Source organism: Methylorubrum thiocyanatum (genome assembly GCA_014138645.1).
GTDB classification, from domain to species: Bacteria; Pseudomonadota; Alphaproteobacteria; order Rhizobiales; family Beijerinckiaceae; genus Methylobacterium; species Methylobacterium thiocyanatum.
The window spans coordinates 113,634-224,183 of record JACJIB010000008.1; the positions used below are offsets into that span (position 1 = coordinate 113,634).

General features: G+C 69.6%; 105 protein-coding genes and 1 pseudogene (2 of these 106 running past the window's edge). 61 read left to right on the forward strand and 45 right to left on the reverse strand.

Annotated features, from left to right (window positions below):
- The 3 genes from HNR51_RS21315 to HNR51_RS21325 all read right to left on the reverse strand — a co-directional run.
- Positions 1-13: the 5' portion of an ABC transporter permease gene (locus tag HNR51_RS21315; protein ID WP_373325218.1), read on the reverse strand. The gene continues 2,000 nt to the left of window position 1, outside the view; only the first 13 of its 2,013 coding nucleotides appear in the window; its start codon is at positions 11-13; its stop codon lies off the left edge, out of view.
- A complete protein-coding gene (locus HNR51_RS21320; protein WP_283215070.1) occupies positions 10-1,200 on the reverse strand; it encodes an efflux RND transporter periplasmic adaptor subunit in 1,191 nt (396 codons plus the stop codon). Before HNR51_RS21320 ends, HNR51_RS21315 begins: the two co-directional genes overlap by 4 nt.
- Positions 1,201-1,809: 609 nt before the next feature.
- Positions 1,810-2,484: a cyclic peptide export ABC transporter gene (locus tag HNR51_RS21325; RefSeq protein ID WP_366932719.1), complete on the reverse strand. Its 675-nt coding sequence runs from the start codon at positions 2,482-2,484 to the stop codon at positions 1,810-1,812.
- Positions 2,485-2,634: 150 nt separating this feature from the next.
- On the opposite strand from HNR51_RS21325, the pseudogene HNR51_RS21330 reads away from it, so the two are divergent.
- Both HNR51_RS21330 and HNR51_RS21335 read left to right on the forward strand, forming a co-directional pair.
- Positions 2,635-3,445 (forward strand): annotated as a pseudogene (locus HNR51_RS21330) (IS5 family transposase).
- Positions 3,446-3,599: 154 nt separating this feature from the next.
- The gene (locus HNR51_RS21335) at positions 3,600-3,764 is read left to right on the forward strand and encodes a hypothetical protein (protein ID WP_182556277.1); all 165 of its coding nucleotides are present in this window, start codon (positions 3,600-3,602) and stop codon (positions 3,762-3,764) included.
- A 274-nt stretch (positions 3,765-4,038) separates the two neighbouring features.
- Here the strand turns inward: HNR51_RS21335 and HNR51_RS21340 are convergent, their stop codons facing one another.
- The 4 genes from HNR51_RS21340 to HNR51_RS21355 form a co-directional block, all read right to left on the reverse strand.
- Positions 4,039-4,338, reverse strand: a complete 300-nt coding sequence (locus HNR51_RS21340; RefSeq protein ID WP_182556278.1) for a hypothetical protein — start codon at positions 4,336-4,338, stop codon at positions 4,039-4,041.
- A 549-nt stretch (positions 4,339-4,887) separates the two neighbouring features.
- Positions 4,888-5,430 (reverse strand): TetR family transcriptional regulator, encoded by a 543-nt coding sequence (locus tag HNR51_RS21345; protein WP_182556279.1) that lies wholly within the window; start codon positions 5,428-5,430, stop codon positions 4,888-4,890.
- Between the two features lie 160 nt (positions 5,431-5,590).
- Positions 5,591-8,698 carry an efflux RND transporter permease subunit gene (locus tag HNR51_RS21350; protein WP_182556280.1) on the reverse strand — a complete coding sequence of 1,036 codons (3,108 nt, stop codon included), beginning with the start codon at positions 8,696-8,698 and terminating at the stop codon, positions 5,591-5,593.
- Positions 8,695-9,780 (reverse strand): efflux RND transporter periplasmic adaptor subunit, encoded by a 1,086-nt coding sequence (locus HNR51_RS21355; protein ID WP_182556281.1) that lies wholly within the window; start codon positions 9,778-9,780, stop codon positions 8,695-8,697. The genes HNR51_RS21350 and HNR51_RS21355 overlap by 4 nt, the downstream gene beginning before the upstream one ends.
- Positions 9,781-10,177: 397 nt before the next feature.
- Between HNR51_RS21355 and HNR51_RS21360 the strand changes: the two genes are divergently transcribed.
- Both HNR51_RS21360 and HNR51_RS21365 read left to right on the forward strand, forming a co-directional pair.
- Positions 10,178-10,666, forward strand: a complete 489-nt coding sequence (locus HNR51_RS21360; protein ID WP_182556282.1) for a DUF302 domain-containing protein — start codon at positions 10,178-10,180, stop codon at positions 10,664-10,666.
- A gap of 134 nt (positions 10,667-10,800) precedes the next feature.
- Positions 10,801-11,484, forward strand: a complete 684-nt coding sequence (locus HNR51_RS21365) for a type 1 glutamine amidotransferase domain-containing protein (protein ID WP_182556283.1) — start codon at positions 10,801-10,803, stop codon at positions 11,482-11,484.
- A gap of 839 nt (positions 11,485-12,323) precedes the next feature.
- Here the strand turns inward: HNR51_RS21365 and HNR51_RS21370 are convergent.
- Positions 12,324-12,815: a hypothetical protein gene (locus HNR51_RS21370; RefSeq protein WP_182556361.1), complete on the reverse strand. Its 492-nt coding sequence runs from the start codon at positions 12,813-12,815 to the stop codon at positions 12,324-12,326.
- Between the two features lie 110 nt (positions 12,816-12,925).
- Positions 12,926-13,432 (reverse strand): Hsp20 family protein, encoded by a 507-nt coding sequence (locus HNR51_RS21375; RefSeq protein ID WP_182556284.1) that lies wholly within the window; start codon positions 13,430-13,432, stop codon positions 12,926-12,928.
- 353 nt (positions 13,433-13,785) lie between these two features.
- Between HNR51_RS21375 and HNR51_RS21380 the strand changes: the two genes are divergently transcribed.
- Positions 13,786-14,334: a hypothetical protein gene (locus HNR51_RS21380; RefSeq protein ID WP_239681575.1), complete on the forward strand. Its 549-nt coding sequence runs from the start codon at positions 13,786-13,788 to the stop codon at positions 14,332-14,334.
- 40 nt (positions 14,335-14,374) lie between these two features.
- Here the strand turns inward: HNR51_RS21380 and hemN are convergent, their stop codons facing one another.
- From hemN to HNR51_RS21395, 3 genes are all read right to left on the reverse strand, one after another.
- On the reverse strand, positions 14,375-15,727 hold the full coding sequence (hemN, locus tag HNR51_RS21385) for an oxygen-independent coproporphyrinogen III oxidase (RefSeq protein ID WP_182556285.1): 1,353 nt from the start codon (positions 15,725-15,727) through the stop codon (positions 14,375-14,377).
- 181 nt (positions 15,728-15,908) lie between these two features.
- Entirely contained in the window at positions 15,909-17,024 is a 1,116-nt protein-coding gene (locus tag HNR51_RS21390) for a 2'-deoxycytidine 5'-triphosphate deaminase (protein WP_182556286.1), read from the reverse strand.
- On the reverse strand, positions 17,021-17,512 hold the full coding sequence (locus tag HNR51_RS21395) for a hypothetical protein (protein ID WP_239681574.1): 492 nt from the start codon (positions 17,510-17,512) through the stop codon (positions 17,021-17,023). The genes HNR51_RS21390 and HNR51_RS21395 overlap by 4 nt, the downstream gene beginning before the upstream one ends.
- 125 nt (positions 17,513-17,637) lie before the next feature.
- Between HNR51_RS21395 and apaG the strand changes: the two genes are divergently transcribed.
- The 3 genes from apaG to HNR51_RS21410 are packed head-to-tail and all read left to right on the forward strand — an operon-like array spanning position 17,638 to position 20,133.
- The gene (apaG, locus tag HNR51_RS21400) at positions 17,638-18,030 is read left to right on the forward strand and encodes a Co2+/Mg2+ efflux facilitator ApaG/CorD (RefSeq protein WP_012452375.1); all 393 of its coding nucleotides are present in this window, start codon (positions 17,638-17,640) and stop codon (positions 18,028-18,030) included.
- Entirely contained in the window at positions 18,027-19,202 is a 1,176-nt protein-coding gene (gene argE, locus HNR51_RS21405) for an acetylornithine deacetylase (protein ID WP_182556287.1), read from the forward strand. Before apaG ends, argE begins: the two co-directional genes overlap by 4 nt.
- Before the next feature lie 10 nt (positions 19,203-19,212).
- Entirely contained in the window at positions 19,213-20,133 is a 921-nt protein-coding gene (locus tag HNR51_RS21410; RefSeq protein WP_182556288.1) for a bestrophin family protein, read from the forward strand.
- Between the two features lie 3 nt (positions 20,134-20,136).
- Here HNR51_RS21410 and HNR51_RS21415 read toward each other — a convergent pair whose 3' ends face one another.
- Together HNR51_RS21415 and HNR51_RS21420 are read right to left on the reverse strand one after the other, a co-directional pair.
- Positions 20,137-21,006, reverse strand: a complete 870-nt coding sequence (locus HNR51_RS21415) for a formate/nitrite transporter family protein (RefSeq protein WP_012452378.1) — start codon at positions 21,004-21,006, stop codon at positions 20,137-20,139.
- Between the two features lie 99 nt (positions 21,007-21,105).
- The gene (locus HNR51_RS21420) at positions 21,106-21,858 is read right to left on the reverse strand and encodes a competence/damage-inducible protein A (protein WP_182556289.1); all 753 of its coding nucleotides are present in this window, start codon (positions 21,856-21,858) and stop codon (positions 21,106-21,108) included.
- 88 nt (positions 21,859-21,946) lie between these two features.
- Here HNR51_RS21420 and sfsA point away from each other — a divergent pair, with 88 nt between their 5' ends.
- Positions 21,947-22,693, forward strand: coding sequence for a DNA/RNA nuclease SfsA (sfsA, locus tag HNR51_RS21425; protein WP_182556290.1), 747 nt, complete (start codon positions 21,947-21,949; stop codon positions 22,691-22,693).
- Here the strand turns inward: sfsA and HNR51_RS21430 are convergent.
- On the reverse strand, positions 22,650-23,495 hold the full coding sequence (locus HNR51_RS21430; RefSeq protein ID WP_182556291.1) for an FkbM family methyltransferase: 846 nt from the start codon (positions 23,493-23,495) through the stop codon (positions 22,650-22,652). The genes sfsA and HNR51_RS21430 overlap by 44 nt on opposite strands.
- Before the next feature lie 143 nt (positions 23,496-23,638).
- Here HNR51_RS21430 and HNR51_RS21435 point away from each other — a divergent pair, with 143 nt between their 5' ends.
- Positions 23,639-24,412 carry an alpha/beta fold hydrolase gene (locus tag HNR51_RS21435; protein WP_012452382.1) on the forward strand — a complete coding sequence of 258 codons (774 nt, stop codon included), beginning with the start codon at positions 23,639-23,641 and terminating at the stop codon, positions 24,410-24,412.
- A gap of 116 nt (positions 24,413-24,528) precedes the next feature.
- Entirely contained in the window at positions 24,529-24,993 is a 465-nt protein-coding gene (locus tag HNR51_RS21440) for a hypothetical protein (RefSeq protein WP_182556292.1), read from the forward strand.
- 13 nt (positions 24,994-25,006) lie between these two features.
- Here HNR51_RS21440 and HNR51_RS21445 read toward each other — a convergent pair whose 3' ends face one another.
- The 3 genes from HNR51_RS21445 to HNR51_RS21455 all read right to left on the reverse strand — a co-directional run bounded on the left by HNR51_RS21445 (position 25,007) and on the right by HNR51_RS21455 (position 28,940).
- Complete coding sequence (locus HNR51_RS21445; protein ID WP_012452384.1) at positions 25,007-25,786, reverse strand: ABC transporter permease; 780 nt, start codon at positions 25,784-25,786, stop codon at positions 25,007-25,009.
- Positions 25,783-26,709 (reverse strand): ABC transporter ATP-binding protein, encoded by a 927-nt coding sequence (locus tag HNR51_RS21450; RefSeq protein WP_182556293.1) that lies wholly within the window; start codon positions 26,707-26,709, stop codon positions 25,783-25,785. Before HNR51_RS21450 ends, HNR51_RS21445 begins: the two co-directional genes overlap by 4 nt.
- Positions 26,710-26,942: 233 nt before the next feature.
- On the reverse strand, positions 26,943-28,940 hold the full coding sequence (locus tag HNR51_RS21455) for a 4Fe-4S binding protein (RefSeq protein ID WP_182556364.1): 1,998 nt from the start codon (positions 28,938-28,940) through the stop codon (positions 26,943-26,945).
- A 166-nt stretch (positions 28,941-29,106) separates the two neighbouring features.
- Between HNR51_RS21455 and HNR51_RS21460 the strand changes: the two genes are divergently transcribed.
- The 12 genes from HNR51_RS21460 to HNR51_RS21515 all read left to right on the forward strand — a co-directional run bounded on the left by HNR51_RS21460 (position 29,107) and on the right by HNR51_RS21515 (position 39,419).
- Positions 29,107-29,871 (forward strand): biotin/lipoate--protein ligase family protein, encoded by a 765-nt coding sequence (locus tag HNR51_RS21460; RefSeq protein WP_182556294.1) that lies wholly within the window; start codon positions 29,107-29,109, stop codon positions 29,869-29,871.
- Positions 29,868-30,440 (forward strand): DUF6505 family protein, encoded by a 573-nt coding sequence (locus tag HNR51_RS21465; RefSeq protein ID WP_182556295.1) that lies wholly within the window; start codon positions 29,868-29,870, stop codon positions 30,438-30,440. Before HNR51_RS21460 ends, HNR51_RS21465 begins: the two co-directional genes overlap by 4 nt.
- Complete coding sequence (locus HNR51_RS21470) at positions 30,437-31,447, forward strand: DUF6352 family protein (RefSeq protein WP_182556296.1); 1,011 nt, start codon at positions 30,437-30,439, stop codon at positions 31,445-31,447. The genes HNR51_RS21465 and HNR51_RS21470 overlap by 4 nt, the downstream gene beginning before the upstream one ends.
- An 8-nt stretch (positions 31,448-31,455) precedes the next feature.
- Entirely contained in the window at positions 31,456-31,998 is a 543-nt protein-coding gene (locus HNR51_RS21475) for a DUF3305 domain-containing protein (RefSeq protein WP_182556297.1), read from the forward strand.
- The gene (locus HNR51_RS21480; protein WP_182556298.1) at positions 31,995-32,726 is read left to right on the forward strand and encodes a DUF3306 domain-containing protein; all 732 of its coding nucleotides are present in this window, start codon (positions 31,995-31,997) and stop codon (positions 32,724-32,726) included. The genes HNR51_RS21475 and HNR51_RS21480 overlap by 4 nt, the downstream gene beginning before the upstream one ends.
- Positions 32,727-32,813: 87 nt before the next feature.
- Positions 32,814-33,449, forward strand: coding sequence for a TorD/DmsD family molecular chaperone (locus tag HNR51_RS21485; RefSeq protein WP_182556299.1), 636 nt, complete (start codon positions 32,814-32,816; stop codon positions 33,447-33,449).
- 76 nt (positions 33,450-33,525) lie between these two features.
- Positions 33,526-33,771, forward strand: coding sequence for a formate dehydrogenase (locus HNR51_RS21490; RefSeq protein WP_012452393.1), 246 nt, complete (start codon positions 33,526-33,528; stop codon positions 33,769-33,771).
- 7 nt (positions 33,772-33,778) lie between these two features.
- Entirely contained in the window at positions 33,779-36,721 is a 2,943-nt protein-coding gene (locus HNR51_RS21495; protein WP_182556300.1) for a formate dehydrogenase subunit alpha, read from the forward strand.
- Positions 36,722-36,738: 17 nt separating this feature from the next.
- Complete coding sequence (fdh3B, locus tag HNR51_RS21500; RefSeq protein WP_003605051.1) at positions 36,739-37,335, forward strand: formate dehydrogenase FDH3 subunit beta; 597 nt, start codon at positions 36,739-36,741, stop codon at positions 37,333-37,335.
- A 68-nt stretch (positions 37,336-37,403) separates the two neighbouring features.
- Positions 37,404-38,441 carry a formate dehydrogenase subunit gamma gene (locus HNR51_RS21505; protein WP_182556301.1) on the forward strand — a complete coding sequence of 346 codons (1,038 nt, stop codon included), beginning with the start codon at positions 37,404-37,406 and terminating at the stop codon, positions 38,439-38,441.
- A 100-nt stretch (positions 38,442-38,541) separates the two neighbouring features.
- Positions 38,542-38,781: a hypothetical protein gene (locus tag HNR51_RS21510; RefSeq protein ID WP_012452396.1), complete on the forward strand. Its 240-nt coding sequence runs from the start codon at positions 38,542-38,544 to the stop codon at positions 38,779-38,781.
- 44 nt (positions 38,782-38,825) lie between these two features.
- Entirely contained in the window at positions 38,826-39,419 is a 594-nt protein-coding gene (locus HNR51_RS21515) for a hypothetical protein (protein WP_182556302.1), read from the forward strand.
- 40 nt (positions 39,420-39,459) lie between these two features.
- Here HNR51_RS21515 and HNR51_RS21520 read toward each other — a convergent pair whose 3' ends face one another.
- On the reverse strand, positions 39,460-40,080 hold the full coding sequence (locus HNR51_RS21520; protein ID WP_182556303.1) for a YgjV family protein: 621 nt from the start codon (positions 40,078-40,080) through the stop codon (positions 39,460-39,462).
- 318 nt (positions 40,081-40,398) lie between these two features.
- Between HNR51_RS21520 and HNR51_RS21525 the strand changes: the two genes are divergently transcribed.
- The 4 genes from HNR51_RS21525 to HNR51_RS21540 are packed head-to-tail and all read left to right on the forward strand — an operon-like array spanning position 40,399 to position 45,731.
- Positions 40,399-40,716, forward strand: a complete 318-nt coding sequence (locus HNR51_RS21525) for a hypothetical protein (protein WP_012452399.1) — start codon at positions 40,399-40,401, stop codon at positions 40,714-40,716.
- On the forward strand, positions 40,713-41,348 hold the full coding sequence (locus HNR51_RS21530; protein WP_152275701.1) for a TetR/AcrR family transcriptional regulator: 636 nt from the start codon (positions 40,713-40,715) through the stop codon (positions 41,346-41,348). Before HNR51_RS21525 ends, HNR51_RS21530 begins: the two co-directional genes overlap by 4 nt.
- Complete coding sequence (locus HNR51_RS21535; RefSeq protein ID WP_182556304.1) at positions 41,345-42,586, forward strand: efflux RND transporter periplasmic adaptor subunit; 1,242 nt, start codon at positions 41,345-41,347, stop codon at positions 42,584-42,586. Before HNR51_RS21530 ends, HNR51_RS21535 begins: the two co-directional genes overlap by 4 nt.
- Positions 42,587-42,635: 49 nt before the next feature.
- On the forward strand, positions 42,636-45,731 hold the full coding sequence (locus tag HNR51_RS21540) for an efflux RND transporter permease subunit (protein ID WP_182556305.1): 3,096 nt from the start codon (positions 42,636-42,638) through the stop codon (positions 45,729-45,731).
- A 193-nt stretch (positions 45,732-45,924) separates the two neighbouring features.
- Here HNR51_RS21540 and HNR51_RS21545 read toward each other — a convergent pair whose 3' ends face one another.
- A complete protein-coding gene (locus HNR51_RS21545; protein WP_182556306.1) occupies positions 45,925-46,884 on the reverse strand; it encodes a DMT family transporter in 960 nt (319 codons plus the stop codon).
- 139 nt (positions 46,885-47,023) lie between these two features.
- Complete coding sequence (gene hrcA, locus HNR51_RS21550; RefSeq protein ID WP_012452403.1) at positions 47,024-48,136, reverse strand: heat-inducible transcriptional repressor HrcA; 1,113 nt, start codon at positions 48,134-48,136, stop codon at positions 47,024-47,026.
- A gap of 228 nt (positions 48,137-48,364) precedes the next feature.
- Here hrcA and HNR51_RS21555 point away from each other — a divergent pair, with 228 nt between their 5' ends.
- From HNR51_RS21555 to HNR51_RS21580, 6 genes are all read left to right on the forward strand, one after another.
- Positions 48,365-48,628: a hypothetical protein gene (locus tag HNR51_RS21555; RefSeq protein WP_239681573.1), complete on the forward strand. Its 264-nt coding sequence runs from the start codon at positions 48,365-48,367 to the stop codon at positions 48,626-48,628.
- 135 nt (positions 48,629-48,763) lie between these two features.
- Positions 48,764-49,477, forward strand: a complete 714-nt coding sequence (gene rph, locus HNR51_RS21560) for a ribonuclease PH (protein WP_012452405.1) — start codon at positions 48,764-48,766, stop codon at positions 49,475-49,477.
- Entirely contained in the window at positions 49,474-50,109 is a 636-nt protein-coding gene (rdgB, locus tag HNR51_RS21565) for an RdgB/HAM1 family non-canonical purine NTP pyrophosphatase (protein WP_141950183.1), read from the forward strand. The genes rph and rdgB overlap by 4 nt, the downstream gene beginning before the upstream one ends.
- A 170-nt stretch (positions 50,110-50,279) precedes the next feature.
- Positions 50,280-51,458: a radical SAM family heme chaperone HemW gene (gene hemW, locus HNR51_RS21570; protein WP_182556308.1), complete on the forward strand. Its 1,179-nt coding sequence runs from the start codon at positions 50,280-50,282 to the stop codon at positions 51,456-51,458.
- A 53-nt stretch (positions 51,459-51,511) separates the two neighbouring features.
- Entirely contained in the window at positions 51,512-51,745 is a 234-nt protein-coding gene (locus HNR51_RS21575; protein ID WP_182556309.1) for an acetyltransferase, read from the forward strand.
- Complete coding sequence (locus tag HNR51_RS21580; RefSeq protein ID WP_182556310.1) at positions 51,742-52,023, forward strand: type II toxin-antitoxin system RelE/ParE family toxin; 282 nt, start codon at positions 51,742-51,744, stop codon at positions 52,021-52,023. Before HNR51_RS21575 ends, HNR51_RS21580 begins: the two co-directional genes overlap by 4 nt.
- Before the next feature lie 23 nt (positions 52,024-52,046).
- Here the strand turns inward: HNR51_RS21580 and HNR51_RS21585 are convergent, their stop codons facing one another.
- Positions 52,047-53,246: a penicillin-binding protein activator gene (locus HNR51_RS21585; RefSeq protein WP_182556311.1), complete on the reverse strand. Its 1,200-nt coding sequence runs from the start codon at positions 53,244-53,246 to the stop codon at positions 52,047-52,049.
- A 121-nt stretch (positions 53,247-53,367) separates the two neighbouring features.
- Between HNR51_RS21585 and rsmI the strand changes: the two genes are divergently transcribed.
- Entirely contained in the window at positions 53,368-54,318 is a 951-nt protein-coding gene (gene rsmI, locus HNR51_RS21590; protein WP_182556312.1) for a 16S rRNA (cytidine(1402)-2'-O)-methyltransferase, read from the forward strand.
- Positions 54,302-54,688 (forward strand): YraN family protein, encoded by a 387-nt coding sequence (locus tag HNR51_RS21595; RefSeq protein ID WP_182556313.1) that lies wholly within the window; start codon positions 54,302-54,304, stop codon positions 54,686-54,688. Before rsmI ends, HNR51_RS21595 begins: the two co-directional genes overlap by 17 nt.
- Positions 54,689-54,716: 28 nt before the next feature.
- Here the strand turns inward: HNR51_RS21595 and HNR51_RS21600 are convergent, their stop codons facing one another.
- Positions 54,717-55,106, reverse strand: coding sequence for a response regulator (locus HNR51_RS21600; RefSeq protein ID WP_012452411.1), 390 nt, complete (start codon positions 55,104-55,106; stop codon positions 54,717-54,719).
- 313 nt (positions 55,107-55,419) lie between these two features.
- Here HNR51_RS21600 and HNR51_RS21605 point away from each other — a divergent pair, with 313 nt between their 5' ends.
- From HNR51_RS21605 to HNR51_RS21615, 3 genes are read left to right on the forward strand one after another with little or no spacing between them, the layout of a single operon-like run.
- Positions 55,420-56,310 (forward strand): glycine betaine ABC transporter substrate-binding protein, encoded by an 891-nt coding sequence (locus tag HNR51_RS21605; protein WP_182556365.1) that lies wholly within the window; start codon positions 55,420-55,422, stop codon positions 56,308-56,310.
- Positions 56,307-57,449, forward strand: a complete 1,143-nt coding sequence (locus HNR51_RS21610) for an ABC transporter permease (protein ID WP_182556314.1) — start codon at positions 56,307-56,309, stop codon at positions 57,447-57,449. Before HNR51_RS21605 ends, HNR51_RS21610 begins: the two co-directional genes overlap by 4 nt.
- On the forward strand, positions 57,446-58,162 hold the full coding sequence (locus HNR51_RS21615; RefSeq protein WP_182556315.1) for an ABC transporter permease: 717 nt from the start codon (positions 57,446-57,448) through the stop codon (positions 58,160-58,162). The genes HNR51_RS21610 and HNR51_RS21615 overlap by 4 nt, the downstream gene beginning before the upstream one ends.
- A gap of 138 nt (positions 58,163-58,300) precedes the next feature.
- Here HNR51_RS21615 and ycaC read toward each other — a convergent pair whose 3' ends face one another.
- The 3 genes from ycaC to HNR51_RS21630 all read right to left on the reverse strand — a co-directional run bounded on the left by ycaC (position 58,301) and on the right by HNR51_RS21630 (position 61,436).
- Positions 58,301-58,948: an isochorismate family cysteine hydrolase YcaC gene (gene ycaC, locus HNR51_RS21620; RefSeq protein WP_182556316.1), complete on the reverse strand. Its 648-nt coding sequence runs from the start codon at positions 58,946-58,948 to the stop codon at positions 58,301-58,303.
- 327 nt (positions 58,949-59,275) lie between these two features.
- Entirely contained in the window at positions 59,276-60,382 is a 1,107-nt protein-coding gene (locus tag HNR51_RS21625; protein ID WP_182556317.1) for a L,D-transpeptidase family protein, read from the reverse strand.
- Between the two features lie 106 nt (positions 60,383-60,488).
- Positions 60,489-61,436: an extensin-like domain-containing protein gene (locus HNR51_RS21630; protein ID WP_182556318.1), complete on the reverse strand. Its 948-nt coding sequence runs from the start codon at positions 61,434-61,436 to the stop codon at positions 60,489-60,491.
- A gap of 210 nt (positions 61,437-61,646) precedes the next feature.
- On the opposite strand from HNR51_RS21630, the gene HNR51_RS21635 reads away from it, so the two are divergent.
- A complete protein-coding gene (locus HNR51_RS21635) occupies positions 61,647-63,746 on the forward strand; it encodes a M3 family metallopeptidase (RefSeq protein ID WP_182556319.1) in 2,100 nt (699 codons plus the stop codon).
- A gap of 148 nt (positions 63,747-63,894) precedes the next feature.
- Here the strand turns inward: HNR51_RS21635 and HNR51_RS21640 are convergent, their stop codons facing one another.
- Entirely contained in the window at positions 63,895-65,568 is a 1,674-nt protein-coding gene (locus HNR51_RS21640; RefSeq protein WP_012452420.1) for a formate--tetrahydrofolate ligase, read from the reverse strand.
- 214 nt (positions 65,569-65,782) lie between these two features.
- Positions 65,783-66,004, reverse strand: a complete 222-nt coding sequence (locus HNR51_RS21645) for a heavy-metal-associated domain-containing protein (protein WP_012452421.1) — start codon at positions 66,002-66,004, stop codon at positions 65,783-65,785.
- A 287-nt stretch (positions 66,005-66,291) separates the two neighbouring features.
- On the opposite strand from HNR51_RS21645, the gene HNR51_RS21650 reads away from it, so the two are divergent.
- Entirely contained in the window at positions 66,292-67,773 is a 1,482-nt protein-coding gene (locus tag HNR51_RS21650; RefSeq protein WP_182556320.1) for an EAL domain-containing protein, read from the forward strand.
- Between the two features lie 49 nt (positions 67,774-67,822).
- Here HNR51_RS21650 and HNR51_RS21655 read toward each other — a convergent pair whose 3' ends face one another.
- From HNR51_RS21655 to HNR51_RS21665, 3 genes are all read right to left on the reverse strand, one after another.
- Positions 67,823-68,050, reverse strand: coding sequence for a hypothetical protein (locus HNR51_RS21655; RefSeq protein WP_012452423.1), 228 nt, complete (start codon positions 68,048-68,050; stop codon positions 67,823-67,825).
- A 144-nt stretch (positions 68,051-68,194) separates the two neighbouring features.
- Positions 68,195-68,731 (reverse strand): protein phosphatase CheZ, encoded by a 537-nt coding sequence (locus HNR51_RS21660; RefSeq protein ID WP_041371003.1) that lies wholly within the window; start codon positions 68,729-68,731, stop codon positions 68,195-68,197.
- A 187-nt stretch (positions 68,732-68,918) separates the two neighbouring features.
- Positions 68,919-69,302 (reverse strand): response regulator, encoded by a 384-nt coding sequence (locus HNR51_RS21665; protein ID WP_003604011.1) that lies wholly within the window; start codon positions 69,300-69,302, stop codon positions 68,919-68,921.
- 294 nt (positions 69,303-69,596) lie between these two features.
- On the opposite strand from HNR51_RS21665, the gene HNR51_RS21670 reads away from it, so the two are divergent.
- Complete coding sequence (locus HNR51_RS21670) at positions 69,597-70,610, forward strand: bifunctional riboflavin kinase/FAD synthetase (protein WP_182556321.1); 1,014 nt, start codon at positions 69,597-69,599, stop codon at positions 70,608-70,610.
- Positions 70,611-70,732: 122 nt separating this feature from the next.
- Here HNR51_RS21670 and HNR51_RS21675 read toward each other — a convergent pair whose 3' ends face one another.
- Positions 70,733-71,737, reverse strand: coding sequence for a 2-hydroxyacid dehydrogenase (locus HNR51_RS21675; RefSeq protein ID WP_141950197.1), 1,005 nt, complete (start codon positions 71,735-71,737; stop codon positions 70,733-70,735).
- Positions 71,738-72,071: 334 nt separating this feature from the next.
- On the opposite strand from HNR51_RS21675, the gene HNR51_RS21680 reads away from it, so the two are divergent.
- Positions 72,072-72,665, forward strand: coding sequence for an SH3 domain-containing protein (locus HNR51_RS21680; RefSeq protein WP_012452427.1), 594 nt, complete (start codon positions 72,072-72,074; stop codon positions 72,663-72,665).
- 72 nt (positions 72,666-72,737) lie between these two features.
- Here the strand turns inward: HNR51_RS21680 and irr are convergent, their stop codons facing one another.
- On the reverse strand, positions 72,738-73,238 hold the full coding sequence (irr, locus tag HNR51_RS21685) for a Fur family transcriptional regulator Irr (RefSeq protein WP_012452428.1): 501 nt from the start codon (positions 73,236-73,238) through the stop codon (positions 72,738-72,740).
- A gap of 276 nt (positions 73,239-73,514) precedes the next feature.
- Here irr and fabA point away from each other — a divergent pair, with 276 nt between their 5' ends.
- The 5 genes from fabA (at position 73,515) to HNR51_RS21710 (ending at position 78,090) form a co-directional block, all read left to right on the forward strand.
- Complete coding sequence (gene fabA / locus HNR51_RS21690) at positions 73,515-74,054, forward strand: 3-hydroxyacyl-[acyl-carrier-protein] dehydratase FabA (protein WP_012452429.1); 540 nt, start codon at positions 73,515-73,517, stop codon at positions 74,052-74,054.
- A 160-nt stretch (positions 74,055-74,214) separates the two neighbouring features.
- Complete coding sequence (gene fabB, locus HNR51_RS21695) at positions 74,215-75,441, forward strand: beta-ketoacyl-ACP synthase I (protein ID WP_152275718.1); 1,227 nt, start codon at positions 74,215-74,217, stop codon at positions 75,439-75,441.
- Between the two features lie 461 nt (positions 75,442-75,902).
- Positions 75,903-76,736 (forward strand): enoyl-ACP reductase FabI, encoded by an 834-nt coding sequence (gene fabI, locus HNR51_RS21700; protein ID WP_012452432.1) that lies wholly within the window; start codon positions 75,903-75,905, stop codon positions 76,734-76,736.
- Between the two features lie 64 nt (positions 76,737-76,800).
- The gene (fliP, locus tag HNR51_RS21705) at positions 76,801-77,562 is read left to right on the forward strand and encodes a flagellar type III secretion system pore protein FliP (protein ID WP_152275719.1); all 762 of its coding nucleotides are present in this window, start codon (positions 76,801-76,803) and stop codon (positions 77,560-77,562) included.
- A 123-nt stretch (positions 77,563-77,685) separates the two neighbouring features.
- The gene (locus HNR51_RS21710; protein WP_182556322.1) at positions 77,686-78,090 is read left to right on the forward strand and encodes a DoxX family protein; all 405 of its coding nucleotides are present in this window, start codon (positions 77,686-77,688) and stop codon (positions 78,088-78,090) included.
- Between the two features lie 3 nt (positions 78,091-78,093).
- Here HNR51_RS21710 and HNR51_RS21715 read toward each other — a convergent pair whose 3' ends face one another.
- The 3 genes from HNR51_RS21715 to HNR51_RS21725 all read right to left on the reverse strand — a co-directional run bounded on the left by HNR51_RS21715 (position 78,094) and on the right by HNR51_RS21725 (position 84,302).
- Positions 78,094-81,432, reverse strand: coding sequence for a hypothetical protein (locus HNR51_RS21715; RefSeq protein WP_182556323.1), 3,339 nt, complete (start codon positions 81,430-81,432; stop codon positions 78,094-78,096).
- Positions 81,433-81,564: 132 nt separating this feature from the next.
- A complete protein-coding gene (locus tag HNR51_RS21720; RefSeq protein ID WP_012452436.1) occupies positions 81,565-81,990 on the reverse strand; it encodes a hypothetical protein in 426 nt (141 codons plus the stop codon).
- 164 nt (positions 81,991-82,154) lie between these two features.
- Positions 82,155-84,302 carry a S9 family peptidase gene (locus HNR51_RS21725; protein WP_182556324.1) on the reverse strand — a complete coding sequence of 716 codons (2,148 nt, stop codon included), beginning with the start codon at positions 84,300-84,302 and terminating at the stop codon, positions 82,155-82,157.
- A 401-nt stretch (positions 84,303-84,703) separates the two neighbouring features.
- Here HNR51_RS21725 and HNR51_RS21730 point away from each other — a divergent pair, with 401 nt between their 5' ends.
- The 3 genes from HNR51_RS21730 (at position 84,704) to HNR51_RS21740 (ending at position 86,451) form a co-directional block, all read left to right on the forward strand.
- On the forward strand, positions 84,704-85,141 hold the full coding sequence (locus HNR51_RS21730; protein ID WP_012452438.1) for a Ros/MucR family transcriptional regulator: 438 nt from the start codon (positions 84,704-84,706) through the stop codon (positions 85,139-85,141).
- Positions 85,142-85,311: 170 nt separating this feature from the next.
- Positions 85,312-85,506 carry a hypothetical protein gene (locus tag HNR51_RS21735; RefSeq protein WP_182556325.1) on the forward strand — a complete coding sequence of 65 codons (195 nt, stop codon included), beginning with the start codon at positions 85,312-85,314 and terminating at the stop codon, positions 85,504-85,506.
- 117 nt (positions 85,507-85,623) lie between these two features.
- A complete protein-coding gene (locus HNR51_RS21740; RefSeq protein ID WP_182556326.1) occupies positions 85,624-86,451 on the forward strand; it encodes a DUF6456 domain-containing protein in 828 nt (275 codons plus the stop codon).
- 112 nt (positions 86,452-86,563) lie between these two features.
- On the opposite strand, the gene HNR51_RS21745 is transcribed toward HNR51_RS21740, so the two are convergent.
- The 3 genes from HNR51_RS21745 to HNR51_RS21755 form a co-directional block, all read right to left on the reverse strand.
- Entirely contained in the window at positions 86,564-86,977 is a 414-nt protein-coding gene (locus HNR51_RS21745) for a SufE family protein (RefSeq protein ID WP_182556327.1), read from the reverse strand.
- Positions 86,978-87,124: 147 nt separating this feature from the next.
- Positions 87,125-88,204: a PAS domain S-box protein gene (locus HNR51_RS21750; RefSeq protein WP_012452442.1), complete on the reverse strand. Its 1,080-nt coding sequence runs from the start codon at positions 88,202-88,204 to the stop codon at positions 87,125-87,127.
- A gap of 152 nt (positions 88,205-88,356) precedes the next feature.
- Entirely contained in the window at positions 88,357-92,004 is a 3,648-nt protein-coding gene (locus tag HNR51_RS21755; RefSeq protein WP_182556328.1) for a PAS domain S-box protein, read from the reverse strand.
- 700 nt (positions 92,005-92,704) lie between these two features.
- Here HNR51_RS21755 and HNR51_RS21760 point away from each other — a divergent pair.
- Both HNR51_RS21760 and HNR51_RS21765 read left to right on the forward strand, forming a co-directional pair.
- A complete protein-coding gene (locus tag HNR51_RS21760) occupies positions 92,705-93,214 on the forward strand; it encodes a hypothetical protein (protein ID WP_012452444.1) in 510 nt (169 codons plus the stop codon).
- 99 nt (positions 93,215-93,313) lie between these two features.
- On the forward strand, positions 93,314-93,478 hold the full coding sequence (locus HNR51_RS21765; RefSeq protein ID WP_012452445.1) for a hypothetical protein: 165 nt from the start codon (positions 93,314-93,316) through the stop codon (positions 93,476-93,478).
- A gap of 48 nt (positions 93,479-93,526) precedes the next feature.
- Here HNR51_RS21765 and HNR51_RS21770 read toward each other — a convergent pair whose 3' ends face one another.
- Positions 93,527-93,967 carry a VOC family protein gene (locus HNR51_RS21770; RefSeq protein ID WP_012452446.1) on the reverse strand — a complete coding sequence of 147 codons (441 nt, stop codon included), beginning with the start codon at positions 93,965-93,967 and terminating at the stop codon, positions 93,527-93,529.
- Between the two features lie 359 nt (positions 93,968-94,326).
- Between HNR51_RS21770 and HNR51_RS21775 the strand changes: the two genes are divergently transcribed.
- From HNR51_RS21775 to rocF, 4 genes are all read left to right on the forward strand, one after another.
- Entirely contained in the window at positions 94,327-95,235 is a 909-nt protein-coding gene (locus tag HNR51_RS21775) for a hypothetical protein (protein WP_182556329.1), read from the forward strand.
- 78 nt (positions 95,236-95,313) lie between these two features.
- Entirely contained in the window at positions 95,314-97,950 is a 2,637-nt protein-coding gene (pepN, locus tag HNR51_RS21780) for an aminopeptidase N (protein ID WP_182556330.1), read from the forward strand.
- 198 nt (positions 97,951-98,148) lie between these two features.
- Positions 98,149-100,509 carry a PAS domain-containing sensor histidine kinase gene (locus HNR51_RS21785; protein WP_182556331.1) on the forward strand — a complete coding sequence of 787 codons (2,361 nt, stop codon included), beginning with the start codon at positions 98,149-98,151 and terminating at the stop codon, positions 100,507-100,509.
- 97 nt (positions 100,510-100,606) lie between these two features.
- A complete protein-coding gene (gene rocF / locus HNR51_RS21790) occupies positions 100,607-101,536 on the forward strand; it encodes an arginase (RefSeq protein WP_182556332.1) in 930 nt (309 codons plus the stop codon).
- A gap of 88 nt (positions 101,537-101,624) precedes the next feature.
- Here the strand turns inward: rocF and zwf are convergent, their stop codons facing one another.
- The gene (gene zwf / locus HNR51_RS21795; protein ID WP_182556333.1) at positions 101,625-103,103 is read right to left on the reverse strand and encodes a glucose-6-phosphate dehydrogenase; all 1,479 of its coding nucleotides are present in this window, start codon (positions 103,101-103,103) and stop codon (positions 101,625-101,627) included.
- A 352-nt stretch (positions 103,104-103,455) separates the two neighbouring features.
- Entirely contained in the window at positions 103,456-103,881 is a 426-nt protein-coding gene (locus HNR51_RS21800) for a PilZ domain-containing protein (protein WP_239681608.1), read from the reverse strand.
- Positions 103,882-104,301: 420 nt separating this feature from the next.
- On the opposite strand from HNR51_RS21800, the gene HNR51_RS21805 reads away from it, so the two are divergent.
- Positions 104,302-104,463: a hypothetical protein gene (locus HNR51_RS21805; protein ID WP_182556335.1), complete on the forward strand. Its 162-nt coding sequence runs from the start codon at positions 104,302-104,304 to the stop codon at positions 104,461-104,463.
- Between the two features lie 67 nt (positions 104,464-104,530).
- On the opposite strand, the gene cutA is transcribed toward HNR51_RS21805, so the two are convergent.
- Positions 104,531-104,854, reverse strand: a complete 324-nt coding sequence (gene cutA, locus HNR51_RS21810) for a divalent-cation tolerance protein CutA (RefSeq protein WP_182556336.1) — start codon at positions 104,852-104,854, stop codon at positions 104,531-104,533.
- 105 nt (positions 104,855-104,959) lie between these two features.
- On the opposite strand from cutA, the gene HNR51_RS21815 reads away from it, so the two are divergent.
- On the forward strand, positions 104,960-105,730 hold the full coding sequence (locus tag HNR51_RS21815; RefSeq protein WP_012452455.1) for an NAD kinase: 771 nt from the start codon (positions 104,960-104,962) through the stop codon (positions 105,728-105,730).
- Between the two features lie 42 nt (positions 105,731-105,772).
- On the opposite strand, the gene HNR51_RS21820 is transcribed toward HNR51_RS21815, so the two are convergent.
- Positions 105,773-106,000 (reverse strand): DUF1674 domain-containing protein, encoded by a 228-nt coding sequence (locus HNR51_RS21820; protein ID WP_012452456.1) that lies wholly within the window; start codon positions 105,998-106,000, stop codon positions 105,773-105,775.
- A gap of 104 nt (positions 106,001-106,104) precedes the next feature.
- Here HNR51_RS21820 and HNR51_RS21825 point away from each other — a divergent pair, with 104 nt between their 5' ends.
- Positions 106,105-107,469, forward strand: coding sequence for an RsmB/NOP family class I SAM-dependent RNA methyltransferase (locus HNR51_RS21825; protein WP_182556337.1), 1,365 nt, complete (start codon positions 106,105-106,107; stop codon positions 107,467-107,469).
- A gap of 61 nt (positions 107,470-107,530) precedes the next feature.
- Here the strand turns inward: HNR51_RS21825 and HNR51_RS21830 are convergent, their stop codons facing one another.
- Positions 107,531-107,695: a hypothetical protein gene (locus HNR51_RS21830; RefSeq protein WP_182556338.1), complete on the reverse strand. Its 165-nt coding sequence runs from the start codon at positions 107,693-107,695 to the stop codon at positions 107,531-107,533.
- Between the two features lie 306 nt (positions 107,696-108,001).
- On the opposite strand from HNR51_RS21830, the gene HNR51_RS21835 reads away from it, so the two are divergent.
- Together HNR51_RS21835 and HNR51_RS21840 are read left to right on the forward strand one after the other, a co-directional pair.
- Positions 108,002-109,075, forward strand: a complete 1,074-nt coding sequence (locus HNR51_RS21835; RefSeq protein ID WP_182556339.1) for a hypothetical protein — start codon at positions 108,002-108,004, stop codon at positions 109,073-109,075.
- Positions 109,076-109,418: 343 nt separating this feature from the next.
- Positions 109,419-110,550, forward strand: partial view of an aminotransferase class I/II-fold pyridoxal phosphate-dependent enzyme gene (locus tag HNR51_RS21840; RefSeq protein WP_182556340.1) — the 5' portion only. 113 nt of this gene lie beyond the right edge of the window; the window shows 1,132 of its 1,245 coding nt (coding positions 1-1,132); its start codon is at positions 109,419-109,421; its stop codon lies beyond the right edge, outside the window.

A 110,550-nucleotide genomic window follows, 5' to 3' on the forward strand; every position in this document is an offset into this window, starting at 1 on the left:
AGAGCCATCTCATAGACGCCCCCCTCTCATCGGACCCATCGCGGTTTCCGCATTCTGCGGGCCGGCGATGACCACCGCCTCGCCAGCCTCGACCCCCTCGACGATCTGAATATCCGTACTGTTGGACAAGCCGGTGCGGACCGCTTTCTCCTGCGGCCGGCCTTCGCGGTCGAGGACGGTGACATATCCGTTGTCTCGGCTGGATTGGCGCAGGGCGGCTCGAGGAATCAGCACTGCCTGGGTGACGCGGTCGAGGACGAAGATGACCTGGGCACTCATCAGCGGGCGCAGAAGCCCGTCTGAATTGTCGATCTCGAAGCGGGCGTTGAAGTAAATCGCGGCCTCGCTGCCCTGTCCTCCGCTAGACGTCTGGCCGGGTCCCGTCGTGTCGGTGAGGATCTGGTCGGGAGCCGGATCAATTGTGCGCAGCCTCGCCTCGTAGCGCCGCTCGGGCTGCGCGAAGGAGGTTAGGACGACGGGTGTGCCGGGTTTGAGGCGTCCGACATCGGCTTCCGACACCTTCGCCTTGACCGACATGATGTTGAGGTCGGCGAGCTTGACGATGGTCGGGGCACTCTGCGCCGAGATCACCGTTTGCCCCTGCTTGGTAATGATGGCCACGACTGTGCCGTCGATCGGGGCGATGATACGGGTATAGACGAGATTGGCCTCGGCGATGCCGACATCGACGCTCGCCCCCTCGATCATCGCGTCCAAGTTGGCGAGACTGGCCCTCGCGCCCTCGTAGGCGGCTTCGGCCATTTCGTAGTCCTGCCGGGTGCCGGCCCGCCCCGACAGGATGTCGGCTTGGCGGCGATAAGCGAGTTCCGCCTGCTTGAGCGTCGCCCGCATCCCTTCGCGCTGGGCCTTCAGGGAGGTCAGCGACGCCTTCGCCTTGCGCACGGCGTTCGCCTGGGGAATCGAGTCGATCTCGCCGATGAGTTGGCCAGCCTTGAGTTGATCCCCGAGGCCGACATTGAGGGCGAGGAGGCGGCCGGAGACCTGCGCGCCGACACTGACCAGCTTAACTGGCTCGATCACGCCGCTGGCTGGAACGGTCACCTCCAAGTCGCCTCGCCGCGCCGGAAGGGTGACGAAGGAACCCGCTCCCTCCTGGCGGGAGAGCGGGTTCCCCCACAGCCCCCCCACAGCCGCTACTGCGAGCAGCCCAGTCGATATAAGGATTGGACGTATGCGCATCAGCTCATTGTCACTACTTCAGCCCATACAGCGGACGGGATATTGAAATCCAACAGCAGAAAGAAAGATAGGCCTTTTTGCTAACGCTTGTTTGTGATTGTCATCATACTCTACAACGCATATCAGGTTTATTTTGAAAACAATTAAATGCGATGTAATTTATAAACAGTTTGCGGACCCCTATATAATGTCTGTATGGCTTTATAATCGAAGGCGAACTGATATTTGGATCGGTGCTGTGCACCCCGCAGCTGCGCGCGACGTTCATCTTATGAAACACGATCACCGGAAGGCCTTTTTTGGAGGGAGAGCATTCCCGTCTTCCGGCTTCTTTGTCGAACGAACTGGCGAGAGCGACACCGCAGTGATGGAATTTTCAGGGTGTTGTCATGCAACTCGACTCTGGCCCTCATGCTGCCTTGCAGAGGCGACAGGCCCAAGGCGCTGGCATGCGGAAGCGAGGTTTTGTTCGGCCGCTAAGGTGACAGGCGCAGATCAGGATTTTTACTCTGACCCACTGCCGTCCTTAGCCTGTGGTCGACTTCATTAACTTGTGTCGCGCGCCGCCATTGCGAGGCGAAGCCGGAGCCAACTGGCTTTGCCGTGTGGTTAGACTGATACGGCTGTCGCGGACGCCTTCTCCGTGATCGTCACGATCCGTCCATTACCCAGGTGCAGTACCCGGTCGGCCGCGTCAAAGTAGCGATCGTTGTGGCTGATGACGACGAGCGTTCGGTCGCCGCGGCGCAACTCCGGCAGGAGTTCCTCGTAGAACCGCCGCCGGAAGGTCGGATCCTGCTCCGCCGCCCACTCGTCGAGCACGAGGACCGCGCGTCCTTCGAGGGCGGCCTGCACCAGGGCGAGGCGCTTGCGCTGGCCGGTCGAGAGATCGGTGGTGGAGAAGCGCCCCTCGGCGATCTCGACCTTTCGGGCGAGATCGAGCCGTTCCAGCAGCGGCCGGGCGGCTTCCGGGCCGGCGCCGTCCATTGGAATCAGCTCGTCGAACAGATGGTAGTCGAAGAAGATCGCCGAGAAGTGCCGGCGGTAGGCGTCGCGGGTCTTCGCCGTCACAGGAGCGCCGTCGAGCAGGATCTCTCCCGTTTGCGGCGCGTAGAGGCCGAGCAGCAGCTTGATCAGCGTCGTCTTGCCCGAGCCGTTCTCGCGGACGATGAACAGGATCTCGCCGGCCCGGATCGTCAGGTCGATCGGGCCGAGGGTGAAGGGCCCAGCCTCGCCTGCCGCTGGAAAGCCGTAGCTGGAACCGCGCAGAGTGAGGTCGCGCAGGCTACGGGCCGCGGCGGGCGCTTGGGGGTGAGCAGGTTCGGCTCGGCCTCTTCCCCCTCATCCGCAAGTTCGGCGATGCCCTGGTAGGCAATCCGAGCTTCTCTAGAAGCTGTTATGGACCTGTCGGCTTGGCGGCTCAGATGATGGGTCATGAGCCAGTCCCGGAAAGCCTACCCGTCTGATGTGTGCGACGACGAATGGGCGTTGGTCGCCCCGTATCTGACACTGGTGCGCGAGGATGCGGGTCAGCGCGCGCATCCGTTGCGGGACGTGTTCAACGGGTTGCGCTACGTGGCGAAGACAGGCGCGCCGTGGCGCTGGATGCCCCACGACCTGCCGCCGTGGGCGCCGGTCTACCAGCAGGCGCAACGCTGGCTGTCGGCGGGCTGCTTCGAGCAACGGGCGGAGGACCTTCGCGCCGTGCTGCGCTTGGCGGCCGGGCGCAAGGCCGAGCCGTCAGCGGCGATCCTCGACAGCCGGACGCTGCGCGCGACGCCCGAGAGCGGCGAGCGGGCCGGCTACGATGGGGGCAAGCGCAAGCAGGGCTCGAAGCTGCACAGGGCGGTGGACACGCTCGGCCATCTTCTGGCCCTGCACGTCACGCCAGCCAACGCCGATGACCGCGCTCAGGTCGAGCGTCTGGCCAAGGCCCTGCAGGCGACCACTGACGATCACGTCGAGATCGCCTTCGTCGATCAGGGCTACACCGGCGAGAAGGCGGCCACAGGCCTCGCGCAAGCACGGCATCGAACCGGAGGTCGTGAAGCTGCCCGAGGCGAAGCGCGGCTTCGTGTTGCTGCCCCGGCGCTGGGTCGTCGAGCGCTCTTTCGCCTTGGCCACCCGCTTCCGCCGGCTCGTCGAAGACTACGAGCGCTATGCAAGCACATTGGCAGACCTGCACCTCGTCGCCTTCATCTGCCTCATGCTCAGGAAGGCTGCTCTACTCGCTGGCGGTTCATAAGAGCCTCTAGAGAGACCGGCGACCGAACTCCCCGGTGGCGAAGCCCAGCGCATCAAGCTCCCGACACCGAGATGCAGAGGGGCCCGCGCGGGGGCACGCTCTACGTCCCCGACGAGCCGAGACATGGGACGGCTTGCATCGGAGACGGTCGGGAATGCGCGACATCGTCTGCAGAACCGCCACCTATCATCGCGAAGCGACCTGCCGGCGCTTCGGCATCAGGGGCCGCGCTCCGACGATCGGACTGCCGTCCAACGGCGGCAGTCTGACCTTCGTGATCGCAGCCTTTGCCGCTTGCATTTCGGGACCTTCGCTGTAGCGGCCCAAGGTTGAGGCCCGACCGCTTGTGGCCAGCGATCGCGGCCAGCAGATCTCCGTCGACGCCGGCTCGCTCGGCCTTGGTGATGAACCATCACCGGAAGGAATGGAAATTCACGAGCGAGCGGCGCTTGCCTTCGACCACGTCGTCGACGCCGAGACCCCGCCGGTACTTCGTGAAACGCTTGGGGAAGTACGACGAGCGCTACCTTACGGATCCTACAACTCTCGGGCCCGGCCATTCTGGGAACAGGTCGTCTCCAAGCTTTTTGCCCTCAACACGCCGGGCGACGAGTTCGCCCATCGGAGACCATCTTCGCCCATTCGGTTGCTTCCACTTGAGCCGAGCGGGGCTGGTCTCCGAGTGCCTCCCAGGCTTTGTTTATCCGCGTTTTGAAATCCGTCACGACGGGCCGTTTCAGCACGTTGGCAGATAACAGCGACCTCGTGCCGAGCGCCCCCTCGAGCCGGTAGCCGAGCAGTGGACGTAGCTTGACTGGAACGCCGATCGTAACGCGGTAGTACCCGTCGAGCAGTTCCAGATAGCCGTTCTTCGAATTGGGCTTTCGGGGCATGACGGCTGTCTCGGAACGTCGATTTGTTCCGCGGTATGTCCCGAACGTTCAGCGACCGCAGCGGCTCGTGCGCAGGAGAAGGGGTTTGACTATTCCTTCAGAAATTACCTCCGTCTCCGCCACCCTATTTTTCATGAATTTTGCAATGAGTTGGCATCGCCCCAATGGGTCGCCGTAGAGCGGCTTTTTGGCGGTGTAACGGTCGCGGAATCATATCCTCATCCTTCAAGGCATGCTGTCTCGCGCCGATCGGCGCCGCCGTGTCGGCCTGCGGTGGTGGCGAGACCAGCCGCGCGCTTTGCCACCTGCGCGGCCAGGGACGGACGTGAGTTCGGCCGGGGACGGGTCCGGGCCCGCTGACGGGCTACGATTTCGCGCGAGGGGTCCCCGCAACGGCCCGTGGCAGGCATCTGGAACGACCCGACCGGTGCCGACAGCACCGGGACGGTGATCACGCGCCCGGTGGTGATCCGAGCTGGCCTGCCGCTGCGACCGGTCGATCCGGTTTTCGGCGGAGCGGCCGCGGGAGGCGGCCCGTCCCCGCGGCGGTCATGCGGTGAGGGATGCCTGCGCGGCCTTGATCAGGTCTTCCGCCAGCGCATCGTCGTCGACGGCCCGAGCCAGGACGACGGCCCCGACGAGCGTCGACAGCGCCGCGAGGGACCGTTGCTTCCGGCGCTCCTTGGATGCCCGGGGCGAGAGGTTCGAGAGGAGGGCGGCCAAGCGCTCGACGCCCCGGGTGAACCGCGCCCTGACGGGACTGCCCGGCGGCTCCCGCGCGACGTCGTTTGCTAGAGCCGCGAGGGGACATCCCCGTCCGGGGTACCGGACATGGCCGAGGGACAAGTAGTTGGCGACCAAGGTGTCCAGGTCACCGCGGTTCTCCTCGTCGAGCGCAATATCGAACGCCTCTGCGGCGAGGGCCTCCTTGTTGGCGAACTGACCGTAGAAGCCGCCATGGGTCAGGCCGGCCGACGCCATGATGTCGGCGACGCCGACGCCGTGCAGCCCGCGCTCCCGAAACAGGGATGCAGCGGCCTCGACGACGCGTTGACGGTTGAGCTTGGCCTGTTCCTGCGAGACCCTGGGCATAGCCCGATCCTCCGGCGTTCCCGAAACGTATATGGATGTGCGCCATCTCCTCATGAAGCGCACGCCCGCCTGCGAGGCCGACCGATGCTTCGCGCGTTCGGCCGTCGAATGCGCGATTCTGGAACGTCCCGTCGCAGGGACATGACCCTATGTCTTTGAGTCATGGCTCGGCCCGGATCGGCACCGCGTCGAAACCGGGTGCGACGCCCTCCGCGACGAACTTTCGACCAACCCGGAACCAGAGCGCGTAGAGAGCCGGCAGGAACAGCAGGGTCAGCAGCGTCCCGACGCCGACGCCGCCGATCAGCACGTAGGCCAGCGCCCCCCAGAACACCGAGTGCGTCAGCGGGATGAAGGCGAGCATCGCGGCCGCAGCCGTCAGGATCACCGGACGGGCCCGGCGCACCGTGGACTCGACGATGGCCTCGTAGTCCGACAGACCGGCCGCACGGTCGTGGTGGATCTGGTCGACGAGGATCAGCGTATTGCGCATCAGGATGCCCGACAGCGCGATCAGGCCGAGGATCGCGTTGAAGCCGAACGGCTGGTGGAAGAGCAGCAGCGTCGGTGCGGCGCCCACGAGTCCGAGTGGCGCGGTGGCGAACACCATGAACATCGTCGTGAACGAGCGCACCTGCAGCATGATCACCGTCAGCGTCACGATCAGCATCAGCGGGAAGACCGCGACCAGCGCGTTCATGGCCTTGGCGCTCTCCTCCACCGCGCCGGCGACGTCGATCCGGTAGCCGGGCGGCAGCTTCGCCTTGATCGGGTCGAGCGCGGGGAAGATCTGCGCGTGGATGTCCGGCGGCTGCTTCCCGTCGAGAACGTCGCCCTGCACGCGGATGTAGGTCTCGCGGTTGTAGCGCTTGAGCACCGCGTCCTCGTTGCGGCTTTCCAGCCGGGCGACCTGCGAGAGCGGCACCTGCCGCCCGTCATGCGTGGTCAGGGTCAGGTCTCCGATCTCCCCGAGCGAACGCCGCTCCGGGCCCGGGCTGCGCAGGAGCACGTCCACGGAGCGCAGGTTCTCGCGCATCTGGGTCGCGGGCGTCCCGTTGAGATAGCTCTGCAATTGCTGGCCGGCCTCCTTCGGCGTCAGGCCGATCAAGCGAAGGCGCTCCTGGTCGAGGACGAGGTGCAGGCTCGGGGTCTTGTTGCCCCAGTCGAGATGCACGAGCCTCATATTCGGGTTGGCCATCATGACATCCCTGACCTCAGCGGCGATGCCGCGGATGACGTCGGGGTCGGGCCCCGTGACGCGGAAGGCCACGGGGAAGCGGATCGGCGGGCCGAAGACGATCTGCAGCACGCGCACGCGCGCCTCGGGGAAGAGCCCGTCGCTCACGAGCCTGCGGAGCTTGATCCGGAGCGCGTCGCGGGACGCGGCATCGGAGGTCTGGACGACGATCTGCGCGAAGGCCGGATCGGGCAGTTCGGGGTCGAAGGAGAGCACGAAACGCGGCATGCCCTGACCGATATAGCTCGTGATCTCCCGCGCCTCGGGAAGCCCACGGATGGCAGCCTCGACCTTCCTGACGCTCGCCTCCGTGGTCGCGAAGGCCGAACCGGTCGGCAGCGTTACTTCGACGATGAGTTCGGGGCGCTCGGAATTCGGGAAGAACTGCTTCTCGACCCGGCCCATCCCGACGACGGCGAGGGCGAACAGCCCGACCGTGATCCCGGCCGCCAGCCACTTGTAATCGACGCAGGCGCGCACCACGCGGCGCAGGCGCTGGTAGTTCTTCGTGGCGTAGATCGCCTCGTGACCGCCCGCCACCGTCTTGATGTCGGGCAGGAGCTTGACGCCGAGATAGGGCGTGAAGGTCACCGCCACGATCCAGGAGATGATCAGCGAGAAGCCGACCACCCAGAAGATGTTGCCGGCATATTCGCCCGCCGTCGAGGCCGCGAAGCCCACGGGGAGGAATCCCGCGATGGTGACGAGGGTGCCGGTCAGCATCGGCGCCGCGGTGGCGCTCCAGGCATGGGTCGCGGCCTCGACGCGGTCGACGCCCTCTTCCATACGAACAACCATCATCTCGATGGCGATGATCGCATCGTCCACGAGCAGGCCGAGCGAGATGATCAGGGCACCCAGCGTGATGCGGTCGAAGTCGCGCCCGGTCACCATCATCACCACGAACACGGCCGCGAGCGTGATCGGAACCGCGAGCGCCACGACGATGCCGACCCGGAAGCCGAGGGCGACGAGGCTGACGACGATGACCACCGAGAGGGCGGTGAAGAATTTGACCATGAATTCGTGGATGGCGTCGTCGATGACCTTCGCCTGATCGGTGATCTTGGTGAAGGCGATGCCGGTCGGGAGCTCATGGTGGATCGCCACCTCCTCGGCGTTGAGCGCCTCGCCGAGCGCCAAGCCGTTGAAGCCCGGCTTCATCACGAGGCCGAGCATCAGCGCCGGCTCGCCGCCGTTGCGGATCTCGAAGACCTTCGGATCCTCGTAACCGCGCTTCACCTCGGCGATGTCGCCGAGCTTGAGACTGCGGTCACCCGCCGCGACCGGCAGGTTCCGGATCGTGTCGAGGCCGTCGATGGCGCCGTCGAGCCGGAGATACACACGCGGGCCGGTGGTCTCGACGAAGCCCGCCGGGGTCACGTCGTTCTGGTTGGCCAACGCCGTGAGCAATTGCTGTCCGGTGATGCCCAGCGTCGCGAGACGCTGGTAGGAGATCTCGACGTAGATCTTCTGGTTCTGCTCGCCGAGGATGTTGATCTTCTCGACGCCGGGCACGCGCAGCAGGCGCTGGCGCAGATCCTCGGCGCGCAGCACGAGGTGACGGTGCGGCAGGCCCTGGGCCTGGAGCGCGTAAAGGGCGAAGTAGACGTCCGAGAACTCGTCGTTGAAGAGCGGCCCGAGGACGCCGCGCGGCAGGGCGGAGGCCTGATCGGAGAGCTTCTTGCGCGCCTGGTAGAATTCCGCCTGCAGCCTCGCCGGCGGCATGCTGTCTTTGAAGTAGAGCTTCATCAGCATGAGTCCGGGCCGGACCGTGGTCTCGACCCGGTCGTAGTAGACGAGTTCCTGCAGGCGCTTCTCCAGGGGATCGGCCACCTGCCGCTGGATCTCCGAGGTCGTCGCGCCGGGCCAGGCGGCCGAGACCGACATCGTCTTGACGGTGAAGGCCGGGTCCTCCGCGCGGCCGAGCCTCTGGAAGGCGAAGAAACCGGCGGCGGTCACCGCGATGACGAGGAACAGCGTGACGGCGCGTTCGCGGACCGCCAGGGCGGACAGGTTGAACCCGGTCATCGGGCAACCCCTGTGAGGCTCGACGGGGCCTGACGGACCGCTTGGCCGGCCTTGAGCAAGTGGGCACCGAGCGAGACAATCCGGTCGCCGGGGCTGAGGCCGGACACGACCTCGGCGCTCTCCTCCGACAGGCGCGCGACGGAGACCGGCTGTGCGGTGACGGTCTCGGTGTCGGCGTCGAACTTCCAGACCGCCGAGCCATGGCCGCTGTCGAACAGCGCGCCGAGGGGCACGTCGACCGCGGCTGCGCGCCCGGTCTCCAACGGCTTGAGCCGAAGCGTCACGGTCGCCCCGAGCGGCGCCGCCTCGCCGCCGCCGGACAGGATGTAGCGGGCGCGGTAGGTGCGCGTCGCCGGGTCTGCCGTGGCGGAGAGTTCTCTGAGCCTGGCCGGATAAGTTGCCTCGCCTTCGGCATAGAGGGTTGCCGATGCGGCCCCCTTGGCGAGTTGCCGGCTCCCCTCCGACAGGAACACCTCCGCCTCGCGGGCGCCGTCACGGGCGAGCTTCACCACGGTCTGGCCGGCGGCGACCACCTGCCCCGGCTCGGTCGGCACCTCCATCACGACGCCGTCGGCATCGGCCAGGAGTTCGGAATACCCGGCTTGGTTGGCGACCTGGCTCGCCTGGGCTTCCGCGTTGGCGAAATGGGCGATGGCCGCGTCGGCCGCGGCCTTGTTCTGGTCGTAGGTCTGCTTCGAGGTCCAACCGTCGCCCACGAGCTGGCGGCTGCGCTCCTCGTCGGCCTTGGCCTTGATCATCTGTGCCCTCGCCGCCTCGACGGAGGCGCGGGCCGCATTGAGCGCGAGGGTGAAATCGGCCCGGTCGAGGCGCATCAGCGGCTGCCCGAGCCGAACGTGATCCCCCGGGTCGACGAGGCGCTCGGAGATCTTGCCGCCGACGCGGAAGCCCAGGCTGCTCTCCGTCCGGGCGCGGATGACGCCGGTGTAGCGCGCGACACCCGCCGTGCCCGGGGCGACCGCGATAATCTGCACCAGCGGCGGCTTCACGGGTACGGCGGTCTCGGCCGGCGAGCACGCCGCCAGGGCCAGCGGGGCCAGAACGAGGAAGGCCTTAGAGTCCATCGCACCGCTCCTCGTCGGTCGTTCCAGACCGGACTATTCATGATGATAGACATTTATTTTGTGTTGGGGAGACCGTCAATGCGCCGCCGCCCGCTCGTCCAGGCCGCCGTGCCGGATCGCACCTGTCTGCGAGGCAGCGCATGACGGACGACACTGGAGGGGGACGTTCGCGCGGCCGAACGGGTGTCAGCCTGAGCGAACAGGCCTCCTCGCGCCACGACACCGCTCGAGGCTGGCTTGCGACCGCTTCCCGTCATTGTCGCGACGGTGGGACCATCAACATGTCGGTTGCGGCGAGATCGGACCTGCCCGGCACCGACCTTCACGTCAGTGCCCATCGCGCCCGCGTTCGAGACCCGCTCGGGCAGAGCGCCGGTCGAATCGAGGAGTTTCACCCATGTCTGAACAGATGACCTCGACCCATGTCACGATCGAGCATGTGACGCTCCGCTCGCCCAAGACCTTCGAGGCCGTGCGCGCCGCCCTGGAAGCTTCGATACCTCCCCTCGACCACGCCTACGCGAGCCCGCTTCTGGACGGGAAGGTGGACGAGGCGCGCGCTCTCCTCGAACGACAGGCGCCCCTTTCGATCTTCGGGGCCCGGGATCATGGCGGCCTGCTTCTCACCGCCGGGCTGATCCGCAAGGCCATCCAGTACGACATCGGCAATCCGCTGACCGCCGCACGGATGACCCGGCATGTCCTCTCGGCGGCTCTGTACGCACCGATCCGTGTGCTCCTGCGCGAGGATGCCGAGGGTGGCGTCGCGTTCGAGTATGACCGCCCGGCCACCACCTTCGGCCAGTTCGGGGATCCGGAAGTCGACGCCGTCGCGGCGGCCCTGGATGAACAGCTCCGGGGCGTGCTCGCGGCCGCGGCCGCTTGACGCCTCCGCTCCTGCCGTCGGCGAACGGGCGGGCTCGGGCGTTCAGTCGGAGTGTGCCCGTCCGTCCGCCCCGCGGGAGTGACCGGTTCACAGTCGGGCGAACGACAGACCCACACCGACCCTGGAGAACGTCGATGAAGATCCTGATGGTGCTGACCTCCCACGACCAGCTCGGCGAGACCGGCCGCAAGACCGGCTTCTGGCTGGAGGAGCTCGCCGCGCCCTACTACGTGTTCAAGGACGCCGGTGCGGACGTGGTCCTGGCATCGCCCAAGGGCGGTCAGCCGCCGCTCGACCCGAAGAGCAGCGAGCCGGGCTTCCAGACCGACCTCACCCGTCGCTTCGAGGCGGACGCCGAAGCCAAGGCGGTCCTGGCGCGTACCGTCCGGCTCGACGGCGTCACCCCAGAGAGCTTCGACGCAGTGTTCTATCCCGGCGGTCACGGCCCTCTCTGGGACCTCGCCGAGGACTCTGCCTCGGTCAGCCTGATCGAGACGACGCTCCGGGCGGGCAAGCCCGTCACCCTCGTCTGCCACGCCCCCGGGGTGCTGCGTCATGCCAAGGCGCCCGACGGTAAGCCGCTGGTCGAGGGCAAGTCCGTCACCGGGTTCACCAACACCGAGGAGGAGGCGGTCGGCCTGACCGAGGTGGTCCCCTTCCTGGTCGAGGACGAACTCAAGCGGAAGGGCGGCGTGTTCTCGAAGGCGGGCGACTGGGAGCCGTACGTGGTCGCGGACGGCCTCCTGATCACCGGGCAGAACCCGGCCTCGTCCGCACCCGCGGCCGAACGTCTCCTGACGCATCTCCGCCATGGGTGACCATCCGGGGCGGTCAACCTGCGAGGACCTCCGCGCGGGATGCTCCTGAGACGCATGCCCCTCGACCGGAGAGGGTTGGGATCGCCGCCCTGACGGTCTCGGTCTCCGCGGAGGGCCACCGCAATCCCTCGCTGGACGGCGGTGGACTCCTTCGCGTGGTCGGCGGACGACTCGTTGGTTCTCGGCCATCGGCCTCAAGTGCCTCGCGCCCGGACACACGCGGAACAGGCATCGGGCATGACCGTTCTTGGGTTTGCCCGTTGCCCGAGGAGCGACCGAACGCGTTTCAATCGGTCGCTGCGCTGGGTCTTCGACTGTCTTGCCGGGCAGCGACCGAGCCGGACGCGTTCGCCGGGCTGGACCAAGTCATGCCGTGGAAAGCCGATATCGTCGGCATCGGCATGGACGGCGCCGAGCCGACCGGATCGGCCCGGCAAAGCCTGTCTCGCCGAGCAACGCCCCGCGCCGGACTGGCGACCCGCCGGAGAGCGGGCGCCTCTTCCTCGACGGATTCTCTCGGGAATCGGTCAGGCCGTCGGCAAGCCGAGCGTCACCCGACGGCTGGGACGCTGACGACCACTCGCTGAACTCTGGATCCGGCGCTTCAGAACAGCACGGCGTCGGGCGGACCGGAGAGCACCGTCGAGTTCCGAACGTGACGGACCCTCGCGCGCTGGCGCGACGGCAGGGCGGCGGGCCGACGTGTGATGTCGCGGGCCGGGCGGCATAGCCGCCCGGTCGAGAGCGCAAACCGGCCCGGCCATTCTCGCTTCGAAGCCCGCCGACCCGCCGAGTACGGTGATTCCGGTGCCGGAAGGCGCTCTGGCCTGCCGATCCCGTCACGCTGGCAGCGCCAGGGCCAGCGTCGCATCCGGGGGCGTTCGGGGGCGCGGCATCGAAGCGACCGGGCACGGCGGTGGATCGTCATCGTCCGGCCTTTTGCGGCGAACGGAACGGTTCAGCAGCGACAGGCGGCGCGGCCGGCGCGGTGCAGGGGGTGGGCTCTGGGCCGAGCCTGTCCCTCCGGCACCCGCCCGGTCGAGCCGGGTCAGGGCGGCGAGCACGACATCGACCGATACCGGCTCGGCCCTGCAGCCTGGCGGACAGCGCAGATCCGGCGCGTTTTCGACGGCGCAGGCATCCGACGCCCAGGATGCCAGGATCGCACGCTTCTCCGCGCCGGACAGGTGCGGATGTGCCAGCACCTCCCGCGGGTGCCGGAAGACGTCGCCGGGCGCGACGAGCGCCTGCCACGACTCGAACGACGCGGGCTGCGCGGTGGGCGGGTTCATCGGGCCGCAATGGCTGCGGTTCGTCTGCATCATCGACATCATCGACACGGGATCCTCCCTGATGGTGCGCGGCGTTGCAGGAAAAGGGGCCGGCCCCCCGGAGGCCGCGAGGCTTCCGGAGGCGTCCGTTCGCGGTGGCGATGGCCGGTTCAGGCGGCCTTTGCCTGATCCCCGGCCTGATCCTCGACCTGAGCCTCGACTTGGGCCGGTGCATTGTCCTGCCCGATGGCGGCCTCACTGCCGCCGATGGGGATGCGGCGGGGCTTGAACGCTTCCGGCACCTCGCGCTTGAGCTCCACGGTCAGCAGGCCGTGCTTGAGGGCGGCGCCGGTGACCCGCACATGGTCGGCCAGACTGAAGGACTGGCGGAAAGCGCGCGCCGCGATGCCGCGGTGCAGGTAGGCGCGCTCCTCGTCCTTCTCCTTCCTTTGGCCTGTCACCAGCAGTGTGGTGTCGTGCTGGGTCAGTTCGATCTCGTCCTGGGAGAAGCCGGCGACCGCCATGGTGATGCGGTAGGCGTCATCCGCGACCTTCTCGATGTCGTAGGGCGGCCACTGCGTCGCGGGTTCGACCCGAGTGGCTTGGTCGAGCATCGAGAACAAGCGGTCGAAGCCGACGGTGGAACGGTACAGGGGGGCAAAGTCGTACGTCCTCATGACCACATCCTCCTTGGAGCAACGTGATGACGAGGGCCGCCGGACACCCGCGTCCGGCGCCCAACAAGCGAGCCCGATCAGAGCCTCGCACGCGCGCAACGCGGGGCGCTTCCACCGGTTCCCACTTCCAAGACAAATTTTTGCCCGACATCGCCACGTCGCTCCGCGTCGGGGCCGAGAGCCGGCGGGAGGCCCGGCCTCCGACGCTGCGTCCCCGACAACCCTTCTTCAGAGAGAGGGGCGCCGGACAAACCGGGATTTGTCGAACCGTCCTGACTCTGGCATCCCGGAGGTTCGGTTCGCGTTGACTTTCAGGGATCGGCAGGGCGCGCGACGCGATGAGGTCCCCACCCATGTCGGGAAGCGGCGGCATGCCTCGTCCGCCGGCCGAAGAGAAGGCAGACCGGACGCATGACCGGACCCATGGAAGACCACCCATGACCGCTCCCATCCCCAACGCGCCGCACCTGTCGCTCGCGATCCGCCTGTCCCGAGAGATGATGGAAGCCGAACGCCAGGACTTCCGGACGTCGACCGTCTGGCTGACCCGCGAAGAGACCGACCTGATCTGCGCGGCGCTCCATGCCGCCTCCGGGATCGATGGGGCGCGCCTCGATTTCCTCGACCGGTGCGTGGCTGCGATGGCCGCCCGGGATGGGACCGACCGCGTCTGGAATATGTCGATCGACCGAGAGGGCCTGACGCTCGGTGCGGCATCCGCGTCGTCCCGCTCCCTCTCGTCGTCCGACGGGCAGCCATCGTGCCGGGCCGCCATCGACGAAAAGATGGCCGAGCTGGAATGCGCGCGCGCCTGGACGTCCGACGATGACCCGCGACACGCCCCCCGACGCGAAAGAACCACCCGCCCCGAGGACACGCGGGCCTCCTCGAAGGCTCCGTGACGCGCAGCAGGATCGGCAGCGGGACGCCGGTCCGCGCCACTCACGCCGCGCAGCTATGCATGGCGGCGGATGTCCCCAGATGCGCATCGAACAGCGCCGCGACGTTCCGGACGAAAGCCCTCGCATCGTCGGGGATCGTCAGGCGCATCCCTTCACGTTTGACCAGGCCGTGATCGGTGAGGGCGCGTAACCGCGGCAGGGAGGCGAGCAGCGCCTCCGGATCCCGGCCATGCGACCGGCAGACCGCCCCGACCTCGACGGCGCCATCGCACATGATCCGCTCGATCAAGGCTGCCCGAAGCCGATCCTCCGGCGTCAGGGCATAGCCCCGCACCGTCGCGACGTCGTTGGCGGCGACACGAGCGGCGTAGGCGCGCAGTGCCGGCTCGTTCTGGACGTAGCCCTGCGGCAGCCGCCCGATGGCGGAGGCGCCGAAGCCGATCAGCGCGTCGTTGGAATCCGTGGTGTAGCCCTGGAAGTTGCGGTGGAGCTGGCCTTCCGCCCACGCGACCGCCATCGGATCATCCGGCAGGGCGTAATGGTCGAGGCCGATCCGACGATAGCCGGCCCCGGCGAGCGCATCGGCGACGGCCTGCGCCTGCGCCCGGCGGGCGGCGGCGTCCGGCAATGTCGCCGCATCGATGAGCCTCTGGTGCTTCTTGAAGCTGGGAACATGAGCGTAGCCGAACACCGCGAGACGGTCGGGCCGGAGCGCCAGGCATTGCCGCACCGTCTCGACGCAGGATTCCACGCTCTGGTGCGGCAGGCCGTAGATCAGGTCGAGGTTGATCCTGCGGACCCCGGCCGCCCGCAGGCCGGCGATGGCCGCTTCGGTGACGGCGTAGTCCTGGCGGCGCCGGATTGCCGCCTGCACCGCCGGATCGAAGCTTTGGACGCCGAGGCTCGCCCGCGTGACCCCGGCCTCGCCGAGGGCCCGGATCATCGCGGGCGCGAGCGTCCGCGGATCGATCTCGACGGCGATCTCGGCCTTGGGGGCGAACGGGAAGTGCGCCCGCAGCAGCGCCATCAGTTCACGGAATGCGCCGGGCGCCATGATGGTGGGGGTGCCGCCCCCGAAATGGACGTGACGTACGGCGGGCCGGCGCTCGAGATGCCCGACGACTAGGCCGATCTCCCTGCGCAGGCTCGCGAGGTAATCGTCGATGGGCGCGTCGTGCGGGGTGATGTGGGTGTGGCAGCCGCAATACCAGCAGAGGGAACGGCAGAACGGCACATGGAGGTAGAGCGAGGCTGTCGCTTCGGCCGGAAGCGCGCGCAGCCACTCGGCATAGGCGGCCGGACCGACCGCGCCGGTGAAATGCGGGCTCGCCGGATAGCTCGTGTAACGCGGCAGTCGCTCGTCCGCGTAATGCGCCTTCAAATCCTGCCGCATGCGAGCCCCTCCCCCATCCGCCTCTGGCGGCACGCCACCGCACTGGTTTGCGGAAGCAGGGGTTAGGGAGCGCGCCGCGGGCCGGCTTTGATGTGGCGCAAACAGGCTGGATGCGCAGGCTGTGAGGTCAGCGCAGACAAGAGGGAGCGACCTTCTCCGATCCCGCGATCCGTAGGCGGACCTAGAGCGCCGGATCCGGCTCGGTCGCGAAATGCTTCGACAGTTTCAGCCCCTGCGCCTGATAGTTCGAGCCGGCTCCGGCGCCGTAGAGGGTGGAGGGCCGCTCCAGCATGCGCTCGTAGACGAGGCGACCGACGATCTGCCCGTCCTCCAGGAGGAACGGGACGTCGCGGGAGCGCACTTCCAGCACTGCTCGGGCCCCGGCGCCGCCCGCCTCACTGAGACCGAAGCCGGGATCGAAGAAGCCGGCATAGTGGACGCGGAACTCGCCGACGAGCGGATCGAACGGCACCATCTCCGCCGCGTGGTCGGCGGGCACCCGCACCGCCTCCTTCGAGGCGAGGATGTAGAACTGGCCCGGATCGAGGATCAGCGTGCGGCTGCCGTCGGCCGGCAGCGGCTCCCAGAAATCGCGGGTGCGGTGACCGCGCGGCCGGTCGACGTCGATCAGGCCGGTATGGCGCTTGGCGCGATAGCCGATCAGCCCGTCGAAGCCCGCGAGATCGACCGAGACCGGCACGCCGCCCTGGAGCGTGGGCTTGGCCGCGTCGATCAACGGGTCGCTGGCGTGGAGCGCGGCGAGTTCCGTCTCCCGCAGCCGCGGATCGCCCCGGCGGAAGCGGATCTGCGACAGGCGCGAGCCGGTCCGCACGCGCACCGGAAAGGTGCGCGGCGAGATTTCGGCGTAGAGCTTGCCGGCATAGCCCGCCTCGATCTGGTCGAAGGCGCTGGCGCGGTCGGTGATGACGCGGGTGAACACGTCGATGCGCCCGGTCGAGCTTTTCGGGTTGGCGCTGGCGCTGAGATCGGCCGGGAGCGCCAGGGCCTCCTGCAATTCGGCGATGTAGACGCAGCCCGTCTCCAGCACGGCGCCGTGGGTCAGGTCGATCTCGTGCAGCGCGAAGGCCTCGACGCAGGCGGCGACCGAGCGTCCGCTCCCGGGCAGGAAGCTGGTGCGCACCCGGTAGGCGCGGGTGCCGAGCCGCAGATCGAGGCTCGCGGGCTGGATCTGGTCGGCGGCGTAGACGGTCGCGGGGCGGATCGCCCCGGCTTCCGTCAACACCGTGATGGCCTGCGCCGGCAGGATACCGGATGCAGCCGGCACGTCTCCGCTCATCGTCCCGTCCCCTCGCCTCTCTTCTTGGCTTCCGCGGCCGCGCGCTCCGCCGCCTCGATCACCACCACCATGCGCGCCAGCGCGAGCCGGGCGCAGGCGCCCATCGCGACGAGGCCGGCCAGGGCACTCGCAAGCAGCGGAAACAGCTCGGGCCGAAGCCCCGCCACGACGGCCACCAAGGCGGCGCCGATCCCCATCGCGTTGCCGAGCAACAGCATCGGCGAGCGCAGGCCGCGGAGTTCCGTCTCCACGCCGGTCCGCTGCCGGACCGCCCGCGCGACGATCCGCGCGGCCACGTCGAGGGCGAGCGCAAGAACCAGTGCCAGCGCCGGCCACCGGTTCCGGTACGGATCGACGTAAGCGAAGACGAGGGCGAGGCCGAGCGTCAGCACGGTCCCGAGGGCCGTGCCGGCCATGATCGGCGCGCGATCAGCCCGCGCGGTCTGCGCGGCGCCCTGTAAGCCGTCCCGGTGCGTAGCGTTCGGCACGTGGTCTGCGGCCTCCGCCGACCGTAGGTTACCGTGATTGACGAGGTTTCCGGGGCCACGTACCACGGCGCGTCGCAGATGTCGCGATGCGGCCTGCGCGCCGTCCACGGGGATGCTTTCACGCGATGTACAAGGCCGAGACGCGCGGCATCACGGTGACGGTGGAGCCCCGATTCGTCGAGGAGGAGTCCTCGCCGGGGGAGAGCCGCTACTTCTTCGCCTACACCGTCGAGATCGTGAACAACGGCAGCGAGCAGGTGCAGCTCCGCTCGCGCCACTGGCGGATCATCGACGGGCGCGGCGCCTGCCAGGAGGTGCGCGGCGCGGGCGTCGTCGGCAAGCAGCCGGTGCTCGAGCCGGGCGAGTCGTTCAGCTACACCAGCGGCTGCCCCCTCACCACGCCGGACGGCCTGATGGCCGGCAGCTACACGATGTCGACCGTCGGCGGCGAGAGCTTCGAGGCGGAGATCCCGGCCTTCTCGCTGGACTCGCCCCACCTGCGCCGCGTCGTCCATTGACGGCGACGGCGGGCGGCACCCGCTTCACGCCGCTGGAGCTTCTGGAGCGGCTCGTCGCGTTCGACACCGAGAGTTCGAAGTCGAACCTCGCGCTGATCGACTTCGTCGCCGACTATCTCGACGGCTGGGGCGTCCCCCATATCCGCGTGCCGAATGCCGGCGGCGACAAGGCCGCGCTGTTCGCGACCCTCGGGCCGATGACGGATGGCGGCGTCGTGCTCTCGGGCCATACCGACGTGGTGCCGGTGACGGGTCAAGCCTGGACCAGTGACCCGTTCACCCTGCGCGTCGCGGACGGCCGCGCCTATGGCCGCGGCGCCGTGGACATGAAGGCGTTCGACGCGCTCGCCCTCGCCATGGTGCCCGACGCGCTGGCGGCCGGGCTGACGCGGCCGATCCACATCCTGCTCTCCTACGACGAGGAGACGACGTGCCTGGGCGTCGCCGACACCATTGCCCGCTTCGGCGCCGACCTTCCGCGGCCCGGCGCGGTGATCGTCGGCGAGCCGACCGGGATGCAGGTGGCGGACGCGCACAAGAGCGTCGTGACCTTCAACACCACCGTCCACGGCCATGCGGCGCATTCGGCCAAGCCGATGCTCGGCGCCAACGCGGTGATGGCAGCGGCCGACCTGATCGCCGAGCTGAACCGCATCGCCGATGCCATGGTGATCCGCGGCGACGCCTCCGGGCGGTTCGATCCGCCGAACACCACGGTCCATGTCGGCGTGATCGAGGGCGGCACCGCCCGCAACATCCTGCCGAAGCTCTGCACCTTCCTCTGGGAATTCCGCGGCCTGCCAGACCTCGACATGGCCGAGATCCCGGCCCTGTTCGCGGCCGCCTGCGAGCGGGTCACGCGGGAACGTCTCAACCGCTACGGCGATTACGGGCGCATCGAGACGGTCGAGGAGGTGTCGGTGCCGGGGCTCGCGCCCGATCCGGGCTCGGAGGCGGAGCGGCTCGCCCTGCGGCTCGCCGGCCGGAACGCCACGATCACCGTGCCCTACGCCACCGAGGCCGGGCGCTTCCAGCGCGCCGGCATCCCGACCGTGGTGTGCGGACCCGGCTCGATCGATCAGGCGCATCAGCCCGACGAGTTCATCGCCCTCGACGAACTCGCCCGCGGCGAGGCCTTCATGCGCCGGCTGATCGAAGCCTGCACGCCCTGACGCGTCCGCGATGATCGTCCGTCCCCGCCCCGGCCTGCTGACGATCCTGTTCGCCATGCGCGGCTCGATCCTGCCGAAGGTCGCGCCCCAGGTGGTCGCGATCGCCGCGCTGTCCTGCCTCGTGGTGGCGATCGAGCAGCGGCACGCCGAGTGGTTTCCCGTCACCGCCGGCATCGGACCATTCACCCTGGTCGGCCTCGCGCTGTCGATCTTCCTGAGCTTCCGCAACGGCGCCTGCTACGACCGCTGGTGGGAGGCGCGGCGCGCTTGGGGCAGCCTGATCGTCGAGATGCGCGGCCTCGCGCGCCTCCTTCCGGCTCTGCTGCCCGACCCCGAGCACGAGGCCCTGCGTCGCCGCTGCCTGCGGCGGGCGGCCGGCTTCGCCCACGCGCTCCATGCCCGCCTGCGCGGGCTCGACGAAGCGGAAGCCCTCGGCCCCTGGCTGCCGCCGGAGGAACGCGCGGCCCTGGCGCAGCGGCCGAGCGGCGCCGACGCGGCGCTGGCGGGGCTGACGCGGGATCTCGCCGCGGCGACGAAGGCCGGCGCGCTGAGCGACATCCTGTTCGCGAGCCTGGAGCACAAGATCGCCAGCCTCTCGGCGATCCAGGCGGTCTGCGAGCGCATTCACGGCACGCCGCTGCCCTTCGCCTACACGCTGCTGCTCTACCGCACCGCGTGGCTCTACTGCCTGCTCCTGCCGTTCGGGCTCGCAGGATCGCTCGGCTGGTCCACGCCGATCATCGCCGCACTGGTGGCCTACGCCTTCTTCGGCCTCGACGCCCTCGGCGACGAGCTGGAGGAGCCATTCGGCACCGATGCCAACGACCTGCCCCTCGACACGCTGCTGCACACGGCCGACGCGGCGATCCTCGATGCGCTGGGCGAGACCGGCCGCGCGCCGCCGAAGGCCGACCGGTTCATGCTGCGCTGAGCCTCAGGCGTCGGCGCGGCCGCGCTCCTCCACATCCGGCGCCACCTGCCCGAAATTCAGCACCGAGACCAGCGTCACGCCGCCGACCACGTTGCCGAGCAGCGTCGGCACGAAGAAGCCGGTGAGATACTTGGCAAAATCGATCTCGCCGGTGGCGACGAGGTAGTAGGCATCGACCGAACCGGCGACGATGTGGGCGAGCCCGCACATCGAGACGAGCCACGTCATCAGGATGATGATGAAGGGCGCCGCCGATCCGGTGGCCGGCAGGATCCACACCATCAGCGCGATCAGCCAACCGGCGAACACCGCCTTGATCACCGTCGTCCAGAACGGATCCTCGATGGTGTGGCGGCTGATCTCGGCAAACGCTTCCCGCACCTCCGGCTTGAACGCATCGGTATGGGCCAGGACCGAGGCGATGACGATGGTCGCCAGGATGTTGGCGACGAGCACGATGGTCCAGAGCCGCACCACGCGCATCAGGGCGCCGAAGGTTCGCTCGGTCAGGAGCGGCAGGATCGGGGTGACGGTGTTCTCGGTGAAGAGTTGCTGGCGCCCGAGCACGACGATGAGGAAGCCGATCGAGTAGCCCATGCTCAGGACGAGTTCGGCCCAGGGCTCGTGCGGAAGATGTCCCTTCAGCACACCGGGCACGATCAGCGAGAAGCCCATGGTGAGCCCCGCCGAGAATGCCGAGAGCGCGAGCGCCAGCGTCGTGCGGCGCATCTCCTCCTCGCCCTCGCGCCGGATGATCTCATGCAGGATCATCGCATCCGGGCGGTGCGCCTTCTCGACCTGCGCGTCGTCCTTCTCACGGGTGTGGTCGCCGTGTGTTTTGGCTTCTCCGGGCGTGCGGAATGGCTGGGACATGCGGCCCTCGGCGGTCGTCTCGTCGCAGCCCAACGTACGGCAGCGCTTGCGTGCTCCCGACAGCCAGAAATTTATTTCATGAGAGCGGAACGGGCCGGCTCACCCGCGCAAACCTGCCAGCAGGGCCTCCACGGCCGTTCGGGCCGCCGCCACGGCGTCCGCATCCCGCCCGCGCACGACGATGCGATTGCGAAACCCCTCCGGCGTCATCGACGGATAGGAGCCGATCGAGACGGTCGCATGGGCCGCGGCGATCTCGCCGAGCTCGCCGGCGAAATTGCCCTCGGGGATCGCGCCGGCTTCGATCGTCTCGGAGATGACGGGCGCGTTCGAAGTCAGCGTCGGGCGGATCTCGTCGAGCATCGCCGCCATGATTTGGGGCACGCCGGCCATGACGTAGACGTTGCCGATGTGGAAGCCCGGCGCCTTGGAGACGGGGTTGGCGATCAGCTCGGCCCCGTCGGGGATGCGGGCCATGCGCAGGCGCGCCGCGTTCAAGTCCTCCGGGCGGTGCCGCTCCAGCAGCATGGCGCGGGCCCGCGGATCGACGTCGATGCCGACGCCGAAGGCTTCCGCGACGCTGTCGGCGGTGATGTCGTCGTGGGTCGGGCCGATGCCGCCGGAGGTGAACAGATAGGTGTAGCGCGCCCGAAGCGCATTCACCGCGGCGACGATCTCCGCCTTCACGTCCGGTACGATGCGCACCTCGCGCAGGTCCACGCCGATCTCGGTCAGCATGTCGGCGATGGTGCCGATGTTCTTATCCTTGGTGCGGCCCGAGAGGATCTCGTCGCCGATGACGAGGATGGCGGCGGTGACGTCGGCGCTCGGAGGGGTGGAACTGCTGGACATGGAGCCTCGGGGGCGATGATCGGGGTGGAAGCTAGGGCGCGGATGCGCGAAAGCGAAAGCCCCCTCGTCACGCCCCGGCCCGCCCGCGATGCGCTTCCCCTCCCCCCTGATCGACGGGCGCCTCGTGCGGCGCTACAAGCGCTTCCTCGCCGATGTGACGCTTGCCGACGGCACGCTGGTGACGGCGCATTGCGCCAACCCGGGCGCGATGCTGGGCCTCAACGCGGAAGGGTTTCGCGTGCTGCTCTCGCCCTCGACCAACCCGGCACGAAAACTCGGGTTCTCGTGGGAATTGGTCGAGGCGGAGCTGCCCGGCGGGCCGCAATGGGTCGGCATCAACACGGCGCGGCCCAATGCGCTGGTCGCGGAGGCATTTCGAGAGGGAAAGCTTGCGCCACTCGCGGGCTACGAGACGCTCCGGCCGGAGGTCGCCTACGGAAAGGCGAGCCGCGTCGATTTCCTGGCGAGCGGCGGCGGACTGCCGCCTTGCCACGTCGAGGTGAAGAACTGCCACCTGATGCGGCAGGCGGGGCTCGCGGAGTTTCCCGATTGCAAGGCCGCCCGCTCGGCCCGCCACATGGAGGAGCTGGCCGGCGTCGTCACGGCAGGCGGCCGGTCGATGCTGATCGTCGTGATCCAGATGCGGGCCGACGCCTTCGACGTCGCCCGCGACATCGACCCCGCCTTCGACCGGGCGCTGCGCGCGGCGCTGGCGGCCGGCGTCGAAGCTTATGCTTACACCTGCGCGGTCGGCCCCGAGGGCGTGGCGATCGATGCGCCCGTCCCGATTCTTACGCCGGGCGCGTCGGCTCCGCCCGCTCGAACATCAGGTTGAGCCGGGTGCGCGCGATCTGGCGATAGCCGTACTTGTTGAGCAGGCTCGGCAGGTCGATCTGCCACTGGTCGGCGCCGTTCTCGATGACGAGCAACGAGGGGAGCAGCGAGGCCGGCGCGTCGCGCAGGAAAGGCTCCAGGATCAGATCCTCGGCGCCCTCGACGTCGAGCTTGATCGCATCGATCCGCTCGATCCTCTCCGAGCGGCACAGCTCCACCAGCGTCACCGCCGGAACGCGCAGAGTTGCGTTCTTGTGGGTGCCGACGATCTTCACGCTCGATTCGCCGCGGTTGCGCGGGTCGATGAACAGGGTCAGCTCGCCCGACTTGTCGGCGACCGCGCAGGCGATGGCCTTGACCGTGCCGAACGGGTTCTGGCCGATGTTGAAGGTCAGCCGGTCGAACACGTCGGGTTGCGGTTCCACCGCGAGGATGCGGGCGCGCGGGCCGGTGAAAGCCGCCACGAACAGGGCGTAGGCGCCGATATTGGCGCCGATGTCGAGGAACACCGCGTCCTCGGGGAGGCGCTGCTTCAGCAGGGCCCGCTCCTGCGGGTCGAAGAACTGCGGGGTGAAGAGCACCTTCTTCTCGCAGTTGTTGTTGTAAGGGTGCAGCCGCATCCGCGCGCCGTAGCGCTCGACGTCGAGCGGGCGTCCGCGCAGCATGGAGATGGCGAGGCGGCGCAGGAACATCGCCATCCGCCGGGCGCGCCAGGACTGCTCGGGCAGCTTCTGCGTGCGCTCCGCGATCCGCGCGACGAGGCCGGTGGGAGCGTAGGTGCCGTAGGGCGAGGTGTCGGTCATCGTGCCGGGGTGATGCCAGCCCGGCGGGGCGGCGGCAAGTCGGGGCCGATCCGCAGATGCCCGGCGCCAAATTCCGGCGGATGTCGCGTGAAGCCTCGACGCGGCCTTTGACATCGGCGCCGCCGCACCCGAAGACACGAGCCATGCAGAGCTTCGATTCCGACGGCGTGCAGATCGCCTATATCGACGTGCCGGCCAAGGAGGGCGCCGCCGGGGGCGGCGATCCCATCCTCCTGATCCATGGCTTCGCCTCGAACCACGCGGTGAACTGGGTCAATACGCTCTGGGTCCGGTATCTGACCGAGGCCGGCTACCGGACGATCGCCCTCGACAACCGCGGCCACGGGCAGAGCGAGAAGCTCTACGAGCCCACCGCCTACACCTCCGACCGGATGGCCGGGGACGCCGTGCGGCTGCTGCAGCATCTCGGCATCGAGCGGGCCGACGTGATGGGCTATTCCATGGGCGCGCGCATCGCCGCGCATATGGCGCTCGATTATCCCAACGAAGTCCGCTCGCTGCTGCTCGGCGGCATGGGCTTCCACCTCGTGGATGGGCACGGCCTGCCCCAGGGCATCGCCGAGGCGCTGGAGGCGCCCCCCGGCACGCCGGCGCCGAACCCCACGGCCGCCACCTTCCGCATCTTTGCCGAGCAGACCAAGAGCGACCTGCGGGCGCTCGCCGCCTGCATCCGCTGCTCGCGCCAGACCCTTTCGCGGGCCGAACTTTCGGCCATCGATACCCCGACGCTGGTCACCGTCGGCAGCCTCGACACGGTGGCGGGCTCGGGGCCTGAACTGGCCAAGCTGATGCCGAACGCCCGCGCCCTCGAACTGCCGAACCGCGACCACTCGACGGCGGTCGGCGACCGGCTCCACCGGCAGGGCGTGCTGGAGTTCCTGTCCCAGCGGCCGTAGCGGAGGGCGGCGCATCGGCGCTCCGTCCCGATAGTCTATCGGTGGTAGACCGTTTGACGGACTGCACCCGGAGCCCGGCCCGCCTCTAAGGTGCGGGCCTGCTGCGGGAACGGGCCATGTCGAGCCACACGACACAGTCGACCGGGGACGGCGTCCTGCGCGCGGTCGTCGCGAACGCGCTCGCCAACGCCCTGATCGTCCTCGCGATCCTGCTTCTGGTGTTGGGCGGCGCGGCGCTCGCGCGGCCGAAGCTCACCTATGCCGGGGGCAAGGTCGTCGGACTGATGAACCTCTCGACCGACGAAGGCTGCCTCCCGGCCAAGCTTACGGGCAAGGTCGTCAAGCGCGCCTTCGGCCGGGACGGCCTCTACCTCGAATCGGTCATCCTCGAAGAGAAGTCCGGACAGCGGACCTTCATCAACGTCGAGGACGGCTACCGCAACCTCGACGCCGCCACCAACGGCGCCGTCAAGCAGTCGCTCGAAACGATCCTGGCCGTGGGCCGAGGCGTGTCACTGCGCGTGCTCGGATGCGGCGCGGCGGCACGCACCCTGACACTCGACGCCGTGCGGCCGCTCTGAGCCCCCGTCGAACTCAGCTCTTCAGCCGGTACCCCGTGCGGAAGATGTAGGTCACGAGCCCGAGGCACAGCGCCAGGAAGGCGAGCGTCGCGGCGATGCTGACGCCGACGGCCACGTCGCCCCGGCCGAAGAAGGCCCAGCGGAAGCCGCTGACGAGGTAGACGACCGGGTTGAACAGGCTCACCGCCCGCCAGAACGGCGGCAGCATGTCGATGGAATAGAAGCTGCCGCCGAGAAACGTCAGCGGCGTGACGATGAGGAGCGGCACGAGCTGCAGCTTCTCGAACCCGTCCGCCCAGAGCCCGATGACGAAGCCGAACAGGCTGAAGGTGATCGCGGTCAGCAGCAGGAAGAACACCATCCAGAACGGATGCTCGACATGCAGCGGCACGAACAGGGAGGCGGTGGCAAGGATGATGAGGCCGATGACGATCGATTTCGTCGCCGCCGCGCCGACATAGCCGAGCACCACCTCGAAGGGGGAAATCGGCGCCGAGAGAAGCTCGTAGATCGTGCCGGCGAAGCGCGGGAAGTAGATACCGAAGGCGGCGTTCGAGACGCTCTGCGTCAGGAGCGAGAGCATCACCAACCCGGGCACGATGAAGGCGCCGTAGGGTATCCCGTCCACCGTCTGCATCCGCGCACCGATCGCGGCGCCGAAGACGACGAAATAGAGCGAGGTGGAGATCACCGGCGCGACGATGCTCTGCAGGGCCGTGCGCCAGAAGCGGGCCATCTCGAAGCGGTAGATGGCGAGGATCGCCGGGACGTTCAGCATGGACCCGCTCTTCATGCGCGCTCGCGGACGAGATCGACGAAGATGTCTTCGAGCGAACTCTGGCTGGTATCGAGATCGGTGAAGGCGATGCCGGCATCCGCCAGCTCGCCGAGCAGCCCGGTGATGCCGGTGCGCTCCCGCCGAGTGTCGTAGGTGTAGACGAGGGTTCGCCCGCCCTCGCCGATCTGGAGGTCGTGGCGCGCGAGGTTTTCCGGCAGCGCGGCGACCGGCTCGCGCAGATGCAGGGTGAGCTGCTTCTTGCCGAGCTTGCGCATCAGCTCGACCTTGTCCTCGACGAGGATGATCTCGCCCTTGCGGATCACGCCCACCCGGTCGGCCATCTCCTCGGCCTCCTCGATGTAGTGGGTGGTGAGGATGACGGTGACGCCCTGCTCGCGCAGGCGGCGCACGAGGCGCCACATGTCCTGGCGCAGCTCCACATCGACGCCCGCCGTCGGCTCGTCGAGAAACAGCACCTGCGGCTCGTGGGCCAGCGCCTTGGCGATCAGCACGCGCCGCTTCATGCCGCCCGAAAGCTGCATGATGCGGCTCTCGCGCTTTTCGTAGAGGGCGAGGTCCTTGAGCACCCGCTCGATATGGGCGGGGTTCTTCGGGAGGCCGAACAGGCCGCGGCTGAAGCTCACCGTGTCCCACACCTTCTCGAAGGCGTCGGTGGTGAGTTCCTGCGGCACCAGCCCGATCATTCGGCGGGCGGCCCGGTAGTCGCCGAGGATGTCGTGGCCGCCGACGCGGATCTGGCCTGCGCTCGGCGTGACGATCCCGCAGACGATGTTGATGAGGGTCGATTTGCCGGCGCCGTTCGGCCCCAGCAGGGCGAAGATCTCACCTTTTGAGATGTCGAGGTTCACGTCGCGCAGGGCGTGCAACCCCGAAGCGTAGACCTTCGACAGGTTCGCGATCGAGACGATCGGAGACATCGGGGCTCAGGGCTGATGAATGGGGCGCGCCCTATAGCACGGCCGTTGAAGCGGTGAACCCTGCGGGAGCCGGTTACATTCCGCGCCGATCTTCCCAGCCTCCCGGTGCGGAGCGCGGAACCGAGCCGCGCCCCCAGGGCTTGTCGGATTGTTCTCCTGCGACAAAAGACCCCTGACCCGACCTGCCCTCGACATGACGGCGGGTCGTTTTTTGTCGCCGGCCCTCTCGATCGTCAGCTCTGAAGCCGTTCCGCGGCCTCCCGCTCGCGCAGGTAATCCTCGGTGGTGCGCGGCTTGGCCGGCGGCACGGCATGCGGATCGAAGCCCTGGTTGAGCGCCGCCTCGACGCGGCAATCGTCGCACATCATCAGCGAGCGGATGCGCTGCTCCCCGGCCTCGCCCGAGAACATCCAGTGCCGCTCCCGCAGCTTGCCGATCACCCGCTCGATGGTCGCGCGGGTGCCGAAGGGCTTCGCGCAGGTAATGCAGCAGAACGGCTCCTCCTCCTTCACGACCCGGCGCGGGGCCGCCCAGGCCTCGAAGTCGATCCGGGGCGTCAGGTCGATCACGTCCTCCGGGCAGGTCGCCGCGCACAGGCCGCACTGCACGCACAGGCTCTCCTCGAAGGCGAGCAAGGGCCGGTCGGCGCTGTCGGTCAGGGCATTGGTCGGACAGGCGCCGACACAGGAGAGGCAGAGGGTGCAGTCCTCGGTGCGGAAGTTCAGTCCGCCGAACGGCGCGCCGGCCGCCAGCGGTACCGCGGCGACCGGAGCGGGCGCGGCCGCGTGCATCTCGCGGAAAGCGAGGCGCAGCATCTCGCGCTTGCCGCCGACCGGGACGAAGCCGGCGGGTGTCGCCGTCGTCTGCCCCGGTCTCCCGGCACGCAGGCTCGCGCCGAGGATGTCGGGGTCGTCGGTCTCGATCAGGGCGACCGTCGGCGCGTCGCTCCCGGCGCCGTAGCCGAGAGCGTCGGCGAGTGTCCGGCCGAGGGCGACGGTGCGGTGCAGGCTGTCGAGGTCGTGCTTGGGACGCGCGCGGACCAGGACCCGCACCCCGGCCGCGCCGTAAGCGAACAGGGCGGCCAGAACCTCGGGGCCGAGCTGCGTCACCTCGTTGACCCGCACCGGCAGGACATGGGCCGGCAGGCCCTCGCCGTAGCGGCCGAGGGCGTCGATGAGCGGCTCGCCGTAGTCGCCGTCGTGGAACAGCACCACCGCATCCGCGCCGCCCGCCGCCCGGTAGGCGCGCATCAGGCTGCGCAGGCGCCGCATCAGCGCGTCGGCCGGCGGCAGGGCGTAGTTGGCCGCCCCCGTCGGGCAGACGGCGGCGCAACTTCCGCAGCCGGCGCAGATATAGGGGTCGATCGCCACCGAATCCCCGGCGGAGGCGATGGCGCCGGTCGGGCAGACGTCGAGGCAGCGGGTGCAGCCGGTGATGCGCGAACGCGAATGGGCGCAGAGATCGCCGCGGAAATCGATGAAGCGCGTCTTGTCGAACTCGCCGACGAGGTGGGACGCCGCCATCACAGCCCGCTCGACCGCCGCCGGGTCGCGCGGGTCGGCGCGCAGGTAACCGCTGCGCAATTCGTGCGCGGGGAAGAGCGGTGTGCCGCCGGTGAGATCGAGGATCAGGTCGCAGGTCGAGACGGCACCGTCGCGACCCGGCCCGAACACGAGGCGGGTGCGCGAGGACGGCGCCGGCAGGGCATAATCGTCGATGCGCAGCTCGAACGCGCCGAGATGGCCGGTCGCGCCGCGCACGGTGCCCTGAAGCACCGGGAACTCGTTGCGATGGAGCGGCGCCGCCTCGCCCGGCCGGCTGAGCAGCACGGTGACGTCGAGATGCTCGGCCAGCCGCCGCCCGGCCTCGATCGCCGCCTCGTCGCGCCCGTAGATCAGGGCAACGCCCCGGCTCTCCAAGGGCACCGTGCCGGCGACGGGCAGCGGCTCGGCCGCCGCGGCCAGCAGCGCCGCCATCTTCGGCCCGGCCTGCGCCGCCTCCGACGACCAGCCGGCGGTCTCGCGGATCTTGGCGAAGGCGACGCGCTCCTCCGCCCCCAACTCGTCGGCGATCTCCTCGAAGAGCGGCGCCTGAAGCGTGCAGGACACGGTGACCGGAAGGCCCGTGGCCAGAGCCTCACGGTAGCGGTCGAGTTCCTGTCCGCAGAGCTGATCGGCGGTGCGCACGCGGGTGCCGCAGCCCTTTTCCAGGGCTGCGACATCGAGCGGCATCGTCTTCTCGCAGGAACAGGCGAACACGAGACGATCGGACACGATTGAACCTGAGACGATTGGGAGCGCGAGGGCTCTTCGCGCGGAAGCCTGCCTTCCCTATACTCGTATCATTCTAAAACGACGAACGGACATGCGGGCGCAGGCGCCCTGCCCGAGACCGCTCATGACCACCCATCTCGACGCTGCGACACCGGGCTTGCGCCCTGCACCCCTCGTCTTGCCACCCGCCTTCACCGGGCTCGTCGCGGCGGGCTCGCCCGGCGCGGCCGGACAGGCGTGCCGGCTGGCGGAGAGCGGCGAGGCGGAGGCCGGGACTCTCCTGATGGAGGAGCGGGACGACCTCATCGCGCTGTCCGTCGTGCTGGCTCCGACCGAGCCGCTGGCCACCGCGCGCCGGGCCTTCTTCGTCGGTATGCAGGCGCTCGCCGACGCGGTCGGCACCTTCGGCCCTCCGGAAATTCCGGTGACCTTCCTGTGGCCCGATACGCTGATCTTCAACGGCGCCCGCCTCGGCGGCGGTGCCCTGCACTGGCCGCAGGGCTGCGATGAGGCCGAGATCCCGGACTGGCTCGTGTTCTCGGCGATGCTGATCGCGTCGAAGCGGGCAGCGGGCGATCCCGGCCTGACGCCGGACTCGACGTCGCTCGAAGAGGAAGGCTTTCCGGATGGCCTGCGCGAGCCGCTGGTCGAGAGCTTCGCCCGCCACCTCACCAAGGCCTTCGAGATCTGGAGCGAGGACGGCGCCGCCCGCTCGATGAGCCGCTATCTCGCCCGCCTCGCCCTGCCGCCGGGTGCCCGCGCGAGCATCGAGACCGGGGGCGATGCCCGGCTGGTCCATGCCGACGGCCGCAGCGAGCTCCTGCCGCTGCTCCCGGCGCTGCTCAGCCCGTCCTGGCGCGAGCCGGCCACCGACACGGTGCGCCTGTGACGCCGACTTTCGGAAAGCTGCCGCGCACCCTGCGGCTCGACCCGTCCGACACCTTCGTCTTCGCTCGGGCGGCCGAGCCCGGCGAGTGGGCCGTGACGGGCTCGTTCCTGTTCTTTGATGCCGACCTCTCCGCCCTGGCGGGTAAGGATCGGGCAGCGTTCCGGTCCGGCTTCGTCGGCGTGGATTCGCTCGGATTCTCGACCCTCGTCGTCGTCAGCGAGGCGAGCGAGGAGGAACACGCGGCGGCGGTGGAAGCCCTTGCGCGCCACATCCACGAACGCTTCGGCGCGCCGGATCGCGAGGCCGCCCGCGCCGCGGCGCGCGAAGAGATCGAGGTCGCCGCCTCGCTCTGCAACCTGCCCGTCGGCAGCGTGGTGGCGATGCATCGGAGCGAGCGGGACGGCGCGATCGCCGAGGAGTTCCGCACGCTTCACCAGCGCCCACCCGGCGCCGACCCGCTGCACGGGCGCGCCTTCCAGTTCGTCGAGACCGACGAGGACGAGGTGGAGGAGCAGGCCGACCTCGTGGGACTCTTGAGGGATGCCCCTTCCCGGGCCGGACGAGCATGACCGAGTTCTGGGTATCGAGCGGCCACCATCTGACGCAGCGCACCGAGGGCGGGGGCCTCGCGGTCACCGACGAGCTGATCCTGGCCTACCTCGCGCGCCCCGAACTGGTGCCGCCGGAGGACGCCTGCGAGGCCGAGCGCGCGCTGCATGCCAGCCTGCTCGCCGACCCGCGCCGGCCGGTGACGCGCGGAGACATCCACGGAATCGCGGATGCGGATGCGCGGGAGAACTGGGAGGTGATGCTCGCCTTCCGCGATCGGCTGCTCGCGGCGCGCTCGGTCGAGGCGGCCTATCTCGCCCTCGTGCGCGGCGGGTTGCAGGGCGTGCCGGGGCTGTTCCTGACCCAGCTCGTCCACCTGATCCTGCGCAACGCGCTGGACGGCTGCGACGACCCCTTCGTGCTGCGCGCCGCCGAGCTGTTCTTCCGCCCACAGCGGGTCAGCCTGCACGAGGGCGCGGTGTTGCTCGCCGATGCCGAGGTGATCGAGGCGCGCGAGGGCGGCGCCCCGCTCTCACCCCTGGTCTCGATGCTGGGCAAGGAGGCGGCGAGCGAACTCGACGTGCTGAACGAGGAGAACGCCTGGAGCTACTGGAGCCGCTCGGACGCCTTCACCATGGCGCTCAATCTCGGCTCCAGCGGCCGGAGCAGGGACGGGTTGGCGCGGGCGATCGAGGCCTTCCTGCGCCACCTCCTCAACGCGGAGGTGACGGTGGCTCCCCTCGACCGCCTCGAGGATCCCGACTGGCGCTGGTTCGTCGGGCTCGATGCGGAGGGCACGCGGATCGGCAACGCGCTCTGGCGCGGCGAGCCGCTCGATGACGCTGCCCGCGAACGGGTCATCGCCGTGTTCAGCCTCACCTTCGCCGATCCGGCCTGCGTCGATGCGCGGGTCGGCGATCGGCCGGTCTACCTCCTGCTCGCCATGACACCCGACAAGACCGTGCAGCTCAAACCCCAAAACCTCGTCGTCGGATTGCCGCTGGCCTCCGACCGGGCCGCCGCGTGAGAGTCGCCATGACACCGGACACCACGCAGCCGACGCTACCGCAGGGATCGCCGGAAGACCGTTTCGAGGTCGGCATCATCGTGGCCCGGCGGAAGCTCAAGGGGCCTTGGGCGAGCCATGCCTGGCTGCCGGTCGCGGCCTTGCCGGCGGCTCCCCAGACCGCGCCGTGGACCCAGCTCTCCGAGACCGAGGACGAGGCGACCTTCTACGCGGGCGCCCACGAGGTGAGCCTGCACATCGCCGAGACGGCGCATTACCGGGACAACCTCGTCTCGGGCCGGCCCTCGCTCTGGGTGACGCTGCACGCCACGGGGGACGAGACCTATGCGGTCGCGAGCGTGACCGCCGATCCCTACGAAGGCGAGTCGATGGCCGAGGGGATCGGCGAGATCGTTGAGGCGGTGCCGATGCCCCCCGAGGTGCAGGCCAAGCTGCTCGCCTTCTTCGAGGCGTTCCACATCGAGCGCAAGTTCGAGAAGCGCAAGCGCGACCGCGCCGATCCTGAGGCCCTGGCCCGCCGCGCGCCGGGAATGCAGGGGAAGCCGGAATGAGCGACGGCTTCCTCTCCCGTTGGGCCCGCCGCAAGCAGGCCGTCCGAACCGCCGAGCGGACCGAGACGCCCGCCGCTCCGGAGACGGCCGCGGCGGACGCCGCCCTCGAGCCCACGGGATCCTCGGACGCGGTCACGCTCGGCCCGCAGCCTGTCGCTGCGATGGAGGGCCGAGCCGAGGCGCCGCCAGACGATCTGCTGGCGAAGCTGCCCTCCCTCGACAGCCTGACGCCGGATACCGACCTTTCGGCCTTCCTGCAGAGCGGCGTACCGACGGCTTTGCGCAATGCGGCCCTGCGCCGGATGTGGTCGCTCGACCCGGCGATCCGCGACTTCGTCAGCGAGGCACGGGAATACGCCTACGATTGGAACGCGCCGGGCGGCGTGCCGGGCATGGGCCCGCTCCTGCCGACCGATGACGTGAAGGCGATGCTCAAGCGCGTGGTCGGCGGCGTCCCGCCCAGGGAAGAGGACGCACCAGCGCCTGAACCTTCGGATCTGTCGGCGCCGACGCCGGGAGAATCGGCCGAAGCGGACATCGTCATGCGTCCGGAGCCCGAGCCCCTGCCAGAGTCCCTCCCCGCGCCCGACCTCGCGCCCAACCTCGCACCGGTGACGGCGGAACGTCCGCACGCGCCGGTGGTGGTTGCCGAAGCGGAGACCGCGGAGGTCGCACCCCCCCTCCCCCGGCCGCGCCTGCGGCGCCATGGAGGGGCGAAGCCTTCGTAATTCACGCGCATTTCGATTGCGGCCGTCCGAAACGCTTTTTATTATCGGTCCAAACAAGCGGTCCTGCAGGCGGGCCCGAGGGAAACGATGGGTTCGGTTGCGTCGGTGATGGCACTTCCGGGAGACGAGGTGTCCGGGCTCGTCGGTGTGCCGGACGAGATCGATGTCCTGCGCGCGCAGCAATACGATCTGCTGGCCGCCCTGCTCGGGCGGGCGCCGGATGCCGCCCTGCTCACGGCGCTCGCCGCCCTGGAGGGCGGCGACGGCGTGCTCGGCGGCCAGGCGGCAGCCCTGCGCCGGGCGGCGGCCGAGACGAACGTCGCGGCGGTCGAGCGCGAGTACTTCGCGCTGTTCATCGGCGTCGGCCGCGGCGAGCTTCTGCCTTACGCCTCCTACTACCTCACCGGTTTCCTCAACGAGCGTCCGCTGGCGCGCGTGCGCGAGGACTTTTCCGCGCTCGGCATCGAGCGGGACGAGTCGATGTGTGAGCCGGAGGATCATCTCGCGATCCTCCTGGAAGTCATGGCGGGTCTGGCGGCGGGTCGGTTCGACGCGGAGCCCGGCCTGCAGGCCCGCTTCTTCGCCCGCCACATCGAACCCTGGGCCGGCCGATTCTTCGCCGACCTGGAGACCGCGCAGGCGGGCCGTTTCTACCGCGCGGTCGGAGGACTCGGCCGCGCCTTCATCGAGATCGAGGCGGAAGCCTTCGCCATGGAAGGCTGAAGGGCATGCGCATCGTGACAAACGGGATCGAGGCGCGTTGCCGGAGAGCAGGCAGCCGCCGAAGGAGACGAGGGTGATGCGACAGGATCCGAAGACGCTCGGTCGTCGCCAGTTCTTTCGGGCGCTCGGCGGCAGCACGGTGGCCGCCGCGGCGGCCGTGGCCTCGCCGATGGGCGCGACCGAAGCTCAGGCGTACGACCCCGGCAACGACGAGACCCGCAGCCGCTACCGCGAGAGCGACCACGTGAAGGCGTTCTACCGCACCAACGGCTACGAGACCCTCAAGAAGAACACCGATCCGGCGTCGACCGGTCCGAAGTGAGGCTGCCATGCTGATCAAGCGCAAGAGCGGCGAGGCTGCTCGCACCAAGCACCAAGCCGTCGCCGCCGGTCTCGCCGCGGGCGTGCTCGACCGCCGCGCCTTCCTGCGGAAATCCGGTCTGACGGCCGGCGCGCTGGCCGCCGCCGGCACGATCCAGCTCGGCTCGGTGCGGAAGGCCAAGGCCGCCGGCTCGTCCGCCGTCGGGCCGGACACGGTCATCAAGAAGAACGTCTGTACCCACTGCTCGGTGGGCTGCACGGTGACCGCCGAGGTCGTCAACGGCGTCTGGGTCGGGCAGGAGCCGTCCTACGCCAGCCCGATCAACCGCGGCACCCACTGTGCCAAGGGCGCGGCCATCCGCGAACTCGTGTCCTCCGACCGCCGCCTCAAATACCCGATGAAGCTCGAGGGCGGGGAGTGGAAGCGCATCTCCTGGGATCAGGCCTATCAGGAGATCGGCGATAAGCTCACCGCGATCCGCGAGAAGAACGGCGCGGATTCGGTCTACTGGCTCGGCTCGGCCAAGTTCACCAACGAGGCCGCCTACCTGATGCGCAAGTTCGGCGCCCTCTGGGGCACGAACTCGATCGACCATCAGGCCCGCATCTGCCACTCGACGACGGTGGCGGGCGTGGCCAACACCTGGGGCTACGGCGCCCAGACCAACAGCTACAACGACATCCGCAACGCCAAGACGATGATCATCCTCGGCGGCAACCCGGCCGAGGCGCATCCGATCTCCATGCAGCACGTGCTGTCGGGCAAGGAGATCAACCGCGCGAACATGATCGTCATCGATCCGCGCTTCACCCGCACCGCCGCGCACGCGACCGAGTACGTGCGCATCCGCTCCGGCACCGACATCCCGGTGGTGTGGGGCATCCTCTGGCACATCTTCCAGAATGGCTGGGAGGACAAGGAGTTCATCGCCCAGCGCGTCTACGCCATGGACGACGTGCGCAAGGAAGTCGCCAAGTGGACGCCCGACGAGGTCGAGCGCGTTTCCGGCGTGCCGGGCGAGCAGCTCCGCCGCGTCGCAGAGAAGTTCGCCAAGGAGAAGCCCGCGACCCTGATCTGGTGCATGGGCGCGACCCAGCACACGGTCGGCACCGCCAACGTGCGCGCGCTGTGCATCCTGTGTCTGGCCACCGGCAATGTCGGCAAGCCGGGCACCGGCGCCAACATCTTCCGCGGCCACACCAACGTGCAGGGCGCGACGGATCTGGGCCTCGATGTGACGTCGCTGCCGCTCTACTACGGCCTCGTCGAGGGCGGCTGGCGCCATTGGGCCCGCGTCTGGGAGGTCGAGTACGAGTGGCTGCAATCGCGCTTCGATGAGGTTCCGGCGAAGGGCGGCCGCAAGGCCCGCACCCGCAAGGAGAACATGGAATCGCCCGGCATCACCTCGACCCGCTGGTTCGATGCCGTGAACCTGCCCCCCGAGCAGATCGATCAGCGCAGCCCGGTGAAGGCGTTCATGGTGTTCGGCCATGGCGGCAACACCGTGACCCGCATGCCCGAGGCCATCGACGGCATGAACAAGCTGGAGCTGCTGGTCGTCGCCGACCCGCACCCGACCACCTTCGCCGCGCTCGATGCCCGGCAGGACAACACCTACCTCCTGCCGATCTGCACCTCGCTGGAGATGGACGGCTCGCGCACGGCCTCAAACCGCTCGATCCAGTGGGGCGAGCAGATCGTGAAGCCGGCCTTCGAGTCGAAGAACGACTACGAGGTGCTCTACCGTCTCGCGGAGAAGCTCGGCTTCGCCGACAAGCTCTGCAAGAACATCAAGGTCGAGAACGGCGTCCCGGTCGCCGAGGACATCCTTCGCGAGATCAACCGCGGCGGCTGGTCGACGGGCTATTGCGGCCAGTCCCCGGAGCGGCTGAAGGCGCATATGCGCAACCAGCACAAGTTCGACCTCGTGACCCTGCGTGCGCCGAAGGACGACCCGGAGGTCGGCGGCGACTATTACGGCCTGCCCTGGCCATGCTGGGGCAAGCCGGAGCTGCGCCATCCCGGCTCGGCGATCCTCTACAACACGAACCTCCACGTGAAGGAGGGCGGCGGCGGCTTCCGCGCCCGCTTCGGCACCGAGCGCAACGGCCAGACCCTGCTTGCGGAGAACTCGTTCTCGAAGGGTTCGGACCTGACCGACGGCTATCCCGAATTCACCTTCGGGGTGTTCAAGAAGCTCGGCTGGGACAAGGACCTGACCCCGGAGGAACTCGCCACGATCCTCAAGATCGGCGGCGAGAAGCCGGACACCGTGAGCTGGGCCACCGACTTGTCGGGCGGCATCCAGCGGGTCTGCCTCGACCACGGCGTCTCGCCCTTCGGCAACGGCAAGGCGCGGGCGAACGCCTGGAACCTGCCCGACCCGGTGCCGGTCCATCGCGAGCCGGTCTACTCGCCGCGCCCCGAACTCGTGGCGAAGTACCCGACCCGGCCCGACGAGCGGCAGCTGCGCATGCCGAATATCGGCTTCTCGGTTCAGAAGTCGGTGGTCGATCGCGGGGTCGCCAAGCAGTTCCCGATCATCCTCACCTCCGGCCGCCTCGTCGAGTACGAGGGCGGTGGCGAGGAGACGCGCTCGAACCCGTGGCTGGCCGAGCTGCAGCAGGACATGTTCGTCGAGATCAACACCGGGGATGCGGCCGAGCGCGGCATCAAGGACGGTCAGTGGGTCTGGGTCTCGGGACCTGAGAACTCCGCCAAGACCAAGGTGAAGGCCCTCGTGACCGACCGCGTCGGCAAGGGCGTCGCCTTCATGCCCTTCCACTTCTCCGGTTGGTACCAGGGCAAGGACATGCGCGACTACTACCCGAAGGGCACCGACCCGGTGGTGCTCGGCGAGAGCGTGAACACCGTGACCACCTACGGCTTCGATCCTGTGACGGGCATGCAGGAAACGAAGTGCACCCTGTGCCAGATCGCAGCGGCCTGAGAGGAGCGACCCGAACCATGGCCCGGATGAAGTTCCTCTGCGACGCGGACCGCTGCATCGAGTGCAACGCCTGCGTCACGGCCTGCAAGAACGAGCACGAGGTGCCCTGGGGCATCAACCGCCGCCGCGTCGTCACCCTCAACGACGGCAAGCCCGGCGAGCGCTCGGTCTCCATGGCCTGCATGCACTGCACCGACGCGCCCTGCGCCGCCGTGTGCCCAGTGAACTGCTTCTACACCACGGCGGATGCCGTGGTGCTGCACTCCAAGGACATCTGCATCGGCTGCGGCTACTGCTTCTACGCCTGCCCGTTCGGCGCGCCGCAATATCCGCGGGTCGGGAACTTCGGTTCGCGCGGCAAGATGGACAAGTGCACCTACTGCTCGGGCGGCCCCGAGCCGGATTTCTCGACCGCCGAGTACGAGAAGTACGGCTCGAACCGTCTGGCCGAGGGCAAGCTGCCGCTCTGCGCCGAGATGTGCTCGACCAAGGCGCTGCTGGCGGGCGACGGCGAGATGATCGCCGAGATCTACAAGCAGCGGGTGATCAAGCGCGGCTACGGCTCCGGTGCCTGGGGCTGGAAGACGGCCTACCGCGAGACCGTCGCGATCTGATCCGGTGTCGAGCGCGGGCCTCCAAGCCCGCGCCCGCGAGCTGTGACGAGACTTCGAAAGGAACGCCGATGCGGCGGGCAACGACCTTCCTCAGCACCCTCCTCCTGGCGGTGATGCTCTTCGCGGTGCCCGGCGCCCTCAGTCCGGCGCAGGCGCAGAACCCGATCCAGGCCGACGGCCAGAACCCGATGGGCGCCCGTCCGACGGCGGATTCGGTCAACGAGGAGTTCCTGTTCAAGCAGGAATCCAAGATCCGCGGCCGCGTCTCGATCCCCGACGGCAAGTCGGCCAACCTGATCCAGCCGCAGGGCCGCGAGTATCAGAACTTCCGCGAGCGCTGGCTGCCCTGGATCGGCGCGCTGGTCATCCTCGGCATGCTGGCCGCGCTCGGCGTGTTCTTCCTGTTCCGCGGCCGGATCATGATGGAGCACAGCCAGGAATCGGGAAAGAAGATCCTGCGCTTCAACGCCTTCGAGCGCTTCACCCACTGGATGACGGCGGTCTGCTTCATCATCCTGTCGCTGTCGGGCCTGAACTACATCTTCGGCAAGCGGCTGCTGATGCCGCTGATCGGGCCGGAGGCGTTCGGCGCCCTCGCACAGTGGGCGAAGTACAGCCACGTCTACCTCGCCTGGCCGTTCATGCTCGGCGTCGCCTTCATGTTCGTGCTGTGGATCCGGGACAACATCCCGAGCAAGGTCGACTGGGCCTGGATCAAAGCCGGCGGCGGCTTCATCGGCAAGGGCCATCCCCATGCGGGCCGCTTCAACGCCGGTCAGAAGGGCGTCTTCTGGATGGTCGCCGGCTTCGGCGCGGCCATGGCCGCCACCGGCCTGATGATGCTCTTCCCCTTCGCCCTCACCGACATCAACGGGATGCAGGTGATGCAGGTGATCCATTCGGTGATCGGCATCGTCTTCATCGCCGGCATCCTCGCCCACATCTATATCGGCACGCTCGGCATGGAGGGCGCCTACGACGCCATGGGCAGCGGCAAGGTCGATCTCGCCTGGGCGCGCGCCCACCACGACCTGTGGGTCGAGCAGGAGCAGGCACGCACCGGCAGCGGCCCGCAACTCAAGGGCCATCCGGCGCCCGCCGAGTGAGGCAGGGCGGAAGACCGACGGCGCGGGCCGGTTTCTTCCGTCGCATGACAAGGCAACCCGCGTTGATCGAGGCCCGACGGCCTCCAGGGAAGACACGACCATGAAAGCCTTCCTCGCCGCCGTGATCGCCGCCGTCGCCCTCGGGGTGCTGGCGATGTTCGCGCTCACGAGCAGTCAGAAGTTCGCCTATCAGGCCTTCGCCACCTCCGGCGCGCGGGTGTCGGAGCCGGGCACCAACCTCGTCGGTCCGCGCTGGAACGGCGACCCGCGGCCCGACGAGTTCAACGGCGAGCCCCACGGCAAGGCCGAGGGCGCGGCCTCTCAGCCGAAGCGCTCCTGAAGCGCGCCGCAGCACACGAGAACAGGACCGAGGGAGTGAGCCCGATGAAGCTTTCGTCGATCGGCCGGCATCTGGCCGGCGGCCTCACGGCCTGCACGCTCCTCGGGAGTGCGGCGCTGGCCCAGGACGCGGCGCCCGCCGCTCAGCCCACGGCTCAGCCCGCGTCAGGCAAGCCGGCCAATCTCTGCCAGGAGCTGGCGGCCTTCGTGAAGCAGCCCGAGCCGGCCAACAAGGCCGCCGCGACGCCGCCGCAGCAGGCGACCGCGGTCTCGAACCCGTCCGGCAAGACCGAGGGCGGCAAGCCGTCGGATGGCGGCGAGCCTCAGAAGACGTCGGGCCTCAGCGGCGCCGTCAACGAGACCGGAAACGGCCCCGCGCCGAGCAAGCCGGCCGGCAACCCGGCGGACAACCCGAACGCCAGGGCGAATGCCGAGGCGAAGCTCCCCCCGCCCCCGGCGGCAACCGCTCCGGCTCCGAAGCCGGATCCGGCGGTCGTGGCGAAGATCGAGGCCGCCGCCGGCGCCAACGACCTCGCCGCATGCCGCGAGGCCGCCCGCTCGATGCGCGTGGCGGGCGTGGTGATGCCCCCGCCTCTGCTCGCCCTCGCGGCGCTCGATCTCAAGTTCTTCCAGCCGTGATGCGACGGGGGCGGTGCCGAGCGGCGCCGCCCCTTCCGGCTCACACCGCGCCGGGGGTCGGAGCCACGGCGACCGACGGTTCGGGCGCAGGCGTGGACCTTGCCTTGACGGCTTTCGCGGACGCTCCGCCACGCACCAGCGCAATCACCAGAGCGGTGAGCGTGAGCAGGTCACAGGTCAGGCCGAAGACCGAGCCGACCAGCGTGTTGTGCAGGGCCCAGCACGAGGACGAACCGAGGAAGAACCGGCGCATCGCCTGCGGATCGGCCTGAAGGCGCGCCGTCGTCGCCAGCAGCGAGCCGAGCCCGGCGCAGGCCGAGGGCCAGCCGTTCCAGGTCGCGAGCGTCAGGCCCATCGCGACGAGGCTGCTCGCCACGAACAGCGGCGCGACCCAGGGGGCGCGGGACGCCGCCCCGATCCAGCGGGCCGCCACCACGCTCTGCATCACGGACACGAGGCACATCGCCGTGCCGGTCTGCGCCCCGAGTTGCAGGAAGTGCAGCGCGAAGCAGGCCGAGCAGGCCGCCGAGGTGAAGAGGATTAGACTTCGTCGCGGCATCATTCCGCCAGCGAAGCCGAGGCAAAGCCCTAAGCTTCCGAACAGGTCGAGGTGATCTCGCGCGGCATGCCATGCGAAGAAGACGAGGTCTGCGGGGGACATGATGAGGGTCTCGAACGACGCGTCCGTTGCTCGTTTTGACGGTCGTCTTGTTGAGGCTTGTTCTTGGTTTTAGATTCGCGGCCCTGTCCGAGCTTGGCGAAGGCAGTGCCGACCGAGTGCAGAGCCGCGCCGGTCTTGCCCAATGCGCTATTCCTGCGTGGTAACCGGATCGTTAATTGGGCAGGAACCGCTCCGAACCGTGGCGCCGCTGCCTCACCTGTGGAGCGACGGGCGGCTCCGGCCGCCATGAGAATGAACGTTCATTGACATGAGAATGAACGTTCACTATCAAGCCCTCGGCAGCGTAGGAGTTGGGCCATGGGCATGTCCGTCGGCGATCGGGCGTCTTTCCCTCACGCATTCGGGTTCGGTGCCGATCTCGGTGCCGCCGCGTCGCAGGAGGGCTTCAGCCCGCTGCGGCTGCTGCGTGCGGTCTGCACCCCGGCGAACCTGCTTGTCTGCGCCGTCGTGGCGCTGGGCTGGTTCGCGCTGATCGGCTGGACCGGTGCGGGCCCGGACGGCTGGCAGGCCCGGCTCTGTGCCGACCTCGACCTTCAGCCGCGCGCCTGCGCCGCCGTCCGGCTCGGCGACGAGCCGGGCCGCACCGCCATGAATTCCGTGGGAACCGCATCGTGAGTGCAGCGGCCGGCGCTGTCCTCGACACCCGCAACGGACAGGCGGCCCGGCGCGAGCACATCCTCGATGCGGCCGAAGCCTGTTTCGTCCGGAACGGCTTTCATCGTACGACGATGCAGGATCTCGCCCGCGAGGCTTCGATGAGCCCGGGCAACATCTACCGCTACTTCGATTCCAAGGAGGCGGTCGTCCTCGGTCTGGCCGAGCGCGACCGCGAGCGGGGCGCCGTTCTGGTCGAGGCGATGGAGCGGGCCGGCGACAAGCGCGCCGTACTGATGGGCGTGCTCGCCCGCTTCTTCTTCGAGATCACCCGCGAGGCGGCGATCCTGCGCCTCGACGTCTGGGCGGAGGCAAGCCGCAATCCCGCCATTGGCGCGATGGTCGAGCGCGGCGACGAAGAGGGCCGCACTTGGCTCATCGCGATGTTCGATGCGATCAAGACCTCGCCCGAATGCGACCCGGCCGCCCTGTTCGACGCGGTGGCGCCCCTGATGAAGGGCATCATCGTCAGCCGCGCGCTCGCTCCCGATTACGATGCCGGGCCAGCGGTGGCGCAGCTTCAGGCGATGATCGATGCCGGCTTGTCCGGTGCGCTTCCCCTCCCCCACCTCGATCTGGAGACCGGCCGATGAGAGCCGTCCGGACCCTCGCCCTTCCCGCGCTCCTGCTCGCCGCCGCCTCGCTCGGCCCAGTGCGGGCCGAGACCGCGCCGGCTCCGACCAAGTCCGCCCCCGCGCCCGTCGTCAGCGTGGTCGAGGCCGACCGGCGCGAGATCGTCGAGAGCGTGGTCGTCACGGGCACCTTGGTTCCGCGCGACGAGATCCTCGTGACGCCCGAGATCGACGGCTACCGCCTCGTCGAGCTGCTGACCGAGGAGGGCATGCGCGTCGAGAAGGGGCAGGTGCTCGCCCGCCTCAACCGCGACCTGATCGAGCGGCAGATCGCGCAGCAGAGCGCGCTGATCGACAAGGCGAGCGCCGCCGTGCCGCAGGCCCAGAGCAGCATTGAGCAGGCGGAGGCCGCCGAGCTCGAAGCCCATCTCGCCTATGATCGCGCCAAGCAACTGATCCAGACCGGCAACACCACAGCCGTCATCATGGAGGGCCGCACCGCCGCCCTGCGGCAGGCCGAGGGCAAGCTCGCCTTCGCCCGCAACGGGCTCGCCATGGCCAGGGCGGAACTCGCTCAAGCCCGAGCCGTGCGCGACGAACTCGAATTGCGGCTCGCCCGCACCGAGATCCGCGCGCCGGAGGCCGGCATCGTCAGCCGCCGCACGGCGCGGGTCGGCATGGCGACGTCTTCGTCGGCCGAGCCGCTGTTCCGCCTGATCGCCCGCGGCGAGATCGAGCTGGAGGCGGAGGTCATCGAGACCAAGCTGCCGCTGCTGCACGTGGGGGCGCCGGCCTTCATCGAGATCGGCGAGGGCGAGCGCGTCGCGGGCAGCGTCCGCGCCGTCTATCCGGAGGTCGACAAGGCGAGCCGCCTCGGCAAGGTCCGCGTCCGCCTCGATCCCGATCCGCGCCTGCGCATCGGCACCTTCGCCCGCGGCGCGGTCGAACTCGCCCGCACCCGCGGCGTGACCGTACCGCAGGCTTCCGTCCTCTACGGTGGCGGCAAGCGCAGCTCGGTGCTGGTCGTCGCCGACGACCGGGTCGAGGCCCGCGAGGTCCGCACCGGCCTGTCGGACGACGACGACATCGAGATCCGCTCCGGCCTCACCGAGGGCGAGCGGGTGGTGGCGCGCGCCGGCAGCTTCCTGCGCGACGGCGACCGCGTCCGGCCCGTCCCGCTCGCGCGGCAGGGCCAGACGCCGGCCGCGATCTCCGCCACGCCCTCGCCGCAAGCCACCGCCGACGCCGGCCCGCGCTGAGGCGATCCCCGCCCCGGCCCCCAGACACCGATCCTGACGGGTTGCCCCGATGCGCCTGAACATCTCCGCCTGGGCGATCCGCAATCCGATCGCGCCCCTCGTCCTGTTCCTCGTGCTGATGGTGCTCGGCTTCGTCAGCTTCCGGGGGCTCGCCGTCACCCGCATGCCCAACGTGGACGTACCCATCGTCTCGGTGACGATCACGCAGGGCGGCGCCGCGCCGTCCGAGTTGCAGACGCAGGTCACGAAATGGGTCGAGGACTCGATCGCGGGCGTGCGCGGCGTCAAGCACATCACCTCGGCCATCACCGAGGGCTCCTCCGTCACCACGGTGGAGTTCCGGCTCGAGGTGAACACCGACCGCGCGGTCAACGACGTGAAGGATGCGATCTCGAAGATCCGCATCAACCTGCCCCGCACCATCGACGAGCCGATCATCCAGCGCGTCGAGATCACCGGCCTGCCGATCCTGATCTACGGCGTGACATCGCCGGCGATGACGCCGGCCGACCTGTCGTGGTTCGTTGAGGACAAGGTCGCCCGCACGCTTCAAGGTGTGAAGGGCGTCGGCGGCGTCGAGCGCGTCGGCGGCGTCGCCCGCGAGATCCGCATCACCCCGCTGCCCGACCGGCTGCTGGCGCTCGGCATCACCGCGGCCGACGTGAACCGGCAGGTGCGCGTCACCTCGGCCGACATGGCCGGCGGGCGCGGCGAGGTCGGCGGACGCGAGCAATCGATCCGCACCTTGGCCGCCTCGCGCACCATCCGTGACCTGAAGGCGACCTCCATCGTCCTGCCCGGCGGGCGCAAGGTGCGCCTCGACGACCTCGCCACGGTCGAGGATTCGATCGAGGAGCCGCGCACCTTCGCGCGCTTCAACGGCGAGCCCGTCGTCGCCTTTTCCGTCTCCCGCGGCTCGGGCGCGAGCGACGCCGAGGTCGCGGCCGCCGTGGAGAAGAAGATCGGCGAGTTCGCCGAGAGCTATCCCGACATTGCGTTCAAGGAGATCGATTCCTCGGTCGCGGCGACGCGGGGCAGCTACGCCTCGGCCATGCACACCCTGATGGAGGGCGCGGCACTCGCCGTCATCGTCGTGTTCCTGTTCCTGCGCGACTGGCGCGCCACCTTGATCGCCGCCGTGGCGCTGCCGCTCTCGGTTCTGCCGACCTTCTGGGCGATGGACGCGCTGGGCTTCACCCTCAACGGCATCAGCCTGCTCGCGATCACGCTGGTGACCGGCATCCTCGTCGACGACGCCATCGTCGAGATCGAGAACGTCGTGCGCCACATGCGGCTCGGCAAATCGCCCTACCGCGCCTCGATCGAGGGCGCCGACGAGATCGGGCTCGCCGTCATCGCCATCACCGCGACCCTGATCGCGGTCTTCGCCCCGGTCTCGTTCATGGGCGGCATCGCCGGGCGCTACTTCATCCAGTTCGGCCTCACCATCGCCGTCTCGGTGTTCATGTCGCTCCTGGTGGCGCGGCTGATCACGCCGCTGCTCGCCGCCTACTTCCTGCGCGACCACGGCCACGCCGAAGAGCGGGAGGGTCCGATCATGCGCGCCTATGCCCGCCTCGTCGGGTGGTCGGTGCGCCACAAGTGGATCACCCTCATGGCCGGGCTGGCGCTCTTTGCCGGCTCGATCGTCTCGACCAAGCTGCTGCCCTCGGGCTTCATCCCGAAGCAGGACAACGCCCGCACCCTGTTCATGATCGAGCTGGCACCGGGCGCGCGGCTTCCCGACACCATCGCGGTCGCCGACCGCGTGGTCGAGCGCATCCGCACCCTGCCCGAGGTGACCTCGGTCTTCGTCGACGGCGGGCGGCAGGCCGGCGGCAAGAAGGAGACGCGGCTCGCCACCCTGATCGTGAACCTCACGCCTAAGAGCGAGCGGGCGAAGCGGCAATGGACCATCGAGTCCGAGATCGCCGGCCTGCTGGCGCAGGAACCCGACATCCGCTCCTGGACCCTGCGCGACAGCGGCCAGCGCGACCTCGCCCTCGTCGTCAGCGGCCCCGACGTCGATGTGGTGACGGAGGTGGCCGCCCGCTTCCAGCGCGACATGGCCGCGATCCCGCACCTCGTCTCGGTGATGTCCACGGCCCCGCTCAACCGCACGGAGGTGCGCATCCGCCCGAAGGAGGGCGCGGCGGCCGATCTCGGCGTCTCGACCGACGTGATCGCCGAGACCGTGCGCGTCGGCACCATCGGCGACATCGGGATCAACCTCGCCAAGTTCAACGCGAAGGACCGGCAGGTTCCGATCCGGGTGCAGCTTCCCGAGAGCAGCCGCGGCGCGATCTCGCGGCTCGAGAACCTGAAGGTGCCGGCCAAGAACGGCACGGCGGTGCCGCTGGCGGCCGTGGCCGATATCGAACTCGACCAGGGCCCCGGCGCCATCGAGCGCTACGACCGCGCCGTGCGCGTGGCGGTCGAGGCCAACATGGAGGGCTCGGATGCGCTGGGCTCGCTGATCGAGCAGGCGATGGCGACGCCGACGGCGAAGAACCTGCCGCCGGGCGTGACGATCCGCCAGACCGGCGACGCCGAGATCATGCAGGAGGTCTTCTCCGGCTTCCTCCTGGCCATGGGCGCCGGCATCATGATGGTCTACGCGGTGCTGGTGCTGCTGTTCGGCTCGTTCCTTCAGCCGCTCACCATCCTGTTCTCGCTGCCGCTCTCGATCGGCGGCGCGATCCTCGGGCTCCTGATCTGCCACATGCCGATCTCGATGCCCGTCGTCATCGGCATCCTGATGCTGATGGGACTGGTGACGAAGAACGCGATCATGCTCGTGGACTTCGCCGTCGAGGAGATGCGCGCGGGCGTCGATCGCGTCACGGCGATCGTCGATGCCGGGCGCAAGCGGGCCCGGCCCATCGTGATGACCACCATCGCCATGGCCGCCGGCATGGTGCCGTCCGCCATGGCACTCGGGATCGGCGGCGAGTTCCGGGCGCCGATGGCGGTGGCGGTGATCGCCGGCCTGATTGTCTCGACCCTGCTCTCGCTCGTCTTCGTGCCGGCGGTGTTCCTGCTGATGGACAGCCTCGGCAGCGTACTCGGGCGCCTGCTCGGCCGCTTCGTCGGCCCGCGCGACGAGGCTGGGGACGCGCCCGCCGCGGCGGCGCATCACGGCTAACCGGAGGCGGAAGGCGGTTCCGAGGTCGCGATGGCGGCGCATCTTGAGTGGATGCCCTGCCATCGCGCGGCTTCGGCCCGAAACGAGCGGTACGCCGGCTGGCCTGTGCGCCGCTCCCTCGCACGGGTCGGCCAGTCGTCCTGTCCATGGGCGACATCGCATTCGCTCGGCGCTCCGGCGCCGCGCCGAGCGCTCAGATATCCCTGCCGCGGTAGATTTCGGGCGACTCACGGCGCCGCGCTCGAACGCTGTCGAGCAGACGTCCGTCGATGGCGACGAGGCCGCATCCGATGAGCGTCATTCCGAGATAGTGGCGCGGCTCGAGGTGTTCGTCGAGCACCAGCGCGCCAAGCAGGATGGCGGAGACCGGAATCAGGAAGGTCACGAGCAGGAGATTGGTGGCGCCCGCGCTCGCCAGGAGCCGGAAGTAGAGGAAATAGGCGAGCGCCGTGGACAGGGTCGCAATCCCGAACACCGCGCCCCAGACCGGCCGACTGGGCCACGCCAGTGTCCAGGGCTGATCGATCACGAGCGCAGCTGGCAGGAGCAGGAGCGTCGATGCGGTGACCTGCCCGGTGGCGGTCGCGAGCGGGGCAACGCCCATACGCCCGAAGCGCCGGCCGAAGATGCCGGCCAGCGCGTAGGACAAGGCCGCGCCGAGCACCGCGAGTTGCGCCAGCAGATCGCCCCCGGCTTCGGCCATCGCGCCGGCTCCGATCATCACGGCCACGCCGCCGAGGCCGATGAGCGCGCCCACGAGCCTGTTGCCGGTCATCCGTTCGTCGGATGTAAGCCAGTGGGCGGCGACGACGGTGAAGAGCGGCGTTGTCGAATTGAGGATCGCCGCGAGGCCCGAGGCGATGTGGGTCTGACCCCAGACGATGAGGCAGAACGGCACCACGTTGTTGAGGAGGCCCATGCCGAGAAAGGCCAGCCAGACCGCGCGCCCGCGGGGTCTGCGAACACCGGCGAAGGGGAGGATGAGATTGAGGATCAGCGCGGCAATTCCGACGCGCAGGACGACGAGCGTCAGGGGCGGCAAGGCGGAGAGGGCCACGCCGGTGAAGAAGAACGAGCCGCCCCACAGCACGGACAGGCTGAGCAGCATCGCCCATTCCACGACGGACATCGGACGGTTCACGGCAGACGACATGGCAGGATCCCGGCAGGTGTGACGAATCCTGCCGTAAGGGTCTGCCGGACAGCGCGCTTCCCGCTTCCTGCTCTCAAATCATTAATCGGATCCGGGACGCCAAGCCGGCCCCCACTGGATCGCGACGGGCTCTGTCGCTCTACCGCGACCGGTCGAGCAGCCCCGAGACCACGCGGGCGGTGTAGTCCACCATCGGCACGATGCGGGAATAGTTGAGCCGCGTCGGCCCGATCACGCCGACGACGCCGACGATCTTCTGTGCGCCGTCGCGGAAGGGCGCGGCGATCATCGAGGAGCCGGAGAGCGAGAACAGCTTGTTCTCCGAACCGATGAAGATGCGCACGCCGTCGCCCTGCTCCGCCCGTGCCAGCAATTCGATCACGTCCTTCTGCGTTTCGAGGTCGTTGAACAGCAGGCGGATGCGTTCGAGATCCTCGGCCGCGCGCAGGTCGTCGAGCAGGTTGGCTTGACCCCGCACGATGAGCTGGCGCGCCTCGGAAGGTCCCACCGTGGTGGCGAGCCCGGCATCAACGAGCCGCTCGGTCAGCGCGTCGAGTTCGCGCTTCATCGCCTTGCGCCCGGCCTCGATATCGGCACGCAGGGTGTCGAGCGTCCGGCCGCGCAGGCGGGCGTTGAGGAAGTTCGAGGCTTCCTGCAGCGCGCCCGCCGGCAGGCCCGGCGGCAGATCGACCAGCCGGTTCTCCACCGTGCCGTCGATCGAGACCAGCACCACGAGCGCCCGCTCGGCATCGAGGCGGACGAACTCGACATGCTTCAAGCCCGCATCGACCTTGGTGGTCAGCACCACGCCCGCCCCCCGCGAAATGCCCGACAGCAGCGAGGACGCCTCGGCCAGGGCCGAATCGAAGGTGTGGCGCGAGGCCGCCGCCTGCATCTGCGCCTCGATCCGCGCCTTTTCCGCGAGATCGACATCGCCGATCTCCATCATCGCATCGACGAAGAAGCGCAGGCCCAGTTCCGTCGGCAGGCGTCCAGACGAGGTGTGGGGCGCGAAGATCAAACCCGAATGCTCCAGATCCGCCATCACGTTGCGGATCGAGGCCGGGGACAGGCTCATCGGCAGAATGCGCGCGAGATTGCGCGACCCCACGGGCTCGCCGGTGGTGACGTAGCTCTCGACGATCTGCCGGAAGATTTCTCGGGAGCGCTCGTTGAGGGCGGCGAGCGCCTGGGGCTGCGGATGCACGGTGGACTGAAGCGCTTCGACCAAGGGACTGGGGACCGTATGCATGATTGTGGGCGCTCGGACGCCGCCGATCAATCCTGTCGCGCCGCGACGTGACGGATGCAGCCGCCGACCTCACAGGGCGAACAAAGGCGCGGACAGAACGGCGGAAGGGATCATTCCGTGCCCTCGAGTCGTTTCAGGAACAGGGCCGCGGGTCGAACCGCGATCCGCGAACCCATCACGCAAGCGAAAATGGAGCCACCGATAGTGCTGACTGGCGCACGAAAGACCATGGTCAAGGTCGCCGCACTGGCGATCGCGGTCACCGGCTTGGGCCTCGCTTCGGCGCCTCACGCCGCGCAGGCCGCTCCACTCCCGATTCAGACGGAGGCGGCCGCACCGGCCGGTGACGTGATCGAGCAGGCGCAGTACCGGCCGCATCGCCGTCATTACCATCGGCACTTCCACCACCGCCGCCATTTCCACCGTCACCATCGCTTCGGCGGTCCGCGGCATCACCATCACCGCCGCCACTGGAATCACCGCCGCTGGTGATCGGCCGGAAGGCGCTCTGAGAGGCCGCCGTCGCGAGACGGCGGCCTTTCTCGTTTCGGACGGTGGCGGTTGCCGCAGGCCGCGGCAGCGCCTAAGAGCCCGGGCTTCGATTTCCGACACGGGAGCTTACCAAGCATGCGCCCCTCGAAGCGCGCGGCGGACGCGATGCGCGACGTCACGCTGGAGCGGGCGGTCGCCCGCTACGCGGAAGGCTCCTGCCTCGTCACCTTCGGCAACACCCGCGTGCTCTGCACCGCCTCCCTGGAGGAGCGGGGCCCGCCGTGGCTGCGCGGCTCCGGCAAGGGCTGGGTGACCGCCGAATACGCCATGCTGCCCCGCGCCACCCATGAACGCACCCGCCGTGAGGTCAATTCCGGCAAGCCGTCGGGCCGCACGCAGGAGATCCAGCGGCTGATCGGCCGGAGCTTGCGCGCCGTCACCAACCTGCCGGCCCTCGGCGAGCGCCAGATCACCGTCGATTGCGACGTGATCCAGGCCGATGGCGGCACCCGCACCGCCTCGATCACCGGCGCCTGGGTGGCCCTACACGATTGCTTCGCCTGGATGCGCGCCCGCTCGATCATCTCGGTCGATCCCCTGAAGGACCATGTCGCGGCGGTCTCCTGCGGCATCTACAAGGGCCAGCCGGTGCTCGACCTCGACTATGCCGAGGATTCGGCCGCCGAGACCGACGCGAACTTCGTCGTCACCGGTAAGGGCGGCATCGTCGAGGTGCAGGGCACCGCCGAGATGGAGCCCTTCTCGGAGGCGCAGTTCATCGAATTGCTCGCGCTGGCCAAGGGCGGCATCGCCAATCTGGTCGAGCTGCAGCGGAAGGCCATCGCGTGAGCGCGCACCGCATCCTCTCCGGCAAGGTCGTCATCGCGACCCACAATGCCGGCAAGCTCGTGGAGATGCGCGAGTTGCTGGCGCCCTTCGGTGTCGAGGCGGTCTCGGCCGGCGAACTCGGCCTGCCCGAGCCCGACGAGACCGGCACGATGTTCTCCGAGAACGCGGCGATCAAGGCGCATGCCGCGGCCAAGGCCTCGGGCCTGCCGGCCTTCGCCGATGATTCCGGCCTCTGCGTCGATGCGCTGGACGGCGCGCCGGGCCTTTTTTCCGCCCGCTGGGCCGGCCCGGCCAAGGATTTTTCCGGCGCCATGGCCCGGATCGCCGACGAACTCGACCGCCGCGGCGCCACGAATCGCCGCGCGCATTTCGTCTCGGCTCTCGTCCTCGCCTGGCCCGACGGCCATACCGAGTTGTTCGAGGGCCGCGTCTTCGGCGATCTCGTCGCGCCGCGGGGCCAACTCGGCTTCGGCTACGATCCGATGTTCCGCCCCGAGGGCATGGACCGCACCTTCGGCGAGATTTCGTCCGAGGAGAAGCACGGCGTCGACTGGCAGAGCGGCAACGCCTTGTCGCACCGGGCGCGGGCCTTCGTCGAGCTCGCACGGGCGTGCCTGCGCCGGCCGGTCTGAGCTTCCACCCGGACTTCGGCGTGCCTACATCCGTACGACGAACCCGCCGTACGGCTTCATCCGAACCACCGCCCTCATCCTGAGGTGCCCGCTTGATCGGGCACCTCAGGATGGCGGCGTTGGATAGGAGGTCCGAGCGTTGCGCGGACCTGAGAGACGCAGACAAGCCGATGCCCCCCGCGACACCGCCCGACCATCCGACCCGCGATGCCGGATTCGGGGTCTACCTGCACTGGCCGTTCTGCGCCGCGAAGTGCCCCTATTGCGACTTCAACAGCCATGTCCGCCATGCGGGCGTGGACCAGCCGCGTTTTCTGGAAGCTTTTCGCCGGGAGATCGCCCACGCCGCCGCGCTGGCGCCGGGGCGCACGGTCACCAGCATCTTTCTGGGCGGCGGCACGCCCTCGCTGATGGCGCCGGAGACGGTGGCGGGCCTGCTCGACGCCGTGGCCGGCGCCTGGGCGGTCGCGCCGGACGCCGAGGTCACGCTCGAGGCCAACCCCACCAGCGTCGAGGCGACCCGTTTCCGCGGCTACCGGGCAGCCGGGGTGAACCGCGTCTCGCTCGGCGTCCAGGCGCTCGATGACGGCGACCTCAAGCGGCTCGGGCGGCTGCACAGCGTCGAGGAGGCGTTATCCGCCGTCCGCACCGCGGCGGCGCATTTCGAGCGCTTCTCCTTCGACCTGATCTACGCCCGGCCGGATCAGACGGCGCAGGCCTGGGCCGCGGAGTTGCGCCGGGCGATCGCCTACGCGGCCGAGCATCTCTCGCTTTACCAACTGACCATCGAGCCCGGCACGCCGTTCTTCGGCCTCGCCCAAGCCGGCCGCCTTGTGCCGCCGGACGACGACGCCTCCCGCGCCCTCTACGACGTGACGCAGGAGATCTGCGAGGCGGCGGGGTTGCCGGCCTACGAGATCTCGAACCACGCCCGGCCCGGCGCGCAATCGCGCCACAACCTGCTCTATTGGCGATACGGCGAATATGCCGGCATCGGGCCCGGCGCCCATGGCCGCCTCGTCCTGCCGCAGGGCCGCACCGGCACGCTGACCGAGAAGGCGCCGGAGGGCTGGCTCGCCCGCGTCGAGCGTGAGGGCCACGGCATCACCGGGACGGAAGGCCTGTCGCCCGAGGATCAGGGCGACGAGTTCCTGATGATGGGGCTGCGCCTCGCGGAGGGCATCGACCCGGCCCGCTACGCGGCGCTGAAGGGGCGTCCGCTCGACCCCGCACGCCTCGATGCGCTGGTGACGGACCGCCTCGTCGCCCGGCGCCCCGACGGTCGCATCGCTGCGACCGCGCGCGGGGCGCCGGTGCTCAATGCCGTGGTGGCGGAACTGGCGGGTTGATCCACGCCCCAACTCGCGCCTGTTCGTGCTAGGCTACCTCTCGGAGGGTCGTCATGGGCGATATGTTGGATCGGGCCGTGGAAGCCCTGCGGCGGATGCCGGCAAGCGACCGGGACAGCTTGGCACAGGCCATCCTCACCGTCGCTCACGGCGCGGCTCCGCTCGACATCGATCCCGAACATCTCCCAGCCGTCCTCGACGGACTCGCCCAGATCGAACGCGGCGAATACGTCGAAGGTGAACCCGAAGACCTCGTCGCCGCCGCGTTCCGCCGCCGCGTACCGTGAAGCTTCGCCTCTCCGCGCGGGCGAGCGACGATCTGAGCAGCATCGCCGCGTATCTCGCAGCCCGCGATCCACAAGCCGCCTACCATGTTGAGCAGCAGCTCGCGGACGCGCTTCGCAGGCTGCTCGATCATCCGAAGGCCGGTCGTCCGGTTGGGAGCGGATTACGCCGCCTCGCGGTGCCACGCCTGCCCTACCTGATTTATTACCGCGTCGATGAGGCGGCGGACGCGGTCGGTGTCGTAACGATCCGCCACACGGCCCGTCGGCCGCTCGGCTGACCCTTGCAAGGGGAGCGCCGCTCTCAGATCCCCGAAGGCCCGAGCACCTTCGGCGCCGGGCTCACCACGCTCGCGGCGTTGTTGCGGATCTCGTAGACCGCAAGCGTCCGCTCGCTGACGCCCTCGGGCAGGAAGCGGAAGGTGCCGTCGAGGCCGGAAAAGCCCGCCGGGTTGGTCAGCGTCGCGTCGGCGAAGCGTTGCGTGCCGTACTGGCGCACCAGCGCCGCCGTGAGCGAGACTGCGTCGTAGCCGAGCGAGGCGGTGCGGGGCGGCAGCGTGCCGAAGCGGGCCTGATAGCGCTGGGCGAAACTCGAGAAGCCGGCGGTGTCGGGCGCGGCGAAACGGGCGCCCTGGAAAGCCGGCTGCGCCATCACCCGCGGGTCGTTCCACAGGGCGAGGCCCAGGGGACGCACCCGCGCGGGCGAGAACCCGACCCGCGTCAGGGCCGGCCCGACGGACACCAGCCCGTCAGGCGTATCGGGCACGAACAGCGCGTCGGCCTGGGCGCCGCTGCCCGCGATGACGCCACGCAGCCGCTCGACGGCCGGGGCGGGATTGCCGGCGGCGTAGCGTTCGAGGCCGACGAGGCGGGCACCGCGCCGGGCCACGGCCTCGCGGAACTGCGCCTCCACGGCATTGCCGTAGGTCGTCTCGGGGATCAGCGCGGCAAATGAGCGGCGTCCGTTCGCCGTCGCCTCGTCGACGATCCGGTCGACCTCCGATTGCGGCAGGAAGCTGATGAGGTAGACGCCGCGGGCGGCCACCGCCGCATCGGTCGAGAAGGCAATGACCGGCTTGCCTGCCCCGCGGGCGACGCCACCGGCCGCCTGAACGTTGGCGGCGAAGAGCGGCCCGAGCACCACCTCGGCGCCCTCGGCGAAGGCCGCCTGCGCGGCCTCCCGCGCACCCTCGGGCGTGCCGCGGTCGTCCTTCACAAGGATCTGGAGGTTCGGCTTCTGGAAATCGTCGTAGGCGAGTTCGGCGGCGTTGCGCAGGGCCGCACCGACCGATGCACCGGGCCCGGTCAGCGGCACGATGAGCGCCAGCTTCACCGAGCCGGCGCCGATGACGTTGCCCGCGCCCGCCGCAGCGTCGGGCTCGGCCGCCGGAACCGTACGGGCCTCGGGCCGCGGACCGTCCGGGCCGCCGATGCAGCCCGAAAGTCCCATCGCGAGGAGCGCTGCACCCGCCAGCGCCGTCCACCGTCCGCCGCGTCGCGCCATCGCGAGCCCCCTGTCCGCGCGCAATCCAGGGTGACGATGCGGAGGGCCCTGCAAAAAGTAAATGTGAGGCCCGGCCTTTCCCCGGTCTTCAAAGGCGCGCGGGCGTGGCATTGTCGCGGCGATGACACAGCGACTCGACAAGCACCCCGAGCGGCCGCCCCGCGGCCCGGCCACCTTCACCGCCTTCGGCCTCGCCGCCGAGGCCGAGTCGCTGGCGCCGGGGCTCTACGTGGTGGCCACCCCGATCGGCAACCTGCGCGACGTCTCGTTCCGCGCGCTGGCGACGCTAGCCGCCGCCGACGCGGTGCTTGCGGAGGACACCCGCGTCACCCGGACCCTGCTGATGCATTACGGGATCACGACGCCCCTCGTGTCGTACCACGAGCATTCCAACGAGGCGGTGCGCGAGCGGATGGTAATGCGGCTGAAGGCCGGCGAGACCCTGGCGCTGGTCTCCGACGCCGGCACGCCGCTGGTGTCGGATCCCGGCTTCAAGCTGGTCCAGGCCGCCATTGCCGCCGGCATCCCGGTGACACCCATCCCCGGCCCGTCCGCCGTGATGACCGCCATCGTCGCCGCCGGCCTTCCGACCGACCGCTTCTTCTTCGAAGGCTTCCTGCCGCAGAAATCGGGGGCCCGCCGCAACAGGCTGGAGGCGCTGGCCGGGATCCCCGGCACCCTGGTAGTGTTCGAATCCCCGCACCGGCTCCCCGAGATGCTGGCGGATGCCGCCGCGACCCTCGGGCCGGAGCGCCCGGCGGCGGTGGCGCGCGAATTGACCAAGCTCTTTGAGACGATCCGCCGCGACAGCCTCGGCGGGTTGGCCGAGGCCTTCGCCCAGGAGGGGCCGCCCAAAGGCGAGGTCGTGGTGGTGATCGGCGCCGCACCCGAGGACGCGGTCGCACGTGAAGCCGATACTGGGCTGGATGCGCGGATCGAGGCGGCGCTCGCCCGCCACTCGATCAAGGACGCCGCGGCGCTCGTCGCCGACGAGACCGGCCAGCCCAAGCGCGTCGTCTACGCCCGCGCCCTGGCCCTCGCGCGCCGGGCGGACGATGAGACCCCCGCCTGATCCGGAGGCGCGCCGCCGCGCCACCCACGGCCGGGGCCTCTCGGCCGAAGCGCTGGCACTGCTCGCTCTGATGCTGAAGGGCTACCGCCCGCTCGCCCGGCGCTTCGCGGCCTCGGGCGGGGAGATCGACCTCATCGTGCGGCGCGGGCGGACGATCGCCTTCGTCGAGGTCAAGGCCCGGGCGACGCTGGAGGCCGCAGCGATCGCCATCGACGGCCGCAAACGCGCGAGGATGTCGCGCGCGGCGCGGGCGTGGCTCGCGCGGCACCGGTTGCCGGCGGACGCGATCCTGCGGGCGGATGCGGTTTTCGTGGCGCCGCGACGCTGGCCGCTGCACCTGCCGAACGCGTTCGAGATCGAAGGTGTGTGAGGTGGCGGCCGCAGACGGGCCGGCCCACTCAGCCCTCGGCGCCGGCGATGGCCGCGGCGAGGGTGCGCTTGAGATCGGCTTGGCTGAACGGCTTCTGCACCACCGGCCGGTCGCGGAACGGCTCGCGGATACCCGCGCCGCCGTAGCCGGTCGAGAACACGATGGGGAGGTTGCGCTCGGCGATGGCCTCGGCCACCGGATAGATCGGCTCGCCCGCCACGTTCACGTCGAGGATGGCGACCGTGAAGCTCTCGCTGCGCGCCATCTCCAGGGCCGTCGCGAGCCGGGCCGCCGGCCCGACGATTTCGCAGCCGAAATCGAGCAACATATCCTCGAGGAGCATCGAGATGGCCGCTTCGTCCTCGACGACCAGCACCCGCGCGCCGGACAGACGATCCTCGTTCGAATCCACACTCACGCCGGGTCGTCTTCCCTATCGATCCGTTCCCGATCCGGAACGTTGTCTCTGGCGGACCGGTCACGTCCTGAATGTTCCGGAGGGATTACCTCCGTTACGCTTCGGATGCTGAGGCCCCACCCGGAAAACGCTGCCCGGCACCGCGAGCCGTCGCCCGTAAAGCGGGGCGTGTCAAGCGCCGGAAAGCCTCGCGCATGCCTTGCGGATCGGCCCGATGTTATTCCTTGAAACATTTATGGCGCGCTGTCGCAGCCGGGCGACAGGCCCCGGACGATCAGGACCCCGCGCAACCTTGGGTCGGCGCCAGGTCATGATGGCGGCCGCTGCCGCGCTGGTCACGAATCCCGCTCGTGCCATGCCGGCCCACCGGATTGTGATCGGCTCGAAGAGCGATACGGAAGGCGCCCTTCTCGGAAACCTGATTTCCTTGGTTTTGGAAGGCCTCGGCCTGTCCGTGGAGCGCCGCCTCGGCCTCGGCCCCACGCTGATTGTGCGCACGGCGTTGCTTGCCGGAGAGATCGACCTGTACCCGGAATATACCGGCAACGTTGCCTTCTTCTCGGGCACCGAATCCGATCCTGCCTGGAAGACGGGGGAAAGCGCCTACGCGCTCGCCCTGCGGCTCGACGCCGCGCGGGGCCTCGTCTGGCTCGGGCGGGCGCCGGCGAACAACACGTGGCTGATCGCAGTGCAGGGCGCGCTCGCCCGTGAGCGGGGCCTCGCCACGATGTTGGATTTCGCGGGCGCGGTGCACGACGATCGGATCCGGCTCGCCGCCTCGACGGAGTTCGTGGAGAGCCCCGCCGCCTTGCCCTCCTTCGAATCCGCCTACGGCTTCCGCCTGCCGCTCTCGCGCATCGTCAGCCTGCCGGGGGGCGACACGGCCGTCACCGCCCGCGCCGCGGCGGAAGGGATCAGCGGGATCAATGCCGGCATGGTCTACGGCACGGACGGAGCGCTGGCCGCTCTCGATCTGACGGTGATGAGCGACCCGAAGGGCGCGCAGATCGTCTACGAGCCGGCGCCGGTGATCCGCGCCGGGACCCTGGAGCGCCATCCGCAGATTCGCGGCGCCCTCGACCGCGTCTTCGCGCGCCTCGACGCCGACACCCTGCGGCGGCTCAACGCGGCGATCACCGTCGAGGGGCGCACCGCCGCGGCGGTAGCGGCCGAGTGGCTCGGCACCCAGGCGAACCGCCCGTGACGGCACGCCTGCTTGCCGGCCTCGCCGCCGCGGCTCTGCTGCCGGCCCTGCTCGCCCTCCTGCCGGTGCTGCATCTGGCCCCGAACCGTCTGGTCACGGGCGCCCCCGTCATGGCCTCGGATGCCCTCGGCGCTTGGCTCTGGCCCGTCGTCGCGCTCGCCGCCCTCGGACCCGCCCTGCTGGTCGCGGGTCAGGGACGGGCGAGCGCCGCGCTGGCCGGGCTCGCCTGCCTCGCCGCCCTCGCCCTGCTACTCCTCGGCCTCGGAGCCGGCGCCGCCGATCTCATCGCCGGCAAGCCGCCTGCGACCCGGGCTCGGCTCGCCTCCGGTGCCTGGATCGGCCTGATCATGCTCGCAGGCGTGGCGGCCCTTACCGCCGGGCGGGCCCGCCTGCCCGGAGCGGGCTTTACCGCGGCGGCCGCCGTCGCGGCGGTGCTGGCGGGATTGTGGTGCAGCGGCAGCCTCGACGCGCTTTCGCTCGCCGTCGAACTGCGCATCCGGTCGGACAGCCTGGGCACCGCCTTCCGCGACCATCTCGCTCTCACCTTCGGCGCCCTCGGGCTCGCGGCCTGCGTCACCGGCGGTCTCGCCCTATGGCGGCGCGGGCGGGGCACTGTCGAACTCGTCGTGAGCGGGGTGCAGGTGGTGCCAGCGGTCGCCCTGCTCGGCGGTCTCGTCGCAGCGATCTCGGCGCTGCTCGCGGCGGCACCGGCGCTGCGCGGCTACGGCATCTCGGCGCTCGGCAGCGGCCCCGCCCTGCTCGGCATCGCCGCCTACCTGCTGCTGCCGCTCTGGCGCGGCCAAGAGGCGGCGCGCCGCGCGACGGATCCCGACACCCTCGACGCGGGGCGGGCCCTCGGGCTCACCGCGGGCCAGATCCTGACGACGATCCGCCTGCCGCTCGGCGCGCCCCTCTTCGTCGGCGGGTTGCGCGTCGCCGTGGTCCAGGCGCTCGGCCTCGCGACCCTGGGCGCGCTGGTCGGGGCGGGCGGGCTCGGCACCCTCGTGTTCGACGGCATGGCGCAGTTCGCACCGGACCTAATCCTGCTCGGTGCTCTGCCGATCATCGTGCTGGCGCTCGCTGCCGAAGGCACCCTTGGCAGCCTGGAGGCGGCCTTGCGCCGACGGTGGCCGCGATGAGGCCGGTCCCGCCGGCCTTGGGGCCCCTCCTCCTCGGCTCGGCGCTGGCCGCCGCGAGCCATCCGGCCATCGCCGCCCGTCTCGGCGCCGGGGGCGCGCAACGCCCCCTTGCCACCGGCCGCTTGGCGGCGCTGGCGCTGAACCATCTCGTCCTCGCCGCGACCGGGCTGGCGATCGTCGCGGTGCTCGGCATCGGGCTCGGCCTGATCGCCACGCGGCCGCGTTTCGCGGCGTTCCGCGCCGGGATCGATTCCCTCGCCGCCCTCGCTCAGGCGGTGCCGCCGGTGGTCGTTGTGGCGCTGGCCCTGCCCGTGCTCGGCTTCGGCGGGCCGCCGACCCTGCTGGCGCTCGTTGCCTACGGGATCATGCCGACCCTGCGCGGCACGGTCGGCGCGCTCGATGCCGTGACCGTCGAGGCGCGGGAACGGGCCCAGGCCCTCGGCCTGACACCGGCGCAGATCCTCGCCTCGATCGAACTGCCGCTCGCCGCCGCGGGCCTCGTGGACACGCTGCGCACCGCCCTGGTGCTCGCGGTCTCCGTGACTGCGGTCGGGGCGCTCGCCGGAGCCTCGACCCTCGGCACACCGATCGTCGCCGGGCTGCAGAACCAGAACATCGTGGCAATGCTTCAGGGCGCCCTGGCGACCGCCTCGCTCGCCTTCCTCGGGGATGCGGCGCTGCTGGCGCTCGGCGCGCGCCTGCGCAGGGCCTGAGCAGCCCCTGTCCGCAGACCGCCGCCGCTCGATCCAGAGGGCGGCGCCGCCCTGATCGCGTCGGGGCGGCGGCTCTCTGTCATCGTTCGGCCTCACCATCCTTCGGCGGACCGGCGACTACTTCGTCGAAGTGCGCCCTCAGGCGCCGGGCGCCGCGTGCGAGGCGCTGCCCCGGACGGCGGCGTAGCTCGTCATCAGGTTGCGGTAATCCGGGATGTGGTCGCCGAGCAGCGTCGCCAGTCCTTCGACATCCCGGCGCCAGTCGCGGTGCAGCTCGCACGCCACCGCGAACCAATTGACCAGTTGCACGCCGGCCGCCGACATCCGGTTCCAGGCGCCGTCACGCACGACGGGATTGAAGGTGCCGGAGGCGTCGGTGACGGCAAACACCTCGTAGCCCTCGGCGATGGCCGAGAGGGCCACGAAGGCGACGCAGACCTCGGTGACGACGCCGGCGATGATGAGCTGCTTGCGGCCCGTCGCCTTCACGGCGGCGACGAAGTCAGGGTTGTCCCAGGCGTTGATCTGGCCGGGCCGGGCAATGAAGGGCGCATCCGGAAACTTCGCCTTCAGCTCGGGCATGATCGGGCCGTTGGGGCCGTCCTCGAAGCTGGTGGTGAGGATCGTCGGAAGCCGGAAGTAGGCGGCGAGGTCGGCGACGGCGAGGACGTTGTTCTTGAACCGGTCGGGGTCGAAGTCGCGCACCAGCGACATCAGTCCGGCCTGATGATCGACGAGCAGAACGACGGCTTGGTCGAGGTCGAGGCGATTGTAGGGCTTGCTCATCCTTGTCTCCATCAGGGCGGCCGGTGCGGCGCGGCTTCGATGGGGGGACTGTGCCGGACTCCTCTGAGGGCCGAAATAGAAACGATCGAAACGGATCGTTTCATATTATACGATTATGTCGTCGGATGTCGGCCCTGGCTGTCGCGAGTCCTTCTTGCGGACGAGCGTTTGCCCAGCCGTCGGACAACGTTTCTGCGGCGCGGATTCGGCACGGCGTTTGAAACGACGACCAACTCGTGCGCGGCCTGCCACCGGACGCGGCCGTCGCTTCCCGGCCTTGTGGCGCCCGAAGGCGAAAGCCGGCCGGCATCGCCCGGCCGCTTCCGCCTACTTCTCTAGAAATTCGACCTTCGCACCCTTCTGCGTATGGCTCGCGAGGTCGCGCGCGTCCCAGTTCGTCAGGCGGATGCAGCCGTGCGACTCGGTCTTGCCGACCTTCTCCGGGTCCGGCGTGCCGTGGATGCCGTAGGACGGGATCGAGAGGTCGATCCAGACGAGCCCGACCGGGTTGTTGGGTCCCGGATGGATCGAGAACTTCTTCGTCGCCTTCACGCCCTTGAAGCGGTACTTTGGGTTGTAGGTGTACCAGGGATCGAAGGCGACGGCCTTCACCTTCGCCGATCCGTCGGGGGCCGGCTTCTCGTCGCTGCCGATGGAAGCGGGGTAATCCGCCGTCAGCTTGCCGTCCTCGCCGAAGGCGCGCACCCGCTTCGTGCGCTTGTCGACCTCGATGCGGGTCACCTTGGGGGCGACCGGCGCACCCTCGACCTTCCCCTCGCCCAGCGGCGGCACCGCCGCCACGACGAGCGTACCGCCCGCCTTGTCGAGGGGCACGTCGGGATTGAGGGCCGAGAGCAGGTCGCGCTGCATGTGGAAGCGCTCGGCCAGCATCTCGCGCGTGTTGGTGTAGCGCATCGGCCCGACCTCGGCCTGCTCCTCCATCTTGGCCGGCATCCGCTCGACGAAGGGGCCTTTCACGTCCTCCTCCGTGATCGTGTATTGCGTCACGACCGGCTCCTTGCTCGTCGCCTGGAGACGGTCGAACACCTCGCGGGTCAGGCGGTCGCCCTCGGGCAGCCCCTGCGCCGCGGCGAAGGCCTTGATCGCACCGCGCAGGTTCTCGCCGTCGCGCCCGTCGATGGCGCCGGGGGAGAAGTGGGCCCGGTCGAGCAGCACCTGCACTTTCACCAGCAGCGGGTCGGGCTTCGCATCCGCCTCCTTCAGCTTCTTCGCCGACTTGGAGTCCTTCTTCGAGCCCTTCTTAGGCTCCGTCTTGGACGTCTCGTTCGTCTTGGACCCGTCCTGCGGCTCCTGGAACGTCGCGTTCTCGATGGCTTCGCGGGTCAGATCCGGCGTGCCGGTCCCGGCGGCCTGCGCACTCGCCGACCACACACAGAGCGCCACCAGCGCCCCACGCATCCACGCCCGTTCCATTGCCCGCCCGCGCTCCACATGTGACGACCAAGAAGAAGCGATGGCAAAGCGCCACCGTTCCCGCGGCGAATGGCGCGTCTTCGCGTGTCGGGCGGGGCGATGCCGCCTATTGGCAGAGGCGGTGCCCGGCGTTGCGCTCGCGCAGGTCGAGATGCAGGTGGTTGCCGTGCGCCGCGTCACTGCCCGGCCCCAGCACCGTGCGGAAGAAGCCGCAGGCGCCGGTCCGCACGGATGCCAGGAACGCGGCCTCCGGCGAGCCGTCCGGCGCGGCGGTCACCTTGAGGCTCGCGCGCTTGGCGAAGCCGTAGCCCATTACGTCGATGGCGTTGGCGAAGCTGTGCTCGCTGAGCTTGGCATCCGTGTCGTGGTTCTGCCCGCGGCAGACATAGGTTCCGCCGAGCGCGAGGCTCTTCAGGCTGTCGCCGAACTCCTTCTGCGCCGCGACCTGAACCTCGGTGGCCCAGCGCGCCAGCGCTTCCGCCGCCCGGCAAGTGAGCGTGGCGGCCGGTTCCAGCGCCACACCGTCGGCAAGGGTGGTCACGGTCAGCGGACGCGGCGCGCTGCACTGGCCGTTGCCGAGCGGAGCCGCGGCCTCGAACCGGGCACCGAGCCGTTCCAGCCGGCGCAGGCAGGCGGTGTCGTCGGGCGCGGACACCTTGAGGGCGAGCGCCGAGTCGCCGGACAGCTCGGGCGGCCGCTCCGGCGGAAGCGGGGCATCCGGCAGAGTGGTGGGCGTTTCCTTGGCGTCCTTCGCCGTCTCCTTCACCGGCTCGGGCTGCGGTGCGTCCGGCTTCGGGCGGTTTCCCTGACCGGCCTCCTTGTCAGGAGCGGCGGCGAGTTCCGGCGGGCGCTCCGGCGGCAGCGGCGTCACCTGAGGTGCGGGCGGCAGGAGGTCACCGGGACGCGCGGGCGGCTGGGGCGGCGGCAGCGGCACCGTCGCGGGCGGTGGCTTGGCCGGCTCCGACCGCGCGAGCCCAGGCGACAGGGCGAGCGCCAGCACGCACGCGGTCACCGAGCACGCAATCGAGCGGACGGCGAGGGTGAAAGACTTCATGCCGCGTCTGTCCCATCCACCCGGCCCATCCACCCGGCCCACGTCACCGTCTCCTCATCGGCTGCCCGATCCTCCGCGGCAAGGACGCTGCGGACACGCCCCGCGGATTCGTGACAGAACCCGGCGCCACGGGCTGTCGCTTTGCGCTGCTCGGCCCACAAACCTATGTTCCGCTTCTCACCGCACGACCTTCCCCGAGGGCTCCCGTCCATGACCGCCGACACCGCACGCGACCTTTCCGAGGGTACGGAGCCCGGCCACGGCAACGCGGCCGCCAATCCGTTCGATGCCGCGGAATGGGCGACGCCCTTCGGCCTGCCGGATTTCGCGGCGATCCGGCCGGAGCACTACGTGCCGGCCTTCGCCCACGCCCTGAAGCGGCACGAGGCCGAGATCGCGGCGATCACCGGGAATGCGGAGGCTCCCACCTTCGCCAACACGGTGGCGGCGATGGAGCGGGCGGGCGGCGCCCTCGACCGGGTCGCCAACGTGTTCTTCAACCTGACAGGCAGCAATACCAGCCCGGAGCTTCAGGCGATCGAGCGGGCGGTCGCGCCGCAGCTCGCGCGGCATTCCAGCGCCATCACCCTCGACCCGCAGCTCTGGGATCGGCTCTCGGCCATCGACCCCGATGCGGAGGCTCTGGGCGACGAGGAACGGCGCGTGCTCGACCGCTACCGCAGCCGCTTCCACCGGGCGGGCGCCGGGCTCGCCCCGGAAGCCAAGGCCCGCATCGCCGAGATCGCGATCCGTCTGGCCGAGCTCGGGACGCAATTCGCCCAGAACGTGCTGGCCGACGAGCGCGACTTCGTCCTGCCGCTCGACGGCGCGGACGACCTCGCCGGCCTGCCACCCTTCCTGCGCGACGCCGCCGCGGAGGCGGCGCAGGAGCGGGGCGGCGCGCACAGCCACGTCGTCACCCTGTCGCGTTCGCTGATCGAGCCGTTCCTCGTCTTCTCCACCCGCCGCGACCTGCGAGCCCTGGCCTACGCCGCCTGGACCCGGCGCGGCGAGACCAGCGGCGAGACCGACAACCGGGCGGTCATCGCCGAGATCGTGCGCCTGCGGGCCGAGCGGGCGCGGCTTCTCGGCTTCGAGAGTTTCGCCCATCTCAAGCTCGACGACACCATGGCCGGCTCGCCCGACGCGGCGATGGAGCTGCTGCGCAACGTCTGGAAGCCGGCGCTGCAGCGCGCGGCGGAGGAACGCGAGGCGCTCCAGGCCCTGGTGCGGGCGGAGGGGCACGACTTCGCCCTCGAAGCCCATGACTGGCGCCACTATTCCGAGAAGCAGCGGCGGGCCGAGCACGACCTCGACGAATCCGAGATCAAGCCGTACCTGCCGCTTGAGGGCATGATCCAGGCGGCCTTCGACACCGCCTCACGGCTGTTCGGGCTCGGCTTCGAGGAACTGCGCGACGTGCCGCGCTATCACCCGGACGTTCGCACCTGGCTCGTGCGCGACGCCGACGGCTCGGAGGTCGGGCTGTTCCTCGGCGACTACTTCGCCCGGCCCTCGAAGCGTTCGGGCGCCTGGATGAGTGCCTTCCGCTCGCAGGAGCGGCTGAACGGCGACATCAAGCCGATCATCGTCAACGTGATGAACTTCGCCCGCGCCCCGCGGGGCGAGCCGACGCTGCTCTCCTTCGACGACGCCCGCACGCTGTTCCACGAATTCGGCCACGCCCTGCATGGGCTCCTGTCCGACGTGACCTACCCGCTGCTCTCCGGCACCGCGGTCTCGCGCGACTTCGTGGAACTGCCCTCGCAGCTCTACGAGCACTGGCTGCAGCAGCCGGAGGTTTTGCGCGCCCATGCCCGCCATGTGACGACCGGGGAGCCGATGCCGGACGCCCTGCTCGAACGCCTGCTCGCGGCGGCGACCTTCAACCAGGGCTTCGCCACGGTGGAATACGCGGCCTCGGCCATCGTCGACATGACGCTGCACCTCTCCGCCGCCGGGGAAGACGGGCTCGATGTGGTCGCCTTCGAGGCGGATGCCCTGCGCCGCATCGCCATGCCGGCCGAGATCGCGGCGCGCCACCGGGCGCCGCATTTCGCGCATATCTTCTCCGGCGACGGCTATGCGGCCGGCTACTACAGCTATCTCTGGTCGGAGGTGCTCGACGCCGATGCGTTCGACGCGTTCCGCGAGGCCGGGGACATCTTCCACCCGCAGACGGCGCAACGCCTGCGCCGGACGATCTACGGCGCGGGCAACCTGCGCGACCCGCGCGAGGCCTACACCGCCTTCCGCGGGCGGTTGCCGAGCATCGAGCCGCTGCTGAAGAAGCGCGGGCTCGCGGCGTAGGGCAAAAAAAAGCCCTCCCCCGCAGAGGGGGAGGGTCGTGGGCTGGCTAGAGCATTGTCCCGAAAGGTGGCTGCCGGCTTTCGGAAAAAGACGATGCTAAAACAAGAGCCTAGCGCATCGTGCTGGATCCGATATCCAGCACGATGCGCTAGAACAGCCCGTCGATCTGCCCGTTGGCGTCCAACCGGATGGTGTCCGCCGCCGGCACCTTGGGCAGGCCCGGCATGGTCATAATCTCACCGCAGATCGCCACGACGAAGCCGGCGCCCGCCGAAAGGCGCACGTCGCGCACCGAGACGAGGTGGCCGGAAGGCGCGCCCATCAGGGTCGGGTCGGTCGAGAACGAGTACTGCGTCTTGGCCATGCAGATCGGGAGGTGGCCGTAACCGTCCTTCTCGAAGCCGGCGAGCTTGGTGGCCGCCTTCGATTCGATCTGGATGTCGGCCGCGCCGTATAGCTTGGTCGCGATCGCCTTGATCTTGTCGGTGAGCTTCGTCTCGGTGTCGTAGGCGAAGGTCAGCGGCTTCTGCTCGCCCTCGGCGAGCTTCACCACGGCCTGCGCCAGTTCCTCGGCGCCCGCGCCGCCTTCCGCCCAGTGCTTGCAGGTGATCGCCTCGACCTGGAGACGGTCGCGGCACAGCTCCTTCAACTTGGCGTGCTCGGCGTCGGTGTCCTGGAAGAAGTGGTTCACACCGACGACGACCGGCAGGCCGAAGCCGCGCACGTTCTTCACGTGGCGCTCGAGGTTGGCGAAGCCCTTCTCCAGAGCGTCGAGGTTCTCGCCCTGGAGATCCTTCTTGTTGACGCCGCCATGCATCTTCAGCGCACGGACGGTGGCGACGATCACCACCGCGGAGGGCTTGAGGCCGGTCTGACGGCACTTGATGTCGATGAACTTCTCCGCGCCGAGGTCGGCACCGAAGCCGGCTTCCGTCACCACGTAATCGGCCAGCCGCAAGCCGGTCTGGGTGGCGATCACCGAGTTGCAGCCGTGGGCGATGTTGGCGAACGGGCCGCCATGGATCAGCGCCGGGTTGCCCTCCAGCGTCTGCACTAGGTTCGGCTGGAGCGCGTCCTTGAGCAGCACCGTCATGGCGCCGGTGGCCTTCACGTCGGCCAGCGTCACCGGCTTGCGGTCACGGGTCTCGGCGATGACGATGCGGCCGAGGCGCTCCTCGAGGTCGGCGAGGTCACGCGCAAGGCAGAACACCGCCATGACCTCGGAGGCCACGGTGATGTCGAACCCGTCCTCGCGCGGGAAGCCGTTGGCGACGCCGCCGAGCGACTGGTTGATGGCGCGAAGCGCCCGGTCGTTCATGTCGACCACGCGGCGCCAGTGGATGCGGCGCACGTCGATGTTCAGTTCGTTGGCCCAGTAGACGTGGTTGTCGATCAGCGCCGCGGCGAGGGAGTGCGCCGAGGTGATGGCGTGGAAGTCGCCGGTGAAGTGCAGGTTGATCTGCTCCATCGGCACGACCTGGGCCTTGCCGCCGCCGGCCGCGCCGCCCTTCATGCCGAAGCATGGGCCGAGCGAGGGCTCGCGCAGGCACATCACCGCCCGCTGGCCGATGCGGTTCAGCGCGTCGCCGAGGCCCACCGTCGTCGTGGTCTTGCCCTCGCCCGCGGGCGTCGGCGAGATCGCGGTGACGAGGACGAGCTTGCCCTCGGGCTTGCCCTCCAGCGACTTGATGAAGCCGTGGTCGATCTTGGCGATGTGCTTGCCGTAGTTGTGCAGCGCCTCGTCGGGAATGCCGATCCGCTCGGCGACCTGGGCGATGGGCTTCAGCGTCGCCGCGCGGGCGATCTCGATGTCTGAGGGCATTTCTCTCACCGTCGTTTCTTGTCGCGGGGGCTCGCGGCCTGAGCCGCCGCCGCCCGGCCGAGGGTCCACCCCCGTGCCTCGGTGCTTAGCGGACGCAACAGCCACGATAAACCGATTGTCGCAGTGTGGGCGAAACGGCGCAGAAAAGCCTCTCGGATTTTTTTGATTGCGACCGTTAAGTTTCTTCAGAGGACAAGCAGAATCCGGAGCCGCCTCAGCCGGTCATCGCCGTGGCGGTGTAGCCGGCCTTGGTGAGCGCCTGCGCCACGTCGAGGCTCTGCGCCACGGTGGTCGCGGTCACCCGGCCCAGACCGACATCGACGGAGACCTCCGCCTGCGGGTCGAGGCGGCGGATCGTGCGGCGCACCGCCTCGGCGCAGCCCTCGCAGGTCATGCCGTCCACGCGCATCGTCAGTTCGATCGGCGTCTGATCCATCGCTCAACTCTCTCCGGCCGCCCGGTCGGCCCGCCTCATGTCTGCGGACATGTGGCCTTCGGACCGCGTGCGGCAAGCGGACCCGTGGCTTCGGGCCGAATGCACGGGAGAAACCGGCCCGCTGCCTTGCGGCGGAGGGCTGGCTCGGCGACATTAGGGTTACGCAGAGCCGGAGTTGTGTGCCCCACCCGCCGGCGCGTTCGAGCCACACGTCTTGCGGAGGCCCGCTCCGCACCGTGAAAGAGAAGCCCGGCCGCGGCCGTCAGACAGAAGCGCGTCGATCGACGGTGAAGACACCGCAATCCCGTACGATCCGCCCGCGCGGCACCCCCTGGATCCTCGGCCTCGTCGGCGTCCTGGTCCTCGTTCCGCTGGCGCTCCTCGTGCCGCTCGCCGCGGTCGCCGCGGTGTCCGGTCTCGCCATCGTCGGCGGCGCCCTGCTCTGGCGGCGGCTGTCGCGGCTCGTCACGGCGCAGGAGGTCGTCTCGAAGGAGATCGGCGTCCTGTCCCAGCGCCTCGTGAAGCTGGAGGCCGTCGCCGCGGCCCTGGTGCAGACGCGGATGCAGGGCACGCCCTCTGCCGAGCCAGCGGCGGCGGCGACCGACGAGGGTCTCAAGGCGCTCGACGCGCGGTTCGTCTCCGGCATCGAGGAGGTGACCGCCGAGATCGGCATCCTCAGCGGCATCGTGCGGGAACTCGCCGCGGTGGTGGCGGCGCAGGACGGCGACATCGCCGGATTGAAGCAGCGGGCCGCGGCGCCCGCACCGGTGCCGCGTCCGCAGCGGGTGGCGGACACGATCCAGCCGAGCCCGGTACCGGCTGCGGCGGTGCTGCCCGAGCCCGAACCGGTGGCTGCGCCGATGCGGCTCGTGCCGCGCACGACCCCGCCCGCGACCCGCCCGACCGATCCCTTCGCCAACGGCGCGGAGGCGGCGCCGCTGATCGACGCCTTCGACGGCGAGGGGCTCGAAGTCTACCTCCAGCCGGTCGTGACCCTGCCGCAGCGCAAGGTCGTGGCCTACGAGGCGCTGGCGCGGCTCAAGGTCGGGGAGGCGGTCTACGCGCCCGAAACCTTTCTGCCGGTGCTAGAGCGGCACGGCCGCACCACGGCGCTCGACCGGCGCATGCTCCAACGCGTCGCCACCATCGCCCGCCATCTCCAGGGGCGCGGCAGCCCGGCCTCGGTCAGCTACAGCCTCACGCCGAATTCGCTGTTCGAGCCGGGCTTCCTGCGCTCCCTCGGCCGCCTCGTCAGCGAGGGGCCGGAACTCGCCGGGCGGGTGGTGATCGCCCTGCCGCAAACGAGTTGGCGCAGCCTCGATGCCGAGCAGGCCGCCCTGCTGGCGGGCCTGCGCGGGCGGATCGGCTTCGTGATGGACCGCCCGATCGACCTGCGCTTCGACCCGACGGCTTTGGCCGAGCGCGGCATCACCCAGGTCAAGGTTGCGGCCGCGCTGCTGCTTCGCCCCCTCGACCGCGAGGCGATGCCCGATATCGCGCTGGAGGATCTGGTGGCGTCCCTGGCCCGGGTCGGGATCCGCCTCGTCGCGACCGGGGTCGAGGCCGAGACGGAGGTGCCCGACCTCATCGATCTCGACGTGCCGCTGGCGCAGGGCAGCGTGTTCGCCGCGCCCCGTGCCGTCCGGGCGGAGGTGCTCTCGGCCGCCCCCGACACGGCACCGCCGCCTCCACCCCCCTCCCCTGATCCGCCGCCGAGCCCGCCGCCGCAGCGCCGCCCCTTCCGGGACTTTCTGCGCCGAGCCGGGTGAGCCGGGACGCGGGCGAGGTCGTCAGCGCGACGCCGTCGGAATCTGGCCTTCAGCCCTGGGCGGCGTCGCGCTCCAGGCGCTTGCGCAGCCGCGTCGCGCCGTAGACTTCCGCCAGACGCTGACGCGCCGCGTGAACCGGCGGCGCCGCGCGCTCGGCGCGGGCGGCGGCGATCACCAGCAGCGTCGTCGCGATGGAATGATGCATCTGCCCTTGCGCGCGGGCCCGGTCGAGAGCCTCACCGGATGCGCGATCCGGCCGCCGATCGAAGTTCGCCATGGTCCTGCCCCTGCGGCGTTCCGTATTCGGAGTCCGCAGCCATCTTCGGGGAGGACCTTGACAGTTTTTCGCAACGGCGATGGTCGGAACAAGGCAGCTTGGCCGTAGCGGCGTGCCGGCCCGCTGCCCCGTGAGGGCTGCGGATCAGGCGAACAGCGCGTCGATGGCATCCTGCGCGGTCGCGGGGCCGCCCATCTGCGGGCCGTTGAGCAACAGCGACTCGTTGCGCTTGCGGCGGTCGGCCTCGGACTCGTCGATCCCGGCCGCGTCGCGGGCCTTCACCGCGGCACTGAAGCGGGCAAGCCGGCCTTCGAGCTGGCTCATCGCCTCCGCGACCTTGGCGATGCGCTGGCCGGTGATGTCCTGGAAGGTGCAGGCCTCGAAGATATCGTAGATCTTGGCCTCGACCGCGTCGCGATAGCCCGGCCCCTCGGGAAGCGCCAGGATGGCCTCGGCCGTGGTCATGATGGAATTGGTCGCGCCCGCGGTCGCCGCCACGACCTCGCTCAGCTCCTCGTGGACCATCGGCAGACGGTCGCGCGTCAGCTCGTTGGCTCTGAGGAGGGCGATCGCGTCCCGCAGGCTGGAGATGTACTCGGCGATGTCGAGCAGTTCCTTCACCATCGCCGAAGGGCTGGAACCTTGCGACCGGCCGTCGCGTGCCGCTGCCGTCAGTCTCATGAGCGATCTCTCGCGACGTTCCGATGTTCAATCCGTTTTCCGCCGGCCGTCACGACGACCGGGCGCTTCGCGCCGCCCCGGCGACGTTGGTGACCGGGACCGGCTCTGACCACAGCGCTGCGGCCGCTCTCCGGCGCCGGGCCGGCATCCCGCAGGCGCGGGAATGCCGTATCGGCGCCTTGCCAGATCAGGCGCCGCAGACCGCCTCGATCTTCGACTTGAGGGTCGCGGCGTTGAAGGGCTTGACGATGTAGTTGTTCACGCCGGCCTTCTTGGCGGCGATGACGTTCTCGGTCTTCGACTCGGCGGTGACCATGATGAACGGCGTGGTGCGCAGACCCTCGTCGGCGCGGACATGGCGCAGAAGCTCGTAGCCGGTCATCGGCTCCATGTTCCAGTCCGAGATGACGAGGCCGTACTTGCGGCCCTTGAGGCGCGCCAGGGCGGCGGTGCCGTCGGAGGCGTCATCCACGTCCTCGAAGCCGAGCTGCTTGAGGAGGTTGCGGATGATGCGCACCATGGTCTGGTAGTCATCGACCACCAGGATGGGCATGCTGAGGTCGAGGGCCATGTGACGTGTGCTCCGTGAGTCCCTGATCGATACTGGCGGCGCGCGGCCCTCGCGAGCGATCAACGTCGCATCGACGCGTGCGAGCGGTGCTGCCTTCCGTCCGTCCGACAATAGGTGGCGCGGATTGCGAAGCGGTTAATCCAGCCCCTCTTCCCCGTCGCTTGACCGGAGAGACTGATTTCGCCAAGTCTCCCGCCGCGCAGGGACGCGGCAGGGACGCGGCGGATGGCCCCGGCCCGCCGACGCTCCCGTCGCCCTTCCTTCGAGACCGCAGACATCCGATCGCAGGAGCCGATGCCCTCAGGCGACGAGAACGCCGTGCCGCCCGCAGCGGTCGGCCTCCGATCCTCTCCGCGACCCTTCACGGTCTGCCGCGAGGACGATCCGGTGCCCCCGGCGCTCGCCGGCGCCGTCGCCGCGCTCGGGAATTTCGACGGCGTGCATCGCGGCCACCGGACGCTGATCGAGGCGGTCCGCGCCGAGGCCGGGCCGCGCCCCGCCGTGGTGCTGACCTTCGAGCCGCATCCGCGCGCCTTCTTCGCGCCCAACCAGCCGATGTTCCGGCTCACCGGCCCAAGCGCCAAGGAAATCGTCTTCGCCCGCCTCGGCCTCGACGGGCTGATCGTGCGCCGCTTCGATGCGGAGCTCGCAGGAACCAGCGCCCAGGACTTCGTGGAAGGATGGCTGCGTGATCGCCTCGGCCTGTCCGGGGTGGTGATCGGCCATGATTTCCATTTCGGGCGTGGCCGCGAGGGCTCGCCGGGGACGCTCGCCGCACTCTGCGCCGAGGCCGGCCTGACCTGCCGCATCGTACCCGCGGTCTCGGCCGATCCGGGCGATGCGCCGATCTCGTCGAGTGCGATCCGGGCCGCCCTCGCCTCGGGCGACGTGGCACGGGCCAACGCGCTGCTCGGCTACCGCTGGTTCGTGCTCGCGCAGGTGCGCCACGGCGACAAGCGCGGTCGCACGCTGGGCTACCCCACCGCCAACCTCGCCCTCGAGTCCTGCGGGCTTGCCCACGGCATCTACGCCGTGCGGGTGCGCCTTGCCGATGGCAACCTGCACGACGGTGTGGCGAGCTACGGCCGGCGCCCGACCTTCGACGACGGCGCGCCGCTCCTCGAAGTGCACCTGTTCGACTTCAAAGGCGACCTCTACGGGCAGGAGGTCGCCGTCGAGTTGCTGGCCTATCTGCGCGGCGAGGAAAAATTCTCGAGCGCCGAAGCGCTGATCGCGCAGATGGACGTCGACTCGGCCGGGGCGCGGGCAGCGATCCAGGCGGATCGCGTGCCGTCGATGCTGGGCTGAGATAACCGGGAACGGCGGCGGCCATCCAAGCCGCCCCGACTCCGTCGGGCCGGCAAGCTCATCGAACCAAAGCTCGTTGTCGAGATTGGATCGGGATCGGATTCGGCCGCGCGAGCCGCCCCTCAGAGCATGCTCGGAAGGATCCGGTCCGGCGGACGGTGGCCGTCCATGAAGGTCTTGATGTTGATGATGACCTTCTCGCCCATGTCGGTGCGGCTCTCGTGGGTGGCCGAGCCCATATGCGGCAGCAGCACCACCTTGCCGGTGCGGGCGAGCCGCACGAGGCGCGGGCTCACCGCCGGTTCCTGCTCGAACACGTCGAGGCCGGCGGCCGAGATCTCGCCGCCCTCGATCAGGCGCGCCAGCGCGTTCTCGTCGATCACCTCGCCGCGAGCGGTGTTGACCACAATCGCCTCCGGCTTGAGCAGCTTGAGGCGGCGGGCCGAGAGCAGGTGGTAGGTAGCCGGCGTGTGCGGGCAGTTGACCGAGACGATGTCCACCCGCGCCAGCATCTGGTCGAGGGATTCCCAGTAGGTCGCGTCGAGGGATTCCTCGATATGCGTCGGAACGCGGCGGCGGTTGTGATAGTGGATCGACAGGCCGAACGCCTTCGCCCGGCGGGCGAGCGCCTGACCGATCCGGCCCATGCCGACGATGCCGAGGCGCTTGCCGGTGATGCGGCGGCCCAGCATCCAGGTCGGCGACCAGCCCGTGGTCCAGTCGTCATCGGGGATGATGCGCGCGCCCTCGGCGATCCGGCGGGCCACCGCCAGGATCAGCGCCATGGTCATGTCAGCGGTGTCCTCGGTCAGGACGCCCGGCGTGTTGGTGACCGTGATGCCGCGCTCCAGCGCCGCCGCGACGTCGATGTGATCCACGCCGTTGCCGAAATTCGCGATGAGCCGCAGGTTCGGCCCCGCCTGGGCGAGGAGGCCGGCGCCGATCTCGTCCGTGACGGTCGGCACGAGCACGTCGGCCTCGCGGATGGCGGTGGCGAGCGCCTCCTGCGAGAGCGGTGCGTCGTCGTGGTTGAGGCGCGTGTCGAACAATTCGCGCATGCGCGTCTCGACCGCGTCCGGCAGACGCCGGGTGACGACCACCAGCGGCTTGCGCTTCAACGACGACATGTTCCCTCCCGACGACGCCGGCCCGCTGTCCCGTGCCTGCGCCGGTGGCTTCCCCGCTGTGCCGCGGGGGCCGGCTTACGCTCCCTTAACCATGGCGCGGCCAGATGGAGCGGAGGCGGACCGGGCTTGCCCGGGCCGCCGCAGGACGTCTGGCCTCTCTAGCAGAGAGGTCGGCGAACACAATGCGGCCCTGACCCGGAGGGATCAGTGCCGAAGGGTCGGCCAAGCGCCGGCCCGGCGCCGTTTCCGGCACATCGGTCAGGCATCGGCCGCATCTGTGCCGGGACGCTGTCACCGGAACGACTTTGGAGCCAAGGATCGGAGACGAGGCACGATGCGCCCGCCTGAGCTGCCCCGAATGAACCCCGCCCGCCTCGCGCTGCTCGCGGCCCTGTTCGCCCTGCTGGTGCCGCTGACCGCCGAGGCGGCGCCGGCGCCCGCGCCGGAGGTCGGCAAGGGGCCTGTGACCAAGCTGCCCCTGCCGCGCTACGCCAGCCTGAAGACCAACCGCGTCAACCTGCGCGAGGGCCCGTCGAAGGATCACCGCACCCTGTGGGTGTTCCAGCGCGAGGGTCTGCCGGTCGAGATCGTCGCCGAGTTCGAGACGTGGCGGCGCATCCGTGATTCGGAGGGGACCGAGGGCTGGGTCTTGCACTCGCTGCTCTCGGGCCGCCGCACCGCCGTCGTGATCCCGCCCTCGGGTGAGCGGGCCGACGCGGCCAAGGCCACGGTGCCGCTCAATGCCCGCGCCGACGAGCAGTCGGGGGAGCAGGCCCGGCTGCAGCCGGGGGTGATCGGCAGTGTGAAGAGCTGCACCGGCACGTGGTGCCGCCTCGTCGTGCCGCTTCCCGACAAGCGCGGCGACGTCGACGGCTACATCCGCCAGAGCCGGCTCTGGGGTGTCTATCCCGACGAGCGGGTAGAATAGGCCGAACAGCCAGCAACGAAAAAGGGCCCGGAGATCCGGGCCCTTTTCATTTCCGGGAGGGACGACGCCGAATCAGGCGCGGCCGGACACCTTGCGGCGGCGCAGGCGCACGATGACCTCGACGCCGGCGATCTCCATGCCCTCGGGCGCCTCGGGCAGCGAATCGACCGAGATGCCGCATTCCGGCATGTCGAGAACCTCGCCCTCTTCCTCGAGGAAGAAGTGATGATGCTCGCTCGGGTTGGTGTCGAAATAGGCCTTCGACCCATCCAGCGCGAGCTGGCGCAGCAGGCCGGCCTCGGTGAACTGGTGCAGCGTGTTGTAGACGGTCGCCAGCGAAACCGGGACCTTGGCGCGCATGGCCTCGTCGTAGAGCATTTCCGCCGTGAGGTGACGGTCGCCGCGGCCGAACAGGAGCCAGCCCAGCGAGAGACGCTGACGGGTCGGGCGCAGGCCGGCCCGGCGCAGGCGGTCGCGCAGGTCGGAGAGCGGGCAGCCCCGGCGGCCGGCACCGTCGACCGGCGAGAGGGACCGGGCGTTCAGCACGGCCTGGAGAGGCGTCAGATCGGACATCGCTGGGAACGATTCCCACTTATTTAGAATGAGTATAGCAAGCAAATTATACGGATCATGAAGCCCTGCGGCAACCCGTTCAGGGTCCAAGTCCGGTTTGATACGTGGAAGACGCATGGCTCCTCATGATCCCACGGGCACGAAACGGCCGCCAGCCCTGTGCCGGGGCCGCTTTGTGGGCGCGGAAAGCCTGTGCTAACGAGGCGCCGATTCCGCCACGCCCCGTCCGCTCTCCCAAACCGGACCCGTCCGTCACCGAGGACCCGTACGTCATCCATGGCCTCTCACGACCAGCAACCCGACGGCGCTTCCCCGCAGCGCGCTTCGAGCTTCTCCTACGAGGAACTCCTGGCCTGCGGACGCGGTGAGCTGTTCGGAGCGGGCAATGCCCAGCTTCCGCTCCCGCCGATGCTGATGTTCGACCGGATCACCTCGATCGGCACCGAGGGCGGTGCCCACGGCAAGGGACATGTGCTGGCCGAGTTCGACATCCGGCCGGACCTCTGGTTCTTCCCGTGCCACTTCAAGGACGACCCGGTGATGCCCGGCTGCCTCGGGCTCGACGCGCTGTGGCAGCTCGTCGGCTTCCATCTCGGCTGGCTCGGCGCGCCGGGCCGCGGCCGGGCGCTCGGCGTCGGCGAGGTGAAGTTCACCGATCAGGTGCTGCCCACCGTCAAGCAGGTCGTCTACGGCATCGACATCAAGCGTGTGCGCCAGGGCAAGCTCGTACTCGGCATCGCCGACGGCTGGCTCGAGGCCGACGGCCGGCGCATCTACGAGGCGAACGACCTGCGCGTGGCCCTGTTCCGCTCCTGAAGCCGATCGCACGGCGCGTCGAAGGTCGGTTTCGCGCCGAACCGGCCGCCGTTTCGGCCCGCAGCGGCCGAAGCGCGGTTGAGATTGGCCGCGCAACATCCTAACTGACCTCCCCGAGGAAACGCCGCACAAGACGCGGCGCCAAGCAGCACGAGCCATCATGCGGCGTGTCGTCATCACCGGGATGGGCATCGTCTCGTCCATCGGCAACAACACTCAGGAGGTCCTGGCCTCCCTGCGCGAGGCCCGTTCCGGGATCGCGCGGTCCGAGGCGCAGGCCGCCCACGGCTTCCGCAGCCAGGTGGCGGGCGCGCCGACGATCGACCCCGAGGGCGTCGTCGATCGCCGCGCCATGCGCTTCCACGGCGGCGGCACCGCCTGGAACCACATCGCCATGGATCAGGCGATCCGCGATGCCGGGCTCGAAGAGCGCGAGATCTCCAACGACCGCACCGGCATCATCATGGGCTCGGGCGGTCCCTCGACCCGCACCATCGTCGAGTCCGCCGCCATCGCCCGGGAGAAGGGGCCGAAGCGCGTCGGCCCGTTCGCGGTGCCGAAGGCGATGTCCTCGACCGCCTCGGCCACGCTCGCCACGTGGTTCAAGATCCGCGGTGTGAACTATTCGATCTCCTCGGCCTGCGCGACCTCCAACCACTGCATCGGCAACGCCGCCGAGATCATCCGCGGCGGCCGCCAGGACGTGATCTTCGCCGGCGGCTGCGAGGAACTGGACTGGACGCTCTCCGTCCTGTTCGACGCCATGGGCGCGATGTCCTCGCGCTACAACGAGACCCCTGCCCGCGCTTCCCGCGCCTACGACGTCAACCGCGACGGCTTCGTCATCGCCGGCGGCGCCGGCGTGCTGGTGCTCGAGGAATACGAGCATGCCAAGGCCCGCGGCGCGCGGATCTACGGCGAGGTCGCCGGCTACGGCGCCACCTCCGACGGTCACGACATGGTCGCCCCCTCCGGCGAGGGCGCGGTGCGCTGCATGCGCCAGGCCATGGAAGACCTGAAGGGCGCCCGGATCGACTACATCAACCCGCACGCCACCTCGACGCCGGTCGGCGACGACAAGGAGATCGAGGCGATCCGCGAGGTGTTCGGCGCCGGCGAGGCCTGCCCGCCGATCTCGGCCACCAAGTCCCTAACCGGACATTCGCTCGGCGCCACCGGCGTGCAGGAGGCGATCTACGCACTCCTGATGATGAACAACGGCTTCATCTGCGAGAGCGCGCATATCGACGAACTCGACCCGGCCTTCGCCGACATGCCGATCCTGCGCCAGCGCCGGGACGGCGTGCAGCTCGGCCACGTCATGTCGAACTCCTTCGGCTTCGGCGGCACGAACGCGACCCTCGTGCTCAAGCACCCGGACGCGTGACCGGTCTCGCTGCACGGCACCACGCCGTGCGGCGTCGCCGCCTTCGCACATGCGAAATCAAACGGAAGCATAAGTCGGGCCCTAGTCTGGTCGACCGGCGGAACCGACCAGTTGCACGCACGTTCCTGCTTCGATATGCAGGTTAAATCATGATCGTCCTTCTCGCTCTGCTAACTGTCTCCGGCATCGCCGTCGCCGCGAGCATCGCGGTGCGCGCCAAGCAGACCCTGATCGACGACGCGCAATCGGGTACCCGCGGCTACTTCTGACGACCGCCCGCGCACGACCCGTCGTTCGGCCCCGCCGCCCCCGCGCCGGGGCCTTTTTCATGCCTGGTCTCTCACGTGCCTCCGGGTTGCCGGTGTGCAATCCGAGTGCCCTCCGTGGACAGGCCGTCGCCCGGCGGGCTAAGCCTCGCCTGGGGCGCCGCGGCGCCGGGCCGAACGCGTACGGGTTGAAGAATGACGGGTTTGATGGCGGGCAAGCGCGGCCTCATCATGGGGGTCGCCAACGATCACTCGATCGCGTGGGGCATCGCCAAGACCCTGCACCGGCACGGAGCGGAACTCGCCTTCACCTATCAGGGTGATGCGCTGGGGCGCCGGGTCGCCCCGCTCGCCGCCTCGGTCGGGTCCGACATCGTGCTGCCCTGCGACGTCGAGGATCTCGCCACGGTCGATGCCGCCTTCGCCACCCTCGACCAACGCTTCCCCGACGGGATCGACTTCATCGTCCACGCCATCGGCTTCTCGGACAAGGCGCAGCTCAAGGGCCGCTACGTCGATGTCACGACCCGCGCGAACTTTTCGCGCACCATGACGATTTCCTGCTTCTCCTTCACCGAGATCGCCCAGCGCGCCGCCGCGCGGATGCCGCGGGGCGGTTCGCTGCTGACGCTGACCTATGCCGGCTCCACCCGCGTGATGCCGAACTACAACGTGATGGGCGTGGCCAAGGCCGCGCTCGAAGCCTCGGTCCGCTATCTGGCCAGCGACCTCGGCCCGGACGGCATCCGCGTCAACGCCCTCTCCGCCGGCCCGATGCGGACGCTGGCGGGCGCCGGCATCGCCGATGCGCGGCTGATGTACAACCACCAGAAGGCGCACGCCCCGCTGCGACGCACGGTGACGCTGGACGATGTCGGCAATTCGGCCCTCTATCTGCTCTCCGACCTCTCGGGCGGCGTGACCGGCGAGATCCACTTCGTCGATTCGGGCTACAACATCATCTCGATGCCCCGCCCGGCGGTGCTTCAGGCCCAGGACGAGGCGGGCGTCGTCGGCGACGACGTGTGATCCAGCGAGCGTGTCGCCGCGTCGCTTGTGCGCGACGGCGGCACGCCGCAGGGTGCGGCCCGCGATGATCCCCTCCCCCCGCCGATCCGTGCTGCGCTCCCTCCCCCTCACCGCGCTCCTCGTTGCGCTGCTGCTCGCGGGCGGCTCGGGCGCGGCGCTGGCGCAGAGCGTCACCCTCGATCTCGGCGCGGGCGGCACCACCGAGCGGGCGCTTCAGCTCGTCGCGCTAATCACGGTCCTGGCGCTCGCGCCCTCCGTGCTGGTGATGGCGACCTCCTTCACCCGGATCGTCGTGGTGCTGTCGATCCTGCGCTCGGCGCTCGGCACGCAGACCGCGCCGCCCAATACCGTAATGGTCAGCCTCGCCCTGTTTCTGACCGCCTTCGTGATGGCGCCGACGGCGCGCGAGGCCTATCGGGCCGGCGTCGAGCCGCTGGTGGCAGGCCAGATCAGCCAGTCGCAGGCGTTCGAGCGAGCCTCGGCGCCGTTCAAGACCTTCATGCTGCGCAACGTGCGCGAGAAGGACCTCAAGCTGTTCCTCGACATGGCGCGCCAGCCCGCTCCCGCAGGCCCCGAGGCGATCGGCCTGGAGATCGTCACCCCCGCCTTCATGATCTCGGAATTGCGGCGCGCCTTCGAAATCGGCTTCCTCCTGTTCATCCCCTTCCTGATCATCGACCTCGTCGTCGCCTCGGTGCTGATGGCGATGGGCATGATGATGCTGCCGCCGGCCACCGTGGCGCTGCCGTTCAAGCTAATCTTCTTCGTGCTGGTCGATGGCTGGACGCTGGTGGCGGGCTCGCTGATTCAGAGCTACGGAGGCTGAGAGTGCCTCACAAAACTCCGATCCCTTTCACCGGGCGATGACAGCGCAGCGGGCCTTTTGTGGGAGACACTCAGCACGGCCGCAATGCGATTCGTGGTTGCGGCGTGGAAAGGAACAGGACGCATGGACCTGAGGACCGTCACTGCCCCGTGGGCGCCGCGCATGCTGAGCGTGCTGCGAATCGTCTCGTCACTGATCTTCATGGCGCACGGGACGCAGAAGATCCTGGGCTTCCCGGCCAGTGCGTCGAACCCGCCGCTGTTGTCGATGCTGGGGATTGCCGGCCTGCTCGAACTCATCGGCGGCGCGCTGCTCCTGGTCGGCCTGTTCAGCCGCCCGGTCGCCTTCATTCTCTCGGGCCAGATGGCCTTCGCCTACTTCATCGCCCACGCGCCGAAGAATCTGTTTCCGGCCCTGAACGGCGGCGACGCGGCGATCCTGTACTGCTTCATCTTCCTCTACATCGCCTTCGCCGGCCCCGGCCCCTGGAGCATCGACGCGCAGCGCGGCCGCGGCGCCTCCTCCTGAGCCTCAGCCCGGCGGCGGGGACGGCGCCTCGGCGCGGTTGCCCGTGGCGGCGCTGCCCGGCTCCGGCACCGCGCTCTCGGGGTAGCGCTTGCGGTATTCCGAGAGGAAGGCGGCGAGCGTTTCCGCCTTGGTGGCCCGCAGGGCCGCGTCGCGGAAGGCGGCGGAGCGGGACGCGTCCGGCCGGGTCAGCATGGCGAAGGTGCGGGCATCCGCGCTCTCGGCCATCAGCCCCGCGAACTTCGCCTTCAGCCGCTCGAGCCCCAGCGACTCGCCCGCGAGCCCGTAGGCGATGCCGGCGCGGATGACGTCGGCCCGCGCCGTCTCGTCGAGGGGTTTGCCGGAGCGCCATGCGGGCCCGAGGATCATCTCGTGCGCCTCGCCGGCCTCGCGCCAGCGCCGGGCCGCCCACAGGATGTCGGCCCGCAGCCGCTCGGCATCGGCGCCGGTCTCGCCCTCGACGGTCTCCAGGGCGAGGTCGGTGCGGGAGAGGTCCGACAGGGCGCGGGCGCGCAGCAGCGCGCGGGCGCGGCGGACATCTTCGGGCAGTTCGGGCAGGTGGGTCGCGTCGAGCGTCTGGAGCGCCTGGAGCGGTCTGCCCTCCATGAGCCGGATCGTGGCGAGCCGCGCCGAGACCGAGGAACGGGCCGCGCCCTCCAGGCGGTGATCGATCTGGTACTGCAGCAGCTCGTCGGCGGAATCGAGCAGGTCGAGGGCCACGAGGCGGTCGGCCAGACGCCGCACGATCTCGTCGGCGCGCCGGCCGGGGGGCGCGAAATCCTTGAAGTCGAAGTACAGCGCCAGCGCCTCGACGCCGCCGAGCTTTTCCCCGCGCGGGGTCAGAAAGAGCGCCTCGAACACGGCCATGGCCCGCTCGTGCAGGGCACGGGTGATCGGCGCCTCGGGGCTGAGCGCGTTGGCGCGGCGCGCGGTGGTGAACGTCTTGCGCCAGCGTCCGGCCTCTTCGTAGAGGCCGCCGAGCGCACCGAGCGTCCCGATCTCGGTCGGGCCGCCGTGCCAGGTGAGAGCCAGAACCTCGAGCTGGTCGATCGCATCGGGCAAAGCCGTCTTGCCGAGGGTATGCCCGAGGGAGGCGGCGCGCAGGGTCGCCTCCGCCGCGAGCGGCCAGGGCGCCTGATCCCGCAGCGTTTCGTAGGCCGCCAGCGCCGCCGCGCCGCGCCCGGTCGCCTCGTCCATCTTCGCACGCAGCAACGTCAGCCGATCCCGGGTGTATTCGGTGGCGGCCCGCGTCGCGGCAATCGATTCGCGCGTGACCGCCTCCCAATCGCCGGTTTCGACCGCAGCCTCGGCGGCGGCGGCGTGGAACAGCGAGGCGAGCGGCTCGGGGTAGCGCTCCAGAACCGATTCGCCCGCGCGCAGCGCGACCGCCGCCTCGCTCCAGCGGCCGGCCTGGGCATCGGCGTAGCCGCGCCAGAGCCGGGCTTCCGGATTGGTGGCGAGGCGCTCGTCCGAGAGCAGCTTGCGCGCCTCCTCGGCGCGTCCGATCCGGGCGAGCAGGATCCCGCGCATCAGCACCGTCTGCCGCTCGCCGTCGATCACCACGTCCTCGGCGGCGGCGGAGGTCAGCGCGCCGAGCGCCTCCACATCGAGGTCGTTGGCCATCATCGCCCGTGCGAGGGCGAGGCGGGCGCCACCGCGGTCGCGGCGCTGGGCCTCGACGGCCGCGGCGAGCCCTTCCCGCAGGGTCGCGCGCACGTCGCCGCGCTGCGCCCGCTCCCAGGCATCGCGGTCGACCGCCAGTTCGGTGACCCCGCCCACGGGCGGGTCGGCGGGGCGTGAGACGCCCGACACCGCGAGACCGCCCTCGCGTCCCTCGCGCCAGCCCTCCCGGCCGATGCTGACCCCTTCGAGATCCGGCCTGACGACGAGGTCGTCGGCATTGGCCAGCACGGCGAGGCCGAGCCGGCTCGGGATCAGCTCGAACTCGACGAAGCGCTGCGCCTTGACCACCCCGGCCGGCCGGCTGCCGTCGGTGGTGACGACGGCGATGCGTTCGCCGTCGAGGTCGAGCCAGCCGGCGGGGCCGGCCTCGGGCAGCCGCAGGGTGACGCCGAACCGGCCCTGCGCCACCGGGGCGCGCTGGGCGGTCAGGCTCTCGCTCGGAGCCAGGCCCTCGCCCGCCACCAGCTCCCAGCCTGTGGGTTCGGTGACCGGGAGGAGGTCCACGAGCCGGCCCGCCGGTGCCGTGAAGCGCAGGACGGTGAAGCTGCCGCTGCGCCGGGGAGGCGCGAGGGCGATGAGGCCGGTGGCCCCGGGCGGCGGCACGGTGACCGGCTCGGTGGTGGCGAAGACCAGGGTGACGATGCCGCCGCGCTCGAACAAGGCCGCCGGCACCCGCTTGGCGAAAGGGAAGACGAGGCCCGAGCCCGCCTTGCGCGTCGCGGGGGCCGGCGCGGCGCGGCGCGGCGCCTCGGCGAGCGGCGGCGCGGGCCGTGCAGCCTCCTTCCCGCTCGCCCTCTCCTCCTTCGCGTCCGCCTTGGCGGCGACACTCGGCGAAGCCGGCGCCTCGGCGGCCTTCGGCTTGGCGAGGAAGTCGATGAACACGACATCCTCGTCGCGCTCGGTGGCGAGGCTCATCCCGTCGGCCGGACTCGCGACGATCCGCGCCTCGTCGGCCTCCGTCTCGACGGCGACACGGCCGATACCCGGATCGAGGCGCCCGCGCAGGGCATGGTCGTCGATCCGCCACGCTCCGGGCAGGGTGATGCGCGTGCCGGACCCGTTCGGGGTGAAAGCGGCCTCGGAACCTTCGGGCAAGCGCAGGGAGAGCCGGGTCCGCGCCTCGGTTCGGGCCAGTTCGAGGGTGAGCGGGCGCGGCACCGGGGGCGGGTTGCGCGCCTTGAGGCTCGCCTCGGCGGCGGCGGCCCGGCGCGCGAGGTCGGCGACGACCTCGGCGGGCAGCGGCGGAAGGAAGCCGCTCCAATTCTCGGGCAGCAGATCGATGAAGACCTGCTCACCGGCCTCCTGCACGTTGAGGCGGTAGGGCCGTTGCAGGGCGAGGCGCAGAGCCGAGCCGTCGGGGTCGCGCCGCACCACGGTGACGTAGTCCGGCATGCCGGCGGCGATCCGCTCGGGCCCGGCGCCGACCGGCCCGCCGAAGTTGAGCACGAGGATCGCGCCCGAGAGCCGCGCCTTGACGGTGACCGGCTCATCGAAGGTCAGGACGATGCGGCCGAAACCCTCGGGCGGCTGCGCGCCCTTGGCCGAGACCAGACGGGCGGCCTCCGCGGCCGAGGCGGCGACGCAGAGGCCGACGGCAAGGCCGGCGCGCAGGAGGAGCCCGCTCGGACGCAGCCGCTTGCCGTGACCGGCCCGTCCCCCCATCGCGCGAAACGCCCGCCTTCCACGGCGGCCGACCTCGAAACCGAGGCCGGGCGCCGAACGCCACTCGTGCGGGCACTCTCGCCCAGCGCGGTGAACGGGCGCTTAAAACCGGTCCCGGTTACGCGGCCCCCCTCAGGACGCCTTGCGCAGGACGAGGCCGGGGATCGCCGTGCCCTTCTCGCCGAACATCTCCTGCGCCTTGCGGCAGCTCTCATCGACGTTCTTCCGGTAGGCTTCGGTGTAGCCCATGCTGCGCATCAGCAGCTCGCCCTTCGAGATCGCGTCGAGATCGACGCCCATGGCGGCGACCACCGACTTGAAGCGCTCGTAATCCGGCCGCGCCTCCTTGCAGGACTCACCGACGAAGCGGACGAGCCCGGCGAGCTTGGCGGCATTCGCCTCCTGGCGCTCCTGCGCCGTCTGCGGCGCCTTCGGAGCGCCCGCAGGCGCGGGCGCCGCCGCCTCCGCCGGCTGGGCCGGTTTCGGCGCCGCCTCCTCGGCCGCGGCGGCGAGCGGCAGCGCGAACAGAATCGCGGCTGCGATCGCGAGGTGCTTCATCGTGTTTCTCCCTGACCGATCGAAGTTGATCATTATTTCGATCTTATTTTTGCTGAGACAGCATAGCGAAGGCGCGGGCGTTGTTCTGCCCTGTCCGCGGGATTTTGTCGAAGAGCCGGCCGCACGAGACTCGCTCGACAACTGGCGGCCGGCAGGAGCCGCGGTCAGGCCGCCTTCGCGGCGCGCGCCGCCGCCATCAGGGCGAAGGCGTAGATCAGGCCGACCTCCTCCAGGCGGTCGAAGCGGCCGGCGGCGCCGCCATGTCCGGCTTCCATGTTGATCTTGAGAAGAACCGGACCGCCGCCGGTCATGGTGGCGCGCAGCCGGGCGACCCATTTGGCCGGCTCCCAGTAGGTCACGCGGGGGTCGGTGAGGCCGCCGAGCGCGAGGATCGCCGGATAAGCCTTGGCGGCGACATTGTCGTAGGGCGAGTAGGACAGGATCGTCTCGAACGCCGCCTCGCTCTCGGCCGGATTGCCCCATTCGGGCCATTCCGGCGGGGTGAGCGGCAGGTCCGCGTCGAGCATCGTGTTGAGCACGTCGACGAAGGGTACGTCGGCGACGATGCCGGCGAACAGTTCCGGCGCGAGGTTCGCGGCCGCGCCCATCAGCATGCCGCCGGCGCTGCCGCCATGGGCGACGATGCGGCCCTGCCGCGTATAGCCCGCCTCGATCAGCGCCCGGCCGCAGGCGACGAAGTCGGTGAAGGTGTTGGGCTTCTTCTCGCGCTTGCCCTCGAGATACCAGTTCCAACCCTTCTCGGTGCCGCCGCGGATATGGGCGATGGCGTAGACGAAGCCGCGATCGACGAGGCTGAGCAGGTTGGTGCGGAACCCCGCCGGCATCAGCGTGCCGTAGGAGCCGTAGCCGTAGAGCAGCAGCGGCGCCGAGCCGTCGAGGGCGAGTCCGCGGCGATGCAGGAGCGAGATCGGAACGCTTTCCCCGTCCGGCGCGGTCGCGAACAGGCGACGGGTGACGTAGTCGGCGGGCTCGTGGCCGCTCGGCACGGTCTGGCGCTTGCGCAGGATGCGGGCGCGGGTGACGCAGTCGTAATCGTAGGTCTCGGCCGGCGTCGTCATCGACGAGTAGGTGAAGCGGATGCGTGCCGTCTCGAACTCGTAGCCGGGCAGCAGGCCGAGCGAGTAGGCTTCCTCCGCGAAGGAGACGGTGTGCTCCTCGCCCTTCATGTCGCGCACGACGATGCGCGGAAGGGCGTTCTCCAGTTCGAGCCGCACGAGGTGGTTGCCGAGCACGTGCAGGTGCCGGATCATCACGCCGGGGCGGTAGGGCACCGCGTCGCGCCAGTTCTCCCGCGCCGTCGCGTCGAGGGGACAGGTGACGATCTTGAAGTCCACCGCGCCGTCGGCATTCGTCAGAATGACGAGATACGAGCCCCAGTGCTCGACCGAGTAGATTAGCCGCTCCTCGCGGCGTGCGACGCAACGGAGCGGGCCCTCGTCGTCGGCCCGGTCGAGCAGGTGGACTTCCGCCGTCTCGTGGTCGCTCGCGGTGACGGTGAGATAGGTGCCGGACTGGGTGCGGCCGATATTCACGAAGAAGCCCGGATCGGCTTCCTCGTAGACGGTCGTGTCCTCCGCCTGATCCGTGCCGAGGCGGTGGCGCATGACGCGGGCCGGACGGTGGTTCTCGTCGAGGGCAACGTAGAAGAAGGCGGTGCCGACGGCGTTCCACACCGCGTCGCCCGCGGTCGATTCGACCCGCTCCGGGCGGTCCTCGCCGGTGTCGAGGTCGCGCACGCGGATGGTGTGGAGTTCCGAACCCTTGGTGTCGACGCCCCAGGCCAGCAGGCGGTGGTCGTCGGAATGGGCCGCGCCGGCGATCTCGAAGAAGGCGAGGCCCTCGCCCTCCTTATCGCCGTCGAGCAGGATCTGCTCGCCGATCTCGCCGTCCTCGGGCTCCTCGGCGATGCGGTGAACGGTGCGCGGCCGGCGGCAGATCAGCGGATGCTGGCCACCCTCGCGATGGCGGGAGTAGTAGGCGAACGGCCCATCGGGCTCGGGCACCGAGGCGTCGTCCTCGCGGATGCGTCCGCGCATCTCGGCGACCAGGGTCTTGCGCAGGGCGGCGGCGCCGCTCAGCGCCGCCTCGGCATAGGCGTTCTCGGCGTCGAGATAGGCGCGGATGTCGGGGGCGAGCGCCGAGGGGTCCTTCAGCACGGCCCGCCAGTTCTCGGCCTTGAGCCACGCGAACGGATCCTCGACGCGCCGGCCGAAGAGTTCGAAGGCGTGCGGACGTTCCTCCGCCTTGGGCGCCGCGGGCGGCAGAGCGAAGGGAGGGGGCTCGAAGGTCATCGCCGAACTCCGGTTGGAACGCGTTGGAACGCTTGGAACAAGCGGGTGTGATGGCAGCGGGTGTGCCGCGCCGCGACGCGGGCCGCAAGGCGGGCCGATGTCCGATCTCCGCGGCAAACGCCGCCCGTCAGTTGCTCGGCGGGAAGCCCTGTGGAGCATTCATGACAGATTGCGCACGTCCCGGATCGCCGCCGAGGCGTTGAGTTGTGCATACCCGTCCTGTCTTGCAGGTCTAAATTGAATGATCTAGGTAGAACCCGTGACTGCGGGGGCGTCACTCCAAACCGAAAACAAGCGGCACAATTGCAGAGCCCGGCCCGTTCCTGTCCGTTTCCGTCTTGGCGGCGAACGGGAGCCAGGGTCGATTGCGCGCAATACACCGCGAAGGGACAATCGAGATCATGAACGAAACCGAGACGCCGGTCGATTACGTCGCTCTTACGGCCGACATCGTCGCCGCCTACGTGAGCAACAATCCGGTGCCGGCTGCCGAACTCGCCGGTCTGATCGGCAGCATCCATGGCGCCCTGCTTCAGGTCGGAAGCGGACAGGCCGTCGCGCCGCAGCCCGCGGCCCAGGAGCCGCTCCAGCCGGCCGTGCCGATCAAGAAGTCGATCCAGCCCGACTACATCGTCTGCCTGGAAGATGGGCGGACCTTCAAGTCGCTGAAGCGGCACCTGCGCGCGAAGTACAATCTCTCCCCCGAGCAGTACCGCGCCAAGTGGGGCCTTGCGCCCGACTATCCGATGGTGGCCCCGAACTACGCCAAGGCCCGCTCCGACCTCGCCAAGGCGATCGGTCTCGGTCAGGTCCGGCCGGGCTACGACGCCGCCGCCTGAAGCGTCCGGCCGTCCGGCCCCAGCTCAAGACCCGCTGCGCCGCCTCCTGCGGGACCGGCGCAGCGGACGATCCGGCCGGGTTTCGCGGCGTCGGACTTCATCCTGCGACCGAATCAATTTATCAACAACAAAGTCCGGGAACGGGGCCCTCTTCTCTGCATTCTCTCGACATGAGCGACGACAGCATCTCCGAACAGCTTTCCAAGACGAATGAAGTTCTCGCAGAGTGGGCAGCCCGCTCCGCGAGCGATAGCGAACAGCTCATCGAGCGCTTCGAGCGGATGGGCTACGCGGTCCGCGGCAAATCCGAGGACGAGATCGCCGAGGTCCTCAAGAAGCCGCCGACGCGGCCGGCCCAGGCATAAAGCGACCTCAAAGGGCAGCGTCACGGTGCAACCACTGGCAGCACCGATCGCTGTCAAGACTTGTATTAGGACGATTTTCCCTTAGCCTCCCGACGCTGTTCCGGTTCGGGTGGTACGATGACGAAAGAACAAAACACGAACAAAGCCGGCGATCTCAGCCGCGAGGCCGAACGTCTGCTCGCCGCGCTGGCACCCGAGGGGGCTTTCGCCTTCCCGGATCCGGGCGCCCCCGAGACCCTGATCGTGCGCGGCGGGGGCAGCGGCGTCTCCTTGGGCGGGGGGCGCTTCCCCGCGCGCGCCGGGGAGGCTCTGATGGCCGCCGACCTCGCCGCGCGGGACGATGGCCGGCGCAACCGCCTGGTGATCGGAGCGGCCGGACGCGCCCGCCTGCGGCGGGCGGAGGCGGTGGGCGCGGACAGCTATCGGATGCAGCATCTCGCCCTGGTGCGAGAGGGGACGGGCGAGGCGCAGGGCCTGCGGGACACCGCCGAGAGCCCCCTGGCCTGGATGGCGCGGCGGCGTGGGCGCGACGGGGAGCCGATGATCGACGCGGCGGCCTTCGCGGCGGGCGAGCGGCTGCGCCACGACCTCACCGCGGCACAGATGCTGCCGCAGCTCTCGACCGACTGGACCGCGCCGCGGGTCGATGGCGGCGGCCCGCGCGATCCGGCCTCGGCCTCCGACCGGGTGATCGCGGCACGGCAGCGCGTCGACCTCGCGCTCGCCGCGGTCGGTTCGGACCTGTCGGGGCTGCTGATCGACCTGTGCGGCTTCCTGAAGGGTCTAGAGCGGATCGAGTCCGAGCGGCGCTGGCCGGCCCGCTCCGCCAAGGTGGTGGCGCGGATCGCTCTCGGGCGGCTCGCCGAACATTACGGTCTCGCGCGCGAGGCGACGGGGCCGGAGGGGGCGCGGACCCGCTCCTGGCGTTCCCCGCCGATGGGTTAGCGGACGGCTGAACCGGACGCCTCGTCCTCGTGCGAGAGCCGGGAGCCGTGGTCCGGGATGATGCATCGAGAAGGCGCGCGATCCCTCGTTGCGCGCCTGCGGCGTCGGCCGATCAGGACACCCGGCTCGCGTCGCGCTGGATCTTCTCGACCATCGCACGCACGCCGTTCGATCGCTTCGAGGTGACGTGAGCGCCGAAATTGAGCTGCTTGAGCAGATCGAGCCCGTTCAGCTTCGCCGCCTCTTCAGGAGTCTTGCCGGAATACAGGGCGACCATGAGGGCGACGAAGCCCTTCACGAGGTGCGAATCGCTGTCGCCCGTGATCCTCATTCCCCCGCCGTCTTCCTCGGTGGAGACGACGAGCCAGACCTGACTCTCGCATCCGCGGACGAGGTTCTGCTCGGATTTCCAGGCCTCCGGCATGGCGGGCAGAGCGCGGCCGAGCTCCATCACATAAACGAGCTGCTCATGCGGATCATCGATGAGTTCGAAGTTATCGATGATGGTGTCGAGGTCGGGAAGCATGGCACACGCGGTCTGAAAGCGTCGGAAAGTCGAAGACGATATAGCGACCGCGGGCCGAAGCTGCGAGGCTGGGTGTCTCGCAAGGGACGTCCGCCGGGCCGTCATCGCTGAAGCGACGACGGCCCGAGATAGGCTCGGGCCGACGCGTCAGCGCAGGCCGGGCGGCAGCGAAGGGGGCACGTAGGCGCGGACTTCGGGCAGTTGCAGAAGGAGCGGGTCGGCGGCGGTCGCCGTGCCGCTGACCGCAATCTCCGCCTGGGCGGCATAGGCCGCGATGAGGCGCGGCCCGAGCTTGGGAACGCCCTCCCGCCCCGCCGCGGCGGCCTCGCCGGAGCCCGACACGATCGCGAGGCGCACCGGTGCCCCCACCCCCGCATCGATGCGGATGGCGATGCCGCAGGTCACCGTGTCGCTCGTCGCATCAAGGCATTCAGCCACGATCTCGGCAACGATCATGCCGAGCGCATTCGCCGTGCGGGGCTCGACCAGGCTCGTTCCGTCGCCCTCGATGGTGACGCCGATCCGCCCGGCCCGGCGCAGTTGCCCGAGCCCCGAGGCGAGCCGGTGCAGATAGTCGCGCAGGTCGATCGAGGCGATGTGCGGCGCCTCGTGGAGGTGCTGCTGTACCAGGGCGATGGCCCGCACCCGCTGGCCCAGGGCGTCGAAACTGCCGCGGCAGGCCTCCGGGGCGGCGCGGCCGTAGAGGCCGATCAGGCTCACCATCACCTGAAGGTTATTGCGCACCCGGTGATAGATTTCCGCCAGCAGCGTCTCCTTCTCGACCAGGGCGCGCTCGGCATGCTCCTCCGCGTTCTTGCGGTCGGTGATGTCGAAGCACGAGCCGAGATAGCCGTGGAAGACCCCGTTCTCCTCGAGCGGCCGGCCGGTATCGAGCAGCCAACGATAGGCGCCGTCGTGACGGCGAAGGCGGAACTCCACCGTAAAAGGCAGGCGCGACTCGAAGGCCTTCTCGACGATTTCGGCGTGGCGCCGGAAATCGTCCGGATGCAGCCCCTTCCGCCAGCCGTCGCCGATCTCGTCGGCGAGGGGGCGGCCCGTGAACTGGAGCCAACACTCGTTGTGATAGGTGGAGCGCCCGGAATCATCCGTCCGCCACATCATCAGCGGCACATGGTCGGCAAATCGGCGAAAGCCGTCACCGAGGTCGAACGGCGTCTCCGTCCCGCCGCTCCCAGAAAAGCCGCCCTCTGGCGTATCAGCACCCATTCCGCTCGTCTGTTCGCTTGCTGCAGCCCCGAAACGACTCTGTCTTCGCGCCGGTCAACGTGCGCGGTGTTGGCCCGTTCCGGGCCGTCCACAAGTCGACAAATCCTTTCGCCCGGACAACCCCCTGCGGCACGCTCCTCCACGGCCAAGCTTCACGAATGCTCGATCATCTCACGGATGCGCGCGGCCAGCAGTTCAACCGGAAAAGGCTTGGTGATCATCTGCATGTCCGGGTCGAGCCGGCCGCCGCCGAACAGGGCGTTCTCGGCGTAGCCCGTCATGAACAACACCTTCAGTTTCGGCCGCAGGGCGCGGGCCTGATCGGCGAGCTGGCGCCCGTTCAGGCCCGGCAGGCCGACATCGGTGACCATCAGGTCGATCCGGGCGCGCGAGCGAACGATCTCCAGGCCGGCGGGTCCGTCGGGCGCCTCGATCGGGCGGTAGCCGAGATCGTGCAGCACCTCGACGACGAGGTCGCGCACCACCGGCTCGTCCTCAACCACGAGCACCGTCTCGTTGCGCTCCGCCCGCGCCGGCTCGGCCGGAGACGCCGGCTCCGGCTCGGCCGCCAGGGCGCCCTGGTGCCGGGGCAGGTAGATCGTCACCGCAGTGCCGCGGCCGGGCTCGGAGCTGATCCGGACATGCCCCTCCGACTGGCGGGCGAAGCCGTAGATCATCGACAGGCCGAGGCCCGTACCCATGCCGAGCGGCTTCGTGGTGAAGAACGGCTCGAACGCCCGCGCCGCGACCTCCGGCGGCATGCCGGCCCCCGTATCGGTCACGCGGACGCCGACATAGGCGCCTTCGCGCGCCTCCGGATGCAGGCGCAGGTCGGGAAGGCCGAGCCGGGTGTTGCAGGTCTCGATCAGCAGCCGGCCGCCCTCCGGCATCGCGTCGCGGGCATTGATGGCGAGGTTCAGCACCGCGTTCTCGAGCTGATGCGGGTCGCAGAGGGTGAGCCAGAGATCCCCGGCGGTGACGATGTCGAGGCGCACCTGCTCGGGCAGCGCCCGGCGCAGCATGTCCGCCATGCCGGTCACCAGCGCGTGCACGTCGACGGGCTTCTGCTCCAGCGGCTGGCGCCGGGCGAAGGCGAGGAGGCGATGGGTCAGCGCCGCGGCGCGGTGGGCCGAGGACAGGGCGGCCCTGGCATAGCGGTCGAGCGCATCGACGCGGCCCTGGGCTATGCGGGTCTGCATGAGATCGAGCGAGCCGACGATCCCCGTCAGGAGGTTGTTGAAGTCGTGGGCGATGCCCCCGGTCAACTGGCCGACCGCCTCCATCTTCTGCGCCTGCCGCAACTGCTCCTCGGCGAGGCGCTGCTCGGTGATGTCGCGGCCGACGACGTGGAAGCAATCGCCCTCGGGCACCGCCGTCCACATCACCGTCCGGCGCCGCCCGTCCCGGGTCAGAATGCGATCGACGAAATCGGTGATCCGCTCGCTTGCCGCGAGCCGGGCCATCACCGCGCCGGTGCCGGCATGGTCCTCGGGATCGATGAAGTCGAGGAACGGGCGTTCGAGCAATTCCCGCTCGCTCCAGCCGAGGAGGCGCTCCCAGGCCGGATTGACGCTGCGGAGGCGGCCATCGAGGCCGGCCGTCCCCATCAGGTCGTTGGTGGTTTGCCAGAGGCGGTCGCGCTCGCGGGTGCGCTCGCCGACCTCGCGCGCCAGCATCGCCTCGATGCGCTTGGCGTCCGAGATGTCGGTGACGAACAGGTAGGCGCCCTCGGTGGATCCGTCCGGCATCGGCCGCGGCCGGTAGCGGATGTCGGCGATCCGGGACGGGCCGTCCCGGCGCAGCCAGACCCGCTCGGCCCGCACGTCGCGGCCGGCACAGGCGGCCTCGAACCGTGGCCGCGCCTCGGTGAACGCCTCGTCCCCGACCAGCGTGGCGAGGCTTTGCCCGATCGCCGCGTCCGGCGGCATCCCGAACCAGTCGGCACTGGCGGCGTTGGCGAAGCGGCACAGCCCGCCCGCATCGAACAGGGCGATGAGAACCGGCAGCGTATCGGTGATGAGCTGCAATTCGCGGGCATTGGCACGCTGCGCCTGCTCGGCACGGGCGCGCTCGGCGGCGTGGCCGGCGCGTTGGGCGACATCCTCGACGAGGCCGATCTCCTGCGGCTGCCAGACCCGCGGCTGCGGCTCGTGCAGGTACAGGATCGCCCGCAGGCGCCCCTCGCGAATCAGTGGGACGATGACGAGGCTGCGGCAGCCGATCGAGTCCCAGGTCGCCGCGTAACGCCGCCCGGCGCGGGGATCGGTGTAGCAATCCTCCACGACGAGGGTGCGCCCCGCCCGCAATTCGACGATCACCGCCGGACCGAACTCGTCGAGGATGCGCGACTCGCCCGCGAGGCTTGGCACAGACGGGTCGCGGGTCCAGTCGCGCTCGACCCGCACGATCTCGCCGGTCCCGTCGATCTCGCCGTATCCGGCCCGGGCCGCGCCGACATGGGCGCCGAGCGTCGCGGCGGCGGCCAACGTCACGGAGAGCGGATCGTCCGTCTCCCGCAGCCGGTCGTTGAGGTTGAGCAGGAAGGCTTGCCGCTCTTCCGCGAGCTTGAGGTCGTGAATGTCGGTGCAGGTGCCGAACCAGCGCATGATCCGGCCGTCCGCCTCGCGCACCGGCTGGGCGCGGCCCAACACCCAGCGATAGAGACCCGAGCGGTGCCGGAGGCGATACTTGATCTGATAGGTCTCGCCCGTGTCGAGAGCGTGGCGCCAATCCGCCCAGGTCCGCTCCCGGTCGTCGGGATGGACGATGGCGTCCCAGGCCGCACCGTCGGTGGAGCCGGAGGGAACGCCGGTGAAGGCGTACCACCGGTCATTGTAGAAGTCGTGATAGCCGTCGGGCCGCGTCGACCAGATCATCTGATCGACCGAATTGATGATGCCGCGGAAACGGTCCTCGCTGTCGCGCAGGGCCTGCTCGGTGTGCTTGCGCGCGGTGATGTCGAAGCTGACACCGGGGAAGCGCTGCGGCGTCCCGTCGGCGGCGAGGGTGCAGCGCCCCTGCGCGGCCACCCAGCGGATGCTGCCGTCAGCCTGGACGAGGCGGTACTCCGCCTCGAACCGGCCGCCCGTGCCCAGGACCGCCTCGATGCTCGAGCGCAGCCGCGGCAGGTCGTCGGGATGCACGCCGGAGAAGAACTCCCTGATCGGTGCCCCGGCCTGCGCCCGCTCGGGCTCGACGCCGTAGAGCGCGGCGAAGCGCGAATCGGCAGTGACGCGGTCGGCCGCCACGTCCCAGTCCCACACGCCGATGCTGCTGCCGGCCGAGAGGGCCATGTCCAGGCGCTCCTCGCTGCGCCGCCGGGCCTGCTCGGCGAGCACCTCCGCCGTCGTCTCCGCGGTGACGCAGATCATGCCGTTGATGCGGCCCTCGTCGTCCCGCACGGGCGAGTAGGTGAAGCTCCACCAGCTCCGCTCGGGCACGCCGTAGCGGTTCATCATCAGCGGCAAGTTGCGCTGCGCCACACTCTCGCCCCGCAAGGCGGCATCGACGAGGGGGCCGATATCGTCCCACACATCGGACCAGATCTCGCGGAAGCGCGCGCCGAGGGCCCGCGGCAACCGGTCGCCGAAGACCGGCCTGTAGGCGTCGTTGAAGAAGGTGGTGCCCTCCGGACCCCAGGCGAGGAACATGGCCGCCGGGCAGTTCAGCATCGTCGCCAGGATCGTGCGAAGGGAAACAGGCCACGTCTCCGGCGGACCGAGCGGCGTATCGGCCCAGGGATGGGCCAGGATTTCGCGGCCGGTCTGGCCGCCTTCCTCAAGGAAGCGGAGGGAGGCCATACGATGCTCGTGGCCTGAAGGCCGGATCATCGTACGGGGCTCCGGCGACCGGGGCCGATGTCGGGGCGGAGAATGGACACGGCGCTTTCCGGAAGAGCGGACGGCGGGTGATACGCGAAGCCAGGCCACATTGCCGTCCGAGCCCTGAAGGATCCGTCACGCCCGCGCAACGAATCAGCGCGGGAGATCCGCTTGGCACAGCCGGCACGTCGAAGCACGCGGACGGCGCCCGATGCAGAAGGCTTGGATCGGTCCGGTCCAGATCTTCGACCTATCAAATGCTGTATTCGCATCATGTTGCAAGGCGCAAACCCGAGTATCCGGGGCGAGATCCAGTCCTATTTTGCATCGCAGCAGGTTCCGTCGATCTCTAGCCGAAATTCTGCTCACGGAATGCCAACCAGGTGCTTGCCACATCTGGCGAGACGTGCATTGTACTCCACGTCCGCATCAGACCCGGCGAGAGAGCCCAGTCCGGCCCAATATGCCGTTCATGGCGTCGAGGAGCGACCGCCCCCGGAAGCTTCGAGGCACAATCTTGTCAGGGTTGGACGATCTGGAGGGTGGTGCTCCGGCACCGCACTGAAGGACCCGTTGAGCCGGCCGGAGCGCCGGAGGGTCCGCCAGGAACCCATGACAGAGGGGGGCACGAAGTGCTGGCAGCGGGCATTTCGGATGCCCGCACGTCGTGGGGAGCCTGATGAATACGGACGATTTCGCCTACGATTTCGACGCGCCGGACTCCGACTGGAACTACGAGCCGTCGCGAGCCGATCTGTTCCGGCAGATCGATGCGCCCCTCTATACCACCGACTCCGAAGGCTGGCTGACCTACTACAACGAGGCCGCGGCGCAGCTTTGGGGGTTCCGCCCCGTGCTCGGCAAAGCCCGCTGGTGCGGGTCGTGGCGGCTGTTCGAGGCGGACGGCACGCCGCTGCCGCACGAACTCTCGCCGATGGCCCTCGCGCTGAAGGGATGCCGCGCGATCCGCGGCCTTCAGCTCGGGCTCGAACGGCCCGACGGGAGCCGGATGGCGTTCATGCCCTATCCGACGCCGCTGCGCGATGCCACGGGCGCCGTGGTGGGCGGCTCGAACATCCTGCTCAAGGTCGAGCGGGCCAGCCTGCGCATTCCCTTCCGCGGCGCGCTTCAAGGCCGGCCCACCCTGCGCGCTGCCCAGATCGCGGGCATGCACAGATGTTTGGCGTGACGTTGCCGGGCCTGTTCCGCTGAACCACCTCATCCGGGCGGGGCGCTTCGCGGAAAGATCCGGCGAAGCGCTCACGGCCTGAGAGAACAGGAGGAAGCCATGTCGGTCGAAACCAACTGGAGCCTCGACGCCGTCCAAAGCCTGCGGAGCATGGCCCGCGAGGGCGTACCCGTCTCCGTCATCAGCCTGCGGCTGAAGCGTCCGGTCGATGCGGTCAGCGCCAAGCTCGCCGAACTCGGCATCACGCCCAAGGCCGAGGTCTGACCGCTCCGGACGGGCGCCCGGCGCGGTGCGCCCGGGCGCCCGTCCGCTTCACCACGTTCCGGTGTTCTCCATCGAAGCCCACGGCTCCTGCGGCGGCTTCGATCCGCCCTTCTGCAGGATCTCGATGGAGATCCCGTCGGGCGAGCGGACGAAGGCCATATGCCCGTCGCGCGGCGGCCGGTTGATGGTCACGCCGGCCTCCTTCAGCCGCTGGCAGAAGGCGTAGATGTCGTCGACCTGATAGGCGAGATGGCCGAAATTGCGCCCGCCTGAATACTCTTCCGGATCCCAGTTGTAGGTCAGCTCGATCAGGGGCGACTTCGTCGTCTGAGCGCGCTCGACGTCCCCCGGGGCGGCGAGGAAGACGAGGGTGAAGCGGCCCTTCTCGTTCTCGACCCGCCGGACCTCCTTGAGACCGAAGGCGTCGACGTAGAAGGCGAGCGCGCGGTCGAGATCCGCCACGCGGACCATCGTGTGCAGATATTCCATAGCCACACCGGTTGATGACAGGGATGGCCGGCTATCTGGCCCGGACAGCGCACCCGTCAACGGGCCGTCGGCGCCCGACGACGCTGTAAGCGCACCGCACCTCGCGATCGGCGTCGACACGTCACTTATATTTGACGAATGAGCCTCAATCCTCGAATTGCACGCTCGCAACCGTTCGCCTACCAAACACCGCGCGTCCTTTATCCGATTGCTTCGAAGATGTTACCAAGAACTCATAAAACATTCCTCGGCCCCGTTCCGTACTGCCTTCGCCCCGTCGCCTCTCTCCGGACCTTTCGCCGACCAACGGACCGAACGCGTTCCTTTTCCGTCCGGCGCTCGATGACGGAGGAGGACGCGTGACGGCGGGAACCCTCGTCCGCGGCGTCGGCGCGATCGACCACCTCACCGCCGAGCAGATCCTGGCGCATCCCGATTTTCCGGCTGCGCGCCGCGTCTTCGTCTCGGAACATGCGAGGGTCTACGAGGCCGGAGTGTTCCCGGCCCAGTTCGGTGCCGATGCCGGGCGGGTGACCACCCTGGCCATCATCGTCTGCCTGCATGCCGGCTACGAGCCCTCGGACCGGGCGACGTGGCCGACACTGAGCCACCTCAAGGAGACGGTGGCGCGGTTCGGCTTCGCGAGTCCCCGCCTGATCGACAGCTTCGTCGCGCGGCTCGTACAGACCGGCTACCTCGAACTCCAGCAGCAGCCGGAGGACAACCGGGTGCGTCTCCTGTTCCCGACCGAGAGCCTCCTCGCCTGGGATCGCGAGTGGATGGCCGCCCATTACGCGCCGCTCGAAACCCTCTATCCCGAGCCCGGCTTCGAACCGGCGCGGCGGCGCGATGCGGCGTTTCAGGCCGTCCACGCCCGCTCGGCCATCGCGGCCTTCGACGCGATCATCGCCATGATGTGGAGCAACCTGGAGATCATCTTCTTTCTCAGCAGCACGAGCGCCCTGATCATCCTGCTGTCGCTGTTCGACATGGGCGGCAGCGATCCGGAAAGCCGGATTCGCGAAGCCGACCTCGTGCAACTGGCGCCGCGCTTCGCCGTCTCGCGCAGCCACGTGCGCAACATCCTGGCCATCGCGCAGGAGCGGAAGTTCCTCGTCCGCTCGGGGCCGCGCAACGCCTTCATCCACCTGACCCCGCACTGGGTCTCCGCCTTCGACCGCTTCATCGCCGGCAGCCTCGCACAAAGCGATCTCACGTATCGGCTCGCCCTGCGGCGGATGGCGGTGGAGGCCGGTTCGGCGGTGTGATCGGCGCGCGACGGATTCCGCTCGCCGGGGATCGCCTCTAGAAGGCGAGACCTCCTCCCCGACGGCGAGCCCTGCCCGATGCGCACCGAGACGCCCCCGACCGTCCGCCTCGAAGATTATCGCCCGAGCGACCATTTGATCGACCGGGTCGAGCTCGACGTGCGCCTCGATCCGCACGACACCCGCGTGAGTGCGACGCTGGCGCTCCGCCCGAACCCGGCGGGCCGCGCGCACGCGCCCCTCGTCCTCGACGGCGACGACCTCACCCTGCTCGGACTCGAACTCGATGGGCAGGCGCTCGCGCCCGACACCTTCCGGGCCGACGCGTCGAGTCTGACGCTGCACGCGGGCCCGCAGCGCCCGTTCACCTTGCGGATCGAGACCCGGCTCGACCCGACCGCCAACACGCGGCTGATGGGCCTCTACCGCTCGAACGGCGTCTATTGCACGCAATGCGAGGCCGACGGCTTCCGGCGGATCACCTATTTCCTCGACCGACCGGACGTTCTGTCGGTCTATACCACCCGCATCGAGGCGGAGCGGGCGGCAGCGCCGGTCCTCCTCGGCAACGGCAATCCGGTCGAAGCGGGCGCGGTGGCGGGTACGGACCGGCATTACGCGGTCTGGCACGATCCGCTGCCGAAGCCGGCCTACCTGTTCGCCCTGGTCGGCGGACGCCTCGACCGGGTGGCGAAAGGCTTCACCACCATGGAGGGCCGCGCGGTCGAGATCGCGGTCTATGTCGAGCCGGGCAAGGACGACCGGGCGGCCTACGCGCTCGATGCCGTCGAACGCTCCATGGCCTGGGACGAGCGGGCGTTCGGGCGCGCCTACGACCTCGACGTGTTCAACGTCGTCGCCGTCTCCGACTTCAACATGGGGGCGATGGAGAACAAGGGTCTCAACATCTTCAACGACAAGTTCGTACTCGCATCGCCGGACACCGCGACCGACACGGATTACGCGGCGATCGAGGCGATCATCGCCCACGAGTACTTCCACAATTGGTCGGGCAACCGCGTCACCTGCCGCGATTGGTTTCAGCTCTGCCTCAAGGAGGGCCTCACCGTCTTCCGCGATCAGGAGTTCTCATCCGACATGCGCTCGCGCGCCGTCCACCGGATCGCCGAGGTGCGCAATCTGCGCGCCCGCCAGTTCCCGGAGGATGCCGGGCCGCTGGCCCATCCGGTGCGGCCGAAGCGATATGCCGAGATCAACAACTTCTACACGGCGACCGTCTACGAGAAGGGCGCCGAGATCGTGCGGATGCTGCGCACCCTGATCGGCGAGACGGCCTTCCGGGCGGGAATGGACCGCTACTTCGCCGACAACGACGGCACGGCCGCCACCGTCGAGGACTTCCTGAAGGCGTTCGAGGCGGTGACCGGCCGCGACCTCGCACGCTTCGCCGAGTGGTACGAGCGGCCGGGCACGCCCCGCGTCGCCGTCTCCGGCAGCTATGACGCGGCCGCTAAGACCTACCGCCTCGCCTTCCGCCAGACGCGGCCCGGCGCCGGCGCGGATGCGCCGCCCCTCGTCATTCCGATCCGCCTCGGCCTCGTCGGCACCGACGGCCCCCTTATTGATGCCGCAAGCGGTCGAGTCGAGGACGGCGTGTTCGTGCTGGATTCCGCCGAGGATACGCTGATCTTCGAAAACGTGGCCGCCGAGCCCGTCCCCTCGCTGTTTCGCGGCTTCTCCGCACCGGTGCGGGTCGAGAGCGCCCTCGATGCCGCCGCCCGCCTGACCCTGCTGCGCCACGATCCCGACAGCTTCAACCGCTGGGAGGCGGCCCAGCGCGTCGCCCTCGGCCTGATGACGGCCCAGGTGCGGGGCGACGCTCCGGAGGAAGCGGGCGCGGACGACTTCGTCGCCGCGCTCGGCGTTTTCCTCGACGGAGAAGCCCTGCGTGACCCGGCCTTCGCCGCCCAGATCCTTGCCCTGCCGAGCGAGGGCGACGTCGCCGACGAGATCGGCACCGAGATCGACCCGGACGCAATCGCGTCCGCCCGGCGCGATCTGCGCCGCCGCCTCGGCGCGGGCCTGCGCGCACGCCTTCTGACCCTTCGCGAAGAACTGGCCGAGCCGGCGGGCACGCCGTTCTCGCCGGATGCGTCCGCCGCCGGGCGGCGAGCCCTGCGCAACGCCGCCCTCGATTTGATCGCCGCGGCCGATGCGGAGACCGGGACGGCCCTGGCGCAGGCCCAGATCGCGGCGGCCACGAACATGACCGACCGGCTCGCCGGCCTCGCCGCCCTGGCGCTGTTGCCGGGCGAGGCACGGGAGGCGGCCCTAACCGCCTTCGCCGAGCGCTACGCCGACGAGCCCCTCGTGCTCGACAAGTGGTTCGCGATCCAGGCGATGATCCCGGAGGACGGGACCGTAGCGCGCATCCGACGCCTTCAGGGCCACCCCGCCTTCGCCATGACGAACCCGAACCGCGTGCGCTCCCTCGTCGGCAGTTTCAGCCTCGCCAACCCGACCCAGTTCAACCGCGCGGACGGCGCCGGCTACGCCCTGGTGGCCGAGACCGTTCTGGCGCTGGACGGCACCAATCCGCAGGTCGCCGCGCGCCTGATGACCGCCTTCGGCCCCTGGCGCCGGCTCGAGCCGGGGCGCCGGGCGCAGGCCGAGTCGGCCCTGCGTCGCATCGTTGCCACGCAAGGACTTTCTCGCGATGTGGCCGATATCGGGACAAGGAGCTTGGCTGGCTAGTTAAGAGCTTGTTGAGGAAGGCGTTTCGGCGACTCGCGGGCGGCTCCTACCCCCTCCGAGCGGCTTGCCGAGTCAATTCTCCGCTCCAAAAACGGCGTGGACAAACGTCTGCCCACGATGTCCATTGTGAATACGATTCGAAACAGCCGGCGCGGCCCAGGCCGAAGCGCCGTTCCCAGTCAGTGCAGAGGTGGCGATATGTCGGGGGCGGTTTCCGCGTCCCTGTCCGCGCGCGCGCGTGCGGACACGATCCTCGGGATCCAACGCACGACCGGCACCGCCCAGGCCCGCCTCATCCGGGCGGAGACGTGGTTGCGCTACGCGCTTCCGGCGCTGCTCGTCGTCTTCATGCTCACGCTGCTCGGCGTGGCGGTCCTGCAGGTGCGCGGGCGCCACGACGAGGCGGTGCGCGCGGCCACGCGCGAGGTGGAGGCCTTCGCCCGCCTCGCCGCCCTGGCGCTGTCGAGCGAGGCGGCCGCCACCGAGACGCAGCTTGAGCGTGTCCTGCCGGTCCATCTCCTGCCGGCCGGCCGAGAGGTCCTGCTGATCGGCCCCACCGGCCGGATCCGTGCCGCCTATCCGCGTCCCGCCCCATCCGACACCTTCGCGAGCTACCTGGCGGAAGGCGAACCCATCGCCTTCCTCGGCGAGAGCGCCGGGGCCATGACCGTGAACCTGCAGGCGGGCGGGCAGGCCGTCGTCGCGATCCGCCGCTTGGCCGACGGGTTGGGTGAGGTCGCCGTGCTCCAGCGATTCGAACCGCTCACCGCCAACTGGTGGCGGATGTTCGGGCACCACGCGATCTCGCTCTCGGCCATCGGCCTCGTGCTGGCGGGGATGGCCACGGCCTACATCCTGCAGACGCAGCGGGCGCAGGCGGCCGACGAGGTGTGCGATCTCGTCAAGCAGCGCCTCGACACGGCGCTCGGCCGCGGGCGCTGCGGCCTGTGGGACTGGGACATCGCCCGCGGCACCATCTTCTGGTCCGACTCGATGTATGCCCTGCTGGGCTACACCCCGGAGAAGGATCTCCTCTCCTTCGGCGACGTGAACGGCCTGCTGCACAGCGAGGACGGCGACCTCTACAGCCTCGCCCGCCATCTCGCCGCGAGCCACGCCACCGTCGATCACGAGTTCCGCATCCGTGATGCGTCGGGCGACTGGATCTGGCTGCGCACCCGCGCCGAGATCGTCGAGGATGCGCTCGACGGCAGCCGCCACCTCGTCGGCATCGCCATGGACGTCACCGAGCAGCGCCGGCTGGCCGAGTTCACCGCCACCGCCGACATGCGCCTGCGCGACGCGGTGGAGGCGATCTCCGAAGCCTTCGTGCTGTGGGATGCCGGCAACCGGCTGGTGCTGTGCAACTCCAAATTCCGCGACCTGCACGCGCTCGACAGCGAGGACGCGGTGCCGGGCCGGCGCTACGACGAGATCATGGGCCGCGGCGCCCTCCCCCCGGTCCGTCGGGGCATTCCGGGCGCCGAGCGCGGCACCTCGCGCACCTTCGAGGTCGAACTGACCGACGGCCGCTGGCTCCAGGTCAGCGAGCGCCGCACGAAGGATGGCGGCTACGTCTCGGTCGGCACCGACATCACCAGCCTGAAGCGCCACCAGGAGCAGCTCGTCGCCTCCGAGCGCGAGCTGATCGAGACGGTCAAGGACCTCAAGCGCTCGCGGCGCACCCTGGAGACCCAGACGCAGCAGCTCGCCGACCTTGCCGAGCGCCATCTCGACCAGAAGGCGAGAGCCGAGATCGCCAACCAGGCCAAGTCCGAGTTCCTGGCCAATATGAGCCACGAGCTGCGCACGCCGCTTAACGCCATCATGGGCTTCGCCGAGCTGATGGAGAGCGAGGTCTACGGCTCGCTCGGCTCCCCCCGCTACGCCGATTATTGCCGCGACATTCAGCAGAGCGGGACCTACCTGCTCTCGGTCATCGACGACATCCTGCACATGTCGCGCATCGAGGCGAACCGGGTGAAGCTGGTACGCCGCGAGATCGGCCTGGACGCGGCGATCGCCGCGGCGGTGACGCTGGTGTCCAAGGAGGCGGCGAGCAAGTCCGTCGCCATCGACATCGAACTGGCCGGCACCCTGAACGTCCTGGCCGACGAGCGGGCGCTCCACCAGATCCTGCTCAACATCATCCAGAACGCGGTGAAGTTCACCCCCGAGGGCGGTCGCGTCGCCCTGCGCGGCCGCTCCTGCAACGGCTTCGCCCACCTCTTCATCGGCGATACCGGCATCGGCATCCCCAAGGCGGCGATCTCCAAGCTCGGGCGGCCGTTCGAGCAGGTCGAGACCAACCTGACCCGCAGCTACAAGGGCTCCGGACTCGGCCTCGCCATCGCCCGCTCCACCGCGGAGCTGCATGGCGGATCGCTGCGCATCCGCTCGGAGGAAGGCGTCGGCACCCTGGTTCTGGTTCGCCTGCCGATGCCGACGCCCGCGCGCCTCGCCGAGATCGCCCGCGACGCCGAGCGGGACACGCTGGCGGCGATCAGCGAGCTGGCGGGCGTGACCCGGGCCAAGGGCGGCACCATCGCCGCCCTGTGAGGGTTGGTCCGGCCTGTGCGTCGCCGAAAGAGGCGCGCCGAGCCGTGATCGCCCGATCCTTCGCGATCACGACCCGTCCTGCCGGAAGGGGAGCCGCATGGATTCGTCGCCGACGATCGACCTTATCGGTGCGCCGATCGAGATCGGAACGAGCGAGCCGGGCGCGGTGATGGGGCCGGCGGCCCTGCGCACGGCCGGACTGACGCGGGTGCTTCACGATCTGGGCTTCACGGTCCGCGACCGGGGCGACCTCGCCCCCGACTGCGCGGCCGGCCAGCGCGACCTTCCGGCGATCCGCGCCTGGATGACCGAGATCTCGCGGGCGGTCGAAACGGCCCTGGACGGAGGAAGCCTGCCGCTGGTGGCGGGCGGCGACCACAGCCTGTCCCTCGGCTCGGTCGATGGGGCGCTGCGCCATTGCACCCGCAGCGGCCGGCCGCTCTTCGTGCTGTGGCTCGACGCGCATGCCGACTTCAACACGCTTCAGACCTCACCCTCGGGCAACGTCCACGGTATGCCTCTGGCCGCCCTGTGCGGCGAACCCGGCTTCGACGCGCTGTTCGAGGGCGGCGAACGCCCGCTGCTCGACCCGCGCCGGGTTCACCTGTTCGGCCTGCGCTCCATCGATACCGGCGAGCGGGCACTGGTGACGCAGCGGCAGGTGAACGTCGTCGATATGCGCACCATCGACGAGTTCGGGGTGGTGGCGCCCCTGCGGCGCATCCTCGACCGGGTGGCGGCCGAGAACGGCCACCTGCATGCGAGCTTCGACGTCGACTTCCTCGACCCCACCATCGCACCGGGCGTCGGCACCACGGTGCCGGGCGGGGCGACGTTTCGCGAGGCGCATCTCATCATGGAGATGCTGTGCGATTCGGGGTTGGTCGGCTCCCTCGACGTGGTGGAGCTGAACCCGTTCCTCGACGAGCGCGGGCGCAGCGCGCGGGTGCTCGTCGAGCTGGTGGCGAGCCTGTTCGGCCGCCGCATTATCGACCGGCCGACCGAGATGCTGCCGCTGGAGGCCTGATGCGTCGGCCGATCGCCATGCGATGAGACGTCAGCCAATTTCTTCGTGCCGATGAGGCGTCTGCCGATCTCTTCGTGCCGATGAGGCGTCAGCCGATTTCTTCATGCCAAGTGCGGCCGTCGCGCTCGATCAGGGCGATCGCGGCGGTCGGTCCCCAGCTTCCGGCGGCGTAGGGACGCGGCGGCTCGGGACGGTCGGCCCAGGCCTTGAGCAGGGTGTCGGCCCAGGCCCAGGCCACCTCCACCTCGTCGCGGCGCATGAACAGGGTCGCGTTGCCGCGCACCACGTCCATCAGCAGGCGCTCGTAGGCGTCGGGATAGCGCTGCTTGAACGTCTCCTCGAAGGAGATGTCGAGATTGGTCGGGCGCAGGCGCATGCCGCCGGGTCCCGGATCCTTCGTCATCACTTCGAGCTTCATCCCCTCCTCCGGCTGGAGGCGGATGACGAGGCGGTTCGGCTCGCGCCCGAAGGCATCGGCGGGGAAGATCGAGAAGGGCGAGGCGCGGAACTGCACCACGATCTCCGACAGCTTCTTGGGCAGGCGCTTGCCGGTGCGGACGTAGAACGGCACGCCGGCCCAGCGCCCGCTGCGGACTTCGAGTTTGAGGGCGACGAAAGTCTCGGTCCGGCTCGCGGCATCGCTGCCGAGGTCGGACTGGTAGCCCTCCACCGGCCGCCCGCCGACCGCACCCGCCGCGTATTGCCCGCGCACCGTCACGGCCTGGACGTCCGCGCCGGTGATGGGCTTGAGCGCGCGCAGCACCTTCAGCTTTTCATCGCGCACGGAGTTGGCGTCGAGGGAGATCGGGCTCTCCATCGCCGTGAGGCAGAGGAGCTGGAGGATGTGGTTCTGCACCATGTCGCGCAGGGCGCCGGACGTGTCGTAGTATCCGCCGCGCCCCTCGACGCCGACCGTCTCGCCGACCGTGATCTGCACGTGGTCGATCACGTCGGCGTTCCAGAGCCGCTCGAAGATCGTGTTGGCAAAGCGGAGCGCCAGCAGGTTCTGCACCGTCTCCTTGCCGAGATAATGGTCGATGCGGAAGATCTGGCTCTCGGGAAACACCGCGCCGACCGCGTCGTTGATGGCGCGGGCCGATTTCAGATCCTTGCCGATCGGCTTTTCGAGCACGACCCGGCTGTTCTCGCCGATCAGGCCGTAGCGGTCGAGGTTCCGGCAGATCGAGCCGTAGAGATCGGGCGAGGTCGCGAGATAATAGGGTCGGATCCGGTCGGGCCGCTCGTCGAGCAGGCGCTTCAGGTCGTCCCAACCCTCGTCGCCCAGGGCGTCGACCGCCACGTAGAACAGGTGATCGAGGAAGCCGGCGAGCTTGCTCTCGTCGATCTCGGCCGGCGGCACGAAGCTCTTCAGGGCGTCACGGGCGTGCTCCCGGAATTCCTCCACGGTCATGTGACTGCGCGAGGCGCCGATGATGCGGCTCGTCTCCGGGATCTGAGCGTCGCGGTAGCGCTGGTAGAGGGCCGGCAGGAGCTTGCGCTGGGTGAGGTCGCCGGTGGCGCCGAACACGACGTAGTCGAAGGGCGAGACGGGGATGATGGTGGCCAAGTGCGGCTCCCATGTTTCGCGCGAGATCCGAGGCGTCGGTTCGCGGCAGAAGGATGCTCCCGCAGCTTCGCGCCTCTCGCCAGACAATCCACCGACGCGCCCGGTGGCAGTCGGCAGCGTGGGTTACCGGTTTGCGGCGACGCCTTGCAAGGGGCTTCGCAAGGGGCTCGGCAAAGGGCTTGGCAAAGGGCTTGCCAAGTGAATCGCCAAGCGGCTTAGCCAAGGTCTCCGGATGGCTCGGCCGAGCCAACGCTCCGGAAGCCCCGGCCGTAGCGACGAAGGGAAGGCGCGATCTCCACCCGCTTCGCGGCAGCTCTGGCCGGAGGTCGACGGCGGGACGACGGCGAAAGGCTTACTCGGAGAAGCTGCGATCGCGGCGTCGGCCGATCGAGTGGTAATCCGGCGCCTGCTCGACGGGCGCGGCCTTTTTCTCCTCGGCGACCGGCAGCTTTGCGATGCGATCGATTCGGACGCCAGCGTAATTGCCCCTCCGCCACGCCAGATTGACCCGCAGGATGAAATCGCGGCCCAGAATCCTGAGCATGAAGCAGGGCGGCAGGGTGTAGGCCTCGGGCACACCGAGCTTGGCGCCGGACTTCGAAATGTCCTTGACGTTGCACGGGATCTCGGTGCCGTCGAACAGTCGGATCAACGCGATCCAGTTGGTCGACGTCCGTTCCTCCCGCCGCGCGACCAGGAGATCCTCGTGATTCGCCGACGCGTCGCCCGCCGCCAATTCGGGCAGGAGATCGGCAAGCTGAGAGTGAGGGTCCGGCATGGGGGCCATAGGGTAAGGCGACTTAACTCTGACGATATTGGAAAAGTGTTGATGCGAGCTTTGCATTGCGGCAGGCGCCCGCAACGCCGTCGCGCTTTTCGCTCGCCGGACGATCACGTCTTTGTGCGACCGCTGTGAGATCGCCGGCGACGTCGGTTGAGGCGGCCGACATGTCCGGATCTTCTTCCGTCCCGCTTGGCGTCGTCGGGGCAGACGCTCGCACGAGGACCGAGGACGCAATGCAGTGGCGACAATCAGTCGACGGAACTGTTGCGGCGCGAAAGAAGCCGGCTCTTCGTGCAGTGCAGCGAAAATTGTTCCTGTGTTCAGGTCGAAACCGGCTTGCCAGACATGAACAGCAGATTAACGTACTACCATCGTAACGCGTCCGATGTTTGACCCCTGGCAGGGAGCGGTCCCATGTCCGAGCTCATCCGCGTGAAACCGACCCAGGACGGCACCTACACCGTCTATCGCGGGTCACTGGCCCTGGTTTCGGGCCTCACCAGACTGCAGGCCGAACGCTACGAGGCGAGTATCGCCTATCGGCAGCGCGTGGCCTCTCCCCTCGTCGGCGCCTGAACCGGCGGCCCGATCGTTCGGGGGCGCGGCTCCTTCACGGGGTCCGCGCCCTTCGCATGTCGCGGCCTCAGACCGGGCCGGTTTCCGCCCGGATCCACGCGGCGGTGTCCGGATCGGCTCCTGAGACCGGCAGGTGCAGGATGATCGGCGTCTCGTAGGGATGGCGGCGCTTCAGCTCGGCCGCCAGGGCGTCGGCCAGGCTCTCCCGGCTCTTGAGGATCGCGACGACCTCCGCGCCGCGCTCGATCGTGCCCTTCCAGGCATAGACCGATTGCATCCCCGGGATCACGTTCACGCAGGCGGCGAGTCGCGCGCGCACCAGCGCCTCGCCGATGTCGAGTGCGGTCGGGGCATCGGGAAAGGTCGTGTAGACGAGGAGCGGGCGCTCCATGCTATGGCTCTCCCTCGGCAGGCCGGCGCCGGTTCGCGGGTGCCCGGCTCGGACCCCGAGTGAGACCGGCTCGGCCTCTTCCCGTCAACAGGGCTGACAGCACGGATGCCGCGTCGCTTTTCACGGATCGCCTTCGTGGCGAGCCCCACGGCCGATGCGCGGGAGGCGGCGGACCTGCTGATGCGCCGCTACGACCACGTTTCGCCCGAGGAGGCGGATGTCGTCGTGGCGCTCGGCGGCGACGGCCTGATGCTGCAGGTGCTGCACCGCTTCATGAATGCGCCCAAACCGATCTACGGCATGAATCGGGGCACGGTCGGCTTCCTGATGAACGAGTTCCGGGAGGACGGCCTGCTCGACCGGCTGGAGGCGACCAAGCGCTCGACGATCCACCCGATGACGATGATCGCCACCGACACGGAGGGGCGCAGCCACACGGCGCGGGCGATCAACGAGGTCTACATGCTGCGCCAGACCCACCAGACCGCCAAGCTGCGGGTCTCGGTGGACGACCATGTGCGCCTGCCCGAATTGATCGCCGACGGCATCCTCGCCGCAACGCCCGCCGGCTCCACCGCCTACAATCTCTCCGTCGGCGGGCCGATCCTGCCGCTCAACGCCCATCTCCTGGCGCTGACGCCGATCTCGGCCTTCCGGCCGCGGCGCTGGCGCGGGGCGCTGCTGCCGAACTACGCCCGCATCCGCATCGACGTGATCGACGCCGAGCACCGTCCCGTCGCTGCGGTCGCCGACCACACCGAGTTCCGCCGGGTCTGCACGGTGGAGACGTGGCTCGACCACGCCACCAACCTCGTGCTGCTGCACGATCCCGGCCACAGCCTCGAAGAGCGCATCCTGCGCGAGCAGTTCGGCTGATTCGTCTCGGCTGACGCGCGACCGGTTTCGGACGCTGCCGCGTCAGAAGTCGCTGGCGAGGCCCTTCACCTCCCAGTCCTCGTAGCGGACGGGCTCCAATCCACCGCGTCCGAGCGATTCGGGCCGCTCGGCGATCCGCGCCGCGCGGGCGTCGATGGCCGCGCGGCGCTCGGCCGCCTCCGCCAGCGCCCGCTGCGCCGCCGGGGACAGTTCGCGCGCGACCGCATCGGACCGCTCGATCTCCGGCGCCTTGGCATCGGCCTGCGTCATGCCGATCTCCTTCCTAACTTGCATCCCTTGCCGACAGATGTGACTGCGTCGGCTCCGGGGCGAGACCCCGCCGATCCCTTTTAGCCCAGAACGGCCTTTTCCGCGTGGCATCCACACCCAACCGCAGCACGCCGCCTCCCTTCGATCCGTCGGTGCCGGGCCTCGCGGCGCGTCACGTCGCGCGCGAGGCGGTGGCGACGCTGCTCGGCCCCGCCCGCGGCCTGGCGCTGGAGGATGCCCTCGCCCAGGCGGCACGGGGCGCGCGGCTGGAACCGGGCGAGGCCGCCCTCGCCCGGGCGATCGCGACGGCGAGCTTCCGCCGCCTCGGCTTCATCCAGGCGGCGCTCGCCGCCCGGCTGCGGGACGGCCTGCCGGAGAACCGGCCCCACCTTCTCGCGCTGCTGGTGACCGGCGCTGCGCAGATCCTCGATCTCGCAGTGGCCGACCACGCCGCCGTCGATCTCTCGGTGCGTCTCGCCAAGGCGGACCCGCAGCTCCAGCACCTCGCGCCCCTCGTCAACGCCGTGCTGCGCCGGATCGTCCGGGAGCGCGACGCGATCCGGGCCGAGGAGACCGATCCGCTCGCCCACAACACGCCGGACTGGCTCGCCCGCCGCTGGCGGGCGGCCTACGGCGAGGCGGCGGCCCGCGCCATCGCGGCCGCCCATCTGGAAGGCGCGGCGGTCGATCTCACGCTGGCGCGCGACCCGGAGATCTGGGCCGAGCGGCTCGGCGGTGTCCGCCTCGATCTCGGCTCCGTGCGGCTGGTCGAGGCGCGGGAGGCGGTGGCCGATCTCCCCGGCTACGCGGAGGGCGTGTGGTGGGTGCAGGACGCCGCTGCCGCCCTGCCGGTGCGGCTGCTCGCGCCGGAATCGGGGGAGCGGGTCGCCGATCTCTGCGCGGCGCCGGGGGGCAAGACGGCCCAGATCGCCGCCGCGGGCGCGGCGGTGACGGCAATCGACCGGTCCGCCGCCCGCCTGGAACGCCTCGGTCGCAACCTCGAACGCCTCGGCCTCACCGCCGAGGTCCTGACCACCGACGCTCTCGCCCTGCCGGAGGACACGCCCTTCGACGCGGTGCTGCTCGACGCGCCCTGCTCGGCGACCGGCACCCTCCGCCGCCATCCGGACGTGGCCTGGACGAAGAGCGAGACGGACGTGTTCCGCCTCGTCGGCCTCCAGCGCCGGCTCCTCGACAAGGCGGCGCGGCTGACGCGGCCCGGCGGACGCCTCGTCTACTGCACCTGCTCCCTCGAACCCGAGGAGGGCAGCGGGCAGATCGCGGATTTCCTGAACCGCCATCCGGATTTCGAGCGGATCGCGATCACGCCCGATCGAGTGGCCGGCCATGCCGAGCTGATCGACCCGTCGGGCGACCTTCGCACCCTGCCGAGCCATCTGGCCGGCGGCACCGGACGGGCAGGCGGCCTCGACGGCTTCTTCGCCAGCCTGCTGCGGCGGAAGGACTGAAACCAGACGCTTCGAGCCGGGCGGCGTGATCCTGTGATCCGGCGCTCCCGTGCCGATCGTCTCAGCAGCAATGGGCCTTCAGGCCGGCCCCGACCATGGCGAGGCCGGTCACGAGAGAAAGGCCGCCGGCCGTCTCCATCCGCGCCGTCCAGTCGGGGTAGCGCGGCGCTTGGCCCGCCAGAACCAAGCCGGCGGACAAGCTCACGAGGCTGAGCAACGCAATCATTCATCCTCCAGATCGAGCGGCCAGTGCGGCGCCGTTCCAGCCGGCATCACTGGGCGCTCGAACGCGTTAACGCGGCGAAAGCGGCGCGGGGTTTCCCCGCTCTTCCCGTTCTCCACAGTCCGGCCCGCCGCACTTGAGAGCTGAGTGCCGACAAAGACTGCAAATTGACCGGCAGATTGCACAACTTTTGTTACATAAGCGGCATTAACCATTCGTTCAAGTGTGTAAACAAAGCCTTAGCAAGGCCGCTCAAGTTCGTTTAAGTTTTTTCTACACAACGAACTTCCCTCCCGTTTCGGCGGCTCCATGCCTTACGTGTCCAGTTCCTGGGTGCGCCTTCCCGTCATGCTTGCAGGCGCAGCAAGCTTTGTTCTGCTCGGAACGGGGGCGGCCAACGCCCACGTCAAATGGTTCTGTGCCTTCGACGTCGCCGGCCAGCCGCGCGGGCTCGAACAAGTCCTCTGCACCGACTTCGAATTACTGACGGGGCTTGCGCTCGTCTGCCTGATGTTCGGCTGCCTGGCCGAGGGGACGCCGCTCGGCACCGCGATCCTCAACGCGCTCGACCGCGCCACGGCAGCGGTGCGGGACAACAGCGCCCTGATCGTTCGGGCCGTGGTGGGGTTCTTCCTCGTCTCGCTGTGGAACCTCGGCGGGATCATCCTGACGCCGGAACTGAAGACCGACATCGCCTGGATCCCGTGGCTCCAGCTCGCCATGGCCGCCGGCCTGCTGTGGAAGCGCACCCTGCCGCTCACCGCCGCCGGCATCGTGTTCCTGTTCGGTCTCGCCGTGTGGAATTACGGCGCCTTCCACCTCGCCGATTATCCGGTCTTCCTGGGCGTGGCCGCCTTCCTGGCCCTGACCGCCTTCGACCGCACCCTGTTCGGACAGCGCCCCATCGACGTGGTGCGCATCGCCGCCGCGATCACGCTGATGTGGGCCTCCGTCGAGAAGTGGGCCTACCCGCACTGGACCGATCCGCTGATCGCCGCCAAGCCGGCCATGACGATGGGCGCCTCACCGGAACTCTTCATGCAGGCCGCCGGCGTCATCGAGTTCACCCTGGCCTTCGCCCTGATCTGGACCCCTCTGGTGCGCCGCGCCTCGGCGATCATCCTAACCGCGGTCTTCGTCTCGGCCATCCTCGAATTCGGCAAGGTCGACGCCATCGGCCATTCGGGCATCATCGCGGTTCTGATCGCCATCGCCGCCGACGACGCCCGGGTTCCCGCCACCCGCCGCGATGTCGTCCTCACCCCGGTCTACTATGCCAGCGCCCTGATGCTGTTCCTCGGCGTCTACTATTTCGCTCACGGGGTGCTCTACGGCTCCACTTACGGAATCGGGGCGGGCATGACGGGGCTTCCGGTGATCTGATCCGGCGGCAGCCGGCCGCAGAGGGACACGACGCAACGGGGGCGCCTTCCGCAGGGAGGGCGCCCCCGAGCCGTCCGGGCCATCGCGGTCTGCGCCGGCCTGCGGGGTCGCGCGCCGAAGATCTCGTCAGGACTTCATTTACGCTTCGATCCTGTTGGCGGCCGAAGCGCGCACGGATCCTCGCAACGGCACAGATCGTCCGCCGTCTTGTTCAGGCTCCGGGAGAAGCAATTCGTTAAATACGCCCCGATGCATTTTTCCAACACCGGCGGCGTTTAACGCGATGGCAAGCCGGCGGCGCCGAAAGTCGGGCCAGTAACGACGCGGCATCGGACGGGATGGCATGAGACATCGTGAGCAGACCGACGCGACGAACCGGGACCGCGCGGACGGCGTCAGCCTTCTGCACCGCTCCGCGGCGCCCGGCGACGACCACCCCGTACGGGGGCTCGACTTCGCCTCGCAGGATTGCCTCGGCCTCTCCACCCATCCGGACATCGTGGCCACCGCCGCCGACACCCTGCGCCGCCTCGGCGTGCGCAGTGTCTGCGCCGCGACCGAGGCCGGCGCGCCCGGCCTCGCGCTCGCGCTGGAACGCCGGATCGCCGACTTCCTGCAAATGGAGGAGGCGCTGCTCTGCCCGACCGGTCGCGCCGCCGCCCAGGCCGTGATCCGCGGCCTCGTGCGCCCGGCCGACCACGTGGTGATCGATGCCGCGATCCGCGGCAGTCTCCGCGAGGTCTCGGAGATCGCGACGGACAACCTCTCACCGTTCCGCCACCTCGACGCCGAGCATTGCCGTGCCCTGCTCCGGGCCATCCGGGCTCGCGATGCGGAGAACGGGATCCTCGTCGTCACCGAGAGCCTGTCCCCGCTCGATTCCGGCACGCCGGACCTCGCCGTCCTGCGGGCCCTGTGCGACGAGTACGGCGCAACCCTCCTCGTGGATGTGAGCCAGGATCTCGGCTGCCTCGGCGAGGACGGGCGCGGCCATCTCGGCCTTCAGGACATGCTAGGCCGGGCCGATCTCGTGACGGGCAGCTTCTCGAAGAGCTTCGCCTCGAACGGCGGCTTCGTCGCCGCCCGCACCCGCGCGGTGACCCGCTGCCTGCGCGCGGGGGATGCCGCCGCCCAGACGCTCTCGCCGATCCAGATCGCGGTGATCCTCAAGGCCTTCGCCATCATCGACGATGCGGAGGGGCGCGAGCGCCGCGCCCGGCTGATGCGCAACGTCCTGAACCTGCGCACCGCCCTGCGGGATCGGGCGCTGGCGGTCTGCGGCGAGCCCTGCACCAGCGTCTCCGTGGAGGTCGGCACCGGCGAACCGGCGCGCCTCGCCGCGGCGCGCTTGGCCGAACGCGGCCTGCTCGCCGATCTCGCCGCCTTGGCGGAGACCGGCCGGCTGCGGCTGCACGTCACCGCCGGCCACGGCGACGCCGAGATCGCGCGCGCCGCCGCCTGCCTCGCCGAGGTGC

Coding starts and splice junctions, on each gene's coding strand:
- HNR51_RS21515 (WP_182556302.1), top strand. CDS start 38,826: ATGAAGCTTTCGTCGATCGGCCGGCATCTGGCCGGCGGCCTCACGGCC.
- ycaC (WP_182556316.1), bottom strand. CDS start 58,948: ATGAGCAAGCCCTACAATCGCCTCGACCTCGACCAAGCCGTCGTTCTG.
- cutA (WP_182556336.1), bottom strand. CDS start 104,854: ATGGAGCGCCCGCTCCTCGTCTACACGACCTTTCCCGATGCCCCGACC.
- HNR51_RS21745 (WP_182556327.1), bottom strand. CDS start 86,977: ATGCTTCCCGACCTCGACACCATCATCGATAACTTCGAACTCATCGAT.
- HNR51_RS21805 (WP_182556335.1), top strand. CDS start 104,302: ATGTCCGAGCTCATCCGCGTGAAACCGACCCAGGACGGCACCTACACC.
- HNR51_RS21340 (WP_182556278.1), bottom strand. CDS start 4,338: ATGCCCCGAAAGCCCAATTCGAAGAACGGCTATCTGGAACTGCTCGAC.
- HNR51_RS21595 (WP_182556313.1), top strand. CDS start 54,302: ATGAGACCCCCGCCTGATCCGGAGGCGCGCCGCCGCGCCACCCACGGC.
- fabA (WP_012452429.1), top strand. CDS start 73,515: ATGGCCTCTCACGACCAGCAACCCGACGGCGCTTCCCCGCAGCGCGCT.
- HNR51_RS21680 (WP_012452427.1), top strand. CDS start 72,072: ATGCGCCCGCCTGAGCTGCCCCGAATGAACCCCGCCCGCCTCGCGCTG.
- HNR51_RS21675 (WP_141950197.1), bottom strand. CDS start 71,737: ATGTCGTCGTTGAAGCGCAAGCCGCTGGTGGTCGTCACCCGGCGTCTG.
- sfsA (WP_182556290.1), top strand. CDS start 21,947: ATGCGCTTCCCCTCCCCCCTGATCGACGGGCGCCTCGTGCGGCGCTAC.
- HNR51_RS21350 (WP_182556280.1), bottom strand. CDS start 8,698: ATGACCGGGTTCAACCTGTCCGCCCTGGCGGTCCGCGAACGCGCCGTC.
- HNR51_RS21815 (WP_012452455.1), top strand. CDS start 104,960: ATGCCGCGTCGCTTTTCACGGATCGCCTTCGTGGCGAGCCCCACGGCC.
- rocF (WP_182556332.1), top strand. CDS start 100,607: ATGGATTCGTCGCCGACGATCGACCTTATCGGTGCGCCGATCGAGATC.
- HNR51_RS21525 (WP_012452399.1), top strand. CDS start 40,399: ATGGGCATGTCCGTCGGCGATCGGGCGTCTTTCCCTCACGCATTCGGG.
- HNR51_RS21740 (WP_182556326.1), top strand. CDS start 85,624: ATGACGAAAGAACAAAACACGAACAAAGCCGGCGATCTCAGCCGCGAG.
- HNR51_RS21410 (WP_182556288.1), top strand. CDS start 19,213: ATGATCGTCCGTCCCCGCCCCGGCCTGCTGACGATCCTGTTCGCCATG.
- HNR51_RS21480 (WP_182556298.1), top strand. CDS start 31,995: ATGAGCGACGGCTTCCTCTCCCGTTGGGCCCGCCGCAAGCAGGCCGTC.
- HNR51_RS21360 (WP_182556282.1), top strand. CDS start 10,178: ATGTCTGAACAGATGACCTCGACCCATGTCACGATCGAGCATGTGACG.
- HNR51_RS21415 (WP_012452378.1), bottom strand. CDS start 21,006: ATGTCCCAGCCATTCCGCACGCCCGGAGAAGCCAAAACACACGGCGAC.
- HNR51_RS21670 (WP_182556321.1), top strand. CDS start 69,597: ATGCCCTCAGGCGACGAGAACGCCGTGCCGCCCGCAGCGGTCGGCCTC.
- hrcA (WP_012452403.1), bottom strand. CDS start 48,136: ATGCATACGGTCCCCAGTCCCTTGGTCGAAGCGCTTCAGTCCACCGTG.
- HNR51_RS21445 (WP_012452384.1), bottom strand. CDS start 25,786: ATGAAGAGCGGGTCCATGCTGAACGTCCCGGCGATCCTCGCCATCTAC.
- HNR51_RS21785 (WP_182556331.1), top strand. CDS start 98,149: ATGTCGGGGGCGGTTTCCGCGTCCCTGTCCGCGCGCGCGCGTGCGGAC.
- HNR51_RS21645 (WP_012452421.1), bottom strand. CDS start 66,004: ATGGATCAGACGCCGATCGAACTGACGATGCGCGTGGACGGCATGACC.
- HNR51_RS21475 (WP_182556297.1), top strand. CDS start 31,456: ATGACACCGGACACCACGCAGCCGACGCTACCGCAGGGATCGCCGGAA.
- HNR51_RS21730 (WP_012452438.1), top strand. CDS start 84,704: ATGAACGAAACCGAGACGCCGGTCGATTACGTCGCTCTTACGGCCGAC.
- fliP (WP_152275719.1), top strand. CDS start 76,801: ATGATCCCCTCCCCCCGCCGATCCGTGCTGCGCTCCCTCCCCCTCACC.
- HNR51_RS21630 (WP_182556318.1), bottom strand. CDS start 61,436: ATGAAGTCTTTCACCCTCGCCGTCCGCTCGATTGCGTGCTCGGTGACC.
- HNR51_RS21485 (WP_182556299.1), top strand. CDS start 32,814: ATGGGTTCGGTTGCGTCGGTGATGGCACTTCCGGGAGACGAGGTGTCC.
- HNR51_RS21770 (WP_012452446.1), bottom strand. CDS start 93,967: ATGGAATATCTGCACACGATGGTCCGCGTGGCGGATCTCGACCGCGCG.
- HNR51_RS21665 (WP_003604011.1), bottom strand. CDS start 69,302: ATGGCCCTCGACCTCAGCATGCCCATCCTGGTGGTCGATGACTACCAG.
- HNR51_RS21715 (WP_182556323.1), bottom strand. CDS start 81,432: ATGGGGGGACGGGCCGGTCACGGCAAGCGGCTGCGTCCGAGCGGGCTC.
- HNR51_RS21440 (WP_182556292.1), top strand. CDS start 24,529: ATGTCGAGCCACACGACACAGTCGACCGGGGACGGCGTCCTGCGCGCG.
- fabI (WP_012452432.1), top strand. CDS start 75,903: ATGACGGGTTTGATGGCGGGCAAGCGCGGCCTCATCATGGGGGTCGCC.
- HNR51_RS21755 (WP_182556328.1), bottom strand. CDS start 92,004: ATGGCCTCCCTCCGCTTCCTTGAGGAAGGCGGCCAGACCGGCCGCGAA.
- HNR51_RS21555 (WP_239681573.1), top strand. CDS start 48,365: ATGGTCAAGGTCGCCGCACTGGCGATCGCGGTCACCGGCTTGGGCCTC.
- HNR51_RS21820 (WP_012452456.1), bottom strand. CDS start 106,000: ATGACGCAGGCCGATGCCAAGGCGCCGGAGATCGAGCGGTCCGATGCG.
- HNR51_RS21765 (WP_012452445.1), top strand. CDS start 93,314: ATGTCGGTCGAAACCAACTGGAGCCTCGACGCCGTCCAAAGCCTGCGG.
- HNR51_RS21520 (WP_182556303.1), bottom strand. CDS start 40,080: ATGTCCCCCGCAGACCTCGTCTTCTTCGCATGGCATGCCGCGCGAGAT.
- HNR51_RS21380 (WP_239681575.1), top strand. CDS start 13,786: ATGTCGGGAAGCGGCGGCATGCCTCGTCCGCCGGCCGAAGAGAAGGCA.
- HNR51_RS21320 (WP_283215070.1), bottom strand. CDS start 1,200: ATGCGCATACGTCCAATCCTTATATCGACTGGGCTGCTCGCAGTAGCG.
- HNR51_RS21710 (WP_182556322.1), top strand. CDS start 77,686: ATGGACCTGAGGACCGTCACTGCCCCGTGGGCGCCGCGCATGCTGAGC.
- HNR51_RS21460 (WP_182556294.1), top strand. CDS start 29,107: ATGACCACCCATCTCGACGCTGCGACACCGGGCTTGCGCCCTGCACCC.
- HNR51_RS21345 (WP_182556279.1), bottom strand. CDS start 5,430: ATGCCCAGGGTCTCGCAGGAACAGGCCAAGCTCAACCGTCAACGCGTC.
- HNR51_RS21750 (WP_012452442.1), bottom strand. CDS start 88,204: ATGGGTGCTGATACGCCAGAGGGCGGCTTTTCTGGGAGCGGCGGGACG.
- rsmI (WP_182556312.1), top strand. CDS start 53,368: ATGACACAGCGACTCGACAAGCACCCCGAGCGGCCGCCCCGCGGCCCG.
- rph (WP_012452405.1), top strand. CDS start 48,764: ATGCGCCCCTCGAAGCGCGCGGCGGACGCGATGCGCGACGTCACGCTG.
- hemW (WP_182556308.1), top strand. CDS start 50,280: ATGCCCCCCGCGACACCGCCCGACCATCCGACCCGCGATGCCGGATTC.
- HNR51_RS21640 (WP_012452420.1), bottom strand. CDS start 65,568: ATGCCCTCAGACATCGAGATCGCCCGCGCGGCGACGCTGAAGCCCATC.
- HNR51_RS21575 (WP_182556309.1), top strand. CDS start 51,512: ATGGGCGATATGTTGGATCGGGCCGTGGAAGCCCTGCGGCGGATGCCG.
- pepN (WP_182556330.1), top strand. CDS start 95,314: ATGCGCACCGAGACGCCCCCGACCGTCCGCCTCGAAGATTATCGCCCG.
- HNR51_RS21585 (WP_182556311.1), bottom strand. CDS start 53,246: ATGGCGCGACGCGGCGGACGGTGGACGGCGCTGGCGGGTGCAGCGCTC.
- HNR51_RS21470 (WP_182556296.1), top strand. CDS start 30,437: ATGACCGAGTTCTGGGTATCGAGCGGCCACCATCTGACGCAGCGCACC.
- HNR51_RS21335 (WP_182556277.1), top strand. CDS start 3,600: ATGCGCGACATCGTCTGCAGAACCGCCACCTATCATCGCGAAGCGACC.
- HNR51_RS21625 (WP_182556317.1), bottom strand. CDS start 60,382: ATGGAACGGGCGTGGATGCGTGGGGCGCTGGTGGCGCTCTGTGTGTGG.
- HNR51_RS21635 (WP_182556319.1), top strand. CDS start 61,647: ATGACCGCCGACACCGCACGCGACCTTTCCGAGGGTACGGAGCCCGGC.
- apaG (WP_012452375.1), top strand. CDS start 17,638: ATGTACAAGGCCGAGACGCGCGGCATCACGGTGACGGTGGAGCCCCGA.
- HNR51_RS21720 (WP_012452436.1), bottom strand. CDS start 81,990: ATGAAGCACCTCGCGATCGCAGCCGCGATTCTGTTCGCGCTGCCGCTC.
- HNR51_RS21510 (WP_012452396.1), top strand. CDS start 38,542: ATGAAAGCCTTCCTCGCCGCCGTGATCGCCGCCGTCGCCCTCGGGGTG.
- HNR51_RS21660 (WP_041371003.1), bottom strand. CDS start 68,731: ATGAGACTGACGGCAGCGGCACGCGACGGCCGGTCGCAAGGTTCCAGC.
- fabB (WP_152275718.1), top strand. CDS start 74,215: ATGCGGCGTGTCGTCATCACCGGGATGGGCATCGTCTCGTCCATCGGC.
- HNR51_RS21725 (WP_182556324.1), bottom strand. CDS start 84,302: ATGACCTTCGAGCCCCCTCCCTTCGCTCTGCCGCCCGCGGCGCCCAAG.
- fdh3B (WP_003605051.1), top strand. CDS start 36,739: ATGGCCCGGATGAAGTTCCTCTGCGACGCGGACCGCTGCATCGAGTGC.
- HNR51_RS21505 (WP_182556301.1), top strand. CDS start 37,404: ATGCGGCGGGCAACGACCTTCCTCAGCACCCTCCTCCTGGCGGTGATG.
- HNR51_RS21830 (WP_182556338.1), bottom strand. CDS start 107,695: ATGATTGCGTTGCTCAGCCTCGTGAGCTTGTCCGCCGGCTTGGTTCTG.
- HNR51_RS21760 (WP_012452444.1), top strand. CDS start 92,705: ATGAATACGGACGATTTCGCCTACGATTTCGACGCGCCGGACTCCGAC.
- HNR51_RS21535 (WP_182556304.1), top strand. CDS start 41,345: ATGAGAGCCGTCCGGACCCTCGCCCTTCCCGCGCTCCTGCTCGCCGCC.
- HNR51_RS21835 (WP_182556339.1), top strand. CDS start 108,002: ATGCCTTACGTGTCCAGTTCCTGGGTGCGCCTTCCCGTCATGCTTGCA.
- HNR51_RS21355 (WP_182556281.1), bottom strand. CDS start 9,780: ATGGACTCTAAGGCCTTCCTCGTTCTGGCCCCGCTGGCCCTGGCGGCG.
- irr (WP_012452428.1), bottom strand. CDS start 73,238: ATGTCCGATCTGACGCCTCTCCAGGCCGTGCTGAACGCCCGGTCCCTC.
- HNR51_RS21435 (WP_012452382.1), top strand. CDS start 23,639: ATGCAGAGCTTCGATTCCGACGGCGTGCAGATCGCCTATATCGACGTG.
- HNR51_RS21430 (WP_182556291.1), bottom strand. CDS start 23,495: ATGACCGACACCTCGCCCTACGGCACCTACGCTCCCACCGGCCTCGTC.
- HNR51_RS21800 (WP_239681608.1), bottom strand. CDS start 103,881: ATGCCGGACCCTCACTCTCAGCTTGCCGATCTCCTGCCCGAATTGGCG.
- HNR51_RS21450 (WP_182556293.1), bottom strand. CDS start 26,709: ATGTCTCCGATCGTCTCGATCGCGAACCTGTCGAAGGTCTACGCTTCG.
- HNR51_RS21365 (WP_182556283.1), top strand. CDS start 10,801: ATGAAGATCCTGATGGTGCTGACCTCCCACGACCAGCTCGGCGAGACC.
- HNR51_RS21455 (WP_182556364.1), bottom strand. CDS start 28,940: ATGCCGCTCGATGTCGCAGCCCTGGAAAAGGGCTGCGGCACCCGCGTG.
- HNR51_RS21420 (WP_182556289.1), bottom strand. CDS start 21,858: ATGTCCAGCAGTTCCACCCCTCCGAGCGCCGACGTCACCGCCGCCATC.
- HNR51_RS21375 (WP_182556284.1), bottom strand. CDS start 13,432: ATGAGGACGTACGACTTTGCCCCCCTGTACCGTTCCACCGTCGGCTTC.
- HNR51_RS21545 (WP_182556306.1), bottom strand. CDS start 46,884: ATGTCGTCTGCCGTGAACCGTCCGATGTCCGTCGTGGAATGGGCGATG.
- HNR51_RS21490 (WP_012452393.1), top strand. CDS start 33,526: ATGCGACAGGATCCGAAGACGCTCGGTCGTCGCCAGTTCTTTCGGGCG.
- HNR51_RS21495 (WP_182556300.1), top strand. CDS start 33,779: ATGCTGATCAAGCGCAAGAGCGGCGAGGCTGCTCGCACCAAGCACCAA.
- HNR51_RS21615 (WP_182556315.1), top strand. CDS start 57,446: ATGAGGCCGGTCCCGCCGGCCTTGGGGCCCCTCCTCCTCGGCTCGGCG.
- hemN (WP_182556285.1), bottom strand. CDS start 15,727: ATGCGGCAGGATTTGAAGGCGCATTACGCGGACGAGCGACTGCCGCGT.
- HNR51_RS21655 (WP_012452423.1), bottom strand. CDS start 68,050: ATGGCGAACTTCGATCGGCGGCCGGATCGCGCATCCGGTGAGGCTCTC.
- HNR51_RS21540 (WP_182556305.1), top strand. CDS start 42,636: ATGCGCCTGAACATCTCCGCCTGGGCGATCCGCAATCCGATCGCGCCC.
- HNR51_RS21605 (WP_182556365.1), top strand. CDS start 55,420: ATGGCGGCCGCTGCCGCGCTGGTCACGAATCCCGCTCGTGCCATGCCG.
- HNR51_RS21735 (WP_182556325.1), top strand. CDS start 85,312: ATGAGCGACGACAGCATCTCCGAACAGCTTTCCAAGACGAATGAAGTT.
- HNR51_RS21390 (WP_182556286.1), bottom strand. CDS start 17,024: ATGAGCGGAGACGTGCCGGCTGCATCCGGTATCCTGCCGGCGCAGGCC.
- HNR51_RS21370 (WP_182556361.1), bottom strand. CDS start 12,815: ATGTCGATGATGCAGACGAACCGCAGCCATTGCGGCCCGATGAACCCG.